Below are 115343 nucleotides of genomic sequence, written 5' to 3' on the forward strand. Positions count from 1 at the left end.
TTGGTACATCCATAAATGTAAGTACATTTGTGTGATTTAATACTATGAAGAGCCGTGTGAAGGGAGACTTTCAAGCACGGTTCCGTGAGAACGTAAGGGTGAAATTCCATTGCGTGACTCGATTAGCCGTCAGTTTGGCGGAACGCAGAAAAAATCTATACCGATGAAAAAAATAATTAGTTTAATATGTTTGTCAATTTTTGTAAATAGTTGTGCTTGGTTTGATGAAAGTGAACATCAAAAAATTATTGGGCAATATGAAATTGGTTGGAACGACCTTGAATCTAATAGAGCAATTACAAAAAAAATTGGAAATTCTGAAAGCAATTCTAACATAATTATCGGTTGTTATGTTTTTGCAGTCGGTCACAATGAAAGTTTTATAATAGCCAAACAACGCCAAAATTTTAATACGGAAACTAATTATTATTTGATTGACATTAAAAAAAATGAAGAAGATAACTCAAAAGGAATTCTTGGACCTTTAAACGAAGTAGAATTTGAAAAAATAAAAACAAAATTTAATATTGAAAACTTAAAATTTGACTTAATTTTTGCTGATGAACAATTTAAATAAACCATTTAATTATATGTAAATGGAAGCTGAATGCAGAAGAAAATAATTTATAAAATTGAAAAAAAGTAAAAAAGTAAAAGAAAAAAATATTAATATGATTTCGAGTGGAAATTTCAATAACAATATAAAAAAAATATCAGAAAATGAAAAGTTTAAAAAAATTATTCAAATCATAAATAAACTAATAAAACTAGTTTTACTTACTTCTTCAATATTAATATTTTTAACAATATTGTTTATTTTTTTAAGTTTAAAATTTAAAATAGAATCATATTCCGTTGTTTACAATATATATATGATTTTTGCTTATGGCTCATTTTATTTAATAATCTTTGGAATATTGCCAATTATCGGACTTTTAATTTTAACAAAATTTATTAATAGAAAACTGAAAAATGAAATTTTTAAATTCCAAAATTTTTCTAAATTATTACTTATTAATTTACTATTGATTTTAACTTACATTTTATTGTTATTCATATTCATTTTTTTTAAATCATACTAATAAAATAGAAAATAGAATTGAAAATGAAATTAGATAATTGTAAAAAAAACCGAACGGCTAACAGCGGTGGCTGTTGCACAACTAAAAAAAGACTAAATCTAACTTTTAATCAATTTTCACAAACAGATTACATATTAAAAATCAGCATATTACATTTTAAATAATTTAACAAACCAGAATTTTAAGAAGGAATTTTAGTTGTGCAACAAGCACAGCGGTTTTAAGAAATTGGGGTTTTCGGGCTTAATTTAAAGTTTGTTTTGTACTTTTGAATTTCGGTGTTTAATCGTAAGTTTTGGGCTTACAAATCCCCAACTTCTTAAAGCCGCGAAACGTTAGCGGTCAGTTTGGCAGAAATCCCACAATTGTAAACTATAATAAATGAAAATTTTAAAAATCATTATTGCATTTATGTTTGTAAATATTTCTTTTGGGCAAATTCCTCCAAAAGGGACAATTCAATATGAATACTATAATTATTGCAATGAAAACTTAACTAAATTAAAACCTTTAGAAAATTATCCATTTTTTCAAACTGAAGAATTATGCTCAATTAGAAAATGCTTCCGAGGAATATGCTATCCTGAAATTAACGAATTAATTTTTAAACGATTAGTTGAAATGGCTAAAGTAAATTTTGATAAAAAAATTTATTTACGTTTAATCAGAGGAAAAGATTGTATAAAATTAGCGGAAATGAAAAATAGCAATTTAGAAGATGATAATAAACTAATTTATATAGGCATTGACGAAATATACTATGACGAAGAAGTTTCAAGAGGAGTTGAACTTTATAATTCTGAAACTGAAAAACTAATGAAAATAAAACCGAACCGCTAACAGCTACTCCTATGTAAAGCATTATAAAGTTATTCACAACTTTTGATGGGATGATTATATGTTGGTTATTTTTCGAGTATAAAATGCAGTTCCAACGGCTTGTTGGAAAAGTTGGAAACAACTTTTTGTCCGCCGAAGGCTTAGACTGAAAAAGTTATTCTAACTTTTTCAATAATGCCACGAATTGATATCTCTTTTATTTCATAGTCTTTCTTTTAAAATTCTTAAGGCTCACACTCCTATATGTGGTTCTCGTTTTGAGAACGAGACCACCAGCATCTGCATGATTGTAAGAATAAAAAATAGCTGCCTGCTACAAAATGTGGCTTCGTTTTATAGAACCACCTTGGCTGTTTTGCAGTCTATTTTCTGTCATGGTTGAGCTTTTTTTTAAGAACATTATTTATTTTTCTAATACTAAGTTTCTATTGATTTGATACGGTGTTTCCGTTTTTATTACCGAGAGTATTCTTCGTGCTAATTTATGAGCTATTTTAATGATGACACTCTTTGCATTCTTGCCTTGATGTTTGCGGTAATATTGCTGTATTTCGGCATCTTTTCTAATGGCAATCCAGGCTGCTTCTACTAAATAACTTCGTAATTGGGAACGACTTCTGGGGGTTATTCCCAAACATTTTTCTGATCCGCCACTATTATAAATCCCAGGCACCAATCCGATGTAAGAGCTGAATTGTCCTTCGGTATTGAATCGGCGTAAATCACCACACTCGGCCAAAATCACACTGGCCAGATAACCACCAATTCCTGGAATGCTCTTCAAGAGATTATAATCTTTCTTTTGGGTCTTTGGGCAATGAGCACGCATTTGATTGGCAATTTCCAAATACTCTGATCGGATAAATTGGTACATCCGTAGCTTGCCCTGTAAAGCCATTTCTCCACAACTGCTACTGAATTTTATATTTTCCAGCCATGCAATGAAATCTTTACTCCAATTCGAATTATCAAACTCTTCTGGAATCGTTATACCATGAAAGAGCAACATACTTTTGATATGTAATTTACTTTGTCGGAGTTTCTTGGTCACTTGGGTTCTATGACGAGCCAAAGTCGTAAACTGTTCGTGTGCTTCACTAGGAATATAAACTCCCTTGAGAACACCTACCTTTAATTGATTAGATAGATTTTTAGCATCTAAGGCGTCTGTTTTTTGATAGCGTTCCTTATCTCCGGTCTTGACATCGGAGGGATTGACCACCAAAACATGCCAGCCTAAGTTTAAAAAATAACGGGCTGCTGAAAACCCGCAACAACCTGCCTCATAAACTAAATCCACTTCGTGATTAGGAAATGTTCGCTCCACATATTGGTATAAATCCTCAGCAAGAGAAGGCATTGAAAATGTTCTGTAAAAAAACAGATCTGTCTGAATGGAAACTGTCCAGCTTTTTTTGTGAATGTCTAAACCAATGAATATCTTTGGAATAGTTAAGGCATCTTGTAATTGCATAATCTTCGTTTTTTGGTAACTCTAAGTTATGCTTTTACATAGATGCTACAACGGATTTGGGCAATTGGCTTAATATAAAGTCGGTTTTGTACTTGGGATGATTTGGCAAATCCGAAAGATTGACTTTCTTACTATTGTGCACCCAACTTTTGGTGCCATTAATAACAATGGTTTCCCCAGCGATCAGGTCAGCATCTTTAAGAAACGAAACAAACAACTTGAACATTTTTTTTAATCCTGATGGATTATTTTTTCTAAAATCAGAGATACTGTGATAATTGGGTACAATGCCACACAAAAGCCATTGCAATTCTATATTGCGAATGCTCTCTTTTTCTAGCTTTCTCGAACTTCTAAGACCATTGAGATATCCATAAAGATAGAGTTTAAGAAATACTTTTGATTCAAAACTAGGACAGCCTTCGCTTTTAAGAATACGAGTCGTAAAACCAAGCAGTTCAAGCGAGATATGCTCTAGGAAAGCTTCAATAAAACGAACAGGATTATCAAGATTGATTTTATCCTCTAAACTACTTAATTGTAACTGTTGGCGGGAGATTCCGGATATGTGTTGCATACTTAAATATACAACTTTTCCTCCTTATGTAACTCAATTTTGACTACTTTTGAAAAACAATAAGCGGAGGTTTTTTCACAAGCTGACGTTAGTGGTAACGCATCCGCAGAAAACTAAAAATGAGTAGAAGAAATAAAATCAAGCCGTTAAAAAAAAATAAAAATGAAGAATCAATAATAATGATTCTAAAACTTTTTATTGGTGTGCTAGCTGTGTTTTCATTTATTTATTCACTTAGAGAGTTCAATAATTTCACAATCATTAGTTTTGTTTTTTTAAGTTTTATATTCTTTCTTTCAGGTACAATAATATCAGGTTTACGGTATTTTTTTAGAACAAATAAAATTGAAAAGCGTTTGAGTATTTATGATTTTTTCGTTCCTAAAATTTTAATTTATGGTTCAATCTGTTCCGCATTATTCTTTTTAACTAACAATTATTTTTCTACAGATAAACAATATGTTATAACTTCATTAATATTTGAAAAACATAAGGCATATAGAAGTTCGCCAATTTATATAATTACAGAAATTAAGGGAGTGAAAAGAGAAATTAACATACACGATTATAACTTTGAAGAGTTACAGGGCGTGAATAATATACAAATTACAATGAAAAACGGTTTTTGGGGTTTTCAAATAATTAAAGAGATAAAATTGAAAAAGTAAATGCATAACAAGCGCTACCACTAACAGCCGTTCCTATGTAAAGCATCATAAAGTTATTCACAACTTTTGAGGGTGACAAATCCTGAAATAGGTTGACAAGAAATAAAAAAATTTAGCACTAAATGAATAGATTTAGATTAATTGAATAAAATGAAAACTAAAATAGTTTACCCACATAACCCTCTATTAAAAGAACTTATTCAATATTTTTTATTTATTACAAAAAGTGATAATAAAATTATAAGTCAGTTGTGTTATCCAAATACAAATCATTGCCTTAGTTTAATTAAAGGGGTTGAAATGATTGAATTGAACACTAACGAGTATAGCATTATATCATCAACAAAAAATAGTAGCTACCTAACAGGAATTTACAAACAACCCATAAAAATAAACACAAAGCAACCCTATCAAGAGTTATGTATAAACTTTAACCCAATGGGTTTAGAAGCCCTTTTTGGAGAGAACCTTTCACAAAACATATTTAAGAACAATATTTTGAGTGAAAACAAAAATTGGGCTCCTATGTTTGAAATTGTGTTTAGCCATAACTCCATAGAAATTATTCAAATCGAAATCGAAAATTTTTTCATATCTATTTTAAAAGATGAAATGATGTCTAATAGTATATTATTTAACCAAGCTATGAAAGCAAATTATATCGAAGAATTAAATGATTTGTTACATAAAAGTTATCGCTCTACACACCGTTTTTTTGTTAATCAATTACAAACTACCCCTAAAGAGTATTTGCAAATAGGGAAAATTAGAGAAGCAATGCCATTAATTTTAAAAGGCATACCGTTAATAGAAATAGCCTATTCATTAAATTTTACTGATCAATCTCATTTCATTAAAACATTTAAAAAATACACCAATAGTACACCATCTCAGTTCAAACAATCAAGTTCACAGGTTGATGATATGCTTATTTGGAATTTGGAATGACACTTAAAATACTTGGCAGATTTTTACAATTTTTATTGTTTAAGTAACCATACTTTTGATCTTCACTAAAAATAAAGAAATGAAATTTAATGTAAAGTTATTCTTAGCTGTTGTTACAGTTTTGTGTTTTTCAAATAGTAAAGCTCAAATCACTACTATACCTGCTAAACATCTTGAAGGCACACCTAGGCTTACAAGTTCACAAATGTTGGTTGATTACGATTCTTTAGTGTCTTACATCAACCAAGTAAGTCCAATTGTTCAATTCAATAAGGAAGTAAGAAATATTGACTTTAACAAACACGCTAAAAAGCTAAAAAAGAAAATCACTTCAAAAACAAGTATGGAGGAATACCTTTTTTTGGTAGAAAAAACTTTAATTGCAGCACAAGACGGACACAGTAACAGATTAGGTACTTCGCTTTTAGATATTGTAAAAACAGTTTGGATTCCAAAGGGTTTTGCAACTGGTTTAGACACATTAGATTTTCCACATAGTTATAAGTACGAAAAATTTATAAAAGAAAATTTTTATACCAAATTAAAACTAGAACTAGTATATATCAATGGAGAGTACTATAATATTCTGCCTTTTTCTTATAAAGGAAAAAACTATCCAGCAGCTATGAAATTAATAAGTTGTAATAATAAAGAGATTCATCAATTTGTTAAGAATATGGAAGAATTAATTTCTCCATTAAGGTGGGATAGAGCCAATAAAAAAGTATATCACGAAAATTTTTATACTGTAGGAGAAATATATAAGAACAATCTATTAAAGTTAACTTTTATTGACAATAACCAAGAAAAGAGAATATTAAACATAACAAAAGATGATACCGTTACTTTTCTTGAAGAGAAAAAAAATAATTTTGGATATAATAGCAGTACAGCTTCTGTAATTACACACTACTTTGAAAAGGAGCAAATTTTTTATGGTAAAATACCTGCAATGGATGAAAAATTTGGAGATACTTTAACTAATCGTTTTCAAACCATATTAAACAAATTTCCAGTAAAGTCAATTGTATTAGACGTGCGTGGAAATGGTGGTGGAAGTGATACTACCTACGGCAAATTTTTAGGAAAAATAATGAGCGACACTTTAAAAACAAATATAACCGTTGGGCGAATATTAAGTCCGTTAAACTGCAAGTATTATGCAATGAATAAAGATTCAATCACAGCCTATGGTATGAGTTTGACAAAGGAAGGTCCAAAACTGAAAAATCTTAAAATGTTTTACAATATTATCCCCAACTATAGTTTTTTCTATCCGGAAAAAGAAACCCTAGCATTTAATGGAGCTGTTTACATATTGCAAGATAGATTTATTTATTCTTCAACCAGTAATTTATCTAGCTTAGCTTATAAAAATAGTCGTTTAATCAGTATTGGTGAAATGCCAAATTTATTGGGTGGCATGCAAAACATTACTTCTGTATTTTGCTTACCCTATAGCAAAGTGATTTTTAGATTAGAACCACAAATCGATTTTACTGATTGCAAAACAGTTGCTGATATTTTTCAGAACCAAGTCGAGCATTTTGTAACCTACCCTATTGCTTTTTTACACGAACGCACTACAACAAATGAAGACATATTTGGGAAAAACTTCTTATTACAAAAAGATCCTATGTTTAAAAAAGTAATAGAGCTAGAACATCAATAATACTAAAAATGAAAAAAGGATTATTACTTTGTTTTATACTTTTATATTTAAATGCTTCTGCTCAAAAATCAATCGTTAGCGACAGTATTCCTCTAACAATTAACGAGCAAAATACAATTTTTATAAAGGCTATTTTCAATGAAAAAGACACTCTAAATCTTAACTTTGATACCGGAACAACGGAGCTAATTTTAATAAATGATGTCTTAAATAATAAACTTAAATCTACTCCAAAACTTTATACTAGTTTTTACAATTTAAAAATTGGAAATACTATCTATAAAACCAAAGTCTATGATGCCGAATTAACAGGACACGGAACAGACGGAAGGTTTGGTTGGGATATTTTTAAAAATAAAGTTGTTGAAATAAATTATGATAAAAATTTACTCATTATCCATTCTAAATTACCGGAAAACGTAGAAAAAGACTCAAATTTCACAAAACTTGGTATTATTTTTTACAAAAATATTTTTTTAGTTGAGAGTGAAATTAAACAAAATGGCATTTCCAATAAAACCCTTTTTTTATTTGACACAGGTTATCAAAGAACCGTTATGTTAGATAACGATTTGCTAAAAGAAGGAAAATTTCCAATCGAAAAGTTAGAGGTAATAAAAAAAGTGACAATGAAGGGAGCGCAAGGAAATGAAATTCCTGTAATTACATCAAATTTAAAAGCATTAAAAATTGGAAAGTATAAACTAAAAAATATCCCTATACAACAAACAACAGGAAACAAACCCTTAAAAAATAAAAACATACACATTTTGGGTAATGAAGTTTTAAAAAGGTTTAACATATTTTTAGACTTCCAAAACAATTTTGTTTACCTAAAACCAAATCATTTATTTAGGAAAAAATATGTTGATGAAAAAAACGGCATATGACACTGGGGATTGGGCTTAATGGAAAGATGGTTTTGTATTTGAATGATTTGGCAAATCCGAAGAATAGGCTTAATTTAGTCCCAAACCCGCACTAGATAATGCAACAGAAAATGACAGAAAACGACAAAATATCTAATATAAATGGAAGTTGGTATATCGCAGAAATCATTGAAAAATGCGAACCAATTAATAGAAACGACGAAAGTGAATTACGTAGAGTAATTACATACGGAAACCATCATTTAATTAAAGCTGATAACCCAAAAGAAGCTTATATGAAAGCTGTAAAAATTGGAAAAAAATCAGAATTTAAGTTCGTCAATTCAGACAAAGTAAAAATGGAATGGATTTTTGTTGGTATTGGTGAGTTAATCCCTATTTATGAAGATTATCTTGAAGATGGTTCCGAAGTGATGTGGACAGATTACGGATTCATAAGTAATAAACGAGCTACGAGATTTTCACGCACCGAAAAAGAACTATTAGAAAACATAAAGCCTAAAAAAGATATATAAACTGACAATATTCACAATCGCTAACTGCAACGGATTTACTTCGTCTGTTCGGCTTGCAGCCTCGGGCGGGCAATTGGCTTAATGGAAAGTTGGTTTCGTATTTGGATGATTTGCCAAATCCGAAAAAATGACATTCTTACTATTGTGCACCCGACTTTTGGCGCCATCAATAGCAATGGTTTCCCCAGCGATCAGCTCAGCATCTTTAAGAAACGAAACAAACAACTTGAACATTTTTTTTAATCCCGATGGATTATGTTTTCTAAAATCAGAAATACTGTAATAATTGGGTACAATCCCACACAAAAGCCATTGCGATTCTATATTGCGAATGCTCTCTTTTTCTAGCTTTCTCGAACTTCTAAGGCCATTGAGATATCCATAAAGATAAAGTTTAAGAAATACTTTTGATTCAAAACTAGGACGGCCTTCACTTTTAAGAATACGAGTCGTAAAACCAAGCAATTCAAGCGAGATATGCTCTACGAAAGCTTCAATAAAACGAACAAGGTTATCAAGAGTAATTTTATCCTCTAAACTACTTAATTGTAACTGTTGGCGGGAGATTCCAGATATGTGTTGCATACTTAAATATACAACTTTTCCTCCTTATGTAACTCAATTTTGACTACTTTTGAAAAACAATAAGCGGAGGTTTTTTCACAGACTGACGTTACTAGTAATTTAGTCGACATATAGTCGATAAAACATTAATAAAATTAAAATGAACGTAAAAAAATATATATTAGAGCAGAAATCAAATCGTGAGCTTGAAGAATACATTCAATCAGAGAGCAAATTTACTCCACAAGCAATCAATTATGCATTCGAAATTTTAAAATCTAGAGGGAAAGAATTTTCAGAAGAAGAAATTGAAATTATAAATTCTCAAATTAATCAAACTATTGAACGCGATACTATAGTTCTTCACCCAAATGAAATAAAATCGTCGAATTTAATATTGATATCTGCTGGATTTGGGTTTCTGTATATGTTTTTCTCGCCAAAAGTTTTTACTTCTTTTTCAACAATATTAACTGGAATAATTACAATAGGAATAATTATTGCAATCGGCATAGGAATTAGAAATGGAATACAATGGATTAAATATGTAATAGCTACATTACTTGTTTTAGGTTTGTTTTCCTTACCTATTACTATTATTCAAACAATTAATTCAAATTTGATTGCTGGAATTATAAATATTATACAATCGGCATTGCAAATCATCGCTGTCATTTTATTATTTATTTCGAGGGAAGAAAAATAAACTACCGCCAACACACGCTACAACGGATTTGGGCATTTGGCTTAATTTTAAATTGGTTTTGTATTTGGATAATTTAGCAAATCCGAAAATAGGGCTTAATTTAGTCCCAAACCCGCTGTAATGACAGAACGTTACAGGATATTTTGAGAACCGAAATTTTCAGAAGACGAGTCAGTATCTGACGGGTAAAAATTTCCAGCTGTAAAACCACCTTTAATAAAATTTTTATGAGCTCTGAATGGATTTCTATTGAAGATTTTTGCGCCAAACATAATATTGGCAAATGGAATTATTATTTTGCCGAAGCAAAACAAATTTTTGAATTTAAAATTGAAGAACTTCATAAACTTATTGATTTAGGATTACTATTAAACGGAACGGAAGGCGGACTAGTTTTAGGTAATTCGCACCAAAAAGGAGGTATCCATTTACTACAACCAAATAGTGAGAATACTTTTAAGTATGTAGGAGAAATGGAAGGATGGGAATACTTAACACATTTCAAAACTGCATCTAAATACAGAAATGAATTTACTGAAATTAACGAAAGGACAAAACCAATTAGTAAATACATCAAAACAACATTTAAAATTCCTGAAACTTGTAAAGTAATTGACACAACCGAAAAAGAAATAGCTTTTATACTTGTTTCAAATTACAACCAATTTATTATTAATCGTTTTGCTACTAAAAAACATATAAAAGAAATAATAGCACTTGATAAAAACATCCTGTAACAGCTACTACAACGGATTTGGGCAATTGGCTTAATATAAAGTCGGTTTTGTACTTGGGATGATTTGGCAAATCCGAAAATAGGGCTTGATTTAGTCCCAAACCCGCTGTAGGCGGGACCTTGTAGGTAATTTTAGAAACTGTGATAATACGAAAAGAAATTAAAGACAATAATGAGCTCTACTTGTATTTCAATGACAAATTGATTTACAAAAGATGGTTGAATTATGGATATTCAAAAGTGTTTGACAAAATGGCTTATGGAAAAGACACTTTCGTCAGTATTATCGAAGATGAAAACGGAAAAATTCGACATCGAAGAAAGATTTTCATAAACGGAGAATTTTGCGAAACTAAAGAAGACTTTTGGAATCAATATGTAGCAGAAATTGACTCTGAATCTGGAAAATTATTCGGAAAGAATCTTGACGCTTTTAATGATGCAATAACAGCAGAAGGACCTGGATTTCCGGGAGATTGTATAATTGAAATTATTGGTACTGTAAAACTTGAAAAAGTATTTGGAAAAGAAAATTTTGAATTTATAATTGCGCTATTGAGAGATGCTGAATTTGTTGACCTGATAATTGAAAAAGAAAATAATGAATAAAAAACTACCTACAACAGGTGTTGGCAAGATTGCGAATTTTGTAGTAAATTCACGTTTATATTTCGCAAGAAATTTTTTCTTTGATAGAAAATAATCAGTTCCGAAGTTCGCAACCTTGCCAAGATCTGGAACGTTAGAAGATATATTATGAAAAAAATCACGTACATAATTCTAATTTCAATAATATTCAGTTGTGGACGTGAAAAACCATATCCGAATAAAATTTCAGACTTTAGAAATGAACTCCAAATTCATCTAAAAAAACTTGCTGCTGAAAAAAAACTTCCTTCAAGTGATACAATTGCAAGAAACTTTATAAAAGAAAATTGCACAAAAGAAGAATTATTAAAACTACTTAATTGTGAAGACCCAATATTAAGAGTAATTGCTTACCGAACTTTAGTAAATAGAAATGATAAAGATTATTTTAAAATACTTCTGGGACATTTGAGCGATACTACTAAAGTTGAATGGTGGTATTACGAAGATGCGGCTGATAACTTTATGGTTTCAGATTTATTAATTAGAAAAGCAGAAGACAGCAGAAAACTTACTCAAACGGAGAAAAATATTTTAATTGATAGTGTTTTGTTGAAATATTCATATTTAGACGTTTCAAATTGGATGATACAAGATATTGAACCAAATGAAAGATATTATTCAATAATAAAACAAAAATCAAAATTAAAAACTGATAGATGTGGAGTACAATTAGGTGCTTGTTATGCACTATCGAAATTTAAGAAAGAAGAAGATTTAGAATTTTTAAAAAAGATTTTTAACAGTCAAAAAGATTTTTGTGGAGATTGGATTTTTAAATCAATTGAAGTGAATCCGAATCAAATTTATTTCCCAATACTAAAAAAATATTTCGATGAAATAGTCAAAAAGAAAAAACAATTCTCCTATGACGATTTAAAATATTATTGTCGTGCCATCGCTAAATATAAGAATAAAGAAAGTTTAGCTTTATTAACCGAAATTTTGAACAAAAGCAACTATCCAGATACTTGGTATTTTAAATACAATGAAGAAAATGTATTTAAGGCAATTCACAAATACAAAGGACCAATTTATGTTGACTTGTATAAAAAATTGAAACCTAAAATGAGTGAGTATGTAATTGAATATCTAGATAAACCAGATTATACAGAAAGAAAAACTTGGTAAAAATACATCTGCCAACACACACTACAAGCAATTTGGTTATTTGGCTTAATGGAAAAATTGGTTTTGTATTTGGGATGATTTGGCAAATCCGAAAAATGGCTTTCTTACTATTGTGCGCCCGACTTTTGGTGCCATCAATAGCAATGGTTTCCCCAGCGATCAGGTCAGCATCTTTAAGAAACGAAACAAACAACTTGAACATTTTTTTTAATCCCGATGGATTATGTTTTCTAAAATCAGAGATACTGTGATAATTGGGTACAATGCCACACAAAAGCCATTGCAATTGTATATTGCGAATGCTCTCTTTTTCTAGCTTTCTCGAACTTCTAAGACCATTGAGATATCCATAAAGATAAAGTTTAAGAAATACTTTTGATTCAAAACCAGATGCCTTCACTTTTAAGAATACGAGTTGTAAAACCAAGCAATTCAAGCGAGATATGCTCTACGAAAGCTTCAATAAAACGAACAGGATTATCAAGAGTAATTTTATCCTCTAAACTACTTAATTGTAACTGTTGGCGGGAGATTCCAGAGTATGTGTTGCTTACTTAAACATACAACTTTTCCTCCTTATCTAACTCAATTTTGACTACTTTTGATAAACAATAAGTGGAGGTTTTTTCACAGACTGACGTTGGCAGCAATAGCCTCGGACGAAAACGTTGAAATAACAACTATGAAATGAATAAAATATATGTATTATATTTAAACTTTAAAAAATCAATTATGACTTGGAAAAAATATCAATTGTTTTTGAACATCGTTGCTACTGTCATTGTAGCAATTGTAGTAATTGGTGTTTTGATAATTAGTTACAACTATTTAAAAATTCCTGATACAAAAACTCAAACAATTAAAATTGAATATCATATTTCGAAGTCTAAAAATGAGGAATCAAATAAAGCCGAGATAAAAAAACTTGATTCAATCTTAAAATCGATTACACAAACCTCTAACAAAATTCAACAAAAACAACTTGAATTGATAGATGAAAAATCAGATGAAAATTTTTTCAATAAACTATATACAGCTATTGTAGCAATTATTCTTGCAATAGCAGGTTTTTTTGGATTTAAATCTATTAGCGAAATTAAATCACAAGCTATTGATGATGCAAAAAAGGAATCTACCAAAATAGCCAAAAAAATAGCCAAAAAAGAGGCAAAAGAAGAGTTTATAAGAACATTTAATCCCGAATATGAGGCAAATGTTTTTGCGCAAGCTAATCTAGCAATGAATGAATTATTAAGGACTGAAATACAATCATTAAATGAGCGAGTTTATGCACTAGAACAAAATGGAGATAATCCAGATGATAATATTATTGATAATGATAATCCAGATGGAGATGGTCCTGATGAAAATCAAACATTAGAAACACTTAATAATGAAAACAATAATTTAGCAACCGATATAAATTTAGTAGAACCTGAAAATCCTTTTGAAAATGAATAATATAGAAACTGTAAAAGGATTTGTTGTTAATCAACTTACCTCAAAACCAATAGCCATTGCGGCTATAAATTTTAAAATATTACGAAATATTGTAAAATTCACTTCTAGAGAACCACAACAATATGATCCATTTAATCCTGAAAAATCAGTAAATAAAATAACTGAAGAAGTAAATAAAGATTATTATCAAAGGTTGAGAAATGATAAAAGAATTAGCAATATTTACAGCTTTCTATTGAAAGAAATCAATAATATTCATAATTCAAATAGTAATGCCATTGGATCATTTCCAACTGCAATTATTATATCAATGGATATAAATCAAGAAGCAGAAACAAAAGAAGAATATCTAAAAAACACTCTCAATATTAAAAATGATGAATATATAGGTGGATTTTATAATCGCCTTGATGGAAACAACCTTGAGTTACTTATTCCACAAAAAAAAGTTTCATTAATTGTTGATGGACAACATCGCTTGAGTGGAATGATAAAATTATATGAAGATGCTGTAAGTCACAATATAAAAATTGGCAGAAAATCTTTAATAGAAGAATATCCAAATTTATCATACGAAAAAGTTATAAATTCATTGGATCAATTTGATCTTAATTGTACAATCTTATTAGGATTTGACAAATGGGAACAAGGAAAAGTATTTGCTGATGTAAATTTCAATCAGAAACCGGTAAATAAATCTCTCTACTATGATATATTTGGTTCATTTCCTGACCCAAATAAAAATGATATTTTCCTTGCGCACATGCTGACGATGCATTTGAACAATAATGACAAATCTGTGATAAAAGGATTCATAAAAATGTTGGGATCAGGGAAAGGATATTTTTCACAAGCATTTTTTGTCGAAGCAATTTTAGAGCATTTCACTAAAAAAGGAATTTGGGGTAATATTCCAATGGATTTTCTCAATAATGGCAACGAACATAAAATTTTATCTAAATTTTTCAGAGCTTATTTTGCGGCTATCAAGGATGTTTTCAATCCATATTGGCCAACATTAGAAGAAGACACTTCAAGAAAATATCCTCATATTCTAGTAAAAACAACTGGTATGGGAGCATTAATTAAACTTATCAATCCAATATATAGAAAACTAAAGCTAGAAACAGATTTTAAAACTATTGAAGAAGATGCTTTATTGGAGTTATTGAAAAAAGAACTAGTTGAAGCAAAAGAAAAGGGAAAAGTTTTTTTCTCAAAAGAAGGAGAATATGCTGGATCAGGTTCGCTCGGATTACAAAGTCAACTATATAATGAACTTGGAAAAGCATTAGGTTATTTCAAATAAGTTATAGCTACAGCTGCCAACAGCAGTGGCTGTTGCACAACTAAAAAAAAAACTAAATCTAACTTTTAATCATTTTTTTAATAAATTGTATGTTGAAAATCAATATGTTACATTTTAAATAATTTGACAAACCAGAATTTTAAGAAGGAATTTTAGTTGTGCAACAAGCACACACGCTACAAGCAATTTGAGTATTAGGCTTAATTTGAAAATATTTTGTATTTGGGAGATTTGGCAAATCCGAATAATGGGCTTAATTTAGCATCTAAACCACTTTATTATCAGGAGATTAAACCATATAAAACCAAAATTGAGTCTCAGAGAATTTATACTTGAATTTTTCAGAGTTAAGATGTGAATATAAAAAATAAAAAGATATTTTTTCACAGACTAACAGAGGCAGAGATATATAGGAACGAAATTAAACCATTGCAAAAAAGAAAAGTCCAACTAATAAACTTAATAGTATGAAATCGAAAAAACATTTTTGCATAGTAAGTATTTTAACGATTTTTATAACTTTTTTTAGTTGTTCTAAAGATGATGACACCACGTCATCACAATCAAATCCCATTCCATCTGTTTATACTAAAATATATGGAGCTACAAGCATAACATCTGATGGTACTTTTATTACCATTAAAACCAGTGACCAACCAAACCATAAAAGTGCTTATTGGGCAAATACTAATCCTTTGTACGAAGCTTTCACTCCATCTGCAACCAGTCCGTCGTTTACAGGTGGCACATTTATCAGGGCTCCAAATAATATTACAGCGCAAACTATTACCTTGAAGATACCTTTAAATCCTAAAGTTGCAACTACACATAGCGCTACACCAATGGGTGTTATGGGGGTGGCGTTAGATGGCGTTCCTTTTTTTAATCAATATGCTGCTGGAGGTGTTTCGCTGGGTGGAGAAGTAAATGGTTTTGACCAAGCTTGGGGACATCCTCAAGCGTCAGGTATGTACCATTACCATGTTGAACCTTATTATTTAACAACGGTTAAATCTGGCGCAACCAAATGGGGTTTATTGGGTTTTTTATTAGATGGTTTTCCTGTTTATGGCCCTAAAGAAGAAAATAATACAGACCCTTCTAATCTTGATGTTTATCATGGTCACACACATGCTACTGTTGATTTTCCTTCTGGAATGTATCATTATCATATTTCAAATACTGCGCCGTACATTAATGGTAATGGATTTTATGGTACTCCCGGAACAGTTACGCAATAATGAAAAAAATTGTAATCCTTCTTACATTAATTTTCTTTTTTTCTTGTAAAAATGAAGAGAAGAAAATTGTTTTTTCTAAACCATTAAAAAAAGTTCCATTAATCTATAAAGATGCCTCAAACTATTTATTTCAGATGCATCAAGACACTCTTTATTTTAATAATAAAAAATTTTCAGGAATCCAATATTCTTTATACAAACAAGGAGATACAGCTTTTATTAAACCCTATTTGAATGGTTTAGAAGAAGGTATTACAAAAAAATGGTATGTTAACAAACAACTAGCAGAAGAACGATTGTATATTGATGGAAAAAAGGAAGGTATTCACAAAGGTTGGTGGGAAAATGGAAATAGAAAATTTGAATTTGCAGTATCTAATGATGAATATACTAATGAATTTAAGGAATGGAGTAATAGCGGATTATTAGTCAAGTATTTCCATTATAAAAATGGTCAAGAAAATGGTCGTCAGCAATTGTATTATGAAAATGGAAAGATTAGGGCAAATTATGTAATACTAAATGGTAAGAGATATGGCTTACTGGGCACTAAAAATTGTAAAAATGTATCGGATAGTATTTTTAATAGTAAGTAGTTTGCTTTTTTTTAGTTGTGCTAAGAAGGAAGATAATTTCATTGCCTTGCCTTATTACAATGAGCCTAATTTTACACCTATATTTCTGAAAGACGAAGCAGTAATTAAAAAGAGAATACAGCATACCATTGCTGATTTTTCGTTTCTAAATCAGGATAGTATCCTAATCAATCAAAATGTTTTTAAGAATAAAATTCATGTTGCAAATTTTATTTTTACCCGTTGCGGAAGTATATGTCCAACAATGACTCAGCATTTAAAAATAGTATCTGATCGTTTACAAGATTATAAAGACATCGTTTTCTTATCCTATTCTGTAACCCCATGGATTGACAAGCCAAGTGTATTAAAAAAATTCAAAAGAAATTATGAGATTACAAATAAAAATTGGCATTTTCTCACTGGAAAAAAAGGAGCAATATATACGCTAGCACGTCAATCTTATTTTGCCGAAGAAGATATTGGTTTTAGTAAAGATAGTTCGCAATTTTTACATACAGAACATTTTATTTTAGTTGACAAAACTAAAAGAATTAGAGGTATTTACAACGGAACACTTCAACTAGAAATGGAGCAATTGATTGATGATATTAGAACATTAAAAAAAGAAGAAGAAAAATAATGTTATATCCAATCAAGTAGACGGTCTAGGTCCATTATAATTTCATGACTTCGCATTTATTTAAAAACACATTATAATCATAACTATGTCAATGACTGATTGACTTTTACCTAAGTTTTCATTTAGCAACCATTTAACTCAAATTATAAAAAAACCAGCCTCTTTTAAACCAATTTAAAAGAGGCTGGCTTGTAAGGTTTACAACGAAACACCAAAAAAACCTAACTGATCAACTTCAGTAGCACTGCGACCAAAGAAACCTGTAATTTGATACCCAGCTGGAACGATATAATTAAAAACATCAGATGTTTTTGTTCCAGTAGCAATGGTTCTGTTTTGATTCGTCTTTAATTCAATATAAAAAATTCTAGTTCTACCATCTTTTTTCCCAGAACACATATTTACTGAATTTATAAATTCACCAGTATTTAAAACAAGTGATTTTTCGGTTCCTCCATTACCTCCATGGGACAATGTCGTTCCATTAGACAGTACAAAACTTACTTTGTCAACTCTATTTCCACCTCTCAAAACAATTTTATTTACCTTTGAAGTAGCCGATAATAATGTAATGTCCGAGAAAATATCGCCATGTGGACCTCCAAATAAATCACTAGCTGTATAAAGATCATTTTGAGACCAAGCAAAATTAACTGCTGTTGGAAAATGATCTGAAAGTGGCACTCCAGCTCCATCAACAAAAAGAGGATTATTGATACTGAAGTTAGAAGCAGTAAGTGTAATTTGATTATTACTTTTGTAAAATATCTTATCCACTTCTTCGCAAGTATTTGTAATATTAGAGGCATCACAATCTAATGCAGGACTACCTAATGCAGGGATATTGTTGTTTCTAATGAGTTTTATCCAAGCATCCGTCAAACCATTATTATCCATTAATAATCTAATATTGTCTCCTGACCTTGTGTAACGACAATTAGAATCAAACATTAAAATTACGGCATTCCCATTTGATTTGATTTTCATATAATTAGAAAGTTGTGCGATATTTGATTTTCTTGCATTCAAATCAGCTGTGGCACTACCTGCATTTGGGTGAGCATTATAATAATCTACATAAACACCTTCTTTAAGTCGCAATCTCATAAATGTAAACCCTTTTGGAGTTAAACAATCTGTTCCATTACAACTGTTCCATTTGACTCTTTCAAAATCTACAAAGCTATATCTAGACAACGTATTCATTCCGTCACCAAAAGGTACTCCTCCACTAGTAGCTGTTCGAAAAGGATGATTATCGTTTTCATACAATTTTGCATGATAATTAAAATCTTCTTGAACATTTACAATATCATAATTTCTTATTAACTGACCTATTTTAGCAGTGTTTGCATCTGGACTTGAACTAGAAATTATGGCAGGAAGTCCCGCTACATTGTACGTTAGTGCCAAAATGTTTCCTGAAACTGCAATTCTAGCTGTTAGATTTGATGCTTTTTGAGTACTTGAATTTACTGACAAGTCATTTGACGTATCTGAACTATTATCGCAACTCAATAAAAGCAAACTTGAGGCAAAAAGAGAACTGATTAACTTAAATTTTGTTTTCATTTTTTTAATTTAAATTACTATTTAACACAATTAATCATCACAAAACTAGAGTTTTATAAAAACATATATGTTAAAAAAACAACATCTAAATGTTAAACAACAAAAACACTAATGCAATCCATTGACTATAGCAGTAAGAACGAAAAAGCTAAAATTACTTTCTGTTTCAAATTTCTGTCGGTCAAAGCATAACCCAAAACCAATTTACATTATACAAAAGACACAGCATTTTGTACCATCCGTGTTTTGGCTACAATAACTAGAGATTTGATTACAAAGACCATCGCAGATTGAATGACATTTGTACCATCATTAACACTTAAATTACAAAAAGATGGAAAACAAAGTTTGGTTAATCACGGGCACTTCAAAGGGATTTGGTTATGTATGGGCAGAAGCCGCCCTAAAACGTGGCGACAAAGTAGCCGCAACAGCTAGAAATATAGAATCGTTAGCAGCATTGACTGCTTTGTATGGTGATGCTGTGTTACCCATTGCATTGGATGTAAACAATCGGGAAGCTTGTTTTTTAGCCGTAGAAAAAGTGATTGAGAAATTTGGAAAACTTGACATCCTGATCAATAATGCCGGTTTTGGACATTTTGGTTATGTTGAAGAAATCTCAGAAAATGAAGCTAGACAACAAATTGAAACCAATGTTTTTGGTTCTCTTTGGATGATTCAAGCCGTTTTGCCTATAATGCGAAACCAAAAAAGCGGGCATATTTTGCAAGTTTCAAGTATTGGCGGCGTGATGGCATTTCCAAGTTTAGGTATTTACCATGCTTCAAAGTGGGCGGTAGAAGGTTTGTGTGAATCTCTAAATCAGGAGGTTGCCCAATTTGGTATAAAAACAACTTTAATTGAGCCAGCCGCTTACGCAACCGAATGGGCTACTGCATCTGCAAGCCATAGTCAACCAATAGCGGTTTATGATGGATTAAGAGAAGTAATGATTGCCAATAGAGGCAATATGCCTGTAGGCGACCCAAATGCAACGGCAAGCGCTATTCTAAAATTAATAGAATCCGAAAATCCTCCTTTACGATTGTTCTTGGGTAAATTGCCCTTACTGATGATTGAACCCACTTACAACAAACGTTTGGAAACGTGGAAAGAATGGAAAGAAGTTTCAGAAAACGCACAATAAATAAATTCAACAATGAAAACCGTTAAAAATATAGCATTCTATTTGTTAGTAGCATTTTACCTTTTTATGGGGGCTATGCACTTTCTCAAACCCGAACAGTATTTTGCCATGATGCCGTCTTGGCTTCCAGCACATTCTATTTTAATCTCTTTGAGTGGTATTCTTGAGATAGCACTAGCCATTGCCTTGATTCCTATAAAAACAAGAGCCATTGCTACACAAATAATTATAGCTATGTTGGTAGTATTTTTATTTGTCATCCATATTCCTGAGAGCATTGGCTATTATAAAACAGGCAATGAAAAATTTACAGCCAGTATTATTAGATTGCCTATTCAATTTATTTTTATTGCTTGGGCTTGGATTTTTGCAAAAAAACAGTAACAAACCAATCAATAATGCTTAATAGATTTTCTATTTTGCATTATTGATTTTTCGTAAATTTGAGAAATGGGAAACAAATCAACACCTATCAAGATTCATTCAATATCCGAATTGCACCAATTATTAGGGCTACCCAAACCTTTACACCCCTTAATAAGCCTAATTAAGATGGGTGCAATTACCCATTCAAACCGCAAGGATGAGGTTAGTTTTTGCTTTGACTTTTACGGTATTTCGTTGAAAAGAAATTTCAAAGGAAAACTAAAATACGGTCAAAATTATTATGATTTTGACGAAGGTGTCTTGGGCATGACATCCCCTCAACAAGTGTTATCTGTAAACAGTGACGATAATTATGAGGTTTCGGGCTGGTGGCTGGTTTTTCACACCGACTTCATTTTAAATTATTCCCTAGGAAAAGCCATCAAAGAGTATGGTTTCTTCTCGTATGCCGTAAATGAAGCATTGCATCTATCCGATAAAGAGGAACAAATGCTAGAAGGGATTTTTAAAAATATTGAACAAGAATATCAAACTTCAATAGACCAATTTAGTCAAGATGTTATGATTTCACATATTGAGTTGTTGCTTAACTATTGCAACAGGTTTTACAACAGACAATTTTTAACGCGCAAAACCATAAGCCATGATTTGCTTTCAAAAATGGAAATCTTACTAGAGGCGTATTTCAATAGCGATAAAATCCTCCAACACGGACTCCCTTCTGTTCATTATTTTTCTGATCAATTGAATGTGTCGCCTAATTATTTGAGTGATCTGTTAAGAACCCTTACCGGACAAAGCACGCAACAACACATTCACAACAAAATTATAGAACAAGCCAAAATTGCCCTAACCACTACAAATTTATCAGTAAGTGAAATTGCTTATCAATTGGGCTTTGAACATTCTCAATCTTTTAGCAAACTTTTTAAAAATAAAACAAATATTTCACCGCTAGAATATCGAACATCATTCAATTAGCGATATCTCTATAGTACCCAATTGGAAGATTAGGAGAAATATCGGTTCTCATTTTAATCATGAAACTGTTAGTATTGGGTATCGATACATTTTTGTGAAACAAGCGGGTCATCTTGAAAACGAAAGCAAAACTGCCGTATATTTAAATCTCAGAATTGGTTACCGCTTTTAAACGACCAATATATTGTTCAAAAAAGAAGCTGTTATCCCTCTTTTGCCCATTAAAATAAGTAATTTGACATCACACAATATGAAAAAAAAGACCCTACTATTACTTGGATTCGTGATATTGAAATTCATCTTGCAATACTTTTTGATTAGTTCGGCGTACGACTTACATCGAGACGAATACTTGCATATTGATCAAGGGCAACATTTGGCTTGGGGATATCAGTCGGTTCCGCCTCTCACCTCTTGGATATCTTATTTGATTTATGAACTTGGGAACGGAGTCTTTTGGGTGAAGTTTTTTCCGGCTCTTTTTGGCGCATTAACGATGGTAGTCGTTTGGAAAGCCATCGAAGCCTTACATGGCAATATATTTGCCTTAGTTTTAGGTGCTACTTGTGTTTTGTTCTCTGTACTTTTAAGATTGAACCTATTATTCCAACCTAACTCGTTTGATGTTTTATGTTGGACAACTTTATATTTTTTAATTATCCAATATTTTCAAACCGAAAGCCCAAAATGGCTCTACATGAGTGCAGTGGTTTTTGCTTTGGGCTTCTTAAACAAATACACAATTGTGTTTTTACTACTTGGTCTTATACCTGCTATCCTTTGCACAGAACAGCGTAAAATTTTTACTCAAAAAGCATTTTACTTTTCTATATTACTTGGAGTGCTTCTCATAGCGCCCAACCTCTATTGGCAGATACAAAATGATTTTCCAGTGATTTGGCATATCAAAGAATTATCAGATACTCAATTGGTCAATGTAGATCGTATGGATTTTTTCAAGGCGCAAATCACCTATTTTATTGGTTCATTCATTGTACTTCTTGCAGCTATATATGCCCTAGTCTTTTATACTCCCTATAGAAAACTCAAAGCTTTTAGCTTAGCAATTGTCTTGACATTGTTGGTTTTAGCATATTTCAAAGCAAAAGGGTATTATGCCATCGGACTTTATCCTATTTACATTGCTTTTGGAGCCGTATTTCTTTCCAACACATTACATCAAAAATGGAAAAACTATTGGCAGCCAGCACTTATGGTTTTACCTCTTTTGTTTTTCATACTCATGTATCAAGTAGTTTTTCCAAACAAAAGCCCTGAATACATCCTCAACCACCAAGAAAAGTATCAAAAACTGGGATTACTACGCTGGGAAGATGGCAAAGACCACCCTTTGCCACAAGATTTTGCCGACATGTTGGGTTGGAAAGAACTAGCATCAAAAGTAGACAGCGTTTATACAACACTGCCTAACAAAGAAAAAACGCTCATCCTTTGTGACAATTATGGACAAGCTGGAGCTATCAATTTTTATACCCAACACCAGCTAAAAGCCGTTTCATTCAATGCCGATTATATCCATTGGTTTGACTTAAACAAAAAGTATGAGAATTTAATTAGAATTAAAGAAGCCCAAGAAGTCGCCGATGAGCTTAAACAAACCGCTCCTTTTTTTGAAAGTTCAATGATTGCTGCAGCTATTGAAAACAAGTATGCCAGAGAATTGGGTACCACTATATTCCGATTTGAGGGTTCAAAAATAGACATCAACAAACGCATTAAAGATGAAATTGAGGAAGTAAAGCAATAGTTTGTAACCAATTTGTAGTGAAAATTGTATATATTTGAGAAACAGAGGTGATGTCATTCTATCATATATTTACCAAAACGGAGTGGCTTTTAGTGATTCTTTATACATATTTAAACTAGTTACCAGTAAACTAAACATAACAACAGAAAAAAATATGAATAAGTATTTAATTTTCTTAGCCTTAATATTTTCAGAATTTCTTTTTAGTCAAACCAAGATTGATGAAAATATCACAGTTGACTTCCTAAATAAACCAGTAACTTTTGAAAATGTTACGAAAGAAGCTAAGCTTAACGCATATTTTTTGAACTCAAAAGAGGAATCTTATGTAGCTATGCGTGTGAAAACATTACCCAATAATGAACTTCCGAAAAACATAAAAGAGTTACAAAAATGTTATACCATATTAGCAAGCGAACAACTAAAGAGTATGGAAAAAAAAGGATTTTTTTTAAAAGACTCAACACAAATAAAATTAAATGGTTACATAGCATACAAACTAATTTTCAAAGAAAAAAACTCTAAACAAGAAAGTGGAGAAAGCTTGATTTTACATTTAAATGGTATTAATTATGTTTTTATTTATTCCAAAGTAGAATCATACAATCAACTAAATAAAGAAAAATTTTTCAAATCAATTAAAATCAATAATTCTGAAGACCTAAAACAGATTGCCGAACCATATAATTATTGGGGTGCTTTAGCCAAGATTTTTATAGGAGTAGTTTTTCTGTTTTTAATACGTAAGCTTATAAAAATTGAGAAGAAAAGAAATCTAATAAAATAGTTATCTGATAACAACTACAACGGATTAGAGCAATAGACTTAATGGAAAAATAGTTTTGTATTTGGCAGTTTAGTGATAACCGAAAAACAAATCCTACTTTAGGAACAAATCTGCTGTTGTACAAGATCTTTATATGTAAGTTCAGAACAATAAAGTACTTAAAAGAAACATAAAATTCACAAACTTTAAAAATGTTACTAAGTTTTAAGGAACAAATTATTGAAGATTTTCTAATTCCTTCATTTATCTTAAACGAGGGAGAAATTGTTATTCTTGAAATTCCTAACGGTGTAGAATTTCAAAAAATATCATTAAAATTAATTGAAATTATATCTGAATTAAATTCAGAAATTAAGTATATAGAGCATTTTAAAGAAAATTCATTTTTAAGTAAATTGTTTCCAATAACAATTGGTCAATATCTAAAAAAATGTGATGAAAATTCAATTTACAAGAATAAAATTTACGAGATTGAATGGATGAAACCTCAAATAAAAATCAATTCAATTGCAGGTAGATATAGAAGATTATTATCATTGTACAAAACATTGACTTTAACAAAAAATATAATAATAGATTTAGTTGGAGTTGACCCGATTGGAGGTGTTCAGATTTATAAAATATTAAAACAAAACCAAAATGAAAATGGAAGTACAATTTTATTTGACTCTTGTAATGAATTTGAAAAAGATTGTACAAATTTCATAAGAGCAAAATATATAGGAATTGACAAAAGATATAAGAATTATAACGAAATAATGGCTAATAAATAAAACACTGAGCGCATGACAACCACCCCTTATACAAAACATCATAAAATCACTCTCCCCTTTTTGAAACAAATATCCTAAAATTGAAATATTATGAATTCAAATACTGAGCGTGAAATTTACAGCTCTAGAGTCATAAAGCATTCGATAGAAAAGGTATATGAAGCTTTTGTAAATCCGCAACATTTAAAAAACTGGTGGGGACCTGAGGGTTTTACCAATACCATCCATGAATTTGATCTAAAACCTGAAGGGAAATGGATCCTTACCATGCATGGCCCTGACAAAGGCAATTATAAAAACGAATCTATATTTAAAATCATACAGCCACATCAATTGATTTCCTGGACGCGAGTTTCTCAACCCTTCTTTGATATGGAAATTCACTTTAAAAAACTAAGTGATTTAGCAACTGAAATCACTTTCTTGATGACTTTCAAAACCTTGGAAGAACGCGAAAAAATTAGAAAGTTTGTCGAACCAAAAAATGAAGAAAATTTTGACAGACTAGAAAACGAACTTTCAAAAATGTAATAAATGAGGTCCCACAAACCTCAGCATTTTAGAACAAATCTATACTGTAACTCTGTTTCTTTAAACTGAACCTGTTATTCTTTACTGGAAAAGAAAATCCCTACTCCACTTTCTCTAAAGCTAAAAATGCTTTGCCAAGATACTTGATAATCGTGGAAGCAATAAACGATTGATAGCCTGTCTTGGGCAAAGCGATATTGGCTGTGAGTCCATGCAAATAAACACCTAAAATTGACGCATCAATTGGAGCGTAAGATTGCGCCAATAGACTCGTGATTATCCCCGTTAGGACATCGCCACTTCCTGCTGTTGCCAAAGCTTGATTGCCCGAAGTATTTTCATAAAAGTCGTTTCCAAATACAATTTGGGTCGGTGCGCCTTTTAGTACCACTATTACTTGATAATGTTTTGCAAAATCTATCGTTTTAGCTACTTTCTCCTCTTGACTCTGCCACTTTCCTATCAAGCGTTCCAGTTCTTTGGGATGAGGTGTTAGCACAGATTCAGGAGGAAGAAGCGTTAACCAAGTAGGATTTTGTGCCAAAATATTGAGCGCATCGGCATCAACAACAAGTGGTTTTGAAGTATTGATAAGAAACTCATGAAAGGCTTTTTGAGTAGCTAATTCTTGCCCTAAACCAGGACCAATTCCGATAGCGTTAGATACTAAACTGAATGCTATTTCTGAAAGGTACTTTTCGTTTGTATCGGTGAGTACCATCACCTCGGGATTCGCGATTTGAAGGATTTCGTAGCCACATTTTGGAACCAAAGCAGTTACTAAGCCACATCCGGTTTGCAAAGCTGCCCGAGAAGCTAAAGTAATAGCACCTATTTTACCATAACTCCCTCCAATAAGCAACGCGTGTCCCTGAATACGTTTGTGGGTATCGAACGGAATGGCGTGGTGTCTTTTTCGAGCTTCGGATATATCAATATAATTGGGTGCTTTCATGGATTTTTTGTTTTACTTGAAAGGTACAAAAACCAAAAGATTTTATTGCTATGCATTATAGAGTCTAGTATAAAAAATAACACAAATGAATATCATTGAAATGAATAAATACAGATTGCGCCAATTAGTACAGATTTGACTTACCTAAAAGTAGCAAAACGAATATCACAAATTAATACGAATGTAATCAATGTAAGCAGATTTCGGAGATGGCACAGGTTTAAGTTACTTAAAATGAAATAAGTTAATATAATTGTTTTAGTTTCTGTTTTTTATATTTTTACATAAACGTATTGATTGAAAGTTTATGAAAAGAATTACTTCGCCAGTTCCCTTCGCTCGTGTAGAACGACATTCTTTTATAGCTTTCGTTTTTTCGACAAAACTAACAGATTCACCCAAATTATAAACTATTAAACAGATTGACAGCTATGTCTCATCAAATTACTTCCCAAATCGCATTACACTTACAACAAGTGTATTTTGGTGGGAATTGGACCACCTCAAATTTTAAAGACCAATTGGCTGATGTGAGTTGGCAAAAAGCCAATTTTGCCTTAAAAGAAGGGAATAGCATCGCCACTTTACTGTTTCATTGCAATTATTACATAGCAGGATTGATTCCGTTTTTGCAAGGCGGGACTCTTGATATTAAAGACAAATTTAGCTTTGATAGTCCGCAAATTACTTGCGAAGCCGATTGGGAACAATTGAAAAATAAATCATGGGAAGAAGTACAACTTTTTGCCGCATTGATTGAACAATTACCTGATAGTTGTCTTTTTGAGGATTTTGTCGAAGCAAAATATGGAAACTACTACAGAAACTTAATCGGTGTAATAGAGCATTGTCATTATCATTTGGGGCAAATTGCGTTGCTGAAAAAAGAAATGAAGTCATAAAAAAGGCAGTGAAAGAAATTAATTCACTGCCTTCAAATTAAGCACTTTTATCTTATTTGATCCAAATTCCTCCTACTCCAGCTTCCCATAATTTTTTGTTGAAAGCAGGTAATTCTTGATTGAGGATTTGATTGCCTTCGGTTTTTAATTGTTGCCATTTGGTTTGGTATTCCTTCCACAAGTCCTTTACGGGTTGTGTCACCTTAGGAACAACACTTTCGGATTGATTGATTAGGTATAAGAAATCGGCATTGAACTTATTGGGAAAGTTTTCTACATCATCATAAGCCTTTGATTTTCTTTGCACCATCAATTCATCCCAAGTTTTCATTTTCTGAAGCAATTTTTTCCCCTCTGCTAGTGTTGCAGCTTGTTCGGGATGCGTGGCTAATTGCGCAGTTAATGTGGATAATTGCTGTTGTTTCGCATACAACGTATTGATTAACGTTTGCATCTCATTAAACGTCTGTTCCATCTCGAATTTAATCGCGTGATATTCTTGGTAGGCTTTATCCGTAGCTTCAAACAAAGGATTGGCCAACACTTTAGCTTGAGTTGATAATTCTTGCGTTGACGTTTTGATTGCAATCGTATACTCACCAGGGCCAACTTTATGTCCTTCATAACTTCCTTCAATGTATACATTTGGATTTCCTAGTAATGCTGTATAACGCAAGTCCCAAACGAAACGATTGAGCCCTTTATTTTTAGACAGTACAGCATCCGCTTTTGGACCACCATCATAGGATTTAAATGTTGGATCGGCTTTTGAGCTGAAGGTTCGAATCGTATTTCCTGCTTTATCCTTGATTAGAATTTTGACTTCATCCGTTTCTTTCAATTCAGGTAATTGATAATACAGCACTACTCCAGAAGCTGGATTTACACCTCGTGTACTTCCCATACCTGTGAACTCAGCATCGGTTTGGTCTAATTCGCTTCCGCTATTGGTTAAATAGGTTGGATTAGGAGTGAAAATTTTGAAAGTGTCCTTTTGGGTATTCCCTGATGTATTATCTTTTGCAAATTCACGGATTAGGTTCAAATCGTCCAAAATCCAAAACCCTCTTCCCGAAGTTGAAGCAATCAAATTGTTTTGATGCACTTTTAAATCAGTAATAGGTGTTAGCGGCAAATTCCCTTGAAAAGACTGCCACTGAAGCCCGCCATCCAACGAAACAAACAAGCCTAATTCGGTCCCAGCATACAATAAGTCTTTTACGGTATCATCTTCGCGAACGACACGGGTAAAAGCATTCGCTGGAATTCCCTCGTTGATTTTTTTCCACGTTTTGCCATAATCTGTGGTTTTGTACAAGCCTGGTGCATGATCATTGAATTTGTATCGCGTTGTAGCCACATAAGCAGTAGCTTTATCAAAAGGAGACACTTCAATCGCATTGATGAGGCATTCAGTCAAATTAGCTGGAGTTACATTTTGCCAAGTTTTACCTCCATCTTTAGTAATATGTACCAAACCATCATCACTACCAGTATATATCACCCCTTTTTCTAGTGGGGATTCTTGAATATAACTTAGGGTTCCATAATTTTCTGCTCCAACAGCTTCATTGGTAAAAGGCACTCCTGGTTTGCCTTGTTTGCTTTTCTCGTTTCGGGTCAAATCAGGAGAAGCTTCTGTCCAACTTTGTCCTAAATTTTCGGTTTTTAAAAGCAATTGAGAACCGTGATAAAAAGTATTGGGTTCATGCATGCTTCTAACAATAGGTGCATTCCAGTTAAAGCGGTATTTCATGTCTTTGGCATCGCGTCCTAAATACAAAATTGGCGCTGCCATAACATTGGTACTGGTTTTAGTTTGTGTATCCAATACTTCGATGGTTCCTTGATAGCTTCCACCCAATACAAACCTTGGATTGGCTGGATCAAAAGCCAAGAAAGCACTTTCGCCTCCAGCAGAAGCAGTCCATTCTTTTTCGGATATGCCATAGCCACTTAGGTTTCGGCTTGCAATTTTAACTGAGGTATTGTCTTGTTGCCCTCCGTAAATATTGTATGGAAATTGGTTGTCTACCGCTATTCGGTAAAACTGACCTGTAGGATAAATGTTTTGACTACTCCAGGACTTGCCTTTGTTGAAACTAATGGCAGCTCCTCCATCATCGGCAATAATCATGTTATTGGAGTTTTTAGGATTGATCCATAAATTGTGATAATCTCCATGCGTTTTGGAAATGTCTTCCCAAGTTTTTCCACCATCAGTAGAGCGCATCGCTGGAGCACTCATTACGTAGATTGTATTTTCGTTATTCGGATCGATAAACAATTCGATATAATACCAAGCTCGTTGGATTAATCGATGATCTGTAGTTACCTGAGACCAAGATTTCCCAGCATCATTAGAGACGTACAATCCACCAGCTTCTTTTTCCCAATCGCTTTCAATTAGCGCGTACACTTTTTCGGGATTGGAAGGAGCTACAGCTATTGCCATTTTTCCCATTGCCGCTGGAAGTCCTTCTTTTAAAGGAGTCCAAGTAAGTCCACTATCGACTGATTTATAGAGACCACTACCTGCTCCCCCACTTATCACTTGCCAAGGCTTACGTCCATGTTCCCAAAGAGCAGCATACAAAATCCTTGAATTAGTGGCATCCATAGAAAGTTCAACAGCACCCGTTTGATCGTTTTTAAACAATACTTTTTGCCAAGTGTTTCCGCCATCTGTTGTTTTATAAACTCCTCTCTCAGAAGATTTACTGTAAAGTGCCCCTTGAGCCGCTACATAAACAATATCTGGATTTTTAGGATCAATACAAATGCGAGAAATATGCTGCGTAGCATCTAGTCCAATTTTCTTCCATGTTTTCCCGGCATCAGTACTTTTGTACATTCCATCACCATGATGCGTCATCACTCCCCTTACGGCGTGTTCGCCCATCCCAACATAAATCACATTAGGATCACTTTCGGCTACACTAATAGCGCCCACCGAAGTCGTTTTAAAAAAACCATCCGAAATAGGAAACCAACTTACTCCCATGTCTTGTGTTTTCCATAAACCACCTCCTGTGGTACCCATATAATAGGTCGATGGATCTGATGTAACTCCAGTAGCTGTAACTGATCGGCCACCACGAAAAGGACCAATGGAACGCCATTTGGCTGCTTTAAAATGAGCGTTTAAATCGGTTGAGACTGCTGTTTTAACTTTTTGTGCCGATACGGAAGTACCAAAAACTAAGGAAAGAATTCCTAAAAGAAGCTGTTTGTTCATACGGAATATGTAATGTGATTTCTCAAAAATAAACATTGTTTGGAGAACTATTGCATTCTTGCTACAAATCATTTCTTTGCTTTCCTTTTAAATTTAAACCTGAGGTAACAGTGAATTCCTAAAAAACCTATATTTGAACTTTCTAAAACGATACTATCATGAAAGCGTCTTTTTCTCTATTACTGCTGTCTTCTTTGGTTCTTTTTTCATGTAAAAAAGAAGAAGAAACTTCTGCTACCAACGAAAGAACCAATGTAGTTCCTTTTACACAAATGGCTGCCGCTCCTTCGACTGCTACTCCACCAGCAACTTCAAGTAATTCTGCTTATGTAGGCAAAGAAGAAAAAAAGGAAAGTGTAATGTATCAGTACAAATACACTATGGTTAAGAATCCAAATGCAGTTGCGACAACAACCAAAATAGTTACAAAACCTGGGATGAATCCACCACACGGACAACCTAAACATAGATGTGATATTCCAGTGGGTGCACCATTGAACTCACCAGTAGCTAAAACTGCGACTGCACCCAAAACTACAGTCGTTACAACCCCTGCCGTAGCTAGTGGTAGCAATTTACCTGCGCTTTTAGCTACTACACCAGAGGCCACTCCAACTCCAGAAGGTATGAATCCACCACATGGTCAACCAAAACACCGCTGTGATATTGCTGTTGGCGCTCCTTTACCCAAAGAATAACAAGACATTATTAAGTACTATGATTACAAAAGCATCTGTAGCAGACGTTGCTGAATTAGCTGCTTTGATTAATTCAGCTTATCGTGGCGAAACTTCAAAAAAAGGATGGACTACCGAAGCTAATTTGCTTGAAGGAACCCGAACTACACCAGAAGAATTAGCAACTATTATCAACACGACCCAACACTATTTATTCAAATTTACCCGTGATGAAAAAATCATTGGAAGCGTATTATTAATTGCCAAAAAAGACGTTTTGTATCTTGGCATGCTAACTGTTTCACCTGAATTACAAAATAGTGGAATTGGCAAACAATTGCTACAAGCGGCTGAACAACACGCTCAACAACTTGAGCTTTCAAGAATTCAAATGACTGTAATTGGGATTCGAAAAGAATTGTTGGCTTGGTATGTTCGAAACGGTTATGAAGATACAGGATTGCGTGAACCCTTCCCTTTTGGTGAAGGCGACAAAGCCCTTACTTCGGCACCATTAGACTTTATGCTTTTGGAAAAGAAGATTCTTTTTTAAAACACGCCATTCATTACTTGAATTTCGTCAATAAAAACATTGAGTCTAAATAGCTTTCTTTACAAAATACTTGTTGATTTTTCCACTATTTTTAATATAAATAGCAGAAATAAAAGTATTGATCGATAAAGAAATTACTGTCATAAAAAGAAAAAGAGGGTATTTTTCCAGAGAGTTTTGATGCAAAAATGGATTGTGATGTAATTGTTACCCGACTAGAGTTACTTCGTATCAAAGCCAAAATATAAATCATTGGCTCTCATACCTTTTTTGCATTCAATTTATCAAAGAAGCCAACGGCGGGATCTTAAAAATTAGAAGAAAGCATTAAATCATACCATAGATTATTCAAAACTAAAATAAAATCTAGTTATTTAGTATATATTTACTACTCAACTTAATGCAATATAATTACTCCATCAATCAATATTTTATCTGCTGCACAATGAAAGAATCGATCAAGGATCCTTGGATAAAAATAGGTTACGATTTATTTGCTCATAAGGGTCCCAATGGCTTAAAAATAGAATTATTGGCTAGAAAAGTAGCCAAAAACAAATCTTCATTTTACCATCATTTTGCCGATTTAGAGGTTTTCACCGATCAATTATTAGCATACCATTTGGTACAATCTAAAACAATAGCGCTGCAAGCAAAGAGCTGCAAACAGATTGATCCTGATTTGATTCATTTACTTATAAGTGCAAAAACAGACATCCTTTTCAACAGACATTTACGTGTTCACCGAGATAATGCGGTTTATAAAAAATGTATTCATGAAGCCAATCAACCCGTTGTGGAAGCTTTATTACCGATTTGGACAGCTGCCTTGGGATTGGATACTAAAAAAAACTTAGCGAAAATTATTTTGAACTTAACCATCGAAAACTTTTATCTTCAAGTAACAGATAATAATCTTACCTACGAATGGTTAGTCAGCTATTTTGATGAAATCAAAAAAATGGTATTAGCTATGGAAATTTCAAATTAAAATCAAAAATAAACGGTAGCGTCTAAAAAGATGCTATTCTTTGCGTCATATTTGTACAACACTTTTGAAGTTTTTATGTTGATTCACTTTAAAAACTCCTAATTAACTATTGTATAAAGTATGAAAATAATTAAATGGAAATACCTAACCGTTTACATCACACCTTTGACTGTGATTTTTTCACTGCTAAAAACTAGTTATTGATCCTATTTTACTCTTTTTTTCATTTTTATGATTATTCCTCTTTTAGAATTATTCACCAATGAAAACGATTATAATCTAAATAAAATTGAAGAGGAAATTGCCGCTAAGGATTCATTATATGATTGGGTACTTTATGGACTGGTTCCTATTCAATATGGTATTTTAATTTTCTTTTTATTCGAAGTGTCCTCGGACAATTATCCTATTGCTACAAAAATAGGTTGGACCACAGCTTATGGTATTGCATGCGGCGTTTTAGGAATAAACGCAGCTCATGAATTGGGACACAGAAATAGTTATAAGGAACGTACGATGAGTAAAATACTTTTACTCACTTCTCTCTACATGCATTTTTATATCGAACACAATAGAGGACATCATCAAAATGTGGCAACCAATGAAGATCCAGCGTCAAGTAAATATGGCGAAACGGTATATACATTCTATATTCGTTCTATTTATAAAGGGTGGCTTTCGGCTTGGCGATTAGAATCAAATCGTTTGAAAATTGTAAAAAAATCATTCTGGAGCATTCAAAACCAAATGCTGGGATTCCAAATCGTGCAACTACTGCTACTACTTATGATTTTTGGAATCTTTGGTTTAAGTACGATGGTCTACTTTTTAGCAGGAGCATTTATTGGGGTTTTACTATTAGAAACGGTGAATTATATTGAACATTATGGATTAAGAAGAAATAAAAAAGGAGAACGCTACGAGCGAACCTTACCCACTCATTCATGGAATTCCAATCATCCTATTGGGCGTTTATTACTTTTGGAACTCTCCAGACATTCAGATCATCATTACATTGCTAGCAGAAAATACCAATTATTAAGACACCACGAAGAAAGTCCGCAAATGCCAACGGGATATCCGGGTATGATGCTCTTATCCTTTGTTCCGCCTTTATGGTTTTACATTATGCATGATCAACTTCAAAAGTTTACTACCTATACAAAATAACTTCACTAAAACAGCAACATGGCAACATCTTTCGATTATGATTATGTAATTATTGGCAGTGGTTTTGGAGGTTCCGTTTCGGCATTACGTTTGTCCGAAAAAGGATATAAAGTGCTTGTCATAGAAAAAGGTAAATGGTTCAACAAAGCTGAAGATTTCCCCAAAACCAATTGGAATCTAAAAAAATGGCTTTGGCTACCTAAACTAGGATGGAATGGCATATTGAAGCTCACTTTTTATAGACATGTTGCCGTATTAAGCGGTGTTGGTGTTGGTGGAGGTTCACTGGTTTATGCCAATACGCTACCCATTCCAAAATCACCCTTTTTTAAAACAGGGCAATGGAACGATTTATGCGATTGGGAAACCGAATTAGCTCCTTTTTATGCTTTGGCTAAAAAAATGTTGGGTGCCGAAAAACATCCCTATACCAGCAAAAGCGAAAAAGTAATGCAACAATTGGCCTCCGAATTAGGAGAGGCACAATCATTTGAAAAAACGGATGTAGCCATTTATTTCGGAAAACATGGAGTAACAAATCCAGATCCATACTTCGACGGAAAAGGACCTGACAGAACGGGTTGTATTCAATGTGGAGGTTGTATGTTGGGTTGCCAATACAATGCCAAGAATACCTTAGACAAAAACTACCTTCATCTAGCCCAACAATTAGGATGCGTCATCAAAGCAGAAAAAGAAGTGTATGATGTCGTTCCTTTGAGCGAAAATGGTGCTGATGGATACGAGATCTATTTCAAGGACTCGCTTTCGTACTTTCCAAAAAAAGAAAAAATTACAGCAAAAGGAATCGTTTTTTCTGGAGGTGTATTAGGAACGCTAAACTTATTACTCAAACTACAATCAACTTCGTTACCTAATCTATCCCAAACACTTGGAAAAGGTGTTCGAACCAATTCTGAAAGTTTAATTGGAGTCACCACTTTTGACCGAGATGTTAGTTTCTCAGACGGAATTGCTATTGGATCTATTGTGCACATTGATGAAAACCGACATATTGAACCCGTAAAATATTCCGCTGGATCAGGCTTTTGGAGACTATTAATGGCGCCAATGATTCAAGGAAACTCATTCATAAATCGATTAACAAAAATGCTTTTAGCCGTCATGAAGCAGCCAGTAGGCTATCTCAAAACCTTTTTTGTGGATGATTGGAGCAAAAGAACTCAAATTTTATTGTACATGGAAAGCATTGAATCGACACTAAAAATGCAACGCTCCAAATGGGGTTTTCTGAAAACACAACTTGACAAAGGCCCCGCACCAACAGCCTTTAATCCTATCGCTCAAACTTTAGCAAAAAAAGTAGAAGTTATAATCAACGGCAAAGCAATGGTCGTAAATACCGAAGCGCTTTTCGGAATCCCAACTACAGCTCATATCTTAGGAGGAGCCTGTATGGGCAAAGATGCCAATGAAGGTGTAATTAATCAAAATAATGAGGTTTATAATTATAAAAACATGCTTATTTGTGATGGCAGCATGATATCTGCAAATATTTGGAGTCAATCCAAGTTTAACCATTACCGCTCTTACAGAAAGAGCAATGAGTAAAATAAAAAAGGAAACAAATAGTAATGTTTGCGTTAAAAAAACAAAATCTATTCAATAATTAACTTTTTTTTTATCTACATTAGCAATTGAACACCGCCATATTTTTCATTAAAAATTTAGAAAAAGATGAGATTCTTTTGTTATGCATTTCTTTTATTAATCACCTTTAATGTAGAAGCTCAATTTCTTCGAAAAAAGAAAAAAAAGACCATCAAATACGAAAATATTGTCATCAGCGATTCAGCTACGCAGCATTTGGTCAATGCCATTCAGTTCGAGACCGTTTCTAAAAAAGATTCATTAACCTTTTACAATGCCGAATTCAAGAAATTTAAAGCATTTCTCAAAGCTACCTATCCTTTAGTATTTGAAACCTGCATCGAAATACCCTTCAACTCCCACTCTATTCTCTTAAAATGGGAAGGTTTAAATCCCAACTTAAAACCTAATTTATTCATGGCACACCAAGATGTAGTGCCTGCCAAACATCAAAAACACAAATGGAATTACCCGCCATTCGAAGGAGTAATCAAAGACGGACAAATTTACGGGCGTGGCACACTCGATGATAAATCTTCATTGATCGGTTTACTTGAAGCAGCTGAATATGCGCTCAAAAATAATTTTGAACCGCTAAGAACAACTTATTTTGTTTTTGGCGATGACGAAGAAACCTATGGCAATGGAGCCAAAGAAATTGCGGATTGGTTCATGAAAAACAAAATAGAATTCGAATTTATTTTAGACGAAGGCCCTGGCGTTGGACTGGATATCATTCCTGAAGTCGCCAAACCCATTGCCTTTATTGGCATAGCCGAAAAAGGATATGCTACCGTAGAACTGACCATCAATCAAGAAAGTGGTCATTCTTCAATGCCTTCTAAGCATACCGCCATTGGCCTGTTAAGCCAAGCAATAGCCAATATCGAAAACAAACCTTTTCGCGCACATTATCATGGCCTAGCTAAAAAAATGTTTGACGAGATTGCTCCTGAAATGGATTTTTCTAAAAAAATAATTTTCAAAAACAGTTGGCTTTTTAGTGGGATGATAAAAAAAGAATTAGCCAAAAAATATTCTACCAACGCCTTGATACGAACCACTGCTGCAACTACTATGTTCTATTCTGGTGAATCCGAAAATGTACTTCCTCACAAAGCCTCTGCGACGATTAATTTTAGATTAATCCCTGGTGATTCCATCCAAGACATTATTCCTTATTTGAATAAAGTGATTAAAAACCCGAAAGTGAAAGTAAGTTTTAAAGGGGAAGCCGTTAATGCCTCGCCCATTGCCAAAAAAAAATCTGTGGGCTACCGAGCCTTGGAGAAAAGTTGCAACGAAATTTTCCCAAAAGCCATTGTTGCACCAGTATTAGTAATAGGCTCAACAGATTCAAGGCATTTTAACCTTACTTGTAACAATATTCTTCGATTCATTCCGATGCACTTCAACAATGCAGACTTGGAACACATTCACGGATTTGACGAACACGTTGGAATAGAAAATTACCATAATATGATTCGATTTTACATTCGTTTATTTCAAAATCTTAATGATTTTTGATTTCATTGCAAATAATTTAAAAAACAGTACAAATCCAAAACTCGAATATCGATAGCTAATTCTTTGCCACACAAAATAAAATCAATAAATTAGCGCCACTAAATTTTATACAAAAACACACAATGAAAAATACGGCGCTTACGCACATACACGAAGGGTTAGGAGCAAAAATGCTACCATTTGCAGGATACAATATGCCAATTCTATACGAAGGAGTAAATGTAGAACACGAAATCGTTCGTAACGGAGTGGGCGTTTTTGATGTATCACACATGGGAGAATTTTTCCTTTCTGGACCAAATGCTTTAACATTGATTCAAAAAATAACTTCTAATGATGCTTCAACGCTAACTATTGGAAGAGCTCAATATTCTTGTTTACCAAACAATGATGGCGGAATTGTAGATGATTTAATCGTTTACAAAATGGAAGAAGAAAAATACCTTTTGGTAGTTAATGCTTCAAACATTGAAAAAGATTGGAATTGGATTTCCTCACACAATGATTTAGGAGTTGTAATGGAAAATCTTTCGGATGATTATTCGTTATTAGCCATACAAGGCCCAAAAGCCGTTGAAGCCATGCAATCATTGACTACCATTGATTTATCCTCCATTGCATACTATCATTTTGAAGTAGCCGAATTTGCAGGTTTCCAAGATATCATTATCTCTGCAACAGGATATACTGGTTCTGGAGGTTTTGAAATTTATTGCAAAAATGACCAAGTTGAAACTATTTGGAACAAAGTGTTCGAAGCTGGTGCTGCATTCAACATTAAACCAATCGGTTTAGCAGCGAGAGATACTTTACGTTTAGAAATGGGATTTTGTTTATACGGAAATGACATCAACGATACGACTTCTCCATTGGAAGCCGGTTTAGGATGGATTACCAAATTCACAAAAGAATTTACGAATTCAGAAAACTTAAAACAACAAAAAGAAGCTGGAGTTACCAAAAAATTAGTGGCTTTTGAAATGCAAGAACGCGCCGTACCAAGACATGATTACGAAATCGTAGATGCTACTGGAGCCGTAATCGGAATTGTAACTTCGGGAACCATGTCGCCTTCTATGAACAAAGGAATTGGTCTTGGCTATGTAACTACTGCCAATAGTGCTGTTGATAGCGATATTTTTATAAGAATTAGAAAGAATGATGTGCCTGCCAAAGTGGTAAAACTCCCTTTCTACAAAAAATAAACCATCATGAAAAAAATTTTACTGGTAGCCTTAGTGTTATCTAGCCAAATATGGGCTCAAAATAATGTTGCCGCTTGTAAAATTCTTTCCAAAATAAATGCACTTATTCAAAAAGAGCATGTACAACCAAAACCGGTAGACGACAGTCTATCGGTTTTTATTTTTGATAATCTAATTAATGATTTAGATCCCGCTCGTAATTTGTTTTTTAAATCAGAATACGATTCTTTGGCTAAAAATTACCGCTTACAGCTTGACAATCTCATCCAAAAAGAAGATTGCCAATTCATTACAACATTCGAAAATATTTATCAAAAAGGCCTGCTTCGAAACAAAACCTTTTTAGAAAAATTAGAAAAAGACAATATCGATTTTTCTGTTCGAGACACCATTAGAATGTACAAAAAAGTCTTTCCAGTGTACATGACAGAAAATGATTTTGAAAAAATATGGCGAAAAAAAATACGCTTTGATGTCCTAACTGAAGTAGCGGCTAGTAGTAACAATTTAGATTCTATTCAAACGCATATTACATCACTCATAGCTTACAATAAAGGAATTGCTATTCAAAATGAGATGTGCAAAATTAGTGCTCAACTCATAAGAAAAAGCACTATTGCCGAAAAGGTGTACTCGTTTTTTTGTACTTACTTCGACCCACATACCAATTACTTTAGTGTTGACAGTAAGTCAAATTTTGTTTCCTCATTATCCAAAGAAAGATTATCACTGGGATTTTTGGTGACTTTAAATGAAAAAAATCAAATCATCATTGATGAAATAGATCCCAATGGTCCCGCTTTTAAAAATGGAAAACTCAAAAAAGGAGATCAAATTCTTTCCATCGCCAACGATAAAGAAACACTAAAAGTTACTTGTGCCTCACTAGAGGAAATTGGAGAATTAATCGTTTCTGATGCCAATAAGATCATCACTTTGATAGTCAAAAGAAAAGGTGAAAAAAATTTTAGTGTAACACTTGAAAAAGAAGTTATCAAGGACGAACAAAATACGGTTTTTAGCTATATCGTTGAAGACAAAAATAAAATTGGCTACATCAAAATCCCTAGTTTTTACTCAAACTTTGAAAGCAAAGACAGTAGTGGATGCGCTGAAGACGTAGGTACCGAAATCGTAAAATTGCAAAATGACGATATTGATGGATTGGTCATAGATCTAATGGATAATGGCGGTGGATCTATGGAAGAAGCCATAAAACTAGCAGGTTTATTTGTACATCATGGTCCAATTTCTATTGTTGTTGATAATACCAAAAAACAACAAATTATTCAAGATCCATACCGCGGTTATTTGTACAAAGGGCCCATAATAATTTTAGTCAATGGAAATACAGCCTCGGCTAGTGAATTTTTTGCTACTATTTTGCAAGATTACAATCGTGCCATGGTCATTGGAAGTAGTACATTAGGAAAAGCAACCATGCAAACCATACTCCCTTTAGAAAATGAAGAAGAAAATTTTGTAAAAGTAACCATCAATAAATTCTACCGCATTACAGGCAAAAGTCACCAAAGTATAGGTGTAATTCCTGATGTTCAAGTTCCCATTATTTATGAATCAATTATTCAAAAAGAAAAGGATTATCCCACAGCTTTCAAAAACGATGTGTTGCCTACTTCGATTAGTTTTACACCTTATGTAAAAAACAAATTGATTCATCAGTTAACCAAAAATAGTCATAAACGTGTACTTGCCAGCCCTTATTTCAATAGTGTTATTACTATGAATAAAAGAATTGACGAATTAGTTAAATCTCCAAAAACAGTAATCCCAATGCAAATTGATACTGTTTTCGAAGAACAAAAAGCAGTTACTACGCTATGGGAAAACATCAACGATTTCAAAGACGAGAGCATCAATTTGAATGTGAAAAACTCTTCTTTCAACGAATCTCTTTTAGGGGTTTACCCGTCAGAAAGAGCCTTTAAAAACAAGCAAATCAAAGTTTTAAAAAACAATCATTATTTAAATGAAGCCATTCAAATCATCAACGATTATTTTGTACTAAAATAGTTGATTGCATCATAAAAAATACAACAAAAGAATCCAAAATGAATTTGGTAAAATAAGGAATAACTGTATTTTTGCAGTTCAAAATAAAAATAGAAATGGGAAGAGCTTTTGAATTCCGAAAAGGTAGAAAAATGAAACGTTGGTCAGCAATGGCCAAAGCCTTTACTAGAATTGGTAAAGATATTGTAATGGCTGTAAAAGAAGGCGGTCCAAATCCTGACGCTAATTCTAGACTAAGAGCCGTTATTCAGAACGCAAAGGCAGCCAATATGCCTAAAGACAACGTAGAACGCGCTATTAAAAAAGCAACCGATAAAGATACTGCCAATTACAAAGAAGTTTTGTTTGAAGGGTATGCTCCTCACGGAATTGCAGTTTTGATAGAAACCGCCACAGATAACAACAATAGAACGGTTGCTAACGTAAGAAGCTACTTCAACAAGTGTAACGGTACACTTGGTACTCAAGGATCAGTAGAATTTATGTTTGATCATACTTGTAATTTCAGAATTCCTAAAGATGGCATCGATGCCGAAGAATTAGAATTAGAATTAATTGATTTTGGTGCCGAAGAAGTTTTTGAAGATGAAGATGGGATTTTAATTTACGCTCCGTTTGGAAGCTTTGGAACTATTCAAAAAGAACTAGAAAACAGAAGCTTAGATATCTTATCTTCAGGTTTTGAAAGAATTCCTCAAATTACTAAAAAACTTACGGAAGCCGAAATAGCCGATGTAGAAAAATTGATTGAAAAACTTGAAGAAGATGATGACGTGATGAACGTGTATCACACCATGGAAGAATAATAAATATAAGCAACCAAAAATTGCTTTTGAATTACAAAAAAAAAATCCGACAAATTGAATTGTCGGATTTTTTTTTTGGCACTATATTTGGCCATACCAAAAGAGTCAAAATCAAACCTTAACCCCAGAAATCAAATCAAATATGAAGAAAACTACTCTTATTCTATTACTCTTTTTCATCATTAGCAGTTGCGGAGTAAAACAAACCCAACAATTAGTTAGCAACGGAAACTATGACGAAGCCATTAACAATGCCTTGGCTAACTTAAGAACCAACAAAGACAAAAAAAGCAAACAAGATTATATTTACTTACTCGAAGAAGCCTTTGCAAAAGCCAAAGAAAGAGATTTGAACAACATCCAAATGCTAAATATCGAATCGAATCCCAATCAAATCGAAAAATTGTACAACTACTACGTTCAATTAAACGATCGCCAAGAAAAAATTAAACCGGTGCTTCCCTTGTTTTTGCTAAAAGAAAATCGAAACGCTATTTTCCCTTTTGAAAATTACAACAATCAAATCGTATCGAGTAAAAATGCTTTAGCAGAATACTTATACAAAAGCGCATTACAATTAATGAAGACCAATACTAAAATTAATTTCAGAAACGCTTTTGATGAATTAACGTATCTCAACAAAATTAGCCCTAACTATAAAGAAGTAAACCGATTACTAGACGAGGCCAAATTCAAAGGAACCGATTTTGTTTTGGTAAAAACAAAAAACGAAACCAATATGATTATTCCAGCGCGTTTACAAACCGATTTATTGGACTTCAGTACTTACCGTTTGAATAATCCTTGGATTGTGTATCACAATGCTCCTCAAAAAGGAACCAAATACGACTTTTCTATGATGATTCTGTTCCGAAACATTTTAGTATCGCCAGAACAAATCAAAGAACGCGAATTCATCAAAGAACGCGATATAAAAGATGGTTACAAAAAAGTAGTCGATGCTAACGGTAAAGTAGTGTTAGACGAAAAGGGCAAAGAGGTTTTGGTAGATAACTTCAAAAAAGTGACGGTTCAAATCTATGAATATCGTCAACTTAAAACGTGTCAAGTAACCGCAAAAGTTGAATTTGTAAGTACAAAAGGCAATCAATTACTTCAATCTTATCCTGTTACAAGTGAATTTGTTTTCGAAAACATTTATGCCACTTATAAAGGAGATCGAAGAGCATCAGAAGAAAGTTACTATGCTACCTTTGATCGTAGGGCAGTACCTTTTCCTACTTCAGAACAAATGGTGTATGATACAGGAGAGGATTTAAAGTCAAAAATTAAAGATATTATGAATACTAACCGATTCGAATAAGAAAAATAGCTTTTCAAAAAACAATTCTTTCCACTATTACCATAAAAAAAGTGATTTTGACTTTCAAGATCACTTTTTTTGCTTTAAAAAATAAATTTTGTTGAAATTTAACAATTTTAAGTAAAATTTGATTTTTTATAAAATTTTATGTCGTAAATTTGCATCGATGAAAAATACAAGTTTACATATAACTTCTATCTACCGGATAAATTTACTTGCCACTTCTCCCGAAGTGCGGATGCTATGTCTATAGTTTCCAAAAAAGTGTTTTCTATATTTTATCCTTTTTCATTTTTACCATTTTGAAATCAAATCCATTTTTTAATGGAGTTTCAAATCTGACTGAAACTCAATATAATTTTATAAGCAACAGCATTTCAAGTATTTGTAACAAAATATTTGATAAAACATGTTACTTTTAATAGCTCATTGACTATGATTGCTTTAAAAAAAAGAACCAAACGATTTTTAACCTCTAAATCGAATTCCGAAATGAATATTTCTATAGTAGTAGCACAAAAAGAGCACTATGCATTTGCAGCAGAAATTTGTGATACAATTGAAACCTCGGCCTTACAAAGAGGAACGGGAATAGCCAAAAGAACCCCAGAATACATCCAAAAGAAAATGGAAACCGAAAATGCGGTTATCGCCATAATCGATGGAAAATTTGCAGGTTTTTGTTATATCGAATCTTGGCAACACGGACAATTTGTAGCCCATTCGGGGTTGATTGTACACCCAGACTTTAGAAATTTAGGATTAGCCAAAAAAATCAAAACATTCGTTTTTGAGTATTCTCAACGAAAATACCCAGAAGCAAAAGTTTTCGGTATAACCACTGGATTAGCGGTAATGAAAATCAATTCCGATTTAGGATACAAGCCCGTTCCTTTTTCTCAATTGACTACCGACCCTACTTTTTGGAAAGGCTGTCAAACTTGCACCAATTTTGAAATCCTAAAAAGCAAAGACTACAAAATGTGTTTATGCACAGGAATGCTGTACGATCCCAAAGAAAAACAAAAAAATCCCCCCAAACACCCGTTCAATGTCCGGATTTGGAATCGTTTAAAAGAGATTAAACAAGCCCTTTTCTTAAAAAAATAATAGTTCAAAAAATAAAAAACAACGTTTTGTCAGACACAAAACATTAAAATATATACAATGGAAAATAAAAAAGTAGTATTAGCTTATAGCGGAGGATTAGACACTTCGTATTGCCTAAAATATTTAAAAAACGAAAAAGGATTCGAAGTACATACCGTTTTAATTAACACAGGTGGATTTGATGAAGCAGAACTAAAAGCCATAGAAGATAGAGCCTACGAATTAGGAAGCGCCAAACACGCCAACCTTACCATTTTAGACAAATATTACGACAAAGCCATCAAATACTTGATTTATGGGAATGTCCTAAAAAACAACACCTATCCGTTATCAGTTAGTGCCGAGCGTGTTTTTCAAGCCATCGAAGCCATAAAATATGCCAAATCCGTTGGAGCAACAGCCATCGCACACGGAAGCACCGGTGCAGGAAATGACCAAATTCGTTTTGACTTAATTTTCCAAACCATCGCTCCCGAAATCGAAATCATTACTCCTATTCGTGATTTAAAACTATCTCGTCAGGAAGAAGTAGATTATTTGGCCAAAAATGGTGTGCATTATTCTTGGGAAAAAGCACAATATTCTATCAACAAAGGCCTTTGGGGAACCAGTGTGGGCGGAAAAGAAACCTTAACTTCAGGACAACCTTTGCCAAGCGAGGCTTACCCTTCGCAATTGCAAAAAGAAGGTGAAGAGAAAGTAACTTTAGAATTCCAAAAAGGAGAATTGGTTGCGATAAATGGCAAAGCAGACAAACCTTCTAATAATATTGTGGCCTTAGAAAAATTGGCTAGCGCTTACGCCATCGGAAGAGACATCCACGTGGGCGATACCATTATCGGCATCAAAGGAAGAGTTGGTTTTGAGGCCGCAGCCCCATTAATCATCATCAAAGCTCACCATTTGTTAGAAAAACATACACTCGGCAAATGGCAACAATACTGGAAAGAACAACTGGGTAATTGGTACGGAATGTTATTCCACGAAGGGCAATTTTTAGACCCAGTGATGCGCAACATCGAAACGTTCTTAGAAGACAGTCAAAAAACAGTCAATGGAACTGTAACGGTCTCTTTAAAACCATATCATTTCAGCTTAGACGGCATCGAATCAGCAAACGATTTAATGAACACCGGCTTCGGTCAATACGGTGAAATGAACAATGCTTGGACGTCTGACGATGCCAAAGGATTCATCAAAATTCTTGGCAATGCGCAAAACATATTTTCATCTGTGAATCAAGAAACTTACGAATAGTATAATAATTCATTAGGAGCGAAAGTTCAGGCATTTTTGGAGACATTAGTTCCCGCTATCCGCTGCAATCTTTGTAGGCTGAACCCCAGCCAACAAAAGATTTCCACTACTATCGGGGCTAAAGAGGAAATAGTAGGATTTTCAGGTTTGTCCTGCAAGGTTTTTTTCAAACCTTGTAGGTATTAAATAGCCTAAAACATACCTACAAGGTCAAAAAAAGACCTTGCAGGAAAAGCAACAAAACGCATTCAGTTTTACAACATATTTAAAAATAAAAATTATGATTAATGTTGGAATTATTGGCGGTTCGGGTTATACGGCTGGCGAACTCATCAGAATCTTGATGTTTCATCCCAACGCCAAACTCGACTTTGTATACAGCACTACCAATGCTGGCAAACCTCTTTCCGTTGCGCATCAAGATGTGTTGGGCGATATCGAAATGAATTTTACAGATACCATCAACCCCAATGTAAACGTTCTTTTTCTGTGCTTAGGTCACGGCAAATCCAAAGCTTTTTTAACCGAAAATAAATTTGCCAGCCATACTAAAATCATTGATTTAGGCAATGATTTTAGGTTAGAAAAAGACTCGATTTTTGAGGGTAAAAAATTCATATACGGCTTACCAGAATTAAATAAAAAAGCCATTAAAAACGGGCAATTCATCGCCAATCCGGGTTGTTTTGCCACCGCCATTCAATTGGCTTTATTGCCTTTGGCGGAAGCCAAATTACTCAATAGCGATGTGCACATCAATGCCACAACCGGAAGTACGGGAGCTGGAGTGAGTCTTTCAGAAACTTCACACTTTAGTTGGAGAAACAACAATATGTCGCATTACAAAGCTTTTGAACACCAACATTTGGGAGAAATAGGCGAAAGTTTGCACCAATTGCAAAAAGATTTCAAAAACGAATTGCTTTTCATTCCCAACAGAGGCGATTTCCCAAGAGGAATTTTTGCCACTTTCTACACCCATTGTGAGGAAAGTTTAGAGGATGTTGTGGCCAAATATGAGGCCTTTTACAAAAACGAACCGTTTGTAACCGTAACCACAACCAATATCAATTTAAAACAAGTCGTTCAAACCAATAAATGCATCATTAGTTTGATGAAAAAAGGCAACCGGATATTGATTACTTCGATTATCGATAACTTAGTCAAAGGCGCCTCAGGTCAAGCCATTCAAAATATGAACTTGCTCTTTGGACTAGACGAAAGTACCGGATTGCATTTGAAACCAAGTGGATTTTAAAAAAAAATTGAAAGATTAAAAGATTGAAGAATTTAAGGATTATGACATCCATAAAGTTTAAATCATTCAGTAACACATACAAATCTTTAAATTTTTAAATTATTTAAATCTTTAAATTACAACAACAATGAACCTATTCGACGTTTACCCATTATACAACATCACGCCTGTAAAAGCAGTAGACTGCACCATTACGGATGAAAACGGTGTAGAATATTTAGATTTATACAGCGGCCACGGAGTCATCTCCATTGGGCACACCCAACAGCATTATGTGGCGAAAGTAAAAGAACAATTGGACAGTATTGGATTCTATTCTAATGCTATCCAAAATCCGTTACAAGTAGAATTAGCCCAAAAACTAGGTGAATTATCAGGCTATGATGATTACGCTTTGTTTTTGTGCAGCTCAGGAGCCGAAGCCAATGAAAACGCACTAAAATTAGCCTCTTTTCACAACGGAAAATCGAGAGTGATTGCTTTCGACAACTCTTTTCACGGAAGAACATCGGCAGCAGTGGCAGTAACCGATAACAAAAAAATTGTAGCGCCCATTAACGCCCAACAAGTCGTTACCTTTTTGCCATTGAACCAAATTGATTTGGTGGAAACCGAATTACAAAAAGGCGATGTGTGCACCGTGATTATTGAAGGCATTCAAGGTGTGGGCGGATTAGATGAAGGCACTACTGAATTTTTCCAAGCCTTAGAAAAACTGTGCAAACAATACGAAGCCGTTTTGATTCTAGACGAAGTACAATCGGGTTATGGAAGAAGCGGGAAGTTTTTTGCGCATCAGTACCATAACATCAAAGCGGATATCATTTGTTTGGCAAAAGGAATGGGCAACGGTTTCCCAATTGGAGGAATTTTGATTGCTCCACATTTCAAAGCGAGTTATGGCTTACTAGGCACTACTTTTGGCGGAAGTCATTTGGCTTGTGCCGCTGGAATTGCCGTTTTGGATGTTATCAAGAGCGAAAAGTTAATGGATAATGTGAATGCCGTTAGCGAGTACTTTATGAAAGCCATCCAACAAGTGCCTGAAATCATCAAAGTAAAAGGAAAAGGATTGATGCTGGGCGTAGAATTTGATTTTGATGTGAGTGCTTTACGCAAGAAAATGATTGTGGAAAAACATATTTTCACAGGAAGTGCCAACAATAAAAACCTGTTGAGAATTTTACCGCCTTTGACCATTACCAAAGCAGCAATTGATACCTTTATCGTTGCTTTGAAAGAGTCGTTGGCTGAATTGAAATAAGAAACTGCGTGAGTATTCCTTGCCAGTCCGATGCGTGAGGGAGAGCAGTGGAGCTCTCCCGATTTTTCATCGGGAAGCGGGAACGGATAGCCCGACCCGACCTTTTTTGGGAGGGGCACGCCCAAAAAATTAACTAACCAAAAACTATGAATACACTACTAACCATCGAAAAGAGAAACGCCGTTTTAACCACGATGGCGGCTTTGCTAGAGCAGGAACGAACGGCTTTGAAAAGTAGTAACCAACAAGATTTAGCCAATTATTCCGGAGAAGATTTGGCAATGGAAAAACGTTTGTTGGTCGATGATGCCAAGATTGACGGTATGATTTTGTCCTTGCAACAATTGGCCAGTCAAGAAGACCCTGTGGGTAAAATTCGTTTTGAATTTGTTCACGATAATGGCCTCAAAATCTACAACAAAACGGCTGCATTTGGCACTATTTTAATTATTTATGAGTCTCGACCTGATGTAACAGTTGAAGCGGGTGGTATTGCTTTTAAATCCGGAAATAAAATTCTTTTAAAAGGCGGCAAAGAGTCATTACTTTCTAACCAAAAGATTGTAAGCCTTTGGCATCAGGCCTTAGAAAGCAATGGTGTAGCAACGGATTGGGTGGAATACTTGAATTACGATAGAGTACAAACCCAAGCTTTTTTGGAAAAACCAACTCAAAAGGTTGATTTGATTGTGCCTCGTGGAGGAGAAAAATTAATTGAATTCACCAAAAAACACGCAACCTGTCCAGTGATTGTAAGTGGTCGTGGAAATAATTTTGTGTACGTAAGCGCTAATGCTGACTTAGATAAAGCAATGGCAATAATTATAAACGCAAAAACCTCAAATATATCAGTTTGTAATGCTTTAGATAAAGTAATAATTGATATAAATTTACCGAATTGGGAAGTCTTTTCTAACCAATTAATTCGTGCTTTGCAGGAACGAAAAGTGACTGTTTTGGGAGATGCCACAATTGCCAAAGCAACTCAAATTCCACCAATTGATTCAGATGACATTTGGTATGAAGAATTTTTGGATTACAAGATTGTAATTGGTACTGTTTCTTCAAATCAAGAAGCTATAGCCAAAATCAATACCTATTGCGGAGGTCACTCAGCTGCTATCATCACCGAAAGTGAAACCACAGCCCAAGAATTTATGGATAACGTTGATGCTTCATCCGTTTATCATAATGCTTCGACTCGTTTTACCGATGGAGGGCAATTTGGTTTAGGTGGAGAACTCGCTATCAGCACAGACAAATTACACCAACGCGGTCCTATTGGTTTACAACATTTGGTCACCAACAAATGGTATGTTTACGGAGAAGGACAAGTCAGATAAGATGGCAGAATTGAGATTATAGATTTTAGACGAAAGATTTGCGAACGTTGCGTTTTAATCGTTCCAATTATAAAAAAATTGCGCCCTTTGCGGTTAAAAAAAATGACAAAAAAAAGAATATTATTAAAATTAGGCAGCAATACCTTAACCAAGGAAACCAATCATATCTCGAGAGGAAAGATTGAGGATATTGGAATGCAAATTGCCGCGCTACAAGACCAATACGAATTCATTATTGTGAGTTCTGGGGCGATTGCCGCTGCCAAACAGTTTGTTAAACTTGACAATAATGACCAAGAAGTCTTTGTTAAACAAGCCCTTGCATCCATTGGACAACCCCATTTGATGCGTATTTACCACGAAAATTTCAGTGATTTAGGATTGCATATTTCACAATGCCTACTCTCCTATTCTGATTTTGAGAAAGAACAATCCAAAGTCAATATCGTGAACACCATCAATGTGTTGGTTAAAAACAATTACATCCCCATCATCAATGAAAATGACACGGTGGCGACAGACGAAATCAAGTTTGGGGACAACGATAAATTAGCCGCTTTAGCAGCCGTATTGTTAGATGTCGATATTTTGATTATTGCTACCAACACCAATGGTATTTACACCAAAGCTTCTATCAACGATGCACTTCCATCAACGATTGAACTAGTAACGGATTTGTCATTGTTACAAAAAGAAATAGGTGACACAAAATCGTCTCACGGAACTGGTGGTATGCAATCTAAAATAGAATCGGCAGCAATTGCCAAAAAAGCCAATATTGAGACTTGGATTGTGAATGGCCTAGAGGATGATTTTATGCGGAAAGCGCTGCGGAATGAAATCCCTTTTACTAAAATTATTTAACTTAGAGCCACTAAAAATCACAAACTAAAAATCCGCTTATTCAGCATTCTAATAAAGATAAAGCTATGAATTACACCTCAATAAAAGAAATCGATTCCCTAAAGAAATGGGTAAAACAAGCCCTTAAAATAAAGAAAGACCCTTTAAAAAATCAAAGATTGGGTAAAGACAAAACATTGGTTATGCTCTTTTTCAATCCAAGTTTGAGAACGCGTTTGAGTACTCAAAAAGCAGCCATCAATTTAGGAATGAATGTGATGGTAATGAACTTTGGAGCCGAAGGATGGACTTTGGAGTTCGAAGACGGCACAATTATGAATCAAGGCGCCTCAGAACACATCAAAGAAGCCGCCGAAGTCGTTTCGCAATATTGTGACATTATTGCCATCAGAGCTTTTGCGGGACTTACGGATAAAGAAAAAGATAATGCAGAAACGGTGTTGAGTGGTTTTGTAAAGTACGCCACTGTGCCAATTGTTAATATGGAAAGTGCTACGGGGCATCCGCTACAATCCTTGGCCGATGCAATTACAATGGCCGAATTCAAAACCAAACACAAACCTAAAGTAGTACTGACTTGGGCACCTCATCCCAAAGCATTACCTCAGGCCGTTGCCAATTCGTTTGTAGAAATGATGCAACTGCAAAGAGATATGGATTTTGTAATTACGCATCCAGTAGGTTATGAATTGAATCCTGAAATCACCAAGGATTCGGTAATTGAATACAATCAGGACAAAGCTTTTGAAAATGCTGATTTTATTTATGCTAAAAACTGGAGCAATTACAACGACTACGGAAAAGTGACGAATACAGACGAAAATTGGACCGTTACTGCCGATAAAATGAAATTGACGAACAATGCCAAATTTATGCATTGTCTTCCAGTGCGTCGCAATGTGATTGTAGCCGATGAAGTGATTGATAGCGAAAACTCCATTGTGATTCAGCAAGCCCATAACAGGACCTATTCGGCACAATTGGTTTTACAAAAAATACTGAAAAGATTACCTAATAAAACCAAAAGTTTAGAGTATTAATTCAAAAGAATGGAACAACTAACAATAGTAAAAATTGGTGGAAATATCATCGATAATCCAGCCGAACTACAACAATTTATTGCCGATTTTTCAAAAATAGAAGGCTATAAAGTGTTGGTGCACGGCGGAGGAAAATCAGCTACCAAAATGGCAAAAAGTATTGGTTTAGTCCCTCAAATGATTGATGGAAGACGCATCACCGACCAACCTATGCTAGACGTTGTGGTGATGATTTATGCGGGTGAAATCAACAAAAACATCGTAGCACAATTGCACGCAAATGGAACTAATGCAATGGGTTTTTCTGGAGCGGATGGTAATTTGATTCAGTCTACCAAAAGAAATCATCCCACGATTGATTACGGTTTTGTGGGCGATGTACAAAAAGTAAACACCTCGCTGCTAGAAACATTGATTGAAAACGAGATAACACCGGTTTTTTGCGCTATTACTCACGATAAACAAGGACAATTATTAAACACAAACGCTGATACAATTGCCAGTGAATTAGCCATTGCTTTGTCGGAAGTATTTGAAGTAACTTTGACGTATTGCTTCGAAAAATCAGGGGTTTTGTATGATGCAGAAGATGACACTTCTGTCATTGAAAACATCAATAAAGAACTGTACGACCAATTAAAAACAGAAGGCGCCATACATTCAGGGATGATTCCAAAACTCGACAATTGCTTTAACAGCTTGTCCAAAGGCGTTCATAAAATAAAAATTGGACATCACAAACTATTGAAAGACAACAACGCACTTTGTACGAGTATAACATTATAGATTACTAACAACCCTTTTAGAATTCAGAACTTTGAAAGGGTTAAATTAAAAATTTTGAAAACCATAACAACCCTTACACAAGAAGCCATCGCCTTACTAAAAGCAATGATTGCGACTCCTTCCTTTTCTAGTGAAGAGGAACAAACAGCGCTTTTAATAGAACAATGGTTCCAGCAAAATAACATCCCTTTTGAGCGGGAAAACAATAATATTTGGGCGTATAATCAACATTTTGATGCGGCTAAACCTACCCTTTTACTGAACTCGCATCACGATACGGTAAAACCCAACCAAGGCTATACCAACGACCCTTTTGAGCCTATAGAAAAAGACGGGAAATTATTTGGTCTCGGCAGTAACGATGCTGGAGGTTGTTTAGTGGCTTTATTGGCCACTTTTGTTCATTTTTATGGGCAAGAAAATTTGCCTTACAATTTGGTTATGGTCGCTTCTGCAGAAGAAGAAAGCAGTGGCAAAAACGGGCTGAATAGCGTACTAAAACATTTGCCAGAAATTGATTGCGCCATTGTGGGCGAACCTACCTTAATGCAACTGGCCATTGCCGAAAAAGGCCTTTTGGTTTTGGACGTGGTTGTAAAAGGAACCGCAAGCCACGCAGCGCATCATAATCCTGACAATCCTATTTACAATGCAATGCCTATCATCAGTTGGTTTAACAGTTACCAATTCGAAAAAATATCAGAAGTTTTAGGGCCTGTAAAAATGACAGTAACCCAAATCAACGCAGGAAAACAACACAACGTAGTACCTGCTGAATGCCATTTGGTAGTCGATATTCGAGTAAATGATTGTTATAGCAATGCAGAAATATTAGACACGGTTCGTCAACTAGTGAAAGCTGAGATTACACCGCGTTCTATGCATCTCAATGCTTCTTCTATTCCTCTTTCACACGGATTAGTACAAGCAGGAATCGCGTTAGGCCGCACCACCTATGGCTCTCCTACGCTTTCGGACCAATCGGTGTTGAGTTGCCAGTCGCTAAAACTTGGTCCAGGTGAAACCCTGCGGTCACACTCGGCAGATGAATTTATTTACATCAATGAAATCGAAGAAGGAATTGAATTGTACATTAAAATATTGACAGATTTTTTTAGGAGCTAATCCCGCTATCCGTTACAATCTTTTATGGCGAACCCCGCCATAAAAGGATTTTCACTACTATCGGGGCTAGGAATAAAATAAAACGAGAAATTAAATCTAATAAAGACACTTTGCGAAACTCTATTCACTTTTGTAGTGCTTTGTGAAAAATAAAAAAATATGAAACTCTGGGAAAAAGGAATACCAACCGACAAACAAATCGAACATTTTACGGTAGGAAATGACCGTGAACTCGATTTGGTTTTGGCCAAATACGATGCTTTAGGTTCTATCGCTCACGCTAAAATGTTGGCTCAAATAGGATTATTGAATGCAACAGAAGCTGATGATTTAGTTTTGGCCTTACAAGAGATAATCACAGCTATCGAAAAAGGAGATTTCGAAATCGAAGACAGCTTTGAAGACGTACATTCCAAAATCGAATACTTATTGACCGAAAAACTAGGCGACGCTGGTAAAAAAATACACACGGCACGTTCTCGAAACGACCAAGTGTTAGTGGATGTCAATTTATATTTGAAAGACGTTGTTATTGCACTCAAAGAGCAAGTAAAAACGCTATTCGATTTGTTGATGGAATCCGCTGAGCAGTATGAAAATGTACTGTTACCTGGCTATACGCATTTACAAATTGCTATGCCATCATCCTTTGGAATGTGGTTTTCTGCTTATGCCGAAACCTTGATAGACGATATCACGATGTTGAATGCCGCCTTGAAAGTGGTAGATCAAAATCCATTAGGTTCTGCTGCAGGTTATGGTAGTTCCTTCCCCATCAACCGAACCTTTACTACTCAGGAATTAGGCTTTGCCACTTTAAAATTCAATTCGGTTGCAGCACAAATGAGTCGTGGAAAATCTGAAAAAACAGTCGCTTTTGCTATGAGTAGCGTGGCTGCGACTTTGGCAAAATTCTCAATGGACGTGTGTCTATATATGAGCCAAAACTTCGATTTTATTAGTTTACCAGCGCATTTAACTACTGGGTCGAGTATTATGCCTCACAAAAAGAATCCAGATGTTTTTGAATTGATCCGTGGGAAATGCAATAAAATTCAAGCTTTGCCTTATGAAATCACTTTAATCACAAACAACCTTCCTAGTGGCTATCATCGTGAATTTCAATTACTGAAAGAAGGATTATTTCCCGCAATCCAAAATCTAAAAGCGTGTTTGGATATTGCCATTTTTTCCATCAAAGACATTAAAGTAAAAGACAACATTCTTACCGATCCAAAATACAATTACCTATTTACCGTTGATACTTTAAACGAAATGGTCGTTGCCGGAATGCCATTTAGAGATGCCTACAAAGCTGTGGCAGAACAATTAGAAAATGGTACTTACGAATCACCAAAAGCTACCCAGCATACGCATGAAGGAAGTATCAATAATTTGTGTTTAAAGGAGATCAAAGAAAAAATGGAAAACACTTTTTAATAAAAATAATAGAATACAAAAAAAACCTCGTTTAAGAATTTAAATGAGGTTTTTTTGTATAAAATTGTTTCCTATTAATTTTAAAACCTACCAGTTGGTACTCTGGACATTTGTTGATTCATCCATTGCTGATTCATCATCATTTGTTGTTGGAACATCCAATGGTTGTTCTGCCAAAAATTATAATAATGTCCTTTATAGACTGAAAATCCATTTATTGAAAAATCAATTGGAATAATAATTTCTTGCTTCACATTTACACCATCTACTTTTCCAGGACTACAATAAGACTGAGTTTTCAAACATGATAAAAAATCTATTATAGTCTCATCACAAGTAACATCAACACCTTTTATAATCTTAACTTCCGAAACCAATCCTGTGGGCTCTATAATACATTTAACCAAAACATATCCATGATTGTATTTATCAATAGATTCGACTGGATATTTAAAATTGTTTTTGATTAATTTTTGTAAATCTTTTAAATCTTTCAATTTTGCATTCTTCTGACAAAATTGATAAATTTTATCTCCATTTGTGTCAATATAAAAAATGTTTTCCAAAAAATGTTTTTTATATTCATACGTAATTTCTCTACCCTGAATTGAATCGAATATAACTTCTTTACCATTACCATTCGAATCGAGAATAGTTATTCCTTCTTCATTAAGAACTTGATCGTAAATCATTCTTTTATCTTCAAACAAAGTTTTACTAATTCTATGTATTTTTTCATTAGAAAAATATTCAATTTCATTTTTTGGTTTATTGCTTGAATAATTCACTTTTTTTCTGACTTTCCCATTTGGATAATAAAAAATAAAAGTTCCTTTTTTTCGATGGGGATAAAAAGAAGTAAAATCTCCCTCATATATTTTCACATTATTATTAAAAAAATAACTTAAGTGAAAAACAGAATCTTTAACCGATTCAATTTTCGCATAATAATTACTTTCCTTAGGATTATCTGTTTCATCCCAAGATGCATTGTAAAGAATAGGTTGTTTTTGTTCAAATCGTTTTCTGTACTTAAAAATCTTTATCAAAGAAGGGACATCTTTAACTTCATATTTACCTTTTTCAATATCAGTTTTAAGAGTAGAGTCTGATCCGAAAATTTCAATTGCCATTTTTTTAAATTTACCGGAACCAGAAGGAAAAGTTAAATAATCTGACGAATCACTTGCCTTCACAACATACTTTACATAACTTCCTTGTGCTCCTAATGCAATAAATTTATAAAAAGAGATACCATCAACTTTACTCATAAATTCAGCAAACTCACCTTTTTTCGAAGGAGAATCTCCAAACAACCCAATAATATCAACATTTTTCACTACAGAAAATGAATCCACACCTATGACGTAACCATTACATTCATCTGCCACTATTGATTTTTCGATATCGTCCTTAGAAAGCTTAAACTTTAGAGCCCTATCCTGTATAGAATATTTCAACAACCCTCTTATTTTCAATCCTTTATTATCGAAATAGTAACCATTGGAAAAATTATCTCCTATCACATAGGATACATCAAGTCCTTTTTCAGGTTCATAATCAAAATCATAGTAGCCTTTTATAAGTTGTTTGTTCATATCAACAAAATGGCCTATCTCATAGTTTGGAATTTTATTTTGTCCAATTAAAAAACAACTCCATAAGATTAGGGTAAACGAAAAAAAATATTTCATATGTGTTTAATAAATATGTCTTGAAAAAAATGACTTTAACATTTCAAAAATAAAATTTAAATTTTATTAAAACAATCCAGTACTAGTAAATAACCTAAATTCTAAAAAACATATAACATCTTTAATTTCTCACACAAAATTTACTTACTAGCAAAGAAAAATTTAATGCTATCAAATTCTAAAATCACTTTAAAAATAAACTTTGATCAAAATTAAAAAAACTGCCATACAAAATCTAAAAGCTTGTTTGGACATTGCTATTTTTTCCATCAAAGACATTAAGGTAAAAGACAACATTCTAGCCGATCCAAAATACAATTATCTATTTACCGTAGATACTTTAAACGAAATGGTAGTAGCTGGAATGCCTTTTAGAGACGCCTACAAAGCGGTAGCAGAACAATTAGAAAATGGCACCTACCAATCACCAAAAGCTACCCAACACACACACGAAGGAAGTATCAATAATTTGTGTTTGGATGAAATAAAAGAAAAAATGCAAAAAACTTATTAAAAAATATACTAATAGCTAAAGCCGTTCAACTTTCTGTTGGAACGGCTTTTTTTTGGCACTTTGTAAAATAAAAGAAGAATAAGAAGACTTTTAATGTGACATCAAAACAAAAGTCTTATTTTTGATTGAGCCAGAATCCAAATTATGAAAACAAATACTTACAAGAGTAAAATTGCTACTGCATTGCTAGAAAAAGGTTTTATGACCGACAAACAACTAGATACCATTGAAGAGTATCAAAAACTAGGTGTTTTTTCTTTGCACACGGAATTAAGACTTTTACTTTATTTATCCGTGCTTCTCTTTACTTCAGGAATAGGAATTTTAATCTATCAAAACATTGACTCAATTGGTCACGATGTGATAATTGTCTGTCTTTTTTTGCTAATTGCCGTTAGTCTTTATTTTTGTTTCAAAAAAGCAAAAGGATTTCATAAAGAAGAAGTTGCCTTTGATAATACAATCTATGACTATTTAGTGCTACTCATTGCTATTCTAAGTTGTATTTTCATCGGGTATCTACAATTTCAATATACACTCTTTGGTGAAAATTATGGAATAGCCACGCTTGTTCCTACAATTATTAGTTTTTGTTATGCCTATTATTTTGATAACAAAAGTGTTCTTAGTATTGCCGTTTCTGGTCTAGCAGCGTGTATCGGTCTGACTGTAACTCCACAGAAAGTCCTTGATACCGAATTTTATTCCAATGATACGCTCGCATTTTCTGCCATAGGACTAGGGTTATTGCTCATTTTATGGACTATGTACAGTTCAAAAAGCAAATTGAAAATACATTTTAATTTACTGTATCTGACTTTTGCGCTACATCTAATTTGTATTGCCACAATTAGCAAAATTTCAGAAAAAGAAGTTCCATTATATTTTCTATTTGCCTTGCTTTTAGGAGGAGCTTCTTATTATTTTTACAAAATGAGTAAAGAACATAATGCCGTTTCACTTTTTGTATTTGCTTTACTTTACGGTTATGTTGGCTTGAATGTACTTTTATTCAAAGTAATTGACGTAATTGATTTTAATGGGTTTTGGGAGCTTTTGATGTATTTGCTTCCTGCTTACTTCATAGGCTCTATCATTTTATTCATACAATCGGTAAAAAAGTTCAACCAACAAAAAAACAATTAAAAATGAGAGCTTACGACGAAAATAAATTGACGAATATTGTTTTAATTGAGGAAACTGATACTTTTTTGAATGCTGATTTTATCACTCAAGAACAAGCCGATTGCATAAAGAACAATTTACCTGTTTTTAAGTCACAAAATAACCTACTTCTTCGCTTAGCTTTTTTCATCCTTGGAAGCTTGCTTTATGCTTCAATTTGTGGCACCATCTCAATCATTGGAGTACAAATTGGAGAATTCTATTTCAACTTTTGTTTTTATCTTTTTGCAATAATAGGATGGATTGCTGCTGAGTTTTTGGCTCGAGAAAACTACAAAAATTATGGTATTGACGACGCGTTTATTTTAGGAAGTATTTTAAATCTCGCCATTGCCATCGGAATCACTTCAGATCAATTTGAATTAGTTATTGCAATTTTTGTGGCTATAGCTTCTTTTTTACTGTATAAAAGATTCTTACACCTTCTATCCCTTCTCACCTTTTGTTTCGCTTCAAGTGCCACTTTTTTCTATGCTTTATTAGAAATAGGAACCATTGGCAAAACCATTTTACCATTTGCTACTCTGCTATTTGGCATATTATTTTATTTATTTACTAAAAGAAAATTAGCGCATTTACAACACTTATTTTATCATAAAGGATTAGTACTAGCTAATAGCTTTTGCTTAATTCTAGTCTACCTTTCTTGCAATTATTTAGTAGTAAGAGAACTCTCTTCTCAATTACTCGGAGTATATCTAGAACCAGACCAAGACATTCCATTTGCCTTTTTCTTTTACTTTTTTACCATTGCAATTCCAGTTCTTTACTTGGTACTAGCTCTAAAAACGAAGGATAAGATCGTATTATGGATTGGTGTGTTTTGCGTTGCCTTTTCAATTTTTACGATTCGATATTATCATTCACTACTGCCAATTGAAATTGCAATTACATTGGGAGGAATTTTACTTTTTAGTATAGCCTCTTTTTCGATTAAGAAATTAAAAAACAAAATTAGCGGAATCACTTTTGAGGTGGATAAATTAACTCAAAAGAAGGATCTCATAAACGCAGAAGCCTTGGTAGCTGTTGCAGCCTTTGGCATAAAACCAGAAACCAAAATAGAGGAATCGTCCTTGAAATTTGGTGGTGGGGATTATAGTGGCGGTGGCGCTTCTGGAAGTTTTTAAATAAAAAAAGCACTCTTTTAAAAAATAAAAAAGAGTGCTTTTTTGTTAATTATTCAATTTTAATCGCATCATAATATCGGTCTGCTCATCATCTCCTAACTTAAAAATGTGCTTGTCAAAGGGAACAAACCCATTTTTTGTATAAAAACGAATGGCTCTCACATTTTCTTCCCAAACACCTAACCACACATACTCAACGCCTTTTTCTTTAGCAATAGTTATGGCTTTATCATAAAGCAATTGTCCCACACGCTTCCCGTGAAAGGCATTTACAACATAAATACGTTCGATTTCAAGCGCTTTGCTATCTTTCAACTCCGTTTGAGCATCACCAAAATTGATTTTCAAATACCCAATGATTTCATTGTCATGGGTTGCAAAATAGAACTCAGAATCTTTATTATGTAACTCTAAAGTAAGCTTTTCGACAGAAAAACCTTCTTCCAAGTAGTTTTTCATGTTTTCCTCAGAATTGGAATCAGAAAAAGTCTCCTGAAAAGTCTGTCTCCCTATTTTTTGCAATGGAACAATTTCATTAGGCTTTACTTTTGTTATTTCAATAGTCGTCATATATTTATTTTGATGTTCAAATCTAATACTTTTCAGTCTAGTGAATAGTAGTATAACTTATTATCCAAGAAAGAAATTAAACGTATTCTTTCAAAACACTAGCTTCAATATCACTATGTGAGGCATCATAAATGGCTTTTCCTTCCTTTATCAAAATCAATTGAGGCGATTGATGTTGCACGCCAAAACGAGTAGCAATTTCATTCGAAGTCTCACGGTAAGTAATCAAATCCAAGAAATAAGCATCCATAACATCGTGTAAATCAAATTCGTTTTCAAATTGCTTCAAGGCAAATCGACTAATACTACAGCGAGTACTATGTTTGAAAATAAATACGGGCTTTTCATTAGAAAGTGCTGTTAATTCGTCTAATTGTCCCATCAATTGCAACGGAATCCAATTGACTTTACTAACCGACTCTTTTTTTTCTTCTGAACTACCAAATAAGGAATTAAATAGGCTCATTTTGTCTCTTTTTATGTCTTTTTGTCGTTAAATAATACTCAAATTCAAAAATAAACAGTCAAAATGTCCGTAAATTTATAATGGAATACCCTTTGACGCTTTCTCAACAAAAATAAACATTTACAACGAACAATAATCATCAAATCTAACAATCATGAATAGTAACAAATTTACCATTAAATCCCAAGAGGCCATTCAGCACTCCCAACAATTGGTGCAAAGCCTAGGACAACAACAAATAGAAAACGAACATCTCTTTAAAGCTATTTTTGAAGTAGACGAGAATGTAGCGCCATTTCTATTGAAAAAACTAAACGTTAACGTGCCTTTGTTTCTTCAAATTTTAGATAGTCAAATTCAAAATTTCCCTAAAGTAACGGGTGGCGAAATACAATTATCTAGAAGTGCGAACACAGCGCTCAACGAAGCCGAAATTATTGCCAAAAAAATGAATGATGAATTCGTTAGTATTGAGCATTTAATACTGGCTATTTTTGGCTCTAAAAGTAAAGTTGCCCAAATCCTAAAAGATCAAGGGGTAACAGAAAAAGTACTAAAAGCTGCCATAGAAGAATTACGCAAAGGGGAACGTGTAACCTCAGCATCTGCAGAAGAAAACTATAATTCCTTGAATAAATTTGCCAAAAACCTCAACGAATTAGCCAAAAACGGCAAATTAGATCCCGTGATTGGTCGCGATGAAGAAATTCGTCGTGTCCTTCAAATTTTAACTCGTAGAACCAAGAACAATCCAATGCTAGTGGGAGAACCTGGTGTGGGGAAAACCGCCATTGCCGAAGGTTTAGCGCACCGAATCGTAGCTGGTGATGTTCCAGAAAACTTAAAAGACAAAATTGTTTTTTCTCTAGACATGGGCGCGCTAATCGCTGGTGCCAAATACAAAGGAGAATTCGAAGAGCGTTTGAAATCGGTAGTCAAAGAAGTCATTGCTTCTGAAGGAGATATTGTGTTATTCATAGATGAAATTCACACGCTGGTAGGAGCTGGTGGTGGCGAAGGTGCTATGGATGCTGCCAATATCTTGAAACCAGCTTTGGCACGTGGAGAATTGCGTGCGATTGGGGCAACCACTTTGGACGAATACCAAAAATACTTTGAAAAAGACAAAGCATTAGAACGTCGTTTCCAAAAAGTAATGGTAGAAGAACCCGATACCGAGAGCGCCATTTCAATTTTGCGTGGAATCAAAGAAAAATACGAAACACACCACCAAGTACAAATCAAAGATGAAGCCATCATCGCTTCGGTAGAGTTGTCGCAACGATATATTACCAATCGATTCTTACCAGACAAGGCTATCGATTTGATGGACGAAGCGGCTTCTAAGTTGCGCATGGAAATCAACTCCAAACCCGAAGAGCTCGACGTACTCGATCGAAAAATCATGCAGCTAGAAATTGAAATCGAAGCGATAAAACGCGAAAAAGACGAAAGCAAGCTAAAAGTTTTAGGATTGGACTTAGCCAATTTAAAAGAAAACCGCAACGAAATTTATGCCAAATGGAAATCTGAAAAAGATGTGGTAGACAATATTCAGTTAGTAAAAACCGAAATCGAAAACTTCAAACACGAAGCCGAACGCGCCGAACGTGAAGGCGATTACGGAAAAGTAGCCGAAATTCGTTACGGTAAAATCAAAGAGGCACAAGAAAAATTGGCAAAGCTAACGCATCAATTACAGGAAAATCAATCCGGAACTTCTTTGATTAAAGAAGAAGTAACTCGAGAGGATATTGCCGAAGTCGTAGCCAAATGGACCGGAATTCCAGTCATGAAAATGCTACAAGGAGAACGCGAAAAACTATTAAAATTAGAGGATGAACTTCACAAACGTGTCATAGGACAAGAAGAGGCTATCGAGGCGGTGAGCGACGCTGTTCGCAGAAGTCGTGCGGGCTTACAGGATATGAAAAAACCTGTGGGAACCTTCCTTTTCTTAGGAACTACCGGTGTGGGTAAAACTGAGTTGGCCAAAGCCTTAGCCGAATATCTATTCGACGATGAAAATGCCATGACCCGAATCGACATGAGCGAATACCAAGAACGCCACAGCGTGAGCCGATTGGTTGGAGCGCCTCCGGGTTACGTGGGTTATGACGAAGGTGGACAATTGACCGAGGCCGTGCGAAGAAAACCATATTCTGTAATTCTACTAGACGAAATCGAAAAAGCACATCCTGACACGTTTAATATCTTGCTTCAAGTGCTGGACGAAGGTCGATTAACAGACAATAAAGGACGCTTGGCCGATTTCAAAAACACGATTATCATCATGACCTCGAATATGGGAAGCCAAATTATTCAAGATAAATTCGAGAATTTAAAAGGTAGTGTAGAAGCCGCAACCGAAGCTGCCAAAGTAGAAGTGTTAGGTTTACTAAAACAAACCGTTCGTCCTGAGTTCATCAACCGTATTGACGAAATCGTGATGTTTACCCCGCTGACCAACGCCAATATTGCTCAAATTGTAGGCTTACAATTGAAAAGCGTGACTAAAATGTTGGCACAACAAGGCATCACCATGGACGCAACTCCCGAAGCGATAAGCTACTTATCTCAAAAAGGATACGATCCTCAATTTGGAGCCAGACCCGTAAAACGTGTCATTCAACGCGAAGTACTCAACGAATTATCGAAAGAAATTCTGTCTGGTAAAATCACCACCGATAGCATCGTTTTGATCGACGCCTTCGATAACCAACTCGTTTTTAGAAATCAAAGTGAATTGGTATAATAAACTTGATTTTACAATTAAAACCTTTTAGGATAACTCTGAAAACATTTTAAACAGCACCAGTCGAAAGATTGGTGTTTTTTTGTAATTCAAAACACAAGAATTCAAAAATCTACTTAAATTCATGTATTTTTGCTTTTTCTTTTAAAGAAATGTAGTTTTTTATATTTTCTATTTATAACACAGAGTACTAATAATGGATATTGTTAAATTTAAAATCACCCCGAAAACGATTAAAGTAGAAGTTCGTAATTCCAATAATTACGTCTTTAATTTTAATAGTGCGGTGGAAATCGATAAACAAGACCGAGACGTTTTATTAAAATTATACAATGCCTTAGATCTTCTTTTCAAAAAAGAAACTTCTATTGAAACTAAAAATTACATTTCCCCTAATCAAACCAACATCTTAGATCAAATCAAGGAAGTTGGTGCTGCTGATGAAAAATTGTAATTCTTATTTAGATTCAAATAAAAAAAAGGCTGTCTCTAAAATGTAGACAGCCTTTCCTAATTTTAATATAGCCCCCAATCAAAATCTAATATAAATAATTAAGAGCAGTTATGTCGTTACTGTTGAACGCTCCTGTTTCGCTTCCGCTAAAACAAGCTCTCATGTAAGACGTAGCATCATAACCAGAAGGAGTTCCAGGAATTAAAACGGCACCAACACCTGCAGTTCCTTCACTCTGATTAGATCCACAACTCTGACGACTAAACCAATCGGTATGGCGTAAACCTATACAATGCCCAATTTCATGCGCAGAAACGTGTGCATTTACCCCAGTAGAATAGGTGTCCAATCCAGAATATAATGTTATACTGTTGTAAGGCAATCCTCCTGTAGGAAAACCAGCTACCCCACCTGCGGAACCTGTTTGTCTTCTTACTACAATATTAGCACCCGTAGTACTAGAACTAAACGTTAGCGTAAAAGTAATTGACAATCCTAGACTATTATATCTATTTATTGCAGCCTGCAATCCAGCACGCATATTAGTAGATAAAGCACTAGTTCCTGTACCAGTAAGACCAACAACTCTTATGGTTCTTGGTGCAGATACTAAATTATTAGTACGATACTGTTCTGTAGTTATACCACCATGAAGATCCATTTTGTCCAATTGTGCTTTGGTGATAAGAATATCTCCTTCGATTAAAAAGGCATCTTCAGTAGTTCCGTCTAATTTAGTGTTCTTAACCACTTTGACATCTTTGTTGTTCAATGATAGTGAACTAATTTTACCCAATATTTCAGGTGAAATTTGAGTGGCTTCTTGGTTTAATGAATTGGTATCATCTTCTTTGTTGCAAGAGAATAGTGTCACCACAATTAATGACACAGCGAAAATTGTTTTTAATTTTCTCATTTGTTAATATTTTTTAGGTTAGTTAATGGTTTGATTTTGAAGGGGCTATATCAAAACATCAATATCAAATTTAGATATTTTTAGTATTATTAAACCTATAAAAATCATATTTTAACAAAACATTATGATTTTGTTAAGTAAATGTTTATCGATATTTTATAAAAATATGAGCAAAATCAGCAATTGAGAGTAAATAAATAAAAATCAGATCATTAAACACAAAAAAATCAATCTTAAAGATAAAATCGACTAAAACATATTTTTTTATAAAAAATAGAGACGAAAATTAAATTGAATAATCATCTTTCTTTCATAAAAGAAATAACCTTAAGGAACTTGTAGTTGGTTATTGAAATAAAATTAAATAAGTATAATGTTACAAATATTTTAATAACTTTGATTAAAACAGAAAAAGGTAACTCTTTATATAAGAATACAGTAAAATTAGCTTAGTACCTTTTGTATAATAAAAGTTGTAAGCCTCAAACCTTACTTAGTTTTCATTAGATTTAATAAAATGTAAAATGTCCCAAAAATACATGAAAACACGATGCACCTGCCTACTTCTCTTTTTAGTTACAACGATTTGTTTTTCTCAAAACTTCGATAAATGGAAGCAATATCTAGAATACAATAACGAAAAAAGAAGTCAAAAATATTATTTCACAACTTTGCAAAATGCTAATATCTACAAATACAAAGTAGTAAAAAAACTAGACGATAGTTTTTGTATCATCGAAAACAAAAGCGAGACAACTAAAAGATTACCGAAAGAGATAATTGCTACTAATAATCTCTGGAAACTACCTGTAGACTTTTCTATGCACCTGCGAAATGAACAATACGTAATAGCCACTGATGATATACAATCTCTATTGACCGATTTGAAATCAATTTCTCCTATACCAATAGAATATATAAACGATAAATTGGTGAGTATAAAAAGCAATAGTGATAAAATAATACAAATCATTACCTTTACTAGTGTTGTATCAGTAACTCGAGAATCATTTGAACCTAAAACAGAAAGCAAAATTGTAGATCAAAATTTTACAATCAATAATATTACAAAAGCGAATACTTCTTTCCCGCTAATTACAGGGGAAAACCAAATCGTATCTATCAAAGATGATTTCTTCGATTTGAATGATATTGATTTATTGAACAAACATATTTCTTCAACTACACAGTCCACTTCTGTATCAAGTCACGCAAGCTCAATGGCGACAATAGCTTCTGGCCTAGGTAATAGTTCGATTTTAGGAAAAGGAGTTGCCCCAAAGTCAAAAATACAATCCTCTGATTATTTAAAGATATTTCCTGATGACATCAGTACATTCCAAGGTTCGACCACTCAGAATCATTCGTATGGCACCTTAATTGAAAACTTTTATGGTTCTTTAGCCAATGCCTATGATGAACAACTCTTCCTCAATCCTAATATTACTCACTGCTTTTCGTCAGGAAATAAAGGAATCGAAGGTTATAAATCTATTACTGGAAATTTTAAACAATCCAAAAATAGTATCGTGGTAGGTTGTATAGACCAAAATGAAACAATTTTGTCCTTTTCTTCCAAAGGCCCAGCATACGATGGACGAGTAAAACCTGAAGTGGTAGCCTATAGCACACAAGGAACATCTAACGCTACAGCGCTAGTCACTGGAGTAATAACGCTTATGAAGCAACATTATCAATCCAAAAACAACATCGCTTTGACTAATGCACAAACCAAAGCCATTTTAATTAATAGTGCCAAAGATGTTGGGAATATTGGCCCTGACTTTAATTACGGTTACGGAAATATTGACGCCTATAATGCCCTAAAAACAATAAGCGAAAATAGAATAATTAACGGGACTTCAAATCAAACCAATTCACATTTTATAACAATTCCGAATAACATCAAAAATCTAAAAATAACGATGGTTTGGAACGATTTACCCGCAGCGATCAACAGTAATATCAGTTTAATTAATGACCTTGATTTAGAACTTATTGCTCCAAACAACACAACTTATTTACCTTGGATACTTAATGCTGAGGCCCCACAACAACCCGCAACAAGAGGAAAAGATAAAATCAACAACATAGAACAAATTGTAGTAGAAAACCCTACAGCGGGAACGTACACCATTCAAATCAGTAGTAAAACTCTCGCCTCAGTTTCTCAAGATTATAGCATTGCTTATGAATACGAAGTAAACAACCATTTTGAGTGGAATTATCCTTTGCAAAACGATAATTTCCCCTATGATGGAAGAACGATATCTCCTTTCAAATGGACTTCCTCGTTTACGGGAACAACTGGGCAATTATCTATTAGTTACGACGACGGACAAACTTGGGAGATCATTGACAATACTATCGCTCTGGATAATAAACAATTTACATTTACTCAATCTGAGCAAAAATTTAGTAAAGCAAAATTAAAAATGAGAATCGCATCCGTCGATTACCTCTCTGAAACGTTTACTATTTCTTATGATTTAAACATCAATACCTCTTTGGTTTGTGATGGTACAACCGAAATTACTTGGGAAAAACCTAAAAGTGTAGTGGCTTTTAACCTTTATGAATTAATTGGGGATAAAATGCAATTCAAAACCCAAACCACCAATACTTCCTATACTTTTAGCAATGAAAAAACGTTTACTGTAACTCCTCTTTTCGGCAATAACGAAGGGATAAAAAGTGAAGCCACTTTACAATTTCCAGCAAATTCAAATTGCTACTTTGAATTCTCTTTTGCCGAAATTTTTGAAGAAGATAAAATCAAAATAAAAGCAAGTCTTTTCAGCTTATACAACATTAAAAAAATTGAACTTCTAAAAGTTGTCAATACCACTGAAAGTATCCTCGCAACAATTGATAATATCAACTCCAAAGAGTTCTTTTTTATAGATCCAATGCCAACAAAAGGGAATAATAAATATCGAATCAATATCGTTTTGCAAACCGACAAAACCATAAGCTCTTCTGTTCTTGACGCTAACTATCTCGGAAATGATTCCTTTTTTGTGTATCCTACTTTATTGAACAAAAATCAAGAGTTAATCGTAGAAGCCAAAAAAGAAGATCCATCAATATTTTATTTATACAGCTTAAATGGTCAAAATATGATGACTTATCCTTTACTTTCAAAAACTAATACAGTCATTTTAAAAATCAATTCGGTAGGTATTTATGTTTATAAAATAGTAACAAGTACAGGTAAAGCTCAAACTGGAAAAATTGCTGTGTTTTAGGTTTATTAAAAAAATGATTCATAATCAAAAAGTTGTTATAAAAGAAAGGAAAATCAATTCTCTCCCTGTTATAATTTCTAGCTAGATAATTAGCTCTAATACTTCTCATCATTTGTAAACAAAAAGTAAAATGCTTCAAAAAAAGGTGAATTTTATCTAAAATCGAATAGAAATTCAATCAAAAATGTAGTAGTTTAGCTGAATTAAACGACAAAAAACAATAATCAAATTAGCTCTTTAGCTATAACTTTCACTAAACTAAATAATTATATATGGGATCAGGTTTTTTTGCACTTTTAGATGATATCGTAGCAATTATGGATGATGTGGCAGCAATGAGTAAAATTGCGACCAAAAAAACAGCTGGAATTTTAGGAGATGACCTAGCTGTTAATGCCGAAAAAGCTTCAGGATTTGTTTCTTCAAGAGAACTTCCAGTATTGTGGGCCATCACTAAAGGTTCTTTTTTGAACAAACTAATCATTCTTCCAATAGCTTTTGTACTTAGTGCTTTTTCGCCTTTGGCTATTAAAGTAATTTTAGTTTTGGGAGGTCTTTATTTAGCCTATGAAGGCGCGGAAAAAATTTATGAATATTTCTTTCCGCATCATCATCATAAATCCGAGATTTCAATAACACAATCTTTTACAGAAGAAGAAATTCTAGCGCAAGAAAAAGGAAAAATAAAAGCAGCCATCGTTACAGATTTTATCCTCTCTGTTGAGATCGTAATTATTGCTTTAGGAACCGTTTTAGAGAAATCAATTTCAACTCAAATTGCAGTAGTTTCAATTGTTGCTATCATTGCCACTGTCGGTGTATATGGTATTGTTGCGTTAATTGTACGTATGGATGATATGGGATTCAAACTAATACAACTAAGTAGCAAAGAGAATGGCTTTTTGTCCAAAACAGGAAGCTTCTTGGTAAACGCTTTACCTAAAGTCATTAAAAGTTTAGCCGTAATCGGAACTATTGCTTTAATAATGGTTGCTGGTGGAATTTTTGCTCATCAAATCGATTATTTACATCACGTGCTACCACAAGTTCCTAGCTTCATCAAAGAGCCTTTATTTGGCTTAGTATTTGGTGGAATTACACTACTCGTAGTAACAATCATAAAGAAAATTCTGGGTAAAAAATAAATAACATACATATTTTCAATTAATTACAAGTTAGCTTTTGTTTTATTTACAAAATAAAAGCTAACTTTATTTTTTATACTAATTTTAAAGAAGATGGCACAAAAAACTATCGAAACAGATCAAAGTGTGGCTGATTTTATTGAAAAATTTGCCGATTCAGAACAAAAGAAAAAAGACAGCTTGAAATTAGTTGAAATTATGCAGGCTGTTTCTGGTTGCGAAGCTACAATGTGGGGAGCATCAATTATTGGCTTTGGCAAATATCACTATAAATACGAAAGTGGACACGAGGGAACTGCGCCTCTGTTGGGTTTTTCTCCAAGAAAATCTGCAATTTCGCTGTATGTTTTTACCGGACTCGAAGAGCACGAACCGCTTTTAACAAGTTTAGGTAAATTCAAAAGAGGAAAGGCTTGTTTGTATGTTAATAAACTCAACGATATTGATTTGGATCAATTACAAGTAATTATGAAATCCAATATTGAATATTTACAAAAAAGATTTAATTCTTAACGATCAATTCATTATACCCAAACAAATGCAATTCCAAACCAAATCCATCCGTCCCTTTATAGGCTCAAAAAACTACACAGAATCGAGACAATTTTATAAAGAGCTAGGTTTTAATGAAAGTATCCTTTCTACCAATATGAGTTATTTCAGTACTGCTAATTTTGGCTTCTATCTACAAGATGCTTATGTAAAAGACTGGATTGAGAATACAATGGTTTTTATGGAAGTTGAAGATGTAGAAGAATTATGGGAATCATTGAAAGCTTTGCATTTAAATGAAAAGTATCCTACTGCAAAAGTAGTTCCTATTCGCTATCTCGACTGGGGAAAGGAATGTTTTTTACACGATCCTTCGGGTATACTTTGGCATTTTGGAACATTTAATCCTCAATAAAAAGTAAAATCTATTTTCAATTGAACTTCAACAAAACCAATGATAGCTTGATTACAAACCAAACTTTCATTTTCTCTCATTAGAACTCTTTAGAAAAAATAACTACTTTTGCACTCTAAATTTTAAGTTATGCCTAATAAAAAATATAAAATAGCGGTTATCCAATTAAACCTCAACGATGTTGCTGAAAACAACTTAAAAAAATGTTTACATTGGGTTCGAGAAGCTGCAAAACAAGGTGCAGAGGTTATTTCGTTACCAGAATTATATAGCAGTCATTATTTTTGTCAGAGTGAAGACGTGGATAATTTTGCCTTAGCAGAACCATTGTACAGCACTTCATTTATTGCTTTTTCGGCATTAGCCAAAGAATTAGGCGTGGTAATCATTGTTCCTTTTTTCGAAAAAAGAATGGCTGGAATTTACCACAACAGCGCTTATATTATTGATACCGATGGAACCGAAGCAGGATTGTATCGCAAAATGCACATTCCAGACGATCCACATTTCTATGAAAAATTCTACTTTACACCTGGCGATATTGGTTTCAAAGCTTTCCCTACACAAAAAGGAAAAATAGGAACATTAATTTGTTGGGACCAATGGTATCCAGAAGGAGCGAGACTAACTGCTTTGCAAGGAGCTGAAGTATTGTTTTACCCAACCGCAATTGGATGGCATCCTTTAGAAAAAGAACAATATGGCGAAAACCAACACGGTGCTTGGATGAATGTGATGAAAGGTCACGCGGTAGCCAATGGTGTTTATGTAGCAGCAGCCAACCGTATTGGTTTGGAACAATACATCGAAGGAACAGCTGGAATTGAATTCTGGGGTTCATCATTTATTGCAGGACCACAAGGCGAAATTTTAGCACAAGCTTCACACGATAAAGAAGAAATACTAATTGCAGAAGTTGATTTGGATTTACAAGAAAACGTACGTCAGAATTGGCCGTTTTTCAGAGACAGACGAATCGATGCTTTTGGGGACATTACCAAAAGAGCAATAGACTAAATTCAAAAAAGTTCATAAAAAATTAAGCGTCTGAAATTCTAAGAATATTTTACACTTAGAATCTCAGACGCTTTTCTATTGAAAACCTTGAGTTAATTCAATTCAGGCTGGAAAATCTTAACACTTCCATCCCCTTCACTACTTACGATAACCATACTTTTCTTGTTCGGACTTTTAGCAGCAGGAATGAACGTTAGTCCTTCAGGAGCATCACCAGTTTTGATGGCTTGTAAAAGCTTTGGAGCGGCTGGAGAAGTTACATCATAAATCATTAAAGCATCGGCTCTTTCTAGACCCACAAAAAGAATTTGTTTGTTTCCCATTTTGGTTACATAAACCGCCTCAGGTTCTACGCCTTTGTCATCACTTCTATTGTCATCATAAAGTCCCAATTCGTGTGCTTTTTTATCCAATTCATTTTTACTATCAAAAACTAAAGCACCGGTGTTACCATTCCAAATCGAGAATGAACGAGCACCAAAACTTACCAATTCATCAAAATCGCCATCGCCATCTGTATCTCCCATTTTTGTATTGATATTCAAACGTCCCAAAACACCATCCGCTTTCATAGCAGCAGCCGTTGGAAAAACCGTTGGATCCAAAACCACAGAAGAGTGATTGATTCTACGAACATCTACAAAAGCACTGTATTCTCGTGCGTCCCCTTCATTGGCTGTAACCAAATAAGGAATGGAATTACTCTCAAAATTGGCAATCGCATCCGGTTGAAACATCCCTTTCACCTTCCAAGTGGCAAAAGCAATGGCGCCATCTTTATCGCTTACATCTATTGCGTTATCTGCCAAAGAATAGTCTTTATATCCTAATGGAAAAAGTTGTACATTCTTTTTGCCTACCAAATCAATCTTAGCGATTCCATTATTTTCTTGTAAAGTAACCCAAGCCGTTTTTGAGTCCGAAGAAATCGTAATATATTCTGGTTCAATATCGTTAGCAAAACTATTAGAAACACTTGCTATACGAAATCCTTTGGTTTTTAAATCGGAAAGTTGCGTACTGAATTGAGCAAAATTCAAAGTCGTTACAGCATAATTCGCAGCAACATCTATAATCGAAACAGAACCTTCTGGATCCAATGAATAGGTATCATTAGGCTCTCCTTCATTGGCAGTAAGAATAAATTTTCCGTCTGGCGAAAAAGTAATCATATCTGGCAAAGCCCCTACGGTGATTTCTTTAATCAAAGCATAAGTCGAAGTATTAAAAACTACCACTTTCCCCTCCTCCTGTTTATTCGATTTAGATTCTAAAGCCACGGCTAGTTTTCCTCCATAAACTGCAACGCTATTGGCAGCACCATTATAGGTTCCCATATCAATACTGGTTAGCACAACAGGCTTTGTTGGATCTGTCAGATCAATCACATCAATTTTATTAGTTGAGCTGTTGTTTACTGTAAAAAGCCTTTTGGTAGTTTCATCATAAGCACTAATTTCTGCAGCACCAGTACCTCCTATTGTAATCGTACCTACTTCTTTAAACGAAGCTGGATTTTCGTTTACTTCCAATTCTGGGGTATTGTTCTCATTATTGTCGTTTTCACAACCAAAGATCAAAAATAACGCTGCAAACACAGCCAAAGTTTTCTTTATCATTGTTTTAAATTTAATTTTTTCAAAAATAGCACTACAAGAAACCTCTCGCATTATCAAAATATTATCTAATCTTTAAGTAAAAAAAACTTAACAAACACATCAAACGAACCTTTCAAAAATGTATGAAATTGAATTATATTTTAATACTTGGGAATGTTTATCTTTGCCCGAAGTAAAATTGGCATCTATTTATGACTACAACCTCAAGAAGATTCCCAGCAGAATGGGAAAAACAACAAGGAATCCTATTATGTTTTCCGCATAACGGAAAAGATTGGCCTGGAAAATACGAAGCGGTACAATGGGCTTTCGTAGAATTCATCAAAAAAGTAGCCACCTACGAAACTGTTTTTTTGATAGTTGCCGATGAAAAACAAAAAGAGAAAGTCACTGAATTGCTAACAATGGCTACAGTAAATTTAAAGCAGATATCCTTCATCATTCATAAAACCAATAGAAGTTGGATGCGTGATTCTGGTCCAATCATTGTAAAAAATGGCAATCAAAGAGAAGCCTTGAATTTCAATTTTAACGGCTGGGCTAAGTATAAAAACATCAATTTAGACAAACACGTACCGAGTAAAGTAGCTGAACATTTACAGCTTCCCTTAACTCAAGTGACTTACAAAGGAAAACCCGTAATTGTAGAAGGTGGCGCCATTGATGTAAATGGACGTGGCACCTTGTTAACTTCCGAAGAATGCTTGATGCATCCTACGATTCAGGTGCGTAATGAAGGTTTCACCAAAGAAGATTACGAAGCGGTTTTTAAAGAATACTTAGGAGTGACCAATGTCATTTGGCTTGGAGATGGCATCGAAGGTGATGACACGCACGGACACATTGATGATTTGTGCCGATTTGTAAATGAGGACACTATTGTCACCATTATAGAAACTAATCCAGAAGATAGCAATTACAAACCTTTGCAAGACAACTTAAAACGTTTACAAAATGCGAAACTAGAAAACGGACAAGCACCTGTAATTGTCACTTTACCTATGCCTAAACGCATTGATTTTGACGGATTGCGTTTGCCTGCGAGTTATGCTAATTTCTTGATTTTAAACCATTGTGTTTTAGTTCCAACTTTCAATGATACAAATGACAGAGTAGCTTTGAATATTCTTTCAGAATGTTTCCCTGATAGAGAAATCATTGGCATTAGCGCTATTGATTTTATATGGGGATTTGGAACTTTGCATTGCTTGAGTCAACAAATTCCAGAGTAAATACAAATTAAAGAACATAAAAAAACGACTGTTAGATTCCTCTAACAGTCGTTTTCATTTAATATGATAATTGATTATTTTTCTTTGGTAAAAGGAATCACTTGTCCATTTCCAGTAATCACCATATCAAAACCTGTTTTTGCTTCATTGAACTTGAATTTTAATCCAGCCGCAGGAGCCTCAAATGTATTTGTTTCACCAGCTACTTGATTCGCTGTAAAAGAAGGATACCCTGATATTTCAACATTCAAAGCACTATTTTTTTCCGTCAAAGTGATTTTCAAAGGAGCATTCGCCGTAGCATAAACACCTAAATAATCGTCAAGAATCACGTCTTTTTCTAATTTGCCAGTAGCAGCAGTCCAGGTATTATTGGCAGTATTCGAATCTGGAAAAACGTGATCTGGATCAATTACAACGCTTTCTATTTCTTCAGTAGAATTGTGTTTGAATGACCAATCCTTGTTACGTTGCCAAATTTCAACTGGTAATTTCACTCGGCTTACTTTACCACTTTTAGTTTTAATATCTACAACTATTGGCATTGCCATTTTTTCGAAATTCTCAATAGTAATAATGATTCCTTTTTTTGGATCGTTTTTTACATATTTCACTGAATTTAAACCTTGATCCAATCGCCAGTTGTATTGGAACCAACCTCTCCAAAACCAACTCAAATCTTCGCCAGCAACATTCTCCATAGTTCTAAAGAAATCATCAGGAGTAGGATGTTTAAAAGCCCATCTTTCTACATAGGTTTTAAAAGCGGTATCAAAACGCTCTGGCCCTAAAACTTGCTCTCTTAATATCACCAAACCAGAGCTTGGTTTAAAGTAGCACAATACCCCAATGTTTTTCTCTTTCATATTGTCTGGAGAACTCATAATGGTCTCTAGTTTAGGGCTCGTCAACATTTCACTAATTTGGTGCAAATCTGATGGTTCTTCTTTGTATTCCCCTTTATTAAAATCAAGACCACTTAGAGAATTGATAAAAGTGTTAAAACCTTCGTCCATCCAAGCAAACAAACGCTCATTAGACCCAACAATCATTGGAAACCAAATGTGTCCAAACTCGTGATCTGTTACTCCCCATAAATCTCTCCCTTTGGATTCCCATCCACAAAAAACGATACCTGGATACTCCATTCCTCCCTCATTTCCTGCAACATTGGTCGCTACAGGATAAGGATATTCTAACCAACGTTTAGAATAATTTTCGATAGAACCTTTTACGTATTCTGTAGAACGTCCCCAAGCCTCGTTGCCCGCAGACTCAACTGGATATGCGGATAAGGCTAATGCTTTTTTACCGCTAGGCAAATTCATTCTCGCTCCATCTAAAATAAACGCGGGTGAAGAAGCCCAAGACATATCACGCGCATTCTTAATTTGATAATGCCAAGTTTTAGTAGCAGTTGCATTGTTTTTTGCATTTGCATTTACTTCATCGGCAGAACGAATCACCACCGTTTTATCGCTAATCAAAGCTGCTTTATATTGCTTGAATTGCTCTGCAGTATACACTTCAGCTGGATTCAACAACTCACCTGAACACACCACTACATGATTGGCTGGGGCAGTGATTTTAATATCAAAATTACCATACTCTAAATAAAATTCTGAAGCGCCTAAATAAGGATTCGTATTCCATCCGCGCACATCATCATACACACACATACGTGGATACCATTGTGCCATTGTGAAGATCTTTCCGTTTTTTGTTTCCAAAACCCCCATACGGTCAGATCCTTCGTTAGGTGCAATAAAAGAAAACTCTATTTTTAGTTTCACGCTTCCTCCTTTGGCAGCAATAGCTTCTGGAAGAAAAACTTGCATACGAGTATCCGTAACTACAAATTTAACATCGGTTGCCATTTTAGCTTTCCCTGAAATAGCTTTAACCGATTTAATTTTAAAACCCGCGTCAAAAACCTGTCCTTGTCCTCCATTTCTACTTCCTGTCAAAGGAACTAAAGCCGCTCCTCTAGAATCTTGTTTGAACAAATTTTGCTCTAAATTCAACCAAAGAAAACTTAATTTATCAGGACTGTTATTAGTATAAGTAATTTCATCTGTACCTATAACTTCATTGGTGGCATCATTTAATTTAGCTGTCAACTGATAATCAGCACGATTTTGCCAGTAAGTAGGTCCAGGTTCACCACTTGCTGAACGCGTAGAAGTACCGTTTTTGGTATAAAAATGCGGTGCAAACGCATCGTGATAATCGTACTTAGAAACTAGTTCTTTTGTTTCAGCTGGAGCAGGTTGCTGACCAAAAACGGAGAGTACTCCGAAAAAAATGCCCAAGCAAGAAAGCCACTTTGTCTTCATAATATCTATAATTTGTGTTAGTGTAAGCACAAATTAAATGAAAAAATAATTATTTATAACATTACCACGAAACAAATTAAGATAATTCTTAAGGTTTAATGTATTCAGCTTCTCTGTTTATAGGAATATCAATATCTTTACCTTTCAATTATAAAATAAAAAAATCGTGTCTACAATTTCAATAAATAACGACCAAATAACGGCACAGTTTAAAACACTTGGAGCTGAATTATTTTCTTTAAAAGATAAAAACAACAAAGAATTCATTTGGGAAGGCAATCCTAATTTTTGGGGAAAGCACTCCCCTATTTTGTTCCCAATAGTAGGCTCTTTAAAAAACAATACTTTTGAATATAATGACAACTCCTATTCACTACCACGTCATGGATTTGCTCGTGAACTAACTTTTGAAGTAATAGATAAAAAGGAGGACAGCGTTACTTTTTCATTACAATCCAATGAAGAAACGCAAAAAAAATATCCTTTCTCGTTTGAACTTCAATTGAGCTACACCCTAATTGGTCGTTCATTGCATTTAGGATACAAAGTCATCAACACATCGAATACTGTGCTTCCGTTCTCGATTGGTGGACATCCAGCCTTTGCTTTACCAAAAGCATTCGATAGTTACCAATTACAATTTGATGGTTTAGACTCTTTGACTTTTAACTTATTAGAAGAAGGGTTGATTTCGGATCAAACGAAAACCATTGAAATCCCAAATCAACAATTGAATTTGGAGTATCAGTTATTTGAAAATGACGCTTTGGTGTTCAAAAATATATCCTCAAAATCTGTAACAATTTTAGAAGAAAACCAACCCATACTCAAAGTAGATTATTCCGATTTTCCAGATCTTGGCGTTTGGACACCAGTAAATGCTCCTTTTATTTGTATCGAGCCTTGGTTTGGTTATTCAGATACACCAAATAATTCAGGAAAAATATTAGAAAAAGAAGGAATCCAATTAGTGACTCCAAAGACTTTTTTTGAATCAAATTATACAATAACACTTCTTTAAGTAAAAAAATATGTTGACCATAAACTTCTCTCCTTTTCCGAATTTAGAAACCGAAAGACTCATCTTAAGAAGAGTTTTGCCCTCCGATGTTAAAGAAATGTTCAAATTGCGTTCCAATCCAGAAACTATGAAGTACATCCCGAGACCTTTACTTACTAATTATGAAGAAGCTTTGGCACATATTAAAACGATGGATGATAAAATTGAGACTAATGAAGGGATCAACTGGGCCATTACATTAAAAGGTGATGATAAGATGCTAGGAGTTATTGGACATTATCGCATCAAACCCGAACATTATAGAGCCGAAGTCGGGTATATGATTTTACCTGAATATCATGGAAAAGGAATTACTTCAGAAGCAGTACAATGTGTTGTAGATTATGGCTTCAAAACTATGAAATTGCATTCTATTGAAGGGGTAATTGACCCTGAAAATGAAGCCTCAGAGAGAGTCTTACAAAAATGTGGCTTCGTCAAAGAAGCACATTTTAAAGAAAATGAATACTTTGACGGTAAATTTATTGATGCTGTAGTATATTCGAAACTCAATCCAATATAGATATTAAATGGTAAACCAAAAGAAACATAAAAAGATTCTCAGTACTTACGCAATGGTCGTAATGTATTGTTTGGGTCTTTTTTTTTCTTTTACAATGCTAATTTTACAAGAATGGCAACATATTCATTACCAAAATCAGCTTAACCAAACTGACAAATTTCAATTGCTCCATTTTACTACAAAAGAATGGGATGCGAAAGACAATAAAAGAGAGTTTCAGATTAACGGTGTGTACTATGACGTACAGTCCATAAGTTACCAAAAGAATTTGGTCGTTGCCAAAGTGGTAAAAGATGAGCTAGAAAACGAAATCAGACTTTTACTTACACAAACTTTTCAAAAACAAAAATCTATTCCTGCACACAAGAAAAAAGGGCATTTTTTATCCGTACACGAACCTACTTCAACCCAATGGAAAATAGAAAATAGTCCCAAATTTTTTATAACTAAAAATTCGATAAACAATAAAAAAAACATCTGTAATTGGCTTTTAAGTCAAAAACTATTTCGTCCACCCTGCTAGTTTAATTTTAAAATAGATTTTTTATAAAATTAAACCAAAGCAACTATGAAGAAAACAATCACTTTGTTGACTTGTCTATGCTCATTTATGGGCTTTTCGCAAGCAACAAAAGACAGCGTGAATGCTGTTGAATTAAACGAACTAGTGGTTAGCGCTAGACGTTTTGCACAACCTAAAAAGAAAATGACACAGCAATTAGAAACGCTGTCCAAAAAACAAATCGAGTTTCAAAACTTTCAAACCAGCGCTGATGCACTTGCGAATTCTGGAACATTGGCGGTTCAAAAATCACAACAAGGTGGTGGTAGCCCAATCATTAGAGGATTTGAGTCAAGTAGAATCCTATTACTTGTTGACGGAATCCGAATGAACAACCTTATTTATCGTGCTGGACATTTGCAAAACATTATTACCGTTGATAAGAATATGCTAGAAAACATTGATGTGCTCTTTGGCCCTTCCTCTACTATTTATGGAAGCGATGCAATGGGTGGAGCGATTTTTCTTCAAACCAAAAACGCCCGTTTGCTTGAGGAAAATAACAATAAAAAGTTTTCTGGAAACATATTATCTTCTTATAGCACTGTAAACGAAGGCAAATCTGGTCATTTTGATTTTAATTTTGCAGGTAAGCGATGGGCGAGCCTAACCTCTTTTTCTTATAATGAATTTGGAGATTTAAGAATGGGGAAAAACAAAAATGGAAACAATGCATTCTTTGGAGAACGCCCTTTTTATGTAGAAACTAAAAACGGAATTGACACTCAAGTAGCTAACCCAAATAAATATATTCAAAATTTTTCGGGCTATACGCAATATGATTTTATGCAGAAAGTAGTGTTTAAGCAAAATGAAAACACTAAACATCAATTGAACGTACAATATTCAACTACCTCTGATATTCCCAGATACGATCGTTTGACAGATACAAATGCTTCAGGTAAATTAAGATCAGCAGTTTGGAACTACGGACCACAAGACAGATTTTTATCTGCCTATAAACTAGTAAAAAAAGACATTTTTGGTTCTACAACCTTGAACTTGAACGCTAGTTATCAACGAGTAGAAGAAAGCAGGATTACCAGAAGTTTTGGTAGTGCCAATCAAACTTCAAGAATAGAAAAAGTAAACGTGTATGCCTTGACTTCCGATTTTAAAACCAAAATTGGCAAAGGAGATTTGGTATACGGTGCCGACTTTTATTATGATGATTTGCAATCAAAAGGAATTCGCAAAAACATCCTAACTGGTGCAGAATCCGTTACAGATTCCCGTTATCCTGATGGAAAAAACAATACACTTAGAGCCGAAGCATTTGCTTATTTCAATAATGACATTACTGAATTGACAACATTCAATACTAGTTTTAGAGGCGGTTACACACAATTGAATAGCGAAGCAGACACTAATTTTTTCAAACTTCCTTTCACCACTGTAAAACAAGAAAATTTTACCTACAGCGGTGCCATTGGAATTGTTCATAACCCGAACAATAATGTAAAATTAGTTTTCAATTTAGCCTCAGCTTTTCGAGTACCAAATATCGATGATTTGGCTAAAATTTTCGAATCGGTTCCCGGAAGAGTCATTGTTCCTAACCAAAACATAAAACCCGAACAATCCGTAACTGCAGATATGGGAATTACCTTTTGGGAAGGTAAACGCTTTCAATTAGAAAATACCTTCTTTTATACTCGATTGTATGATGCCATTGTAACTTCTCCTTTTACACTTAACGGGCAAAATAGCTTGGTCTATGAAGGACAATTAAGTCAAATTTACGCGAATCAAAATCAAGGAAAAGGCGAAATTGTTGGGCTGTCAACTTCACTAAAATGGTATCTATTCCCAAAATTACTTTTGTATGGTAACTTCAATTATACCAACGGAAGGGTTGAGAATAATTCAGGTAGATTTCCATTAGACCATATTGCACCCACTTATGGAAAAGCAGGTTTAAGTTATGAAGCCAATAAATGGATGGTGGATGCTTATATTTTATACAATGGCAAAAAAAGAGTAAAAGATTATTCTCCAAGCGGAGAAGATAATTTACAATATGCGCCAGCCAACGGTATGCCTTCTTGGGAAACCTATAATTTAAAAGGAGCTTATAAATTATTAAACAATCTTACTGTTTTTGCTGGCGTTGAAAACCTATTAGACACCCAATACAGAACCTTCGCTTCTGGAATAAATGCTGGAGGACGAAATTTTTACCTAGGCGGAAAGTATACGTTTTAAGCTATTGAAACACCAAGTGTTGTACTATTCAAAGATAAAGATTCAACACTTGGTTCTTTTTTATCCTGATTAGGCTAAGAACTTTCCCGAAATTAAATTTATCTTTGCCGCAAATTAAACAAACATGAAAAAAATTGTTGCCTTTATATTTCTTCTAATATTTACCACAAGTTTTGGTCAAACCTATATCAAATTTAATGGTGCAACAGCACTAGTTGGAGTTCCTAATATTGGAGTTGAAACAAGCATTGGAAAAAAATTGACTTTTAGTTTTGATGTAATGGCTTCCTTCTGGAAATCGTTTGATGGTCATCATCCAATGCAATTTTACATCTTTACGCCAGAAGTTCGCTACCACTTTAAAGAAAAATATAAGGGTTGGTATTTTGGTGGACATGCAGGTCCTGATATCTATAAAATTCAGAAATGGAATTATTGGAATACCAATAAATATGAAGAAGGATTCGGATACCATTTAGGAGCTACTATTGGTTACAACTTCAAAATCAGTGAGAAAATAAACCTAGATGCTTTTATAGGCGGTGGATATCATCAAGGGTTTTATAAAGGTTACTACAATGACGGTACGCCAGGACGTTACGATAATATATTCCATCCTGAAAAAAAATGGAACAAAAGTGGAGAATCGCTTCCTTACAGAGGTGGCTTAATGATAACCTACAAATTGAACTAAAATTTTGGCAAGGAACGCAAGTATAACTCCTCAACTTGTTTTCTCGCCCAGTCCGTTTTTCTTAAGAAGGTCAAACTGGATTTCACACTAGGATTCGTGGTAAAACATTTGATTTTTATTAATTCGCCTAATGTATCGAATCCATAAAAATCAACTAATTGCTCAACTATTTTTTGAAGCGTGATTCCATGCAACGGATCGTTTGATTTTTTATTTTCCATACTGCAAATTTATAGCATTTTTCAGAAAACAATTGTGCTTTCATTAATTTGTACCTAAATTTGCCAACCTATGCAAAAAACAGTTAACATACTCAATAAAAGAGCACGCTTTGATTATGAAATAATCGAAACCTATACTGCTGGAATTGTATTAGCAGGAACCGAAATAAAATCCATTCGTTTAGGTAAAGCTAATATCACCGAAAGCTTTTGTGAATTCAACAACAATGAATTGTTTGCTATTAACACTTACATTGAAGAATATGCTTTTGGCAACCAATTCAATCACAAAGCAAGAAGCGAGCGTAAATTATTATTGAACAAAAGAGAATTAAAAACGCTAGCCAGAAGCGTACAAGCAAAAGGACTTACTATTGTTCCCTTAAAGTTGTTTACCAATGAAAAAGGAATGGCAAAGCTGCAAATAGGTCTTTGTAGAGGAAAGAAAAATTACGACAAAAGAGAATCCCTGAAAGAACAAGATACTAAACGCGATTTGGATCGAATTAAAAAAGCTTTTTAATATTTTACATTCAAAAAAGTATTCATTAACCATAATCGCTAATTCCACATATAAACCATTAAAAAACAACCAATTACAAAATACTAATTATTTATTATGTATATCATTTATCTTGTTAAGTTGCGGTAGTAACACAACCATCATAAACAGTTGGAAAGCCCCATGAGACCTCCATTAAAGAAGAACAATTAAAAAAAGCACTATTTCTAGCGTTGGTCAAAGACGAAGCCACTCGTAGAACAACTGAAAACAGAATTGCCTCTGCCAACCCAATTTTTAAAACTTCCAAGCAATATTTAAATGGGAGCATTTTACAACTAACCAACGAACAAAAGCTTAAATCCTTAAAGACAAAAACTTTGATGATGTATTGACTATGCACTTAGTGAGTACCGAAAAAGAAACTAATTTGGACTGGAACAACCAAATCATCTTATATATCAGACATAGCTGTGGATGAAATTATGAAAACACTTTATAAACAAATGATTAAAGATAGTTCTGTTTCTAAAAAGCAAACACGATACAACTAAAAAAAGGTTTTGAAGCTAGTTTCAAAACCTTTTTTTCTTTTAATTTTTATCTTCTAACAAAGGAACAAATCGAAACTCTCCAAACTCGTGCTTTTCAAATTGAGTGGCATTTTTCCGAATTAACAATGTCATTATTTGAACCTCTTCACCTAAAGGAATGACTAACCTACCTCCTATCTTCAACTGAGCCATTAAAGGTTTTGGAATAATAGGTGCGCCGGCCGTTACAATTATACTATCAAAAGGTGCATGCAGTGGCAAACCTTTATAGCCATCGCCAAAAGACAAATGCTTGGGTCTTAAGCCTAATTTAGGAAACAATACTGAGGTCTTCTTAAACAATTCATTCTGACGTTCTACACTGTACACTTTTGCTCCCATTGTACACAAAACTGCCGTTTGATATCCTGAACCCGTACCTATTTCTAATACTTTGTCATCTTTTTTAACCTCCAATAATTGGGATTGAAAAGCTACAGTGTACGGTTGCGAAATCGTTTGGCCAGCTCCGATAGGAAAAGCCTTATCTTGGTAGGCATAATCCTCAAAACTAGAATTCAAAAAAAGGTGTCTTGGTATCTTACTTATTGCATCTAACACGTTCTTATCAGTTATTCCTTTTTGTTGCAAAAGGCTTACTAATTGATTCCGAAGTCCTTGATGTTTGGCAGTATCTTTCAAATCTAAAACAAATTATTTCGGTAAAAATAAACTAAAAATTCAAATTCCAAATGAAAAAGAAACCCAAATAAAAATTAGCTTTTTTTAATAAAAAGAGGCTTTAATTTGGAATTGTAAAAATTGGAATTTCTCATTAAATTGTTATTTTTGTAGAAAGAACATTCTTATGCTAAAAATTGGAGTATTGGGTGCTGGTCACCTAGGAAAAATACATTTGCGTTTGTTGCAACAATCAGAAAAATACGAGTTGGTTGGTTTTTATGATGAAAATCTAGAAAATGGCCAAAAAATTGAAAAAGAATTTGGCTACAAACAATTCAAAACTATCGCTACTCTAATTCATGCTGTTGATGTCATAGATATCGTTACACCAACGCTTTCTCATTTTAAATGTGCCAAAGTTGCCATCAAATCTGGAAAACATGTCTTCATAGAAAAACCTATTTCTAATACCGTTGACGAGGCTCTTGAAATTATCGCTTTAGCCAAAGAAAATAATGTCAAAGGACAAGTGGGTCATGTTGAACGATTCAATCCTGCATTTATCGCTACCAAGAACATGATTGAAAACCCAATGTTTATTGAAGCCCATCGATTGGCTGAGTTCAATCCTCGTGGGACAGATGTTCCTGTTGTACTCGATTTAATGATACACGATATCGATGCTATTTTAAGTGTGGTACAATCCAAAGTAAAACATGTAAGTGCTAGTGGTGTATCTGTTATTAGTGAAACACCAGATATTGCCAATGCAAGAATTGAATTTGAAAACGGTTGTGTAGCCAATTTAACAGCCAGCCGCATATCAATGAAAAACATGCGTAAATCAAGATTTTTTCAAAAAGACGCTTATATATCAGTTGACTTCTTAGAAAAAAGATGCGAAGTAGTCAAAATGAAAGATGCTCCAGAAGTTCCTGGTGATTTTGATATGATTTTACAAAATGCAGAAGGTGTAAAAAAACAAATCTATTTTTCTAATCCAGAGGTAGAACAAAACAATGCTATTTTAGACGAATTAAATTCTTTCGCAGACGCCATTAACAACAATACTACCCCAGTTGTTACTTTAGAACAAGCAACAGAAGCCCTACGTGTAGCCTATCAAATTATTGATTGCTTTAAAAAATAATACTACCAATAAACAAATAATTTAAAACAAAGCTTGAAGTTGTATACCATAACTTTGAGCTTTTATATTTCAACAAAAACTTATGAAAACAATAGCTGTTATAGGTTCAGGAACCATGGGTAACGGAATTGCCCACACTTTTGCACAAAGCGGATTTACAGTAAAATTAATTGATGTATCTGAAAAAGCATTAGATAAAGGAATGGCAACCATCGCTGCCAATTTGGACAGAATGGTAAGCAAAGGCACCATTACAGAAGAAGACAAAGCCAAGACTATTACCAATATTATTACGTATACAGACATCAAAGACGGAGTAGTGGGTGTAGACTTAGTGGTAGAAGCCGCTACAGAAAACGTAGAGCTAAAACTAAATATTTTCAAGCAACTGAATGAAGTTTGTTCCCACAACACTATTTTAGCAACCAATACTTCTTCTATTTCAATTACGCAAATCGGAGCTGTGGTAAGTCATCCAGAGCGCGTTATCGGTATGCATTTTATGAATCCAGTGCCTATTATGAAATTAGTTGAAATCATTAGGGGGTACAATACATCTGATGAGGTTACCGAAATTATCATGAAATTATCTGAAAAACTAGGAAAAGTGCCTGTTGAGGTAAACGATTACCCTGGTTTCGTAGCGAACCGAATTTTAATGCCCATGTTAAATGAAGCCATTGAAACTTTGTACAATAAAGTAGCAGGCGTTTACGAAATAGATACGGTAATGAAACTTGGTATGGGGCATCCAATGGGACCATTACAATTAGCTGATTTTATTGGTTTGGATGTGTGTTTAGCCATTTTAAATGTAATGTACGAAGGATTCAAAAATCCAAAGTATGCGCCTTGCCCATTATTGGTCAATATGGTGCGCGCTGGAAAACTAGGAGTAAAATCAGGAGAAGGATTCTATGACTATAGTGAAAGTAAAAAAGCAGAAAAAATTTCAAAAATGTTTTTGTAATTTTTTATTCCCTAAAAATAACAAACCCCAAAATCATTTGATTTTGGGGTTTGTTTTTATATAAGCTTTCCGGTTTACAATAACGAATGACTCGTCATCACAGCAGGTTTTTCAATTCCCATCAATTCTAAAATTGTTGGAGCGATATCACCTAACACACCATCATTAATTTTTTTCAATTCTTTGTCAACTAAAATAATTGGCACTGGATTCGTAGTGTGAGCTGTATTTGGACTACCATCAGGATTAATCATCGTTTCGCAATTTCCGTGATCCGCAATTACGATAGTAGTATAATCATTTGCCAAAGCCGCTTCAATTACTTCTTTCACACAAGCATCTACTGCTTCACAAGCTTGAATAGCAGCACTCATTACTCCCGTGTGCCCAACCATATCACCATTAGCAAAATTCAAACAAACAAAATCAACTTCACCTTTATTCAATTCAGGTACCAAAGCATCTTTTAGTTCATAAGCACTCATTTCTGGCTTCAAATCGTAAGTAGCTACTTTTGGTGAATTTCTTAAAATACGTGTTTCGCCTTCAAACGGTGTTTCTCTACCTCCAGAGAAAAAGAAAGTTACGTGTGGGTACTTTTCAGTTTCTGCAATACGGATTTGTTTCTTATTCGCTTTTTCTAAAACCTCACCTAAAGTCTCCGTGATGTTGTCTTTGTTATAAACTACTTTTACATTTTCGTAAGTTTCATCGTAATTCGTCAACGTAACATAATACAAAGGCAGTTTATGCATGTTTTGCTCATGAAAATCTTTTTGTGATAACGCTTCTGTTAACTCACGACCTCTATCTGTTCTGAAGTTAAAAAAGATCACTACATCATCAGCCTGAATAGTTGCTAAAGGTTGATTATTAGCATCAACCACTACTAACGGATCGATAAACTCATCTGTAACATCTTTTGAGTAACTTTCTTCAATAGATGCAACAGCATCTTGAGTTGGTTTTCCTGTTCCATTAACTACTAAATCGTAAGCTAATTTTACACGTTCCCATCTTTTATCACGATCCATAGCATAATATCTACCTACAACAGAAGCTAATTTAGCTGTAGTTGGTGCCATGAAATCTTCTAAATCTTGGATGTATTGTTTTCCTGATTTTGGATCTACGTCACGACCATCGGTAAAAGCGTGTACAAATACATTTTCTAAACCATATTCTTGAGAAGCCGTAATCAATCCGCGTAAATGCGAAGTATGAGAATGTACTCCTCCATCAGAAACTAATCCTAAAAAGTGTATTTTTTTGTTGTTTTCTTTAGCATAAGTAAAAGCATCAATTAGAACAGGTTCCTTTGCTAAAGTATTATTGGCTACAGCCAAATTAATTTTAGCCAAATCTTGATACACGATTCTTCCTGCACCAAGGTTCATATGGCCTACCTCACTATTACCCATCTGACCTTCTGGCAAACCAACGTTTAAACCATCAGTTCTTAACTGTGCACTTGGATAGTTGTCGTATAGACTATTTATAAAAGGAACATTTGCATTGTCTATTGCAGATACTTTAGGATCAGGAGATTTGCCCCATCCATCAAGAATCATAAGTATAACTTTCTTATTCATGATAATTTTTTTATCAAAGATAAAGAATTTTCAAAAGCCGAAAAAGGTTTCGAAATATCCCTAAAAATTTCAATCGTTGTAGGGGATAAATAATCACAAATAAGTAACTAAATATTGGATTTAGCTTTTTACAATTTGATTTTTGATTTCGTTGTAATCAATAAAATAGCGAACGCTTACTGATAAAGTGTGTTGCAATTTCTCATTTGTCAAAAGAGCATTAATATTGTCTTTATAATTTTTATTAATAACATTTTCAAAAGTCGCAGAGCTATTTCGGTACAAAAATGAAACTTGGCTTCCAGGAGCAAACCACCAAGAATACGACAAATCCATATTCCATGTATAAAAACTAGAATTATTATTTTCATTGTATCCCAAATAGTCTACCAATCGACCTTTATCTGTTAGTGAAAGAATGTTTTTATTTTCCGCATAAGACCAATATTGGCGAATTGACAAGTTAAAATTCATTTGACTATTAATTGAATACTTCCCCGAAATAATATGAGCATAAGTAACCACATTTCTGTTCGCAAACAAAATGGTATTGTTCCCCATTGCATCAAAAACATTTTCTAAAACAGCTATACGGCCTTTATTATTATTACGTCTGGAGTAACTAAATTCATAAACCATCGCTAGTTTATCATTAAAACGGTATCTTGGACTAAGAGTAATCCCAATAAAATCTCTCCCTGGTTCATCTGCTCTTGAATATTCTGGATTAATATCAAAGGCAAATTTATAGTTATAATTACGAGAATAATAAGCCCAAAAACTGTAGCTCGTGGGAGTAATTACAAACCTTCCAGCTTGACGTGGTTCATAATAATCATAACGCTCAAATGGATTAAAATTAATCCCAAAACCATAAGAATTATTCTTTAAAGTTTCTATGTTGGTGTTGATGTTGATATTACTTCCTTGGACTTGCCCCGTTTCTTTGTTAAATTGAATGAAGTTATTATAATTCACTCTAAATCCATTAAAACGTTTAGTTGGGTTTAAAATTCGATAATTGGCATTCCCATAAAAACTGTAATAATTGGTCTCAAAATTGATACCCAAATCATTGTTATCAAAATCTTTGGTATACATATCAGCCCCTAAACTATAGCGATAGTTCCCGGATGTTTCTGCAAAATTTAATTGAGTCGCGATACCAGTTTTAATTTTATCTTCATTAACATAACTGTATTTAAAATCACCAGACAAGTTGTAGGTATTGGCTTTGGTATTCAAGTCCCAAACCAAAGCAGAAACATTCCCATCTCTAAAACTACCGTTTCTGGTCACATTTGTGTTTACAAAGGCAATTGATGAATTTCTTCTAAAACGTTGATCCAAAACCAAGACATTATAATTCGCTAAAGGTTCTAACACTTCTTTACGAGAATCTCCCGATACAGTATTTGCAATAGTAGCGGTGGTCTTCTCAGTAACAGCATTTAAAACCCCAATACCAAGGCCACTTTTTGTCCTTCCTGATACTTTTAAAGCATTAATCAAGTTTACACTCGATGGATTATCTGTAATTATTTCATTCTCATTTTTTTTTGGCGAATTAGTAACACTTCCTATTCGTCTGGAATACAACAAATTTCCTTTGCTAAACAAGTCTGTTCCTTCTGTAAAAAAAGGTCTGTTTTCATTGAATTGTTGTTCAAATGGACCTAAATTTAAAATCACATCATCATATTTAGTTTGACCAAAATCGGGAATCAAAATGGCATCAAGCGTAAACGCATCGTTAATTCCATACTTCAAATCTAAGCCTCCTTTTAAAGTACCTTTCGTTTTTTGTTGATCATTGGCATTCAAATAGAATGAAGAATAGGGCAATAAAAATAGACGTGTTGGTGTTTCAATATTTGCAATACCTGTCAAAATACCATTTTGTTGAGTGAAGGTCCCTAATTTTGAATCAATAAAATTCCAAGAGTACTTTTGACGGTCTCTACGTATTTCTCTAAAAAAATTAACACCCCAAGTTTGAACCTTTTCTGGAGAAAAACGCAATGCGGCATAGGGGATCCTCATTTCAACCACCCAACCAAAATCGGTAATAACGGCTTTACTATCCCAGACCGCATCCCAAGAATAATCCTCTCCATTTGAATCTGTTGCCAAACAATCGGCTTGTCCATCGGCTGCATTGACAAAGAATTGAAAATTTTGCTGCCCATCATTATAGCCATTAACAAAAATCCCAAAAAAATCAGCAGTACCAAAATCATCTCTTTTTGAAATTTCTCTTAAAATCTTATTGGGTTCATTATCATACATTTTTGCTGCGATGTAAATAGCAGTATTATCATAAAGTACTTTTACTTCAGTTCTCCTTTCAGGAAGTACAGGTTTTCCGTTATCTGGTTGAAACATCAAGAAATCTGTAGCAGCAGCAACTTGTTCCCAAGAATTTTCATCGATTTTCCCGTCAATAGTTATAGGATTTGTGATAAACTTTGTTTCTAGAGTTTTCTTTTGGCTAAAGCCCAAAAAAGAAAAAAGAAGCCCATAACTAAGAAGAAAAAATTTCATAAAATAAGTTTAATTGATAATGGATTAGTCTAAATCATTTTAATAGACTAACTATTATAAAATTTGTTACAGTTCTGATAACAAATTTCAAAATAGAGTTTTCAAAAAAACAAATCTTATTTTTATTGCTGGCTCACTCCCAACTTTAAAAACTATTTTTTATAGCGTTGTAATCGATAAAATAGCGAATACTTATAGATAAATTAGTGGTCAAATTATTATTTAAAACATTTTTGAAATTGGTTGAAAAATTCTTTTCAACAGCATCTGTCCTATCTAAAGCAAAGTTTCGATATAAAAAAGACAATTGACTACCTGGTGCAAACCACCAACTGTAGGATAAGTCAAAGTTCCATGAGTTAAAATTTCTATCTTTATTATCTGGATAAGCCGTATTAGTTACCAATTTCCCATCATTTTGTAAAGTCAAAAACTCATGATTTTTAGCATAAGACCAATAATATCGGGCTGTCAAATTTATGGTCATTTTTTCATTTAGAGCATATTTACCAGTAAAATCATGTTGAATGTATTCTCTATTTCGTTCGGCAAAAATGATTCCATCAGTTGTAGTATCTACCCATCCCCTATCATTTTTTTTATTCAAATAATCGACAGCATAGGCCAACGACAACTTATCATTAAAGCGATATTTTGGACTGGCATAAAAACCATAATTATACCTTCCTGATTCATCAAACTTAGCACCTGAAATGGTTAAATCAAAAGTAAAAGGATGGTTTCTGTTCATTTCAATTCCAAAATAGGAGGAGAATCGCTTTGGAATAAACACATAACGATTGTACTCTCTAGGCTCATAAAAATCATACGTTACTAATGGATTAGCAATGAAAGCAAACTCAAAGTAATCATTATTTAAAGTAGTTCCTTTCAATACAGTTTTATACCAAGCTTCTTGAAGCTTGCCGAAAGTATTTTGTATCTCGGCATTGACTTCTTGTTCCACCTTAAAAGTGTTGAATATTTTGGTTGGATTGACAATTCTATAACTTCCATTCGCCAAGAAACCATGGTAATTAGTATAAAAAATAATTCCCAAATCATTAATATCATAGTTTTCAGAAATGTATTTCCCTGAAAACAAATAGCGATATTTTCCACTAGTTTTAGCAAAATTTATTGCGGTTTTATAACCATTATAATCTTGAACATCATTGATAGTACTGTACTTAAAATCTCCATATAAATTATACGAATTTGCTTTGGTACTTAAATCAAATAAAAGCCCCGAAACATTGGCATCTCTAAAACCTCCATTACGTGTAGTATTTGTATTGATAAAGGTTACAGAAGAGTTTTGATTAAAACGCTGATCAAAAACTAATACATTGTAATTAGTAAGAGGGTCGATGACTTCTTTTCTTTGAGAATTGGTGACAGTATCTCTGATGGTAGCAAATGTCTTTTCGGTAACAGCATTCAAAAAACCAATTCCTAATCCTTTTTGAGTTCTGCCAGAAATCTTTACAGCATTAATTAAATCAACTGAATTAGGATAATTAGTAATTTCTTCATCAGGCTTTAGATTGACCTCCGTTGTAGGAGCCAGTCCAATTCTTCTAGAATATAACAAATTGCCTTTGGTAAACAAGTCGGTTCCTTCGGTAAAAAAAGGTCGATTTTCCTGAAATTGTTGTTCAAAGGGCTCGAGAATCAGAATGGCATTATCGAATTTGGTTTGACCAAAATCAGGAACTAAAATAGCATCTAAAGTAAAGGAATCATTGATCCCGTATTTTAAATCCAAACCCGCTTTAAAAGTCGCTTCAGAACCAATGTCATTTCTTTGATTGTATATCGAAGAATAAGGGATTAAAAAAAGTCGAGTTGGTGTATCAATATTAGAAATTCCTTCTAATATTCCGGCTTGAGGAATTACTGCTCCGATTTTGGTATCTACCAAATTCCATGTGTATTTTTGAACATCACGTTTGATTTCTCGCATGAAGTTAATTCCCCAAGTTTGCTTTTCATGATTAGAAAAACGCAAAGCTGCATAAGGAATTTTCATTTCAACTGTCCAACCAAAATCGGTCAACAGAACTTTACTATCCCAAATCGCATCCCAAGTAAAATCTTCAAAATCTTCTGTAGCCAAACAATCCATTTGTACTCCAGCGGCACTAACAAAAAATCGAAAATCTTGTTGTCCATCATTAAATCCATTAATAAAAACAGAAAAATGATCTGAAACCCCAAAAACATCTCTATTTGTAATTTCCCTCTGAATTTTGGATACCTCATTATCGTACATGGTTGCCGCTATATAAATAGCATTATTATCATATACAACTCTCACTTCTGTCTTTTTATCAGGACTTATAGACTTACCATTATCTGGTTCAAACATCACAAAATCAGTAGCTATAGCAGCAGTTATCCAAGAGGATTCGTTAAATTTTCCATCAATACTAATACTTTCTGTAGTAGATTTCGTCTCTAAAACTTTTTTTTGAGACCAACTGTAATTATAGAAAAAGAACAACAAAACAAGAATAAACAAGTACTTTTTTTTCATTTTGGGGCTATGTGATTAGTAAAAATAAAAAAATTAACATAATAAAACATAAAAATTGATATTTTTTCATAAAAAAATAACTCAAAAAAATCGACAAAGTGTTAAATTTTATCGACGTACTACACTTTTTTTTATGACAAAAGTGTTTTTGTTATATATTTGCGATCCAAAAACATACCATTTAACCAAAAGACAATCAATGATTTATAGTACATTCCTTACTCTTATATTATTCTTTTTGAGTTCTTTTTCTATTAACAGCTCTACCTCTGAAGAAAATAAAAAAAATATAAGCAAAATTGAGCATGTTTCAAACATAAAATCCAAAGCTGATTTATTTATTGAATCTGTATATCATGATTTAAATACTAATCAGTTTACTCTCCCCCAATTTGACAGTTTTTCTGAAGCATTAAAAGGATATTATAGACTAAAAGAAAAAGGATTAGTAAAAAAAGAGATTCTAACCTTAATTGACTTTAGCTTATCTTCAAACACAAAAAGACTTTGGGTAATAGATCTAGCAAACAACACAATACTTTTTCACTCACTTGTAGCTCATGGTAGAAATACTGGGGAAGAATTCGCTTCAAATTTCTCAAACAAAACCTCCTCTTTTCAAAGTAGCTTAGGTTTTTATGCTACTGGAGAAGTTTACAAAGGAAAACATGGAATATCATTAAAACTTGACGGATTAGAAAAAGGAGTGAATTGTAATGCCCGCAATAGAGCTGTTGTAGTTCATGGAGCCGACTATGTTTCCGACACCTTCATCAAACAACATAAAAGATTAGGCAGAAGCCAAGGCTGTCCTGCATTGCCAAATGAATTGACTCAACCTATCATCAATACCATTAAAGAACAGTCAATTCTATTCATTTATCATCCTTCAAGAAAAACTACTGATGAAATAATAGAAAAATTAACTTCTTAGCTTATCATACAAAGCTAAATCATAATCATAAATATCTTTTCTGAAATGGAGTTCGCCTTTTTGACTCCATGCAGTCCAATACCAAATGTAAATATTGTATTTCTTTTCAATCTTTACATAATGCGTTTTTCTAGTGCCTACCACAGAATCAATTTTTCCTTTAGACCATTTTTCAGAATGATTCAAAAAATACCCTGCTAATTCAAGGGGTTTTTCAACTCTAATGCAACCCGAACTCAACGATCGATTGTGTAAACCAAATAAATTTCGATGATTTGTATCGTGCAAATAAATACTGTGATGATTCGGGAATAAAATCTTCATTTCACCAAGAGTATTATTAGGCCCAGGTTCTTGAACATATCTGTAATTATGAGGCTTGGCTGGATTCCAATTTTCTGGAGCTACTACATTATTATTACTGTCATAAATCAAAATATTCTTATTTGAAAGGTAATTGCGATTTCTTTTCATAGCTGGCACTACGTCTTCTTTCAAAATTGTTGGAGGTATGGTCCAAGTCGGGTTCAAAACTACCGTCCTCAAGTAAGAAGTAAGAACTGGGGTTCTTCGCTTAACGGTACCCACAACTACTTTTTGGGTAATTGTTGTATCTTGATTTTCAACTACAGTTAATTTATAATCTGGTATATTAATAATGACATAATCCGTGTCTGGAATAATTTGAAACCATCTCCAGCGTTCAAGATTGGCAATTATTTGTTTTTTCCTATTCGCTTTAGAAAAATTCAATGCCTCAATTGTTCCTACGCCAAGTACCCCATCCGGAGCCAATCCATGTCTTTCTTGAAATCGTTTTACTGCAGCCACAGTCTTTTCGTCATAAATAGCTGTTAAACTATCAGAACTATTAAAATCCTTCCAATACTTCAATCTTTTTTTTACTGCAATTACTTTGACATTTGTATCATTGGCTACTATTTTTTCTGTAAAAGCTATTGGAGTAAAATCTACATCTGGATATTCTTCAATCTGTTGCAAAGCAACTTTTAATTGATTATAAACAAAGGCGTTGGGTTTGCATTCATTTACAACAAAAGCCATTTCTTTTTTAGTAAATGCTTCAGCAAGAACAGTATTAACATCAAAAGGATTGATTTCAATATCCCAATTAGAATAGATTTCTTTAGCATTAAGTTTACCTGTTTTTAAATGAGTTAAAAAAAGTTGTGTGTTTAGGGTTAATAACAAATCATAAGTAACTAATTCTTTTTCCTTGAGGACTGGATGTTTTTTTTCAAAAGATGTTAAGGATTTCAATTGATAATTTTCAGGAAAAAGTCCTTCTTTATCCGATTCCTTAATAGCATTCAAAATAACTTTACGATTTGAAGCAGATTGCCAAACTGTTTTAAAACCTGTTGCACGGTAAAACTCCAATAATCTCTGATTCTCATATAACACAACCAAAGCACTATCGAACTCAATGGCATTAGCCTCAACCTGAATTTTAGGAATCGGTTTGGTTTTTATCAAAACTGCTGAATCATCGTTTGCTTTTTTTTGGCAACTCAAAACAAGCAATAGAAAAAGAACAAAATAAAGGTGTTTCATGTTAAATGGATTTATACATAATAATATGTAGCTCTACATTGGGTATATCAAATAGTTTGCCACTACAAAGTATAACCAAAGCTAGTATAAAATCTAAAGTACTCTTCTTGTATTAAAAACAAATCAAATTGATTTCATCTAAAAAAACACAACCTCATTTCTCAAAAAGAAGAAGGGACTCCCGTTAATTACACTTATCAAAAATACCAAAATGAAAAGTACTGAAATCGTCATCATCTTCAAAAAACAACTTGATATAGTTTTTTCCTCCCTAAACGCAGGCTGTCCTACAGCAAAAGTAGCTCTGTTTTAATTTTCTTTATGCTCAATATCGGCATTTTAAAAAAAAATAAAAGTATAACAAATTAGTTTTAAATCAATTATAAAACCAATCCTTTTTCTATCATATTTTTTGCTTAAAAAATTTGCAAATAACTGAAATGTTTCTCTATATTTGCACCACAATAATGCGAAAGTAGCTCAGTTGGTAGAGCTCCAGCCTTCCAAGCTGGTTGTCGCGAGTTCGAGCCTCGTCTTTCGCTCTAAGTAAATTAAGTTTTACATCGTTCTTAAGCAATTTTAAATTTTAATTTGCAAATAAGTAGTAAGTTTATTTATATTTGCTTCAATAATTAATGCGAAAGTAGCTCAGTTGGTAGAGCTCCAGCCTTCCAAGCTGGTTGTCGCGAGTTCGAGCCTCGTCTTTCGCTCTTTAAAAAAGCCGAAACATTTGTTTCGGCTTTTTTTATTTTAATCCACTTAAATCAGAACCAGATTCTAGCTCAACAGGCTCTTGATTTTGCAAAAACAAACGAGCTTTTAAATTGCCTTTTAAAACAACCATTTCTCCTTTTACTTCAAGCCAGCTACCCTCTCTTAAACCTAAAACTGGGATTGCATTAAAAGCATGAAATTCTTTAATTCTAGTTTCACGTGTTTCTCCCATATGAGTAGAACCTTCAATAGGGTCTAAATAATGCGGATTGAGATTAAACGGAACAACACTTAAAGTTTGAAAACTAGGCGGATAAACAATTGGCATATCGTTTGTTGTTTGCATACTAAGCCCACAAATATTACTTCCTGCACTTGTTCCTAAATAAGGAGTTCCTTTTTTAACAGTTTCAGACAACACCTGCATTACTTCATTTTTATACAACTGGCTCACTAAAAGAAAAGTGTTTCCTCCACCTGTAAAAATTCCTTCTGCTTCTATAATCGCTTTTCGAGCATCTTCAAATTCATGAATACCTCGTACCACAATATCAATTTTAGCAAATGCCTTAGCAACTTTAAGCGTATATTCCTCATGTGAAATACCACCAGGGCGCGCATAGGGAATAAACAAAATACTTTGACAACCAGCAAAATGTTGTTGCAAATGGATCAATAAATACTCTAAATACGAACCACCGTGTAAAGTAGACGTACTAGCAATAATACAATTTTTCATTTTCTTTTTTTAAGTGATAAAGGTATAAAAACCAATTTTTAATTAACAAATTTTTACCAAGGCCTTAATAATTATTTGGCAACGGATTGAAATACTTTTACCACAATTCAATTTAAACGATGGAATGAAATTTTGGTTGACTTTATTTTTTCAAATAGCCATTGTATCTATTGCTAGAGGGCAGCAGCAAAAGGAAACAATGCTATCAGGAACTATCTTCTTGAACAACAAAGAAATTGAAGGTATTTTTATCAAAAATGAAAACTCAAACGAAACTACAAATTCTGATGCAAATGGACGTTTTGCCATCAAATGCCAATTAGGAGATATTTTGAATTTTTCATCCATAAATGCAGAAACGAAAAGAAAAAAAATAACTAAAAGCGAGTACCAAACCAATAGTTTAATGGTAATTATGACCTCAAAAACAATAGATTTAAACGAAGTAATTATCAATAACAATACAATTACAGCTGAAAAACTAGGTGTCATTCCTGAAAATCAAAAAAAATATACTCCCGCTGAAAGACGATTAAAAACAGCTGGAGACTTTAAACCCATACATCTTTTGAGTATATTAGGTGGCACTTTGCCATTAGATCCAATTATCAACAAAATATCAGGAAGAACAAAAAGACTAAAAAAAGAACTTGAAATAGAGAAAAAAGAACACCTATTTAACCGACTAAAAACACTTTACAAAGATGATTTTTATGTAATGAATTTAAAAATTCCAAAAATGTATATAGACTCGTTCAGATATTTTTGTATAGAAAATCAATTTCTAGTTACGTATTTAACTTCTGGAAACAAACAACTATTAGAGCTATTAATGAGTGAATTGGCGGTTACTTTTAACAAAAAACTATCTAGTGAAGAATAATTTTACCTTTTTTATATTACTTTTTTGGACGTCAATCTTCGTGGGACAAACCCTCACAGAGAGAACAATTCAGGGTAGAATTTCAGTAGAATCTAATTTTATTGACGGAGTAAATATCAGAAACGAAACTACTCGCCAAGCAACCACTAGTAGAATTGAAGGATATTTCAGAATTCCCGCCAATGAAGGCGATATAATAGTTTTTAGTGCAGTCAATCTTGAGACCTTAACGAAGGTTGTCACCAAAGCAGACCTTGCCAATAAAGAGTTGAAAATTGAAATGACACTAAAAAGTATCGTTTTAAAAAACATAACCATCAATAGTCATCCAGAAATTTCAGCAGAAAAGCTAGGTATCCCAAGTGCAACCAAACATTTCACATCAGCTGAAAGAAAATTACAAACAGCTACAAAAGGCAGTTTAGACGGAATTTTGAATGCCTTATCTGGAAGAACAGAAATGCTTAAAAAAGAAGTTCAAGTAGAAAGAAAAGAAAAACTACTTGAAAAAATAGAATATCTTTTTGAAGAGGAATTTTATATAGAAAAACTCAAAATCCCCAAAGATTATATCAGAGGGTTTCAGTATTTCTGTATAGAAGACCAAGCCTTTATCAACTCAATAAAGACCAAAAACAAAACAATGAGTGAGTTTTTGATTATCAAACTAGCCGAACGCTACAACCAAATCATTTCAGATGAAAATAAATAAAACGAAAACGCTGTTTTTCTTTTTAGCGACTCAATGTATTTTAGGTCAAACCAAAGAGGTAAAAACAATCAGAGGAAGAATTTTAGCTAGTTCAGGTATTTTTACAGAAATAGAAGTGGTCAACTTAAATTCTGAAAAAAGCGTAAAAGTAAATGAAAATGGGGAATTCAATATTGAAGCAGAAATTAACGATGTTTTATTTTTTGCATCCAAAAGTTTTGAAGCCTATCGAAAAGTAATTAAAGCCAATGATTTTTGTGAAGACTTCATCAGCGTAGAAATGATTCCAAAAGGCATCGAATTAGACGAAGTAATTATCAATCAATATGCTACTATCAATGCTCGAGATCTTGGAATTATTTCCAAAAACCAAAAATCATATACAGTAGCCGAAAGAAGATTAAAAGCCAACTCTGGCGGTTTAGGAGGATTGATCAATATGCTTTCTGGAAGAAAAGAAATGCTCAAAAAAGAACTAGAAGTAGAGAAAAAAGAAATCAATTTAGCCAAATTAAAACGATTATTTACTAGTGATTTTTACCAAAAATCATTTCATATTGCAGCTGACAAAATCACCACCTTTCAGTATTATTGCATTGAAAACAAAAGCTTTGCCAAATTATTAGAAACCAATAATAAAGCCCAAATGCTGATTGCCATGCTTCAATTAGCCTCTACCTTTAATGAACTAAATAGCAATGAAGGGAAATTATAGCCTAGTCTTGTTCTTCTTCTTTACTTTTGGAGTCGCTTTTTCGCAGGAAAGAAGCAATTTAAAAGGAAAAGTAACCAATAGTATGGGAGCTATTCTAAATGGTTCTGTTGTCAATTTGAGTTCCAAAACAAGAACAGCAATTTCAGAGCAAGGTTATTTTGAAATTTTGGCTCAGCCTAAAGACACTTTACTATTTGCTAGTTTGGCTTGCTTACCAAAAAAAGTAATTCTAAACAGTAAGAATTTTGACATTCCGTTTCTTGAAATTGAACTACAATTATTTGACAATGAATTAAAAGAAGTGATTGTTCTGAATCAAAAAAAGATTCGGCCTTTGAACCCCGATCTTCAAAAATATATAGATAAAAAATACTTTGATGACATGCAATCATCACCTACCAATCCTTTGATGCCACCAACAACAATTGCTAACGGAACTGACTTTGTTCGACTTTTTAAAGATGTCAAAAAGTTATTTAAAAAGAAAGCATTACAAAAAGAGAGAGAAGAAAAACCCATCAATTACTATGTAGAAGTAATCAATAGCGTACCTACTGACTTTTTTTTTAAAAACTTTACAACTCAAAGAAGAAGAAATCATTTTATTTCTTTCTTTTTGCGAAGCAGATAATAAAGCGAATGAGATTGTAAAAGAAAATGATTCATTTCGTTTGTATGATTTTTTAATCGGTAAGAACAAAGAATTTAAAAGTTTAGCTACTTTTGGAAAATGAAAAAAACAGTTTTATTCTTCGGACTATTCTTCTTAACCATTAGCCTTTCATCCTTTGAAATGCATAAATTTTATGTGGCAATCTTCCAAGTTCAGCATGTTCCAGAAAAGAAAAGAATACAAATCACTTCACGGATTTTCTTGGATGATTTAAACAAAGCTTTAGAAAAAAAATATCATAAAAAAACCTCTATTGGAATAGGTTCTGAAAAACCTGAAGAATTGCTTTTGTAAAAAAAATACTTTTCAGAAAATTTAATTCTAAAAGTAAATGGACAATCTCATCCACTAAACTACCTATCAAGTGAAGTTGAAGAAGATGTCCTTGTTACTTATCTGACAATTAAAGAAATCACAAAAATTCAAAACCTAAATATTCAAAATTCTTTATTGATGGATTGGAACTCAAATCAACAAAACATTATGCATTTTACAGCAAATGGCACCAAAAACAGCCTAAACTTTAGCGATTCGTCAAAGATACAAATGTTAAAGTACTAATAAAAAGAAAGTAGTTCCGTTAAAATTGCTATTTTCACAGACTTAAATTTCTATTTTATTTATGAAAAAAGCGACCCTATTCTTACTCTTTCCGGCAATACTATTTGCCCAAGAAAAAACCACCCCAACACCACCAAAACAACAAGGCAAATACGACACCAATAAGTTCAGCCAAATGTATGATTTGTTGGCTACACCTAATATGTTTCGTACTGCAGCTGGTGCCCCAGGTCCAGCCTATTACCAACAACAAGCTGATTACAAAATAGACATTGAATTAGATGATAAAAATTCAAGATTAAGTGGTGCAGAAACCATTACTTATTACAATAATTCTCCAGACAAACTAGAATACCTTTGGTTACAAATGGACCAAAATCAAGCCGCAAAAAACTCTCAATCACCTCTTGCTGAGAGTGAACGAATTGAAACAACTATGGCTCCAAGTAAATTTGCTAATGAATACTTAAAACAAGGTTTAGATAGAGGATTTAAGTTAGAGTATGTAAAAGATGCAAAAGGTAATCCAATGACTTACACTGTAAATCAAACGATGATGCGTATTGATTTACCAACACCTATGAAACCAGGAGAAAAAATCACTTTTTCTGTAAAATGGTGGTACAACATCAACAATTACCAACAAGATGGAGGTCGTTCAGGATATGAATTCTTTGAAAAAGATGGCAATAAATTATATGTAATTGCTCAATTTTATCCAAGAATGGCGGTTTATAATGACGTTGAAGGATGGCAAAACCAACAATTTTGGGGAAGCGGAGAATTTGCATTGCCATTTGGAAATTTTGACGTAAATATCACTGTTCCTGCTGATCACGTTATGGAGGCAACGGGTGAATTATTAAACCCAGCTGAAGTTTTCACTGCTGAGCAAATGAAACGTTATGAGCTAGCTAAAAAGAGTTTTGATAATCCTGTAGTAATCGTAACACAAGCGGAAGCGGAAGCTGCTGAAAAAGGGTTCTCAACCAAAAAGAAAACGTGGAAATTTAGCGCCAAAAACGTAAGAGATTTTGGAATCGCAACTTCAAGAAAATTCATTTTTGATGCAATGGCAGTAAAACTTAGTGGAAAAACTGTAATGGCTACTTCTGTATATCCAAAAGAAGCCAATCCGTTATGGGGAGAAACTTCAACTAGAACGGTTGCTCATACTTTAAAAAGCTATTCATCGCACACTTTTGATTATCCTTATCCAAAAGCAGTATCTGTTTCTGCAGAAGACCAAGGAATGGAATACCCAATGATTTGTTGGAATTTTGGTCGTCCAGACGCAAATGGCGTAACGAGTCCACAAGTAAAAAATGGAATGATTGGCGTAATTGTTCACGAGGTAGGACACAACTTCTTCCCAATGATTGTTAACTCTGACGAACGTCAGTGGACGTGGATGGATGAAGGATTGAACTCTTTTATGGAATATATGGCGGAGCAAGAATTAGGAACCAATTTCCCATCAAGAAGAGGTCCAGCAAAAAATATTGTTCCTTATATGAGCGGAGACCAAAAGTTTCTAGAACCAATTATGAGTAATTCTGAAAGTATTATTCAATTTGGAAATAATGCTTACGGAAAACCAGCAACGGCATTGAATATTTTGAGAGAAACAGTTATGGGTCGTGAATTATTTGACCACGCATTCAAAACTTACGCGAACCGTTGGAAATTTAAACATCCAACTCCAGAAGACTTTTTCAGAACTATGGAAGACGCTTCTGCATTTGACTTAGACTGGTTTTGGAGAGGTTGGTTTTACTCAACTGACTTTGTTGACATAGGAATAAATGAAGTAAAACAATATTATGTAACTGATACTCCAACTACCGAATTAAAAAACGCAAAAGTTCGTAGAGGTCGTTTTGGTGAAGAAAAAGGACCATTTGTGTACTTAGTTGAAGGAACAAATGCTGAATTAAAAGAATCAGATAAAAAAGCATTGAAAGTTGAAGAATTCAAGTTACTAGCTAACTATGTTAACGAAAAACTAACTGCAGAAGAAAAAGCAAGTCTAAATGCACCTAAATTCTTTTATGAAGTAGAATTCAACAAGCCTGGTGGGTTGATTATGCCTATTTTAGTAGAATTAACTTATGAGGATGGTACTACTGAAAACTTTAAATATCCAGCACAAATTTGGAGAAAAAATAATGATACTGCCAAAAAAGTATACGCTACTTCAAAAGCAATTAAAAAAATACAAATCGACCCAAAATTAGAAACTGCAGACATTGATGTTACCAACAACAGTTGGCCAAAAGCAGAAGTAAAATCAAAATTTGATTAAGTAAAATATCATAAAGTAACAAGCCCGATTTATTCGGGCTTGTTTAGTTTTATAGAATAACGACTGTCTGACAAAACGATGCGACAAAAAAACCGTTAAAAAAACAATAAATTTCAACAACACATAAAAGAAGATATACCACGCAGGAGGAAAACAAGTATTAATTTAATAAGTTTGCTTTGTGTTCCTAAATTCAGGAAACTTGCTAAAAAGAATTAATACAAAAGAAATGGCAATAGCTGAAAACTTATTAAGTATAAAAGAATCGCTTCCTGAAAACGTTACACTTGTAGCGGTTTCAAAAACAAAACCCGTAACCGATTTAATGGAAGCCTACACAGCCGGGCAACGCATTTTTGGCGAAAATAAAATCCAAGAAATGGTTGACAAGTGGGAACAAATGCCTAAAGATATTGAATGGCACATGATTGGGCATGTTCAAACCAATAAGGTAAAATATATGGCTCCGTTTGTAACATTAATTCATGGAGTCGATAGCTTAAAATTATTAGAAGAAATCAATAAACAAGCTCAAAAAAACAACCGAATTATTAATTGTTTATTGCAAATTTATATCGCCGAAGAAGAATCAAAATTTGGTCTGGATGAAGTAGAATTACAAAATTTACTCAACTCCACTTCTTTCAATCAAATGAACAATATTAGAATCGTTGGATTAATGGGAATGGCTACCTTTACTGATAATCAAAACCAAATCAAAAAAGAGTTTACCCATTTAAAATCTATTTTTGATACCATACAAAAACTGGAACCTAAAAACTGCCACCTGAATACCATTTCAATGGGAATGTCAGGCGATTATCCATTAGCTATAGCATGCGGCAGCACTATGGTTAGAATCGGAAGTAGTATCTTTGGCGGAAGATAATTATATATCATCCCAGATTAAGGATTTAAGATTTATAACTGATTACTAAAAACTGTAAACTGAACACTGAATTTGTACGCAATACTTGACATAGAAACCACAGGAGGGCAATTTAACGAAGAAGGAATCACAGAGATTGCTATTTATAAATTTGACGGACACGAAATCGTAGATCAGTTTATAAGTCTTGTCAATCCCGAAATTCCAATTCAACCCTTTGTAGTGAAACTTACTGGTATCAATAATGCTATGCTGCGTTCTGCTCCAAAGTTTTTTGAAGTAGCCAAACGCATCATCGAAATTACAACCGACTGTGTTTTAGTAGCGCACAATGCCAGTTTTGACTATAGAATCTTAAGAACTGAATTTCGAAGATTAGGGTATGATTTCAATCTAAAAACACTTTGTACCGTTGAATTGTCTCAAAAACTATTACCAGAACAACCTTCGCACAGTTTAGGGAAATTAGTTAGAGCATTAGGAATCCCAATGGCCGATAGACATCGTGCTAGCGGAGACGCAATGGCCACCGTAAAACTTTTTAAGTTATTACTCGAAAAAGATGTAGAAAAAACAATCATAAAAGAGCTAATCAAAACCGAAATCGAAAAAGGAATCGCTCCAAAGCTCTTGGATATTGTACAAAGTATGCCTTCTAGAACCGGAATTTATTATATCCACAACGACAAAGGCAACTTAATTTACATTGGCAAAAGCCGAAACATAAAAAAGAGAATCAACCAACATTTTACTGGAAAATCCAATAAGTGCAAAAATATTCAAAACGAAGTTTTTGCAGTAACTTATGAAGAAACAGGAAGTGAATTGATTGCTTTGCTCAAAGAAAGTGAAGAGATAAAAGTCAACAAACCCATATTGAATCGCGCGCAACGCAAAAGTATTTTTCAATTAGCACTTTATACCGAGAAAGATAAAAATGGCTATTTGAACCTAAAAATTCAAAAATACGATGGTCGTAAAAAAGAAATCACTTCTTTTTCATCATTACAAGAAGCCAAAAATACCTTGTTCAAGATTACGACTAAATATCATTTGTGTCAAAAATTAACCGGTTTTTACCAAACCAAAAAAGAATGTTTTCAATACGGAATAAAAGAATGTGACGGTGCTTGCATTGGCGAAATCACTCCCGAAGAATACAATCAAAGAGTCCATCAGTTCCTCAAAGAAAATGATTTTGAGACGCAAAATATGATTGTAATAGACAAAGGACGCAACATCAGCGAACGCTCAGCGGTGCTTATTGAAAACGGAATTTACAAAGGATATGCTTTTTATGATTTAAATTATCAGATTACAAATCCAGAAATATTAAAAAATATTTTAGTGCCTATGCAAAATAATCGAGATGCTAAAAATATAATCCAAAGCCAAATTCGTAAAAGTAAAACACTAAAGATTATCCACTTTTAATAAAGAGAGCTATTCCTGCTGTACATTACAACTCCTCGCGATTAGAGTAGTTTTTCTAAGGCATAAAAGGAGCTTCCGTTGGTCGCTCTTTTCTACCAAGAAAAACAAACTCAAATCACTCCGGGGTTTTCATTTCCATCAGGGCTAAAAAAAATGAAACATTTAATCACCATAATAGGACCTACAGCTATTGGCAAAACCGCTTTGAGCATTCAACTTGCACAGCATTATAATTGCGAAATTATTTCGTGCGACAGCAGACAATTTTTCAAAGAAATGACCATAGGCACAGCCGTACCTAACAACGAAGAATTAAAAGCAGCCAAACATCATTTTATACAAAACAAATCCATATTTGAGAATTATACCGTTGGAGATTATGAAAAAGAAGCGCTTTCTAAAATCAACGAATTGTTTCAAACCAATGATTATGTGATATTAATTGGAGGTTCTGGCTTATATGTAGATGCCGTTTTAAAAGGTTTTGATGCTTTTCCAGACATAGACCCAAGCGTAAGAGCCACAATTCAATCCCAATATGAGACTGACGGAATAATCTATTTACAAAATCAACTCAAGACGTTAGACCCTGTTTATTATGAAAAAATAAACAATGAAAATCCTCAAACGCTACTCAATCCACAACGAATGATGCGCTTTGTAGAAGTTTGTGTTGGTACAGAAAAACCCTATTCTTCATTTTTAAATCAACAAAAAAACAATAGAAATTTTAACCCAATTCTCATAGGTCTCGAAGCAGAAAGAGCGATCATCTACGACAGAATTAATCTAAGAGTAGATATAATGATACAACAGGGATTGGTAGAAGAAGCTCAAAATTTACACCCTCACAAATCGTTGAACGCTTTACAAACTGTAGGGTATCGTGAACTATTTAGTCATTTTGATGGTGAATGGGATTTACCCTTTGCTATCGAAGAAATAAAAAAGAACACTCGACGTTTTTCAAAAAGACAGCTCACTTGGTTTAAACGAAAAGAAAATACTCAATGGTTTGATTATTCATCAGATATAAAAAAAATTATAAAATATATTGATTCAAAAATAACATAACGCGAAAAATCCCTAATGTTAGCCCTTTAGCCCCGACAGAAGGGATAAACCTTGTACGCCGGGGTTCGGTGGACAAGTTTAGGAATGATGGCGGGTACTATGTTTACTGAAAATACCTGATGATTCGCTCCTAATTTTTACAAATATTATTTATTTACAACTTAACACCTTTTTTTAAATGCCTATATCTCCAAATTTTACTTCGATTCTTTCTAAAGAATGGGACATCAATTTTACACAATGCGCACCCAATGGCTTTTTGAAATATACAGAATTATGCAATTTGTTGCAACTAACCGCAGCGGCACACTCTGAACTTGGAGGCATCAGCTTTGCTGATATGCAAGAATTTCATCAAGCGTGGGTATTGAGTAGAATGCGCGTAGAAATTGAGGCTTTACCAAAATGGGGCGACACGGTTACGGTGACCACTTGGATTAACTCTTTGGAAAACTCACGTTCGGTAAGAGCCTTGGAAATACATGTAAATGGAAAAAAAATAGTGGGTTCTGAGACATTTTGGGCGGTTTTTAACACCCAAAAACGTCGTCCTGAAGCTTTGGCCTTACCTTATGAACATTTTGAATTGTATCCTGACAAAAAAGCTACAGCAACCACTTTCTCAAAAATAGATATTCATCATGAAAAAGAGATTTTGTTTGAGAAAACGGTTTGTCTCTCGGATTTAGACATAGTCAATCATGCCAATAATGTCAAATATTTTGAATGGTGCTTGGATTTGGTTGACCCAAAACTATTGCTGAAACAAAAATTGGATAGTTTTGAAATGAATTTTTTAAAAGAGTTATCACTAAATGACACCGTTCAAATTCATGAAAATATAGAAAAGGAAGCCACTATTTTCTCCATTACAAAGGAAGACAAAACCTGTTTTGCCCTGCAACTACATTTTATATAAAACAAAAAAGCTTCGAAAATTTCGAAGCTTTTTTGTTTTTATGCTGTGGTACTGCTTTTTACTACTAGCCTAAATCCTTCACCGTGAATGTTTAAGATTTCTACATCTTCGTCTGGTTTTAGGTATTTTCTCAATTTTGCGATGTAAACATCCATACTTCTTGAGGTAAAATAGTTGTCATCTCTCCAAATCTTAGTTAATGCTAATTCTCTTGGCATTAAGTCATTTTCATGTAGAATTAACATTTTAAGCAATTCGTTTTCTTTTGGAGATAATTTGATTGGTTCCTCATTTTGGAACGTTAAAAATCTCAATTTAGAGTTCAAATGAAACTTACCAATATTGAATTCAAACTGCACTTGATCCGTTTTCACTTCAGAAGATTTTCTTTGAATGATGGCTTTGATTTTCATCAGCAACACTTCAGAATCAAAAGGTTTGTTAAGATAATCATCCGCACCTGCTTTGTAGCCTTTCATTACATCTTCTTTCATCGTTTTTGCGGTTAAGAAAATAATTGGCACTTCACTGTTTTTCTCTCTGATTTCTTTGGCTAGCGTATATCCGTCTTTGTAAGGCATCATTACATCTAAGATACAAAGATCATAATTGTCTTTCTTAAATTTCTCAAAACCTTCCATTCCGTTTTTGGCTAAAACAACTTCAAAGTCGTTTAACATCAAATAATCTTTTAAAACCGCTCCAAAATTCAAATCGTCTTCTACAAGTAGAATTTTTTTATTTACATTTTCCATTAGCTAATTTATTAGTGGTATTTTAATGATAAAGGTACTTCCTTTACCCTTTTCGCTTTCTACATAAACTTGACCATTATGGTCTTCAACAATTTGTTTTACATAAGCTAAACCAAGACCATGTCCTTTAACATTATGTAAATCTCCTGTGTGTTCTCTATAAAACTTTTCGAACACTCTTTTTTGAGCTACCTTGCTCATTCCTAAACCATTATCCTTTACCTTAATCAAAAGCATGTCTTTGATGTTTTCAGTAAAGATTTCAATTTTTGGAACACCAGGTGTGTATTTTATGGCATTTTCTAAAATGTTTACAATTACATTAGTAAAATGAAAATCATTCAATAAAACCGTTGTTCTTGTAGCATCAAAATGCAAATCAATGGCTCCTCCTCTATCCTCAAGAATCAAATTCACGTGCTCTATTGCATCTTCTATAACCTCTTGAGCATCGATAGATTCTTTAATTATATCTAATTCTTTCTTTTCTAATTTTGAAATTCTAAGCACATTTTCAACTTGTGCGTGCATTCTTTTATTTTCCTCTCGAATCATTTCGAGATACTTAAAGACTTTATCTTTATCTTCTATAATCCTTGGATTCCTTATCGCATCTAAAGCTAAATTTATGGTAGCAATAGGTGTTTTGAACTCATGAGTCATATTGTTGATAAAATCCGTTTTAATCTCAGAAATCTGGCGTTGTCTAATCAACTGATTCAAAGCAGAGGTATAGGCGATCAAAATAATCAACGTAAATATGATAGACAAAACCGTTATACTCACTAATTCTGACAATAAAAACTTCTTTTTATTGGGAAAAGTAACCAATAGTTTATACTTTTCAATACCTTCATTATCAGTAAAAATAGGTGTTGAATAAGTGGCATCTTTATCGTAGCTGAAATTATCCGAACGTATTTTTGTTGCTAATCCATTACTGTAAACCCCAAACTCAAAATGAGTATTAACACCATTTTCATCTAATTCTTTTTTTATCAATTTGTAAAGAACGTCATTGGATACTCTTTCTTGTATTGGCATAGCCGAAGCTATATCTTTGTATGAAATCTCAAACTGAGCATTATCAAGAATATCTAAATTTCCAGATTTTTCTATTTTTACATCAGGTATTAAACTTTTCTGATACCCTGAATTGTCAATACTATTGTTATTGTAAATTTCAGTAGTCCTCTTGGAGTTAAAATTTTTAAATTTTAAATCATCTTTTTTTCCATTTGAGAACGACGGATTTATTTTATAATCTTCAGAGATAATACTATTGGAATAAACAATGGTTTTATTGGTTTTCTTATTTTTTTGAACCAAAGTGAATTCCATTATATCCTCTCGTTGTGGAATTCTTCCTGTACTATCTTTTAGTTTATTATATCTATCATAAAAGTTATAAGCCTCCTGTTTTTCTAATTTTTCAGCAACATTTCCTATAACTTGTTTTACATGAAATTTGAATTGTTCATCATTATTGTTAAAAGAGGAATTAAACCAATAAACCTGCACAAGAATTATACCAATAAGGGATAGACTCATTAACAACACCAATAATCTAAAAAAAATTCTATTCATGCCACAAAATTAACATTTTAACAATATAATAAATAATGCATTAACCAAATATTAACATTATATCCTCAAATTGTTTTTTTTATAAAATTTTAAGAATTTTAACAATTTGTGCTTTTGTTTCATTAAAATCAGTGTTTTCGATAACAAAATCACTTTTTTCAATACGTTTAGCGTCTGTCCATTGCGAATTTATCCGTTGAAGCACTTGCTCTTTTGTAGTAGAATCTCTTCCTATCACCCGCTCTATTCTAATAGCAACAGGTGCAGTAACAGTGATAATTTTATCACATTTTTGATCACCACCACTCTCAAATAGAATAGCAGATTCGTAAATTATAAAGGGAGACTGTTGATAATTAGACAACCAAGTTTTGAAATGTTGGGCTACTGCAGGATGCACAATAGCATTGAGTTGTTGCAGTTTTTCTGAATTTGTAAATACTATTGAAGCAAGTTTTTCTCGAATTAATATTCCTTTATCAAAAATCGTATCACCAAAAGTTTTTCTGATATCATAAAGAATTGCTTCAGATTGCATGACTTCTTTAGCCGCATCATCGGCGATATAAACAGGAACACCTAATTCTTTAAAATAATTAGCCACTGTGGTTTTTCCACTACCAATACCTCCTGTTAAACCGATAATTTTAGTCATTATACTTTAAAAAATAATTCAGGAAAGGCTTCTTGTGGTTTTTGCTTCAAAAGAATAACTTTAATGAAGGACAATAAAAAACCTGTTCCATATCCCCAAAATTGCTTCCAAACCGCCACCATAGAAAGATATCCAATTTTGAAATTCTTATTTTGAATTGAAGAAGTTATAAAAATTATGATAAAATAAAGAAAATACAATTGCAATAGGAAATCAAAATTTTGACTAAACAAATACATAAATACAGAGAAGCCCAACCCTAAAATAAAAAAACTCGGAAAAAAGAAAGTCAATTTATTGTGCTTTGGATACCAACTATTTAAAATGGGTCTTGCTTTCCCAAATTTATTAACCTGAATAGTAAATTTCTCCCAATCAATTCGACGTTTGTGATAAACGTATGCATTAGGAATTAATTTGGTTTCAAAACCTAACTCCCATAAACGAATGGATAAATCTGGATCTTCCCCTGGATGAATATCTCCAAATCCTTTAGAAATTTCGAAAGCTTTACGCGATAACCCCATATTAAAGCTGCGAGGTTGGAATTTTCCAATTTTCTCTGAACCGCCTCGAATTCCACCCGTGGTCAAAAAAGAAGTCATAGCAAAATTGATAGCTTTTTGAATATCTGAAAAGCTATCCAAAGCTTTATCGGGTCCACCAAAACAGTCTACATAATTTTCATTGAGAGAAATTTCAACTTCTGTTAAATAATTTGATGGAATGATACAATCTGAATCGAAAATGATAAAATAATTTCCCCTTGCTTTTTCCATACCGAAATTTCTTGAATCTCCAGGCCCTGAATTAGGTTTAAAATAGTATGAAATATTCAATTTATCTGCATACTTTTCTAGTACTTCTTGGCATTTGATCGTAGATCCATCTTCAACAATAACTATTTCGTATACATCATGATACTGCATTTGTGATAAACTCATCAAAAGTTCATCCACTTCATCCGGTCGGTTATATACTGGAATTATTAAAGAAAAAAACATAATAAAAAAAGTGGTATTAAAATTAACGCTGTTTTGAAATGAGTTACAAAGATACTATTTATTCAAACATTTCCATTATTTCCTGACTTACACCTACATTAGAAAAACCTCCGTCATGCATCAAATTCTGCAGGGTAACTTTTCGAGTCAAATCAGAAAACAATGTAATCGTATAATTAGCACAATCTAATGCAGAAGCATTTCCTAAAGGCGACATGTTTTCAGAATAAGTAATAAATCCTTTAAATCCTTTTACCCCATGACCTGCTTTGGTAGCCGTTGGAGATTGTGAAATGGTATTTACCCTAACTTTTGATTTTTTTCCAAAAAAGTAACCAAAACTTCTGGCAATAGACTCCAAAAAGGCTTTATTATCAGCCATATCATTATAATCTGGAAAAACGCGTTGTGCGGCCATATAGGACAACGCTACAATACTTCCCCACTCATTCATAGCATCTTTATGATATAGAACTTGAAGGACTTTATGAAAAGAAACCGCCGAAACATTCCAACCTTTTTCAGTAAAATCATAATTTTGATCAGTGTAATGGTTGCCTTTGCGTACATTTACCGACATACCAATCGAATGTAATACAAAATCTATTTTCCCTCCCAGAATTATCATAGCTTGATCCACCAAATATTCTAAATCAGAAACAGAAGTTGCATCCGCTGGAATCACTGTAGCACCTGTTTTCAATGCTAAGTCATCAATATTACCCATTCTTATGGAAGCAGGAGCATTAGTCAATACAAAAACACCTCCTTCTTCATGAATACGTTCTGCCGTCTTCCAAGCAATAGAATTCTCGTCTAAAGCTCCAAAAATAATTCCTTTTTTCCCTTTTAACAAATTGTACATAAGTTCAGATTTATGTATATAAAAAAACACCTTATTCTGTATTTTATTATAAATAAAAACAAAAATAAGGCGTTTTCAAGTTCTCTTTATTATTACACTATACTTGGTACATTTACCAATTCGTTAGCTTCTGCTTTATAATCTACACCATCAAATTCGAAACCAAACAGATTATAGAAATCATGACGGTATCCTGCTAAATCTCCAATTTCAGATAAATTTTCGGTAGTTGCTTCAGGCCACAACTTAGCCACTAATTCCTGAACATCTTCTCTCATTTCCCAATCGTCGACACGGATTCTGCCTTTGTCATCTGTAGCGATCCCATCGTTGTTATACAAACGCTCACTATACAAACGTTGAATTTGTTCTATACAACCTTCGTGAATTCCTTTTTCTTTCATGATTTTATACAACAAAGAAATATATAACGGAATTACAGGAATAGCAGAACTTGCTTGCGTTACCAATGCTTTATTTACAGAAACAAAGGCTTTTCCATTTATATCCTTCAAACTATCAGCAATTGTAAATGCAGTAGCTTCAAGATGATCTTTTGCACGACCTATGGTTCCTTTTCTATATACAGCTTCTGTCAATGAAGGTCCAATGTAAGAATAAGCAACAGTCATCGCTCCTTCAGCTAATAAATTCTCAGCTTTTAAAGCCTCGATCCACATCGACCAATCCTCTCCCCCCATAACGGCAACAGTATTTTCAATATCATCTCCTTCACAAGGTTGTATAGAAATCTCAGATACTTTGCCAGAATGAAAATCTACAGTTTTATTAGAATAAACGCCTCCGATAGGCTTTAAGGTAGATCTATGCAACACTCCTGTTTCAGGATGTTGACGAACAGGAGAAGCTAAACTATAAACTACCAAATCAACTTGACCTAAATCTTTTTTGATTAACTCTAACGTTTGTTGCTTCACTTCTTTTGAAAACGCATCACCGTTGATACTTTTGGCATACAAACCTGCTTTATGTGCTTCTTTTTCAAAAGCAGCAGAATTATACCAACCTGGTGAAGCAGTTTTACCTTCTGCAGCTGGCTTTTCGAAGAAAACACCAATTGTTGCAGCATTAGATCCAAAAGCACTCGTAATTCTTGAAGCTAAACCAAATCCCGTAGAAGCACCAATTACCAAAACTTTTTTAGCTCCAGCGATTGTTCCTTTTGATTTGATGTATTCGATTTGATTTTTCACATTTTGTTCGCATCCATCAGGGTGAGATGTCAAACAAATAAATCCTCTCATTCTTGGTTCTATAATCATAGTATTGAAATTTCTTTTTTTTGTAAAATAAAAAAGCTATTAATATTTTTTTGAACTGTTGTCTTTTTTGAGTCAACAAATATAGCCCATTTTTTTAGTTCAGCAAGGCTTTGGCGTGATTTAGGGCAGATTCAGAAACAACAGTTCCAGAGAGCATTTGAGCAATTTCAAGCACTCTTTCATCTTCGGTCAACAACTTCAATTCTGAGTTAGTCACCTCTCCCACTATGCTTTTAGCAACCTTAAAATGCGAATCTCCTTTGGCAGCAATTTGTGGCAAATGGGTAATCGCAAAAACTTGCATTGTTGTACTCATTTGTTTCATAATTTCTCCCATCCTAATAGCAATTTCACCGGAAACACCTGTGTCTATCTCATCAAAGATCAAAGTAGGCAATTTAGAATACTGTGCTAAAATAGCTTTCACAGCTAACATAATTCTTGACATTTCTCCACCTGAAGCTACTTTTTTAAGTAATCCAAATTCCCCTCCTTTATTCGCTGAAAATAAAAATTGTAATTCTTCTTTTCCATTAGAAAAATAAGTTGGCACTAATTTTAAATCTATTTTAAAACGCACATTGGGCATTCCTAACTTTTCCAAAATCTGAATTATTTTATCAGTCAAAACAGGAATTGCTTGTACTCTTTTCTCATGAATTACTTGTGCTAAAGCATCTAATTCTCCTTCATTTTTAGTAATAAGCTCATTCAGCTTTTCAATTTCAGATTCGAGATTACTAATAGACACTAAAGACTGATCTAACTCATTTTGAATCCCCAATAATTCGGAAACAGTTTTAACCTGATGCTTTTTTTGTAAGGTATAAATCAACTGTAACTTTTGATTCGTATAATCTAATTTTTCAGGATCACTCAACACCATTTCGGAATGTTGGTTTAATTCTGTACAAATATCATCAAATTCAATGATCACGCTATTTATTCGCTCTAACAACTCTTGGTACTTTGCACTAAAAGGAGTAATACGTTGAAAAGTGTTTTTAATTTCTTTCAAATGATGCAATAGCCCAATTTCCTCCTCGTTTGCAATGGCTAGCGATTTGTCAATTGCCTCTTTTATGATCTCCACATTATTAAGTCGCTCAAAATCCTCTTCCAATTGTTCTTGGTCCCCATCCATAAGTTTGGCAGACCACAATTCTTCTAGTAAAAAAGTATGGTACTCTTGTTCTTTAAGAGATTCGCTTTGCTTTTTTTGTAGGGAAGCCAATTGAGATTTATTCGATCTAAATTCCTTTAATATTTCCTGATAAGCCCCAAGATCATTCTTATTATTAGCAATTGCATCGATAATCTTGAATTGCACATCCTCTTCTGACAATTCTTGTGTTTGTTGTTGCGAGTGAATATCAATTAAAAAAAGACTTAAAGCTTGTAATTCTTGAAGATTTACTGGACTATCATTAATAAAAGCTCTAGATTTTCCGGTAGGCAAAATTTCTCTACGAATGATGGTTTCTGCTTCGTAATCTAAATCATTCGCCTCAAAAAAAGGCAATAAGTTGTATTTTGAAATATTAAATTGAGCCTCAATAACACATTTTTCATCCGTATTTTTCAATGAAGACAAATCGGCTCTTTTACCTAAAACTAATCCTAGTGCTCCTAAAATAATGGATTTACCTGCTCCAGTTTCACCTGTAATGATAGATAATCCATTAGTAAAATCAATCGCTAGTTGATCTATTAAAGCAAAATTTTTTATAGAAAGTGAGGTTATCATTAAAATAAGTTTTGAATAAAGCTACTAATATACGGCAAAAATATTAGGTTTTATTAGTATTTAATTTGACTCCATTTACTAGAATTCATGGGAGAGATTTTATTTAATGTTTCTACTAAATCAGAAATAGTAATACTAGGCCCCCCAGAAAAAATTAACGCTATTTCATCAGCTTTGGCATCAAAAAACACTCGAGTCAAAAAAGCATTAGGTCGAGTTTGATTCAATTTTGATAAATTTAAAATAGCTGTTTTTATTTTTTCTTTAGCCGTTTTTAAATCTGTACTCATCAAATCTAAACCTTGATGATAATCCACTAAGGCTTGGCGGTAAGGTGCAAACGTAGACGACAACAAATCGTTTGTTAAGAAAAATCTATTTTGAACGCCATCTGCTTGACTCCAGCCTTTGTAACCACCTTGTTGTGCTACATTTAAGATATTTTGAGCCGTTTCAAAGTATGTATTCCCTCCAAACGATTCAAAAGTATCCATATTTAAACCCAAAATAACATAACTATAATAAGCAATAACGGAAACCAAATTAGATTCAAAAACTGAAGGGTTGAAAATTAAATTTTCAAACTCAACATATCTGAAATTAAAATCTTTGTCATTATAGTTTAATACGGGTGAACTGTATGTTGAATTATAAATCAATCTAGAAGATTGTACCTGAATAGTCCCTGTAAATTGGTCTGAGTTAACCGCCGAAAGCGTAATAAACATAGAACATTTTATCTTCTCATTTTGTTTTAACGTCTGCCCAGTCCAATCCGTTTTGTTTACAAATTCATTTAAGGCTATTTCTAAATTTTTAATCAATTGCTGATTGGTATTCGTAACCTTTTGAGCATTAATAACTACAGAACAATTTAATTGCTGTGCAAACAAAAAAGTAGTATTAAACAAAATCAAGAAAAAGACCCCTATAAATCTATACATATTCAAAAGTATTGTTTGATTAAAAACGGCTATTAAATCGAAAAAGTATACTATTTTAAAACTCTTAAGTGTTTATTTAAAATGTTCACACACTTTATCTATGATATCGATAGCTACTGCAGTTTTAGATTTTAAATCCATAGGCTCTACAGTAAAATTCTTGTCAATAAAGGTAATCTTATTCGTGGATTTGCCAAAACCAGCCCCTTCGTCTTTTAAAGAATTCAAAACAATTAAATCTAAATTCTTTTTTTGAATTTTAATTTTGGCGTTTTCAATTTCATTTTCAGTTTCTAAAGCAAATCCTATTAAGAATTGATGTTGTTTGGAAGTACCTAAAGAAGCTAAAATATCTTGAGTCTTCTCTAATTCAATAACAAAATTTTCTGCTGCTTTTTTAATTTTCTGCTCAGCTACCATTTTTGGTCTGTAATCTGCAACGGCAGCCGCAGCAATTGCTACATCTACTTGATCATATAACTCATGACATTTAGCATACATTTCTTTGGCAGAAACCACAGGAAAAACACTAATCGAAGAATATAATGGCTTACAATGGGTTGGACCAGAAACGAGATAAACTTTAGCACCTAATTCTGCAGCTCTATTGGCAATATCAAAACCCATTTTCCCAGAAGAATGATTTCCTATGAAACGGACTGGATCAATTGCTTCATAAGTTGGTCCCGCAGTAATCAAAATAGACTTACCGTATAAAGGCAATTTCTTCTCTATATCTGCTTCCATAAAAGCAATAATATTCTCAGGTTCTGCCATACGTCCTTCTCCCGAAAGTCCACTTGCCAACTCCCCACTTTCAGCGGGAATCATTATATTACCAAATTGTTGTAACTTTTGAAAACTGATAAGCGTTGAAGGATGTTTATACATGTCCAAATCCATTGCTGGAGCAAAATAAACAGGACATTTAGACGAAAGATAAACCGCTAGGAGTAAATTATCACAAACGCCATTTGCCATTTTAGACATGGTATTAGCTGTAGCTGGAGCGACAAGCATTACATCGGCCCAAAGTCCCAACTCTACATGATTATTCCACAACTCTTTAGCTTCCTCTTGTGGAACTAAAGTATCGGCAATTTCTTTATCAAAAAAAGTAGAATAAACAGGATTTTTGGATAAAACAGACAAAGTCAATGGGGTAACAAAATCCTTAGAAGCAGGTGTCATAATCACTTGGACCTGTGCACCTGCTTTTATAAAAAGTCTTACTAAGGAAGCTGTTTTATAGGCAGCAATTCCACCAGATACACCTAGTAAAACCTTTTTGCCTTTTAAA

Annotated in this window: 102 protein-coding genes, 2 tRNA genes and 2 pseudogenes (1 of these 106 running past the window's edge); 76 read left to right on the forward strand and 30 right to left on the reverse strand. The window is 33.6% G+C overall.

Annotated features, from left to right (window positions below):
• The first annotated feature begins 163 nt into the window (after positions 1-163).
• Together WFZ86_RS09320 and WFZ86_RS09325 are read left to right on the forward strand one after the other, a co-directional pair.
• Complete coding sequence (locus WFZ86_RS09320; RefSeq protein WP_342691686.1) at positions 164-577, forward strand: DUF3997 domain-containing protein; 414 nt, start codon at positions 164-166, stop codon at positions 575-577.
• Between the two features lie 886 nt (positions 578-1463).
• Positions 1464-1922, forward strand: coding sequence for a hypothetical protein (locus WFZ86_RS09325; protein WP_342691687.1), 459 nt, complete (start codon positions 1464-1466; stop codon positions 1920-1922).
• A 403-nt stretch (positions 1923-2325) separates the two neighbouring features.
• Here WFZ86_RS09325 and WFZ86_RS09330 read toward each other — a convergent pair whose 3' ends face one another.
• Together WFZ86_RS09330 and WFZ86_RS09335 are read right to left on the reverse strand one after the other, a co-directional pair.
• Positions 2326-3396 carry an IS110 family RNA-guided transposase gene (locus WFZ86_RS09330; protein ID WP_342691688.1) on the reverse strand — a complete coding sequence of 357 codons (1071 nt, stop codon included), beginning with the start codon at positions 3394-3396 and terminating at the stop codon, positions 2326-2328.
• Positions 3397-3430: 34 nt separating this feature from the next.
• A complete protein-coding gene (locus WFZ86_RS09335; RefSeq protein ID WP_342691689.1) occupies positions 3431-3973 on the reverse strand; it encodes a transposase in 543 nt (180 codons plus the stop codon).
• A gap of 119 nt (positions 3974-4092) precedes the next feature.
• Between WFZ86_RS09335 and WFZ86_RS09340 the strand changes: the two genes are divergently transcribed.
• The 5 genes from WFZ86_RS09340 (at position 4093) to WFZ86_RS09360 (ending at position 8666) form a co-directional block, all read left to right on the forward strand.
• Positions 4093-4641 carry a hypothetical protein gene (locus WFZ86_RS09340; protein ID WP_342691690.1) on the forward strand — a complete coding sequence of 183 codons (549 nt, stop codon included), beginning with the start codon at positions 4093-4095 and terminating at the stop codon, positions 4639-4641.
• Between the two features lie 150 nt (positions 4642-4791).
• A complete protein-coding gene (locus tag WFZ86_RS09345) occupies positions 4792-5589 on the forward strand; it encodes a helix-turn-helix domain-containing protein (protein WP_342691691.1) in 798 nt (265 codons plus the stop codon).
• 79 nt (positions 5590-5668) lie between these two features.
• Positions 5669-7261, forward strand: a complete 1593-nt coding sequence (locus tag WFZ86_RS09350; protein ID WP_342691692.1) for a S41 family peptidase — start codon at positions 5669-5671, stop codon at positions 7259-7261.
• Between the two features lie 8 nt (positions 7262-7269).
• On the forward strand, positions 7270-8151 hold the full coding sequence (locus tag WFZ86_RS09355; protein WP_342691693.1) for a clan AA aspartic protease: 882 nt from the start codon (positions 7270-7272) through the stop codon (positions 8149-8151).
• Between the two features lie 98 nt (positions 8152-8249).
• On the forward strand, positions 8250-8666 hold the full coding sequence (locus WFZ86_RS09360) for a DUF4288 domain-containing protein (RefSeq protein WP_342691694.1): 417 nt from the start codon (positions 8250-8252) through the stop codon (positions 8664-8666).
• Between the two features lie 78 nt (positions 8667-8744).
• Here WFZ86_RS09360 and WFZ86_RS09365 read toward each other — a convergent pair whose 3' ends face one another.
• A complete protein-coding gene (locus WFZ86_RS09365) occupies positions 8745-9251 on the reverse strand; it encodes a transposase (RefSeq protein ID WP_342691695.1) in 507 nt (168 codons plus the stop codon).
• A gap of 139 nt (positions 9252-9390) precedes the next feature.
• Here WFZ86_RS09365 and WFZ86_RS09370 point away from each other — a divergent pair, with 139 nt between their 5' ends.
• The 4 genes from WFZ86_RS09370 to WFZ86_RS09385 all read left to right on the forward strand — a co-directional run bounded on the left by WFZ86_RS09370 (position 9391) and on the right by WFZ86_RS09385 (position 12451).
• On the forward strand, positions 9391-9936 hold the full coding sequence (locus WFZ86_RS09370; RefSeq protein WP_342691696.1) for a hypothetical protein: 546 nt from the start codon (positions 9391-9393) through the stop codon (positions 9934-9936).
• A gap of 227 nt (positions 9937-10163) precedes the next feature.
• Positions 10164-10673: a hypothetical protein gene (locus WFZ86_RS09375; RefSeq protein WP_342691697.1), complete on the forward strand. Its 510-nt coding sequence runs from the start codon at positions 10164-10166 to the stop codon at positions 10671-10673.
• 140 nt (positions 10674-10813) lie between these two features.
• On the forward strand, positions 10814-11281 hold the full coding sequence (locus WFZ86_RS09380) for a barstar family protein (RefSeq protein WP_342691698.1): 468 nt from the start codon (positions 10814-10816) through the stop codon (positions 11279-11281).
• Positions 11282-11428: 147 nt separating this feature from the next.
• The gene (locus WFZ86_RS09385) at positions 11429-12451 is read left to right on the forward strand and encodes a hypothetical protein (RefSeq protein WP_342691699.1); all 1023 of its coding nucleotides are present in this window, start codon (positions 11429-11431) and stop codon (positions 12449-12451) included.
• Here the strand turns inward: WFZ86_RS09385 and WFZ86_RS09390 are convergent.
• Entirely contained in the window at positions 12384-12851 is a 468-nt protein-coding gene (locus tag WFZ86_RS09390; protein WP_342691700.1) for a transposase, read from the reverse strand. The genes WFZ86_RS09385 and WFZ86_RS09390 overlap by 68 nt on opposite strands.
• A 332-nt stretch (positions 12852-13183) precedes the next feature.
• On the opposite strand from WFZ86_RS09390, the gene WFZ86_RS09395 reads away from it, so the two are divergent.
• The 5 genes from WFZ86_RS09395 to WFZ86_RS09415 all read left to right on the forward strand — a co-directional run bounded on the left by WFZ86_RS09395 (position 13184) and on the right by WFZ86_RS09415 (position 17680).
• Positions 13184-13912: a hypothetical protein gene (locus tag WFZ86_RS09395; RefSeq protein ID WP_342691701.1), complete on the forward strand. Its 729-nt coding sequence runs from the start codon at positions 13184-13186 to the stop codon at positions 13910-13912.
• Positions 13905-15221 (forward strand): DGQHR domain-containing protein, encoded by a 1317-nt coding sequence (locus tag WFZ86_RS09400; protein WP_342691702.1) that lies wholly within the window; start codon positions 13905-13907, stop codon positions 15219-15221. Before WFZ86_RS09395 ends, WFZ86_RS09400 begins: the two co-directional genes overlap by 8 nt.
• A gap of 467 nt (positions 15222-15688) precedes the next feature.
• Positions 15689-16462, forward strand: coding sequence for a YHYH protein (locus WFZ86_RS09405; protein ID WP_342691703.1), 774 nt, complete (start codon positions 15689-15691; stop codon positions 16460-16462).
• The gene (locus WFZ86_RS09410) at positions 16462-17058 is read left to right on the forward strand and encodes a toxin-antitoxin system YwqK family antitoxin (protein WP_342691704.1); all 597 of its coding nucleotides are present in this window, start codon (positions 16462-16464) and stop codon (positions 17056-17058) included. Before WFZ86_RS09405 ends, WFZ86_RS09410 begins: the two co-directional genes overlap by 1 nt.
• Entirely contained in the window at positions 17027-17680 is a 654-nt protein-coding gene (locus WFZ86_RS09415; RefSeq protein WP_342691705.1) for an SCO family protein, read from the forward strand. The genes WFZ86_RS09410 and WFZ86_RS09415 overlap by 32 nt, the downstream gene beginning before the upstream one ends.
• Positions 17681-17878: 198 nt before the next feature.
• On the opposite strand, the gene WFZ86_RS09420 is transcribed toward WFZ86_RS09415, so the two are convergent.
• Positions 17879-19252, reverse strand: a complete 1374-nt coding sequence (locus WFZ86_RS09420; protein WP_342691706.1) for a jacalin-like lectin — start codon at positions 19250-19252, stop codon at positions 17879-17881.
• A gap of 334 nt (positions 19253-19586) precedes the next feature.
• Here WFZ86_RS09420 and WFZ86_RS09425 point away from each other — a divergent pair, with 334 nt between their 5' ends.
• The 7 genes from WFZ86_RS09425 to WFZ86_RS09455 all read left to right on the forward strand — a co-directional run bounded on the left by WFZ86_RS09425 (position 19587) and on the right by WFZ86_RS09455 (position 25629).
• Positions 19587-20402, forward strand: coding sequence for an SDR family oxidoreductase (locus WFZ86_RS09425; protein ID WP_342691707.1), 816 nt, complete (start codon positions 19587-19589; stop codon positions 20400-20402).
• A 12-nt stretch (positions 20403-20414) separates the two neighbouring features.
• Positions 20415-20786 carry a DoxX family protein gene (locus WFZ86_RS09430; RefSeq protein WP_342691708.1) on the forward strand — a complete coding sequence of 124 codons (372 nt, stop codon included), beginning with the start codon at positions 20415-20417 and terminating at the stop codon, positions 20784-20786.
• 66 nt (positions 20787-20852) lie between these two features.
• Positions 20853-21770 (forward strand): helix-turn-helix domain-containing protein, encoded by a 918-nt coding sequence (locus WFZ86_RS09435; RefSeq protein ID WP_342691709.1) that lies wholly within the window; start codon positions 20853-20855, stop codon positions 21768-21770.
• 250 nt (positions 21771-22020) lie between these two features.
• A complete protein-coding gene (locus WFZ86_RS09440; protein WP_342691710.1) occupies positions 22021-23538 on the forward strand; it encodes a glycosyltransferase family 39 protein in 1518 nt (505 codons plus the stop codon).
• Positions 23539-23692: 154 nt separating this feature from the next.
• Complete coding sequence (locus WFZ86_RS09445; RefSeq protein WP_342691711.1) at positions 23693-24325, forward strand: hypothetical protein; 633 nt, start codon at positions 23693-23695, stop codon at positions 24323-24325.
• Positions 24326-24516: 191 nt separating this feature from the next.
• Positions 24517-25098 carry a hypothetical protein gene (locus WFZ86_RS09450; protein ID WP_342691712.1) on the forward strand — a complete coding sequence of 194 codons (582 nt, stop codon included), beginning with the start codon at positions 24517-24519 and terminating at the stop codon, positions 25096-25098.
• A 90-nt stretch (positions 25099-25188) separates the two neighbouring features.
• A complete protein-coding gene (locus WFZ86_RS09455; RefSeq protein ID WP_342691713.1) occupies positions 25189-25629 on the forward strand; it encodes an SRPBCC domain-containing protein in 441 nt (146 codons plus the stop codon).
• A gap of 100 nt (positions 25630-25729) precedes the next feature.
• Here WFZ86_RS09455 and WFZ86_RS09460 read toward each other — a convergent pair whose 3' ends face one another.
• Positions 25730-26584, reverse strand: coding sequence for an NAD(P)H-hydrate dehydratase (locus WFZ86_RS09460; RefSeq protein ID WP_342691714.1), 855 nt, complete (start codon positions 26582-26584; stop codon positions 25730-25732).
• A 431-nt stretch (positions 26585-27015) separates the two neighbouring features.
• Here WFZ86_RS09460 and WFZ86_RS09465 point away from each other — a divergent pair, with 431 nt between their 5' ends.
• A complete protein-coding gene (locus tag WFZ86_RS09465; RefSeq protein WP_342691715.1) occupies positions 27016-27486 on the forward strand; it encodes a DUF1572 domain-containing protein in 471 nt (156 codons plus the stop codon).
• Between the two features lie 52 nt (positions 27487-27538).
• Here WFZ86_RS09465 and WFZ86_RS09470 read toward each other — a convergent pair whose 3' ends face one another.
• Positions 27539-30724: a VPS10 domain-containing protein gene (locus tag WFZ86_RS09470; RefSeq protein WP_342691716.1), complete on the reverse strand. Its 3186-nt coding sequence runs from the start codon at positions 30722-30724 to the stop codon at positions 27539-27541.
• A 158-nt stretch (positions 30725-30882) separates the two neighbouring features.
• Between WFZ86_RS09470 and WFZ86_RS09475 the strand changes: the two genes are divergently transcribed.
• The 20 genes from WFZ86_RS09475 to argH all read left to right on the forward strand — a co-directional run bounded on the left by WFZ86_RS09475 (position 30883) and on the right by argH (position 54109).
• On the forward strand, positions 30883-31422 hold the full coding sequence (locus tag WFZ86_RS09475) for a hypothetical protein (protein WP_342691717.1): 540 nt from the start codon (positions 30883-30885) through the stop codon (positions 31420-31422).
• 19 nt (positions 31423-31441) lie between these two features.
• Entirely contained in the window at positions 31442-31954 is a 513-nt protein-coding gene (locus WFZ86_RS09480; RefSeq protein ID WP_342691718.1) for a GNAT family N-acetyltransferase, read from the forward strand.
• A 445-nt stretch (positions 31955-32399) separates the two neighbouring features.
• Entirely contained in the window at positions 32400-32945 is a 546-nt protein-coding gene (locus tag WFZ86_RS09485) for a TetR/AcrR family transcriptional regulator (RefSeq protein WP_342691719.1), read from the forward strand.
• Positions 32946-33176: 231 nt separating this feature from the next.
• A complete protein-coding gene (locus tag WFZ86_RS09490; protein ID WP_342691720.1) occupies positions 33177-34115 on the forward strand; it encodes an alkane 1-monooxygenase in 939 nt (312 codons plus the stop codon).
• An 18-nt stretch (positions 34116-34133) separates the two neighbouring features.
• Entirely contained in the window at positions 34134-35687 is a 1554-nt protein-coding gene (locus tag WFZ86_RS09495; protein WP_342691721.1) for a GMC oxidoreductase, read from the forward strand.
• A 126-nt stretch (positions 35688-35813) separates the two neighbouring features.
• Entirely contained in the window at positions 35814-37253 is a 1440-nt protein-coding gene (locus tag WFZ86_RS09500; RefSeq protein WP_342691722.1) for a M20/M25/M40 family metallo-hydrolase, read from the forward strand.
• 122 nt (positions 37254-37375) lie between these two features.
• Positions 37376-38458, forward strand: a complete 1083-nt coding sequence (gene gcvT, locus WFZ86_RS09505; protein WP_342691723.1) for a glycine cleavage system aminomethyltransferase GcvT — start codon at positions 37376-37378, stop codon at positions 38456-38458.
• Between the two features lie 6 nt (positions 38459-38464).
• Positions 38465-40492 (forward strand): carboxy terminal-processing peptidase, encoded by a 2028-nt coding sequence (locus WFZ86_RS09510; protein WP_342691724.1) that lies wholly within the window; start codon positions 38465-38467, stop codon positions 40490-40492.
• A gap of 95 nt (positions 40493-40587) precedes the next feature.
• Positions 40588-41298, forward strand: a complete 711-nt coding sequence (locus WFZ86_RS09515) for a YebC/PmpR family DNA-binding transcriptional regulator (RefSeq protein WP_342691725.1) — start codon at positions 40588-40590, stop codon at positions 41296-41298.
• Positions 41299-41440: 142 nt separating this feature from the next.
• Positions 41441-42622, forward strand: a complete 1182-nt coding sequence (locus WFZ86_RS09520) for a hypothetical protein (protein WP_342691726.1) — start codon at positions 41441-41443, stop codon at positions 42620-42622.
• Positions 42623-43114: 492 nt separating this feature from the next.
• On the forward strand, positions 43115-43732 hold the full coding sequence (locus WFZ86_RS09525; RefSeq protein ID WP_342691865.1) for a GNAT family N-acetyltransferase: 618 nt from the start codon (positions 43115-43117) through the stop codon (positions 43730-43732).
• A 57-nt stretch (positions 43733-43789) separates the two neighbouring features.
• On the forward strand, positions 43790-44989 hold the full coding sequence (locus WFZ86_RS09530; protein ID WP_342691727.1) for an argininosuccinate synthase: 1200 nt from the start codon (positions 43790-43792) through the stop codon (positions 44987-44989).
• A gap of 280 nt (positions 44990-45269) precedes the next feature.
• A complete protein-coding gene (gene argC, locus WFZ86_RS09535) occupies positions 45270-46247 on the forward strand; it encodes an N-acetyl-gamma-glutamyl-phosphate reductase (protein WP_342691728.1) in 978 nt (325 codons plus the stop codon).
• Positions 46248-46374: 127 nt separating this feature from the next.
• Entirely contained in the window at positions 46375-47511 is a 1137-nt protein-coding gene (locus tag WFZ86_RS09540) for an aspartate aminotransferase family protein (RefSeq protein WP_342691729.1), read from the forward strand.
• A 146-nt stretch (positions 47512-47657) separates the two neighbouring features.
• A complete protein-coding gene (locus tag WFZ86_RS09545; RefSeq protein WP_342691730.1) occupies positions 47658-48854 on the forward strand; it encodes a glutamate-5-semialdehyde dehydrogenase in 1197 nt (398 codons plus the stop codon).
• 102 nt (positions 48855-48956) lie between these two features.
• On the forward strand, positions 48957-49718 hold the full coding sequence (proB, locus tag WFZ86_RS09550; RefSeq protein WP_315173428.1) for a glutamate 5-kinase: 762 nt from the start codon (positions 48957-48959) through the stop codon (positions 49716-49718).
• A 65-nt stretch (positions 49719-49783) separates the two neighbouring features.
• Positions 49784-50758 carry an N-acetylornithine carbamoyltransferase gene (locus WFZ86_RS09555; protein WP_342691731.1) on the forward strand — a complete coding sequence of 325 codons (975 nt, stop codon included), beginning with the start codon at positions 49784-49786 and terminating at the stop codon, positions 50756-50758.
• A gap of 9 nt (positions 50759-50767) precedes the next feature.
• On the forward strand, positions 50768-51544 hold the full coding sequence (gene argB, locus WFZ86_RS09560; RefSeq protein ID WP_342691732.1) for an acetylglutamate kinase: 777 nt from the start codon (positions 50768-50770) through the stop codon (positions 51542-51544).
• 54 nt (positions 51545-51598) lie between these two features.
• Entirely contained in the window at positions 51599-52669 is a 1071-nt protein-coding gene (locus tag WFZ86_RS09565; protein ID WP_342691733.1) for a M20 family metallo-hydrolase, read from the forward strand.
• A 159-nt stretch (positions 52670-52828) separates the two neighbouring features.
• Positions 52829-54109: an argininosuccinate lyase gene (gene argH, locus WFZ86_RS09570; RefSeq protein WP_342691734.1), complete on the forward strand. Its 1281-nt coding sequence runs from the start codon at positions 52829-52831 to the stop codon at positions 54107-54109.
• 80 nt (positions 54110-54189) lie between these two features.
• On the opposite strand, the gene WFZ86_RS09575 is transcribed toward argH, so the two are convergent.
• Positions 54190-55803 carry an energy transducer TonB gene (locus tag WFZ86_RS09575; RefSeq protein ID WP_342691735.1) on the reverse strand — a complete coding sequence of 538 codons (1614 nt, stop codon included), beginning with the start codon at positions 55801-55803 and terminating at the stop codon, positions 54190-54192.
• A gap of 223 nt (positions 55804-56026) precedes the next feature.
• Between WFZ86_RS09575 and WFZ86_RS09580 the strand changes: the two are divergent.
• From WFZ86_RS09580 to WFZ86_RS09590, 3 genes and pseudogenes are all read left to right on the forward strand, one after another.
• Positions 56027-56317: pseudogene (locus WFZ86_RS09580) on the forward strand (argininosuccinate lyase); the annotation flags it as partial.
• Positions 56318-56461: 144 nt separating this feature from the next.
• A complete protein-coding gene (locus tag WFZ86_RS09585; RefSeq protein ID WP_342691736.1) occupies positions 56462-57463 on the forward strand; it encodes a DUF2157 domain-containing protein in 1002 nt (333 codons plus the stop codon).
• A gap of 2 nt (positions 57464-57465) precedes the next feature.
• Positions 57466-58632 carry a hypothetical protein gene (locus WFZ86_RS09590; protein WP_342691737.1) on the forward strand — a complete coding sequence of 389 codons (1167 nt, stop codon included), beginning with the start codon at positions 57466-57468 and terminating at the stop codon, positions 58630-58632.
• A 45-nt stretch (positions 58633-58677) separates the two neighbouring features.
• Here WFZ86_RS09590 and WFZ86_RS09595 read toward each other — a convergent pair whose 3' ends face one another.
• The gene (locus tag WFZ86_RS09595) at positions 58678-59202 is read right to left on the reverse strand and encodes a GNAT family N-acetyltransferase (RefSeq protein ID WP_342691738.1); all 525 of its coding nucleotides are present in this window, start codon (positions 59200-59202) and stop codon (positions 58678-58680) included.
• A 76-nt stretch (positions 59203-59278) separates the two neighbouring features.
• A complete protein-coding gene (ytxJ, locus tag WFZ86_RS09600) occupies positions 59279-59668 on the reverse strand; it encodes a bacillithiol system redox-active protein YtxJ (RefSeq protein ID WP_342691739.1) in 390 nt (129 codons plus the stop codon).
• A 154-nt stretch (positions 59669-59822) separates the two neighbouring features.
• Between ytxJ and clpB the strand changes: the two genes are divergently transcribed.
• Together clpB and WFZ86_RS09610 are read left to right on the forward strand one after the other, a co-directional pair.
• Positions 59823-62423, forward strand: coding sequence for an ATP-dependent chaperone ClpB (gene clpB, locus WFZ86_RS09605; protein WP_342691740.1), 2601 nt, complete (start codon positions 59823-59825; stop codon positions 62421-62423).
• A 196-nt stretch (positions 62424-62619) separates the two neighbouring features.
• Positions 62620-62877, forward strand: a complete 258-nt coding sequence (locus WFZ86_RS09610) for a hypothetical protein (RefSeq protein ID WP_298294218.1) — start codon at positions 62620-62622, stop codon at positions 62875-62877.
• Positions 62878-62962: 85 nt separating this feature from the next.
• Here WFZ86_RS09610 and WFZ86_RS09615 read toward each other — a convergent pair whose 3' ends face one another.
• Entirely contained in the window at positions 62963-63793 is an 831-nt protein-coding gene (locus WFZ86_RS09615; protein WP_298294215.1) for a M57 family metalloprotease, read from the reverse strand.
• Positions 63794-64332: 539 nt separating this feature from the next.
• Between WFZ86_RS09615 and WFZ86_RS09620 the strand changes: the two genes are divergently transcribed.
• From WFZ86_RS09620 to WFZ86_RS09640, 5 genes are all read left to right on the forward strand, one after another.
• On the forward strand, positions 64333-67041 hold the full coding sequence (locus WFZ86_RS09620; RefSeq protein ID WP_342691741.1) for a S8 family serine peptidase: 2709 nt from the start codon (positions 64333-64335) through the stop codon (positions 67039-67041).
• 272 nt (positions 67042-67313) lie between these two features.
• Positions 67314-68186 (forward strand): DUF808 domain-containing protein, encoded by an 873-nt coding sequence (locus tag WFZ86_RS09625; protein ID WP_342691742.1) that lies wholly within the window; start codon positions 67314-67316, stop codon positions 68184-68186.
• Positions 68187-68279: 93 nt separating this feature from the next.
• Positions 68280-68699, forward strand: coding sequence for a DUF1801 domain-containing protein (locus WFZ86_RS09630; protein WP_342691743.1), 420 nt, complete (start codon positions 68280-68282; stop codon positions 68697-68699).
• 25 nt (positions 68700-68724) lie between these two features.
• On the forward strand, positions 68725-69093 hold the full coding sequence (locus WFZ86_RS09635; RefSeq protein WP_342691744.1) for a VOC family protein: 369 nt from the start codon (positions 68725-68727) through the stop codon (positions 69091-69093).
• 129 nt (positions 69094-69222) lie between these two features.
• Positions 69223-70110 (forward strand): carbon-nitrogen hydrolase, encoded by an 888-nt coding sequence (locus tag WFZ86_RS09640; protein ID WP_024980785.1) that lies wholly within the window; start codon positions 69223-69225, stop codon positions 70108-70110.
• Positions 70111-70202: 92 nt separating this feature from the next.
• Here the strand turns inward: WFZ86_RS09640 and WFZ86_RS09645 are convergent, their stop codons facing one another.
• Positions 70203-71729 (reverse strand): choice-of-anchor I family protein, encoded by a 1527-nt coding sequence (locus WFZ86_RS09645; protein ID WP_342691745.1) that lies wholly within the window; start codon positions 71727-71729, stop codon positions 70203-70205.
• Between the two features lie 191 nt (positions 71730-71920).
• Here WFZ86_RS09645 and WFZ86_RS09650 point away from each other — a divergent pair, with 191 nt between their 5' ends.
• Positions 71921-72961 carry an agmatine deiminase family protein gene (locus WFZ86_RS09650; RefSeq protein ID WP_342691746.1) on the forward strand — a complete coding sequence of 347 codons (1041 nt, stop codon included), beginning with the start codon at positions 71921-71923 and terminating at the stop codon, positions 72959-72961.
• Between the two features lie 74 nt (positions 72962-73035).
• Here the strand turns inward: WFZ86_RS09650 and WFZ86_RS09655 are convergent, their stop codons facing one another.
• Positions 73036-75297: a M1 family metallopeptidase gene (locus WFZ86_RS09655; RefSeq protein WP_342691747.1), complete on the reverse strand. Its 2262-nt coding sequence runs from the start codon at positions 75295-75297 to the stop codon at positions 73036-73038.
• A gap of 166 nt (positions 75298-75463) precedes the next feature.
• On the opposite strand from WFZ86_RS09655, the gene WFZ86_RS09660 reads away from it, so the two are divergent.
• The 5 genes from WFZ86_RS09660 to WFZ86_RS09680 all read left to right on the forward strand — a co-directional run bounded on the left by WFZ86_RS09660 (position 75464) and on the right by WFZ86_RS09680 (position 80341).
• On the forward strand, positions 75464-76318 hold the full coding sequence (locus tag WFZ86_RS09660; RefSeq protein WP_342691748.1) for an aldose 1-epimerase family protein: 855 nt from the start codon (positions 75464-75466) through the stop codon (positions 76316-76318).
• 10 nt (positions 76319-76328) lie between these two features.
• Positions 76329-76880, forward strand: coding sequence for a GNAT family N-acetyltransferase (locus WFZ86_RS09665; RefSeq protein ID WP_342691749.1), 552 nt, complete (start codon positions 76329-76331; stop codon positions 76878-76880).
• A gap of 94 nt (positions 76881-76974) precedes the next feature.
• Positions 76975-77403, forward strand: a complete 429-nt coding sequence (locus tag WFZ86_RS09670; RefSeq protein WP_342691750.1) for a hypothetical protein — start codon at positions 76975-76977, stop codon at positions 77401-77403.
• Between the two features lie 45 nt (positions 77404-77448).
• Positions 77449-79647, forward strand: a complete 2199-nt coding sequence (locus WFZ86_RS09675; protein WP_342691751.1) for a TonB-dependent receptor plug domain-containing protein — start codon at positions 77449-77451, stop codon at positions 79645-79647.
• A gap of 124 nt (positions 79648-79771) precedes the next feature.
• The gene (locus tag WFZ86_RS09680) at positions 79772-80341 is read left to right on the forward strand and encodes a DUF3575 domain-containing protein (protein ID WP_342691752.1); all 570 of its coding nucleotides are present in this window, start codon (positions 79772-79774) and stop codon (positions 80339-80341) included.
• Here the strand turns inward: WFZ86_RS09680 and WFZ86_RS09685 are convergent.
• Positions 80338-80562, reverse strand: coding sequence for a VF530 family protein (locus tag WFZ86_RS09685; protein ID WP_342691753.1), 225 nt, complete (start codon positions 80560-80562; stop codon positions 80338-80340). The two genes, WFZ86_RS09680 and WFZ86_RS09685, sit on opposite strands and share 4 nt — an antisense overlap.
• A gap of 70 nt (positions 80563-80632) precedes the next feature.
• On the opposite strand from WFZ86_RS09685, the gene smpB reads away from it, so the two are divergent.
• On the forward strand, positions 80633-81085 hold the full coding sequence (gene smpB / locus WFZ86_RS09690) for an SsrA-binding protein SmpB (RefSeq protein WP_342691754.1): 453 nt from the start codon (positions 80633-80635) through the stop codon (positions 81083-81085).
• A gap of 115 nt (positions 81086-81200) precedes the next feature.
• Here smpB and WFZ86_RS09695 read toward each other — a convergent pair whose 3' ends face one another.
• Both WFZ86_RS09695 and WFZ86_RS09700 read right to left on the reverse strand, forming a co-directional pair.
• A complete protein-coding gene (locus WFZ86_RS09695; RefSeq protein ID WP_342691755.1) occupies positions 81201-81395 on the reverse strand; it encodes a hypothetical protein in 195 nt (64 codons plus the stop codon).
• A 262-nt stretch (positions 81396-81657) separates the two neighbouring features.
• Positions 81658-82299 carry a protein-L-isoaspartate(D-aspartate) O-methyltransferase gene (locus WFZ86_RS09700; protein WP_342691756.1) on the reverse strand — a complete coding sequence of 214 codons (642 nt, stop codon included), beginning with the start codon at positions 82297-82299 and terminating at the stop codon, positions 81658-81660.
• 166 nt (positions 82300-82465) lie between these two features.
• On the opposite strand from WFZ86_RS09700, the gene WFZ86_RS09705 reads away from it, so the two are divergent.
• Both WFZ86_RS09705 and WFZ86_RS09710 read left to right on the forward strand, forming a co-directional pair.
• Positions 82466-83431, forward strand: coding sequence for a Gfo/Idh/MocA family protein (locus WFZ86_RS09705; RefSeq protein ID WP_342691757.1), 966 nt, complete (start codon positions 82466-82468; stop codon positions 83429-83431).
• 82 nt (positions 83432-83513) lie between these two features.
• Positions 83514-84401, forward strand: a complete 888-nt coding sequence (locus WFZ86_RS09710; protein ID WP_315173368.1) for a 3-hydroxyacyl-CoA dehydrogenase family protein — start codon at positions 83514-83516, stop codon at positions 84399-84401.
• Between the two features lie 74 nt (positions 84402-84475).
• On the opposite strand, the gene gpmI is transcribed toward WFZ86_RS09710, so the two are convergent.
• The 3 genes from gpmI to WFZ86_RS09725 form a co-directional block, all read right to left on the reverse strand.
• A complete protein-coding gene (gpmI, locus tag WFZ86_RS09715; RefSeq protein WP_342691758.1) occupies positions 84476-85993 on the reverse strand; it encodes a 2,3-bisphosphoglycerate-independent phosphoglycerate mutase in 1518 nt (505 codons plus the stop codon).
• Between the two features lie 120 nt (positions 85994-86113).
• On the reverse strand, positions 86114-88537 hold the full coding sequence (locus WFZ86_RS09720) for a DUF5916 domain-containing protein (RefSeq protein WP_342691759.1): 2424 nt from the start codon (positions 88535-88537) through the stop codon (positions 86114-86116).
• 145 nt (positions 88538-88682) lie between these two features.
• Positions 88683-91076 carry a DUF5916 domain-containing protein gene (locus WFZ86_RS09725; RefSeq protein ID WP_342691760.1) on the reverse strand — a complete coding sequence of 798 codons (2394 nt, stop codon included), beginning with the start codon at positions 91074-91076 and terminating at the stop codon, positions 88683-88685.
• Positions 91077-91275: 199 nt separating this feature from the next.
• Here WFZ86_RS09725 and WFZ86_RS09730 point away from each other — a divergent pair, with 199 nt between their 5' ends.
• Positions 91276-92010: a murein L,D-transpeptidase catalytic domain family protein gene (locus WFZ86_RS09730; protein WP_342691761.1), complete on the forward strand. Its 735-nt coding sequence runs from the start codon at positions 91276-91278 to the stop codon at positions 92008-92010.
• Here WFZ86_RS09730 and WFZ86_RS09735 read toward each other — a convergent pair.
• Positions 91999-93585 (reverse strand): L,D-transpeptidase family protein, encoded by a 1587-nt coding sequence (locus WFZ86_RS09735; protein WP_342691762.1) that lies wholly within the window; start codon positions 93583-93585, stop codon positions 91999-92001. The genes WFZ86_RS09730 and WFZ86_RS09735 overlap by 12 nt on opposite strands.
• Positions 93586-94054: 469 nt before the next feature.
• Between WFZ86_RS09735 and WFZ86_RS09740 the strand changes: the two genes are divergently transcribed.
• Both WFZ86_RS09740 and WFZ86_RS09745 read left to right on the forward strand, forming a co-directional pair.
• A tRNA-Gly gene (locus WFZ86_RS09740) sits at positions 94055-94127 on the forward strand.
• 95 nt (positions 94128-94222) lie between these two features.
• Positions 94223-94295: transfer RNA gene (locus WFZ86_RS09745), tRNA-Gly, on the forward strand.
• Between the two features lie 35 nt (positions 94296-94330).
• Here the strand turns inward: WFZ86_RS09745 and pepE are convergent.
• The gene (pepE, locus tag WFZ86_RS09750) at positions 94331-95038 is read right to left on the reverse strand and encodes a dipeptidase PepE (RefSeq protein ID WP_342691763.1); all 708 of its coding nucleotides are present in this window, start codon (positions 95036-95038) and stop codon (positions 94331-94333) included.
• A gap of 124 nt (positions 95039-95162) precedes the next feature.
• On the opposite strand from pepE, the gene WFZ86_RS09755 reads away from it, so the two are divergent.
• The 10 genes and pseudogenes from WFZ86_RS09755 to WFZ86_RS09800 all read left to right on the forward strand — a co-directional run bounded on the left by WFZ86_RS09755 (position 95163) and on the right by WFZ86_RS09800 (position 105203).
• Positions 95163-95921, forward strand: a complete 759-nt coding sequence (locus WFZ86_RS09755) for a carboxypeptidase-like regulatory domain-containing protein (RefSeq protein ID WP_342691764.1) — start codon at positions 95163-95165, stop codon at positions 95919-95921.
• Positions 95911-96633, forward strand: a complete 723-nt coding sequence (locus WFZ86_RS09760; protein WP_342691765.1) for a peptidase associated/transthyretin-like domain-containing protein — start codon at positions 95911-95913, stop codon at positions 96631-96633. The genes WFZ86_RS09755 and WFZ86_RS09760 overlap by 11 nt, the downstream gene beginning before the upstream one ends.
• Positions 96620-97348, forward strand: a complete 729-nt coding sequence (locus WFZ86_RS09765) for a hypothetical protein (protein WP_342691766.1) — start codon at positions 96620-96622, stop codon at positions 97346-97348. Before WFZ86_RS09760 ends, WFZ86_RS09765 begins: the two co-directional genes overlap by 14 nt.
• Positions 97332-97979 (forward strand): hypothetical protein, encoded by a 648-nt coding sequence (locus tag WFZ86_RS09770; RefSeq protein ID WP_342691767.1) that lies wholly within the window; start codon positions 97332-97334, stop codon positions 97977-97979. Before WFZ86_RS09765 ends, WFZ86_RS09770 begins: the two co-directional genes overlap by 17 nt.
• A 162-nt stretch (positions 97980-98141) precedes the next feature.
• Positions 98142-98582: pseudogene (locus tag WFZ86_RS09775) on the forward strand (DUF6702 family protein).
• 61 nt (positions 98583-98643) lie between these two features.
• Positions 98644-100887 (forward strand): M1 family metallopeptidase, encoded by a 2244-nt coding sequence (locus tag WFZ86_RS09780; RefSeq protein ID WP_342691768.1) that lies wholly within the window; start codon positions 98644-98646, stop codon positions 100885-100887.
• A gap of 229 nt (positions 100888-101116) precedes the next feature.
• A complete protein-coding gene (locus tag WFZ86_RS09785; protein ID WP_342691769.1) occupies positions 101117-101776 on the forward strand; it encodes a YggS family pyridoxal phosphate-dependent enzyme in 660 nt (219 codons plus the stop codon).
• Between the two features lie 72 nt (positions 101777-101848).
• On the forward strand, positions 101849-103210 hold the full coding sequence (locus tag WFZ86_RS09790) for an exonuclease domain-containing protein (protein WP_342691770.1): 1362 nt from the start codon (positions 101849-101851) through the stop codon (positions 103208-103210).
• 153 nt (positions 103211-103363) lie between these two features.
• Positions 103364-104284, forward strand: coding sequence for a tRNA (adenosine(37)-N6)-dimethylallyltransferase MiaA (gene miaA / locus WFZ86_RS09795; RefSeq protein WP_342691771.1), 921 nt, complete (start codon positions 103364-103366; stop codon positions 104282-104284).
• Between the two features lie 178 nt (positions 104285-104462).
• Positions 104463-105203 (forward strand): acyl-[acyl-carrier-protein] thioesterase, encoded by a 741-nt coding sequence (locus tag WFZ86_RS09800; protein ID WP_342691772.1) that lies wholly within the window; start codon positions 104463-104465, stop codon positions 105201-105203.
• Between the two features lie 38 nt (positions 105204-105241).
• Here the strand turns inward: WFZ86_RS09800 and WFZ86_RS09805 are convergent, their stop codons facing one another.
• The 9 genes from WFZ86_RS09805 to coaBC form a co-directional block, all read right to left on the reverse strand.
• Positions 105242-105958 carry a response regulator transcription factor gene (locus tag WFZ86_RS09805; protein ID WP_342691773.1) on the reverse strand — a complete coding sequence of 239 codons (717 nt, stop codon included), beginning with the start codon at positions 105956-105958 and terminating at the stop codon, positions 105242-105244.
• A gap of 3 nt (positions 105959-105961) precedes the next feature.
• Positions 105962-107545 (reverse strand): sensor histidine kinase, encoded by a 1584-nt coding sequence (locus tag WFZ86_RS09810; protein ID WP_342691774.1) that lies wholly within the window; start codon positions 107543-107545, stop codon positions 105962-105964.
• A 79-nt stretch (positions 107546-107624) separates the two neighbouring features.
• Positions 107625-108200, reverse strand: a complete 576-nt coding sequence (gene coaE / locus WFZ86_RS09815; protein WP_342691775.1) for a dephospho-CoA kinase — start codon at positions 108198-108200, stop codon at positions 107625-107627.
• Positions 108200-109204 carry a glycosyltransferase family 2 protein gene (locus WFZ86_RS09820; protein WP_342691776.1) on the reverse strand — a complete coding sequence of 335 codons (1005 nt, stop codon included), beginning with the start codon at positions 109202-109204 and terminating at the stop codon, positions 108200-108202. The genes coaE and WFZ86_RS09820 overlap by 1 nt, the downstream gene beginning before the upstream one ends.
• Positions 109205-109262: 58 nt before the next feature.
• Positions 109263-110069 (reverse strand): enoyl-ACP reductase FabI, encoded by an 807-nt coding sequence (locus WFZ86_RS09825; RefSeq protein WP_342691777.1) that lies wholly within the window; start codon positions 110067-110069, stop codon positions 109263-109265.
• A gap of 92 nt (positions 110070-110161) precedes the next feature.
• On the reverse strand, positions 110162-111352 hold the full coding sequence (gene fabV / locus WFZ86_RS09830) for an enoyl-ACP reductase FabV (RefSeq protein ID WP_342691778.1): 1191 nt from the start codon (positions 111350-111352) through the stop codon (positions 110162-110164).
• A 94-nt stretch (positions 111353-111446) separates the two neighbouring features.
• On the reverse strand, positions 111447-113099 hold the full coding sequence (gene recN / locus WFZ86_RS09835; RefSeq protein ID WP_342691779.1) for a DNA repair protein RecN: 1653 nt from the start codon (positions 113097-113099) through the stop codon (positions 111447-111449).
• Between the two features lie 53 nt (positions 113100-113152).
• On the reverse strand, positions 113153-114043 hold the full coding sequence (gene porD / locus WFZ86_RS09840; RefSeq protein WP_342691780.1) for a type IX secretion system protein PorD: 891 nt from the start codon (positions 114041-114043) through the stop codon (positions 113153-113155).
• A gap of 72 nt (positions 114044-114115) precedes the next feature.
• A protein-coding gene (coaBC, locus tag WFZ86_RS09845) for a bifunctional phosphopantothenoylcysteine decarboxylase/phosphopantothenate--cysteine ligase CoaBC (protein ID WP_342691781.1) crosses the window boundary here: on the reverse strand, positions 114116-115343 show its 3' portion. 8 nt of this gene lie beyond the right edge of the window; only the last 1228 of its 1236 coding nucleotides appear in the window; its start codon lies off the right edge, out of view; its stop codon occupies positions 114116-114118.

Source organism: Flavobacterium polysaccharolyticum, from assembly GCF_038739875.1.
In the GTDB taxonomy this organism is placed as follows: Bacteria; Bacteroidota; Bacteroidia; order Flavobacteriales; family Flavobacteriaceae; genus Flavobacterium; species Flavobacterium polysaccharolyticum.

Coding starts and splice junctions, on each gene's coding strand:
- WFZ86_RS09620 (WP_342691741.1), top strand. CDS start 64,333: ATGAAAACACGATGCACCTGCCTACTTCTCTTTTTAGTTACAACGATT.
- WFZ86_RS09400 (WP_342691702.1), top strand. CDS start 13,905: ATGAATAATATAGAAACTGTAAAAGGATTTGTTGTTAATCAACTTACC.
- WFZ86_RS09670 (WP_342691750.1), top strand. CDS start 76,975: ATGCTAATTTTACAAGAATGGCAACATATTCATTACCAAAATCAGCTT.
- WFZ86_RS09410 (WP_342691704.1), top strand. CDS start 16,462: ATGAAAAAAATTGTAATCCTTCTTACATTAATTTTCTTTTTTTCTTGT.
- WFZ86_RS09685 (WP_342691753.1), bottom strand. CDS start 80,562: ATGGAAAATAAAAAATCAAACGATCCGTTGCATGGAATCACGCTTCAA.
- WFZ86_RS09500 (WP_342691722.1), top strand. CDS start 35,814: ATGAGATTCTTTTGTTATGCATTTCTTTTATTAATCACCTTTAATGTA.
- WFZ86_RS09325 (WP_342691687.1), top strand. CDS start 1,464: ATGAAAATTTTAAAAATCATTATTGCATTTATGTTTGTAAATATTTCT.
- porD (WP_342691780.1), bottom strand. CDS start 114,043: ATGTATAGATTTATAGGGGTCTTTTTCTTGATTTTGTTTAATACTACT.
- WFZ86_RS09720 (WP_342691759.1), bottom strand. CDS start 88,537: ATGAAATTTTTTCTTCTTAGTTATGGGCTTCTTTTTTCTTTTTTGGGC.
- WFZ86_RS09320 (WP_342691686.1), top strand. CDS start 164: ATGAAAAAAATAATTAGTTTAATATGTTTGTCAATTTTTGTAAATAGT.
- WFZ86_RS09590 (WP_342691737.1), top strand. CDS start 57,466: ATGAGAGCTTACGACGAAAATAAATTGACGAATATTGTTTTAATTGAG.
- WFZ86_RS09440 (WP_342691710.1), top strand. CDS start 22,021: ATGAAAAAAAAGACCCTACTATTACTTGGATTCGTGATATTGAAATTC.
- WFZ86_RS09645 (WP_342691745.1), bottom strand. CDS start 71,729: ATGATAAAGAAAACTTTGGCTGTGTTTGCAGCGTTATTTTTGATCTTT.
- WFZ86_RS09490 (WP_342691720.1), top strand. CDS start 33,177: ATGATTATTCCTCTTTTAGAATTATTCACCAATGAAAACGATTATAAT.
- WFZ86_RS09585 (WP_342691736.1), top strand. CDS start 56,462: ATGAAAACAAATACTTACAAGAGTAAAATTGCTACTGCATTGCTAGAA.
- WFZ86_RS09555 (WP_342691731.1), top strand. CDS start 49,784: ATGAATTACACCTCAATAAAAGAAATCGATTCCCTAAAGAAATGGGTA.
- WFZ86_RS09680 (WP_342691752.1), top strand. CDS start 79,772: ATGAAAAAAATTGTTGCCTTTATATTTCTTCTAATATTTACCACAAGT.
- WFZ86_RS09625 (WP_342691742.1), top strand. CDS start 67,314: ATGGGATCAGGTTTTTTTGCACTTTTAGATGATATCGTAGCAATTATG.
- gcvT (WP_342691723.1), top strand. CDS start 37,376: ATGAAAAATACGGCGCTTACGCACATACACGAAGGGTTAGGAGCAAAA.
- WFZ86_RS09575 (WP_342691735.1), bottom strand. CDS start 55,803: ATGAAATATTTTTTTTCGTTTACCCTAATCTTATGGAGTTGTTTTTTA.
- WFZ86_RS09735 (WP_342691762.1), bottom strand. CDS start 93,585: ATGAAACACCTTTATTTTGTTCTTTTTCTATTGCTTGTTTTGAGTTGC.
- WFZ86_RS09635 (WP_342691744.1), top strand. CDS start 68,725: ATGCAATTCCAAACCAAATCCATCCGTCCCTTTATAGGCTCAAAAAAC.
- WFZ86_RS09475 (WP_342691717.1), top strand. CDS start 30,883: ATGAAAGCGTCTTTTTCTCTATTACTGCTGTCTTCTTTGGTTCTTTTT.
- WFZ86_RS09780 (WP_342691768.1), top strand. CDS start 98,644: ATGAAAAAAGCGACCCTATTCTTACTCTTTCCGGCAATACTATTTGCC.
- WFZ86_RS09595 (WP_342691738.1), bottom strand. CDS start 59,202: ATGACGACTATTGAAATAACAAAAGTAAAGCCTAATGAAATTGTTCCA.
- miaA (WP_342691771.1), top strand. CDS start 103,364: ATGAAACATTTAATCACCATAATAGGACCTACAGCTATTGGCAAAACC.
- WFZ86_RS09765 (WP_342691766.1), top strand. CDS start 96,620: ATGAAAATAAATAAAACGAAAACGCTGTTTTTCTTTTTAGCGACTCAA.
- WFZ86_RS09480 (WP_342691718.1), top strand. CDS start 31,442: ATGATTACAAAAGCATCTGTAGCAGACGTTGCTGAATTAGCTGCTTTG.
- WFZ86_RS09800 (WP_342691772.1), top strand. CDS start 104,463: ATGCCTATATCTCCAAATTTTACTTCGATTCTTTCTAAAGAATGGGAC.
- WFZ86_RS09770 (WP_342691767.1), top strand. CDS start 97,332: ATGAAGGGAAATTATAGCCTAGTCTTGTTCTTCTTCTTTACTTTTGGA.
- WFZ86_RS09640 (WP_024980785.1), top strand. CDS start 69,223: ATGCCTAATAAAAAATATAAAATAGCGGTTATCCAATTAAACCTCAAC.
- argC (WP_342691728.1), top strand. CDS start 45,270: ATGATTAATGTTGGAATTATTGGCGGTTCGGGTTATACGGCTGGCGAA.
- WFZ86_RS09470 (WP_342691716.1), bottom strand. CDS start 30,724: ATGAACAAACAGCTTCTTTTAGGAATTCTTTCCTTAGTTTTTGGTACT.
- pepE (WP_342691763.1), bottom strand. CDS start 95,038: ATGAAAAATTGTATTATTGCTAGTACGTCTACTTTACACGGTGGTTCG.
- WFZ86_RS09665 (WP_342691749.1), top strand. CDS start 76,329: ATGTTGACCATAAACTTCTCTCCTTTTCCGAATTTAGAAACCGAAAGA.
- coaE (WP_342691775.1), bottom strand. CDS start 108,200: ATGACTAAAATTATCGGTTTAACAGGAGGTATTGGTAGTGGAAAAACC.
- WFZ86_RS09375 (WP_342691697.1), top strand. CDS start 10,164: ATGAGCTCTGAATGGATTTCTATTGAAGATTTTTGCGCCAAACATAAT.
- WFZ86_RS09355 (WP_342691693.1), top strand. CDS start 7,270: ATGAAAAAAGGATTATTACTTTGTTTTATACTTTTATATTTAAATGCT.
- WFZ86_RS09510 (WP_342691724.1), top strand. CDS start 38,465: ATGAAAAAAATTTTACTGGTAGCCTTAGTGTTATCTAGCCAAATATGG.
- WFZ86_RS09675 (WP_342691751.1), top strand. CDS start 77,449: ATGAAGAAAACAATCACTTTGTTGACTTGTCTATGCTCATTTATGGGC.
- WFZ86_RS09755 (WP_342691764.1), top strand. CDS start 95,163: ATGAAATTTTGGTTGACTTTATTTTTTCAAATAGCCATTGTATCTATT.
- WFZ86_RS09805 (WP_342691773.1), bottom strand. CDS start 105,958: ATGGAAAATGTAAATAAAAAAATTCTACTTGTAGAAGACGATTTGAAT.
- gpmI (WP_342691758.1), bottom strand. CDS start 85,993: ATGAATAAGAAAGTTATACTTATGATTCTTGATGGATGGGGCAAATCT.
- WFZ86_RS09705 (WP_342691757.1), top strand. CDS start 82,466: ATGCTAAAAATTGGAGTATTGGGTGCTGGTCACCTAGGAAAAATACAT.
- WFZ86_RS09405 (WP_342691703.1), top strand. CDS start 15,689: ATGAAATCGAAAAAACATTTTTGCATAGTAAGTATTTTAACGATTTTT.
- WFZ86_RS09545 (WP_342691730.1), top strand. CDS start 47,658: ATGAATACACTACTAACCATCGAAAAGAGAAACGCCGTTTTAACCACG.
- WFZ86_RS09450 (WP_342691712.1), top strand. CDS start 24,517: ATGTTACTAAGTTTTAAGGAACAAATTATTGAAGATTTTCTAATTCCT.
- recN (WP_342691779.1), bottom strand. CDS start 113,099: ATGATAACCTCACTTTCTATAAAAAATTTTGCTTTAATAGATCAACTA.
- WFZ86_RS09630 (WP_342691743.1), top strand. CDS start 68,280: ATGGCACAAAAAACTATCGAAACAGATCAAAGTGTGGCTGATTTTATT.
- WFZ86_RS09370 (WP_342691696.1), top strand. CDS start 9,391: ATGAACGTAAAAAAATATATATTAGAGCAGAAATCAAATCGTGAGCTT.
- WFZ86_RS09530 (WP_342691727.1), top strand. CDS start 43,790: ATGGAAAATAAAAAAGTAGTATTAGCTTATAGCGGAGGATTAGACACT.
- WFZ86_RS09495 (WP_342691721.1), top strand. CDS start 34,134: ATGGCAACATCTTTCGATTATGATTATGTAATTATTGGCAGTGGTTTT.
- WFZ86_RS09485 (WP_342691719.1), top strand. CDS start 32,400: ATGAAAGAATCGATCAAGGATCCTTGGATAAAAATAGGTTACGATTTA.
- argB (WP_342691732.1), top strand. CDS start 50,768: ATGGAACAACTAACAATAGTAAAAATTGGTGGAAATATCATCGATAAT.
- smpB (WP_342691754.1), top strand. CDS start 80,633: ATGCAAAAAACAGTTAACATACTCAATAAAAGAGCACGCTTTGATTAT.
- WFZ86_RS09710 (WP_315173368.1), top strand. CDS start 83,514: ATGAAAACAATAGCTGTTATAGGTTCAGGAACCATGGGTAACGGAATT.
- WFZ86_RS09335 (WP_342691689.1), bottom strand. CDS start 3,973: ATGCAACACATATCCGGAATCTCCCGCCAACAGTTACAATTAAGTAGT.
- WFZ86_RS09650 (WP_342691746.1), top strand. CDS start 71,921: ATGACTACAACCTCAAGAAGATTCCCAGCAGAATGGGAAAAACAACAA.
- WFZ86_RS09445 (WP_342691711.1), top strand. CDS start 23,693: ATGAATAAGTATTTAATTTTCTTAGCCTTAATATTTTCAGAATTTCTT.
- argH (WP_342691734.1), top strand. CDS start 52,829: ATGAAACTCTGGGAAAAAGGAATACCAACCGACAAACAAATCGAACAT.
- WFZ86_RS09785 (WP_342691769.1), top strand. CDS start 101,117: ATGGCAATAGCTGAAAACTTATTAAGTATAAAAGAATCGCTTCCTGAA.
- WFZ86_RS09340 (WP_342691690.1), top strand. CDS start 4,093: ATGAGTAGAAGAAATAAAATCAAGCCGTTAAAAAAAAATAAAAATGAA.
- WFZ86_RS09610 (WP_298294218.1), top strand. CDS start 62,620: ATGGATATTGTTAAATTTAAAATCACCCCGAAAACGATTAAAGTAGAA.
- WFZ86_RS09385 (WP_342691699.1), top strand. CDS start 11,429: ATGAAAAAAATCACGTACATAATTCTAATTTCAATAATATTCAGTTGT.
- WFZ86_RS09395 (WP_342691701.1), top strand. CDS start 13,184: ATGACTTGGAAAAAATATCAATTGTTTTTGAACATCGTTGCTACTGTC.
- WFZ86_RS09430 (WP_342691708.1), top strand. CDS start 20,415: ATGAAAACCGTTAAAAATATAGCATTCTATTTGTTAGTAGCATTTTAC.
- WFZ86_RS09515 (WP_342691725.1), top strand. CDS start 40,588: ATGGGAAGAGCTTTTGAATTCCGAAAAGGTAGAAAAATGAAACGTTGG.
- WFZ86_RS09655 (WP_342691747.1), bottom strand. CDS start 75,297: ATGAAGACAAAGTGGCTTTCTTGCTTGGGCATTTTTTTCGGAGTACTC.
- WFZ86_RS09820 (WP_342691776.1), bottom strand. CDS start 109,204: ATGTTTTTTTCTTTAATAATTCCAGTATATAACCGACCGGATGAAGTG.
- WFZ86_RS09525 (WP_342691865.1), top strand. CDS start 43,115: ATGAATATTTCTATAGTAGTAGCACAAAAAGAGCACTATGCATTTGCA.
- WFZ86_RS09420 (WP_342691706.1), bottom strand. CDS start 19,252: ATGAAAACAAAATTTAAGTTAATCAGTTCTCTTTTTGCCTCAAGTTTG.
- WFZ86_RS09360 (WP_342691694.1), top strand. CDS start 8,250: ATGCAACAGAAAATGACAGAAAACGACAAAATATCTAATATAAATGGA.
- WFZ86_RS09350 (WP_342691692.1), top strand. CDS start 5,669: ATGAAATTTAATGTAAAGTTATTCTTAGCTGTTGTTACAGTTTTGTGT.
- WFZ86_RS09810 (WP_342691774.1), bottom strand. CDS start 107,545: ATGAATAGAATTTTTTTTAGATTATTGGTGTTGTTAATGAGTCTATCC.
- clpB (WP_342691740.1), top strand. CDS start 59,823: ATGAATAGTAACAAATTTACCATTAAATCCCAAGAGGCCATTCAGCAC.
- WFZ86_RS09520 (WP_342691726.1), top strand. CDS start 41,441: ATGAAGAAAACTACTCTTATTCTATTACTCTTTTTCATCATTAGCAGT.
- fabV (WP_342691778.1), bottom strand. CDS start 111,352: ATGATTATAGAACCAAGAATGAGAGGATTTATTTGTTTGACATCTCAC.
- WFZ86_RS09330 (WP_342691688.1), bottom strand. CDS start 3,396: ATGCAATTACAAGATGCCTTAACTATTCCAAAGATATTCATTGGTTTA.
- WFZ86_RS09825 (WP_342691777.1), bottom strand. CDS start 110,069: ATGTACAATTTGTTAAAAGGGAAAAAAGGAATTATTTTTGGAGCTTTA.
- WFZ86_RS09465 (WP_342691715.1), top strand. CDS start 27,016: ATGTCTCATCAAATTACTTCCCAAATCGCATTACACTTACAACAAGTG.
- WFZ86_RS09725 (WP_342691760.1), bottom strand. CDS start 91,076: ATGAAAAAAAAGTACTTGTTTATTCTTGTTTTGTTGTTCTTTTTCTAT.
- WFZ86_RS09615 (WP_298294215.1), bottom strand. CDS start 63,793: ATGAGAAAATTAAAAACAATTTTCGCTGTGTCATTAATTGTGGTGACA.
- WFZ86_RS09540 (WP_342691729.1), top strand. CDS start 46,375: ATGAACCTATTCGACGTTTACCCATTATACAACATCACGCCTGTAAAA.
- WFZ86_RS09435 (WP_342691709.1), top strand. CDS start 20,853: ATGGGAAACAAATCAACACCTATCAAGATTCATTCAATATCCGAATTG.
- proB (WP_315173428.1), top strand. CDS start 48,957: ATGACAAAAAAAAGAATATTATTAAAATTAGGCAGCAATACCTTAACC.
- WFZ86_RS09425 (WP_342691707.1), top strand. CDS start 19,587: ATGGAAAACAAAGTTTGGTTAATCACGGGCACTTCAAAGGGATTTGGT.
- WFZ86_RS09695 (WP_342691755.1), bottom strand. CDS start 81,395: ATGCTCCCATTTAAATATTGCTTGGAAGTTTTAAAAATTGGGTTGGCA.
- WFZ86_RS09415 (WP_342691705.1), top strand. CDS start 17,027: ATGTATCGGATAGTATTTTTAATAGTAAGTAGTTTGCTTTTTTTTAGT.
- WFZ86_RS09345 (WP_342691691.1), top strand. CDS start 4,792: ATGAAAACTAAAATAGTTTACCCACATAACCCTCTATTAAAAGAACTT.
- WFZ86_RS09365 (WP_342691695.1), bottom strand. CDS start 9,251: ATGCAACACATATCTGGAATCTCCCGCCAACAGTTACAATTAAGTAGT.
- ytxJ (WP_342691739.1), bottom strand. CDS start 59,668: ATGAGCCTATTTAATTCCTTATTTGGTAGTTCAGAAGAAAAAAAAGAG.
- WFZ86_RS09460 (WP_342691714.1), bottom strand. CDS start 26,584: ATGAAAGCACCCAATTATATTGATATATCCGAAGCTCGAAAAAGACAC.
- WFZ86_RS09730 (WP_342691761.1), top strand. CDS start 91,276: ATGATTTATAGTACATTCCTTACTCTTATATTATTCTTTTTGAGTTCT.
- WFZ86_RS09455 (WP_342691713.1), top strand. CDS start 25,189: ATGAATTCAAATACTGAGCGTGAAATTTACAGCTCTAGAGTCATAAAG.